The 115,343-nt window shown below is 67.8% G+C and carries 95 protein-coding genes and 2 pseudogenes (2 of these 97 running past the window's edge); 45 read left to right on the top strand and 52 right to left on the bottom strand.

Going from position 1 to position 115,343, the window contains the following annotated elements; translation table 11 throughout:
- The 3 genes from CAL28_RS04850 to CAL28_RS04840 form a co-directional block, all read left to right on the top strand.
- Positions 1-3,637, top strand: the 3' portion of a protein-coding gene (locus CAL28_RS04850) for an autotransporter outer membrane beta-barrel domain-containing protein (RefSeq protein ID WP_094840226.1). The gene continues 5 nt to the left of window position 1, outside the view; only the last 3,637 of its 3,642 coding nucleotides appear in the window; the start codon falls outside the window, past its left edge; it ends in the stop codon at positions 3,635-3,637.
- Positions 3,638-3,867: 230 nt separating this feature from the next.
- The gene (locus tag CAL28_RS04845; RefSeq protein ID WP_176463876.1) at positions 3,868-6,912 is read left to right on the top strand and encodes an autotransporter outer membrane beta-barrel domain-containing protein; all 3,045 of its coding nucleotides are present in this window, start codon (positions 3,868-3,870) and stop codon (positions 6,910-6,912) included.
- Between the two features lie 185 nt (positions 6,913-7,097).
- On the top strand, positions 7,098-8,075 hold the full coding sequence (locus tag CAL28_RS04840; RefSeq protein WP_094840224.1) for a Bug family tripartite tricarboxylate transporter substrate binding protein: 978 nt from the start codon (positions 7,098-7,100) through the stop codon (positions 8,073-8,075).
- Positions 8,076-8,117: 42 nt separating this feature from the next.
- On the opposite strand, the gene CAL28_RS04835 is transcribed toward CAL28_RS04840, so the two are convergent.
- From CAL28_RS04835 to CAL28_RS04815, 5 genes are all read right to left on the bottom strand, one after another.
- Positions 8,118-9,107, bottom strand: coding sequence for a Bug family tripartite tricarboxylate transporter substrate binding protein (locus tag CAL28_RS04835; RefSeq protein WP_254925990.1), 990 nt, complete (start codon positions 9,105-9,107; stop codon positions 8,118-8,120).
- Between the two features lie 106 nt (positions 9,108-9,213).
- Positions 9,214-10,098, bottom strand: coding sequence for an amidohydrolase family protein (locus CAL28_RS04830; protein ID WP_094840223.1), 885 nt, complete (start codon positions 10,096-10,098; stop codon positions 9,214-9,216).
- A gap of 140 nt (positions 10,099-10,238) precedes the next feature.
- Positions 10,239-11,183: a LysR family transcriptional regulator gene (locus CAL28_RS04825; protein ID WP_094840222.1), complete on the bottom strand. Its 945-nt coding sequence runs from the start codon at positions 11,181-11,183 to the stop codon at positions 10,239-10,241.
- Positions 11,184-11,352: 169 nt separating this feature from the next.
- The gene (locus CAL28_RS04820; protein WP_094840221.1) at positions 11,353-12,336 is read right to left on the bottom strand and encodes a tripartite tricarboxylate transporter substrate binding protein; all 984 of its coding nucleotides are present in this window, start codon (positions 12,334-12,336) and stop codon (positions 11,353-11,355) included.
- An 89-nt stretch (positions 12,337-12,425) separates the two neighbouring features.
- On the bottom strand, positions 12,426-13,289 hold the full coding sequence (locus tag CAL28_RS04815; protein WP_094840220.1) for an amidohydrolase family protein: 864 nt from the start codon (positions 13,287-13,289) through the stop codon (positions 12,426-12,428).
- 163 nt (positions 13,290-13,452) lie between these two features.
- Between CAL28_RS04815 and CAL28_RS04810 the strand changes: the two genes are divergently transcribed.
- Both CAL28_RS04810 and CAL28_RS04805 read left to right on the top strand, forming a co-directional pair.
- Positions 13,453-14,340 (top strand): LysR family transcriptional regulator, encoded by an 888-nt coding sequence (locus CAL28_RS04810; RefSeq protein ID WP_094840219.1) that lies wholly within the window; start codon positions 13,453-13,455, stop codon positions 14,338-14,340.
- Between the two features lie 91 nt (positions 14,341-14,431).
- A complete protein-coding gene (locus CAL28_RS04805) occupies positions 14,432-15,328 on the top strand; it encodes a LysR family transcriptional regulator (protein WP_094840218.1) in 897 nt (298 codons plus the stop codon).
- A gap of 57 nt (positions 15,329-15,385) precedes the next feature.
- On the opposite strand, the gene CAL28_RS04800 is transcribed toward CAL28_RS04805, so the two are convergent.
- From CAL28_RS04800 to CAL28_RS04770, 7 genes are all read right to left on the bottom strand, one after another.
- Positions 15,386-16,927, bottom strand: coding sequence for a M81 family metallopeptidase (locus CAL28_RS04800; RefSeq protein WP_094840217.1), 1,542 nt, complete (start codon positions 16,925-16,927; stop codon positions 15,386-15,388).
- Between the two features lie 15 nt (positions 16,928-16,942).
- Positions 16,943-18,532 (bottom strand): ABC transporter substrate-binding protein, encoded by a 1,590-nt coding sequence (locus CAL28_RS04795; RefSeq protein WP_094840216.1) that lies wholly within the window; start codon positions 18,530-18,532, stop codon positions 16,943-16,945.
- Between the two features lie 59 nt (positions 18,533-18,591).
- Positions 18,592-20,616 carry a dipeptide ABC transporter ATP-binding protein gene (locus tag CAL28_RS04790; protein WP_094840215.1) on the bottom strand — a complete coding sequence of 675 codons (2,025 nt, stop codon included), beginning with the start codon at positions 20,614-20,616 and terminating at the stop codon, positions 18,592-18,594.
- Between the two features lie 2 nt (positions 20,617-20,618).
- Positions 20,619-21,452 carry an ABC transporter permease gene (locus CAL28_RS04785; protein WP_094840214.1) on the bottom strand — a complete coding sequence of 278 codons (834 nt, stop codon included), beginning with the start codon at positions 21,450-21,452 and terminating at the stop codon, positions 20,619-20,621.
- Positions 21,452-22,393, bottom strand: coding sequence for an ABC transporter permease (locus CAL28_RS04780; protein ID WP_094840213.1), 942 nt, complete (start codon positions 22,391-22,393; stop codon positions 21,452-21,454). The genes CAL28_RS04785 and CAL28_RS04780 overlap by 1 nt, the downstream gene beginning before the upstream one ends.
- A 249-nt stretch (positions 22,394-22,642) precedes the next feature.
- Positions 22,643-24,199, bottom strand: a complete 1,557-nt coding sequence (locus CAL28_RS04775; RefSeq protein WP_094840212.1) for an amidase — start codon at positions 24,197-24,199, stop codon at positions 22,643-22,645.
- Positions 24,200-24,399: 200 nt separating this feature from the next.
- Complete coding sequence (locus tag CAL28_RS04770; RefSeq protein WP_254925989.1) at positions 24,400-25,134, bottom strand: GntR family transcriptional regulator; 735 nt, start codon at positions 25,132-25,134, stop codon at positions 24,400-24,402.
- A gap of 476 nt (positions 25,135-25,610) precedes the next feature.
- Here CAL28_RS04770 and CAL28_RS04765 point away from each other — a divergent pair, with 476 nt between their 5' ends.
- From CAL28_RS04765 to CAL28_RS04740, 6 genes are all read left to right on the top strand, one after another.
- Positions 25,611-26,615, top strand: coding sequence for an ABC transporter substrate-binding protein (locus tag CAL28_RS04765; protein ID WP_094840210.1), 1,005 nt, complete (start codon positions 25,611-25,613; stop codon positions 26,613-26,615).
- A 22-nt stretch (positions 26,616-26,637) separates the two neighbouring features.
- Positions 26,638-27,459, top strand: a complete 822-nt coding sequence (locus CAL28_RS04760; RefSeq protein WP_094840209.1) for an ABC transporter permease — start codon at positions 26,638-26,640, stop codon at positions 27,457-27,459.
- The gene (locus tag CAL28_RS04755) at positions 27,456-28,229 is read left to right on the top strand and encodes an ABC transporter ATP-binding protein (RefSeq protein WP_094840208.1); all 774 of its coding nucleotides are present in this window, start codon (positions 27,456-27,458) and stop codon (positions 28,227-28,229) included. Before CAL28_RS04760 ends, CAL28_RS04755 begins: the two co-directional genes overlap by 4 nt.
- Positions 28,230-28,379: 150 nt before the next feature.
- A complete protein-coding gene (locus CAL28_RS04750) occupies positions 28,380-29,111 on the top strand; it encodes a maleate cis-trans isomerase family protein (RefSeq protein WP_094840207.1) in 732 nt (243 codons plus the stop codon).
- A gap of 32 nt (positions 29,112-29,143) precedes the next feature.
- Complete coding sequence (hydA, locus tag CAL28_RS04745; RefSeq protein ID WP_094840643.1) at positions 29,144-30,709, top strand: dihydropyrimidinase; 1,566 nt, start codon at positions 29,144-29,146, stop codon at positions 30,707-30,709.
- Positions 30,706-32,061, top strand: coding sequence for an amidohydrolase family protein (locus tag CAL28_RS04740; protein ID WP_254925988.1), 1,356 nt, complete (start codon positions 30,706-30,708; stop codon positions 32,059-32,061). Before hydA ends, CAL28_RS04740 begins: the two co-directional genes overlap by 4 nt.
- 22 nt (positions 32,062-32,083) lie before the next feature.
- On the opposite strand, the gene CAL28_RS04735 is transcribed toward CAL28_RS04740, so the two are convergent.
- Positions 32,084-33,040, bottom strand: a complete 957-nt coding sequence (locus CAL28_RS04735) for a dihydrodipicolinate synthase family protein (protein WP_094840206.1) — start codon at positions 33,038-33,040, stop codon at positions 32,084-32,086.
- Positions 33,041-33,294: 254 nt separating this feature from the next.
- Here CAL28_RS04735 and CAL28_RS04730 point away from each other — a divergent pair, with 254 nt between their 5' ends.
- The gene (locus CAL28_RS04730; RefSeq protein WP_094840641.1) at positions 33,295-34,197 is read left to right on the top strand and encodes a LysR family transcriptional regulator; all 903 of its coding nucleotides are present in this window, start codon (positions 33,295-33,297) and stop codon (positions 34,195-34,197) included.
- A gap of 22 nt (positions 34,198-34,219) precedes the next feature.
- On the opposite strand, the gene CAL28_RS04725 is transcribed toward CAL28_RS04730, so the two are convergent.
- Positions 34,220-35,983 carry an IlvD/Edd family dehydratase gene (locus tag CAL28_RS04725; RefSeq protein WP_094840205.1) on the bottom strand — a complete coding sequence of 588 codons (1,764 nt, stop codon included), beginning with the start codon at positions 35,981-35,983 and terminating at the stop codon, positions 34,220-34,222.
- Between the two features lie 82 nt (positions 35,984-36,065).
- Positions 36,066-37,070: a Bug family tripartite tricarboxylate transporter substrate binding protein gene (locus tag CAL28_RS04720; RefSeq protein WP_094840204.1), complete on the bottom strand. Its 1,005-nt coding sequence runs from the start codon at positions 37,068-37,070 to the stop codon at positions 36,066-36,068.
- 201 nt (positions 37,071-37,271) lie between these two features.
- On the opposite strand from CAL28_RS04720, the gene CAL28_RS04715 reads away from it, so the two are divergent.
- Positions 37,272-38,723 (top strand): MFS transporter, encoded by a 1,452-nt coding sequence (locus CAL28_RS04715; protein ID WP_141218140.1) that lies wholly within the window; start codon positions 37,272-37,274, stop codon positions 38,721-38,723.
- On the opposite strand, the gene CAL28_RS04710 is transcribed toward CAL28_RS04715, so the two are convergent.
- From CAL28_RS04710 to CAL28_RS04680, 7 genes are all read right to left on the bottom strand, one after another.
- Positions 38,720-39,493, bottom strand: coding sequence for an amino acid ABC transporter ATP-binding protein (locus CAL28_RS04710; protein WP_094840202.1), 774 nt, complete (start codon positions 39,491-39,493; stop codon positions 38,720-38,722). The two genes, CAL28_RS04715 and CAL28_RS04710, sit on opposite strands and share 4 nt — an antisense overlap.
- Before the next feature lie 21 nt (positions 39,494-39,514).
- Positions 39,515-40,165: an amino acid ABC transporter permease gene (locus CAL28_RS04705; protein ID WP_094840201.1), complete on the bottom strand. Its 651-nt coding sequence runs from the start codon at positions 40,163-40,165 to the stop codon at positions 39,515-39,517.
- Between the two features lie 13 nt (positions 40,166-40,178).
- The gene (locus CAL28_RS04700) at positions 40,179-40,850 is read right to left on the bottom strand and encodes an amino acid ABC transporter permease (RefSeq protein ID WP_176463875.1); all 672 of its coding nucleotides are present in this window, start codon (positions 40,848-40,850) and stop codon (positions 40,179-40,181) included.
- A 20-nt stretch (positions 40,851-40,870) separates the two neighbouring features.
- Positions 40,871-42,259 (bottom strand): MmgE/PrpD family protein, encoded by a 1,389-nt coding sequence (locus tag CAL28_RS04695; protein ID WP_094840200.1) that lies wholly within the window; start codon positions 42,257-42,259, stop codon positions 40,871-40,873.
- A 184-nt stretch (positions 42,260-42,443) separates the two neighbouring features.
- The gene (locus CAL28_RS04690) at positions 42,444-43,229 is read right to left on the bottom strand and encodes a transporter substrate-binding domain-containing protein (protein ID WP_094840199.1); all 786 of its coding nucleotides are present in this window, start codon (positions 43,227-43,229) and stop codon (positions 42,444-42,446) included.
- A gap of 260 nt (positions 43,230-43,489) precedes the next feature.
- The gene (locus CAL28_RS04685) at positions 43,490-43,903 is read right to left on the bottom strand and encodes a RidA family protein (RefSeq protein ID WP_094840198.1); all 414 of its coding nucleotides are present in this window, start codon (positions 43,901-43,903) and stop codon (positions 43,490-43,492) included.
- 10 nt (positions 43,904-43,913) lie between these two features.
- Positions 43,914-44,876, bottom strand: a complete 963-nt coding sequence (locus tag CAL28_RS04680; protein ID WP_094840197.1) for an agmatinase — start codon at positions 44,874-44,876, stop codon at positions 43,914-43,916.
- A gap of 192 nt (positions 44,877-45,068) precedes the next feature.
- Between CAL28_RS04680 and CAL28_RS04675 the strand changes: the two genes are divergently transcribed.
- The 3 genes from CAL28_RS04675 (at position 45,069) to CAL28_RS04665 (ending at position 49,357) form a co-directional block, all read left to right on the top strand.
- Positions 45,069-45,956, top strand: coding sequence for a LysR family transcriptional regulator (locus CAL28_RS04675; RefSeq protein WP_094840639.1), 888 nt, complete (start codon positions 45,069-45,071; stop codon positions 45,954-45,956).
- Between the two features lie 154 nt (positions 45,957-46,110).
- Positions 46,111-47,946, top strand: a complete 1,836-nt coding sequence (locus CAL28_RS04670) for an ABC transporter ATP-binding protein (RefSeq protein ID WP_094840196.1) — start codon at positions 46,111-46,113, stop codon at positions 47,944-47,946.
- A gap of 169 nt (positions 47,947-48,115) precedes the next feature.
- Positions 48,116-49,357 carry an ROK family protein gene (locus CAL28_RS04665; protein WP_176463874.1) on the top strand — a complete coding sequence of 414 codons (1,242 nt, stop codon included), beginning with the start codon at positions 48,116-48,118 and terminating at the stop codon, positions 49,355-49,357.
- 18 nt (positions 49,358-49,375) lie between these two features.
- On the opposite strand, the gene CAL28_RS04660 is transcribed toward CAL28_RS04665, so the two are convergent.
- Positions 49,376-50,989: an ABC transporter substrate-binding protein gene (locus CAL28_RS04660; RefSeq protein ID WP_094840195.1), complete on the bottom strand. Its 1,614-nt coding sequence runs from the start codon at positions 50,987-50,989 to the stop codon at positions 49,376-49,378.
- A gap of 194 nt (positions 50,990-51,183) precedes the next feature.
- The gene (locus tag CAL28_RS04655; protein ID WP_094840638.1) at positions 51,184-52,254 is read right to left on the bottom strand and encodes an alkene reductase; all 1,071 of its coding nucleotides are present in this window, start codon (positions 52,252-52,254) and stop codon (positions 51,184-51,186) included.
- Between the two features lie 108 nt (positions 52,255-52,362).
- Here CAL28_RS04655 and CAL28_RS04650 point away from each other — a divergent pair, with 108 nt between their 5' ends.
- Positions 52,363-52,704 carry a winged helix-turn-helix transcriptional regulator gene (locus CAL28_RS04650; RefSeq protein WP_094840194.1) on the top strand — a complete coding sequence of 114 codons (342 nt, stop codon included), beginning with the start codon at positions 52,363-52,365 and terminating at the stop codon, positions 52,702-52,704.
- A gap of 124 nt (positions 52,705-52,828) precedes the next feature.
- Here the strand turns inward: CAL28_RS04650 and CAL28_RS04645 are convergent, their stop codons facing one another.
- Entirely contained in the window at positions 52,829-53,263 is a 435-nt protein-coding gene (locus tag CAL28_RS04645; protein ID WP_094840193.1) for a DoxX family protein, read from the bottom strand.
- A 179-nt stretch (positions 53,264-53,442) separates the two neighbouring features.
- Here CAL28_RS04645 and CAL28_RS04640 point away from each other — a divergent pair, with 179 nt between their 5' ends.
- Positions 53,443-54,390, top strand: a complete 948-nt coding sequence (locus CAL28_RS04640; RefSeq protein WP_094840192.1) for a LysR family transcriptional regulator — start codon at positions 53,443-53,445, stop codon at positions 54,388-54,390.
- Positions 54,391-54,404: 14 nt separating this feature from the next.
- Here the strand turns inward: CAL28_RS04640 and CAL28_RS04635 are convergent, their stop codons facing one another.
- A complete protein-coding gene (locus CAL28_RS04635) occupies positions 54,405-55,190 on the bottom strand; it encodes a substrate-binding domain-containing protein (RefSeq protein WP_094840191.1) in 786 nt (261 codons plus the stop codon).
- Positions 55,191-55,299: 109 nt separating this feature from the next.
- Positions 55,300-56,607 carry an MFS transporter gene (locus CAL28_RS04630; RefSeq protein ID WP_176463873.1) on the bottom strand — a complete coding sequence of 436 codons (1,308 nt, stop codon included), beginning with the start codon at positions 56,605-56,607 and terminating at the stop codon, positions 55,300-55,302.
- A gap of 459 nt (positions 56,608-57,066) precedes the next feature.
- On the opposite strand from CAL28_RS04630, the gene CAL28_RS04625 reads away from it, so the two are divergent.
- The 5 genes from CAL28_RS04625 (at position 57,067) to CAL28_RS04605 (ending at position 65,809) form a co-directional block, all read left to right on the top strand.
- The gene (locus CAL28_RS04625) at positions 57,067-58,473 is read left to right on the top strand and encodes an APC family permease (RefSeq protein ID WP_094840190.1); all 1,407 of its coding nucleotides are present in this window, start codon (positions 57,067-57,069) and stop codon (positions 58,471-58,473) included.
- Between the two features lie 103 nt (positions 58,474-58,576).
- On the top strand, positions 58,577-59,815 hold the full coding sequence (locus CAL28_RS04620; RefSeq protein WP_254925987.1) for an MFS transporter: 1,239 nt from the start codon (positions 58,577-58,579) through the stop codon (positions 59,813-59,815).
- Positions 59,816-60,173: 358 nt separating this feature from the next.
- Positions 60,174-63,590: an autotransporter outer membrane beta-barrel domain-containing protein gene (locus tag CAL28_RS04615; protein ID WP_176463872.1), complete on the top strand. Its 3,417-nt coding sequence runs from the start codon at positions 60,174-60,176 to the stop codon at positions 63,588-63,590.
- A 75-nt stretch (positions 63,591-63,665) separates the two neighbouring features.
- Positions 63,666-64,421: a YoaK family protein gene (locus CAL28_RS04610; RefSeq protein WP_094840635.1), complete on the top strand. Its 756-nt coding sequence runs from the start codon at positions 63,666-63,668 to the stop codon at positions 64,419-64,421.
- Between the two features lie 11 nt (positions 64,422-64,432).
- Positions 64,433-65,809 carry a DUF763 domain-containing protein gene (locus CAL28_RS04605; protein WP_094840188.1) on the top strand — a complete coding sequence of 459 codons (1,377 nt, stop codon included), beginning with the start codon at positions 64,433-64,435 and terminating at the stop codon, positions 65,807-65,809.
- Positions 65,810-65,829: 20 nt separating this feature from the next.
- Here CAL28_RS04605 and CAL28_RS04600 read toward each other — a convergent pair whose 3' ends face one another.
- A complete protein-coding gene (locus tag CAL28_RS04600) occupies positions 65,830-66,231 on the bottom strand; it encodes a hypothetical protein (protein ID WP_094840634.1) in 402 nt (133 codons plus the stop codon).
- Positions 66,232-66,338: 107 nt separating this feature from the next.
- Between CAL28_RS04600 and CAL28_RS04595 the strand changes: the two genes are divergently transcribed.
- The gene (locus CAL28_RS04595; protein WP_094840633.1) at positions 66,339-67,412 is read left to right on the top strand and encodes a permease; all 1,074 of its coding nucleotides are present in this window, start codon (positions 66,339-66,341) and stop codon (positions 67,410-67,412) included.
- A 38-nt stretch (positions 67,413-67,450) separates the two neighbouring features.
- On the opposite strand, the gene CAL28_RS04590 is transcribed toward CAL28_RS04595, so the two are convergent.
- The 12 genes and pseudogenes from CAL28_RS04590 to CAL28_RS04540 form a co-directional block, all read right to left on the bottom strand.
- Positions 67,451-68,851 carry a dipeptidase gene (locus CAL28_RS04590; RefSeq protein ID WP_094840187.1) on the bottom strand — a complete coding sequence of 467 codons (1,401 nt, stop codon included), beginning with the start codon at positions 68,849-68,851 and terminating at the stop codon, positions 67,451-67,453.
- Between the two features lie 86 nt (positions 68,852-68,937).
- A complete protein-coding gene (locus tag CAL28_RS04585; protein ID WP_094840186.1) occupies positions 68,938-69,915 on the bottom strand; it encodes a Bug family tripartite tricarboxylate transporter substrate binding protein in 978 nt (325 codons plus the stop codon).
- Positions 69,916-70,013: 98 nt separating this feature from the next.
- Positions 70,014-71,096 carry a protein-glutamate methylesterase/protein-glutamine glutaminase gene (locus CAL28_RS04580; RefSeq protein ID WP_094840185.1) on the bottom strand — a complete coding sequence of 361 codons (1,083 nt, stop codon included), beginning with the start codon at positions 71,094-71,096 and terminating at the stop codon, positions 70,014-70,016.
- A gap of 43 nt (positions 71,097-71,139) precedes the next feature.
- Positions 71,140-71,985, bottom strand: a complete 846-nt coding sequence (locus tag CAL28_RS04575) for a CheR family methyltransferase (protein ID WP_094840184.1) — start codon at positions 71,983-71,985, stop codon at positions 71,140-71,142.
- A 10-nt stretch (positions 71,986-71,995) separates the two neighbouring features.
- On the bottom strand, positions 71,996-73,285 hold the full coding sequence (locus CAL28_RS04570; protein WP_254925986.1) for an EAL domain-containing response regulator: 1,290 nt from the start codon (positions 73,283-73,285) through the stop codon (positions 71,996-71,998).
- Complete coding sequence (locus tag CAL28_RS04565) at positions 73,282-73,830, bottom strand: chemotaxis protein CheW (RefSeq protein WP_094840183.1); 549 nt, start codon at positions 73,828-73,830, stop codon at positions 73,282-73,284. The genes CAL28_RS04570 and CAL28_RS04565 overlap by 4 nt, the downstream gene beginning before the upstream one ends.
- 11 nt (positions 73,831-73,841) lie before the next feature.
- Positions 73,842-74,834 (bottom strand): annotated as a pseudogene (locus tag CAL28_RS30270) (methyl-accepting chemotaxis protein); the annotation flags it as partial.
- A 144-nt stretch (positions 74,835-74,978) separates the two neighbouring features.
- Positions 74,979-75,506, bottom strand: a pseudogene (locus tag CAL28_RS30265) (MCP four helix bundle domain-containing protein); the annotation flags it as partial.
- Between the two features lie 64 nt (positions 75,507-75,570).
- Complete coding sequence (locus tag CAL28_RS04555; RefSeq protein WP_094840181.1) at positions 75,571-77,766, bottom strand: chemotaxis protein CheA; 2,196 nt, start codon at positions 77,764-77,766, stop codon at positions 75,571-75,573.
- 22 nt (positions 77,767-77,788) lie between these two features.
- Positions 77,789-78,145: an STAS domain-containing protein gene (locus tag CAL28_RS04550; RefSeq protein WP_094840180.1), complete on the bottom strand. Its 357-nt coding sequence runs from the start codon at positions 78,143-78,145 to the stop codon at positions 77,789-77,791.
- Between the two features lie 25 nt (positions 78,146-78,170).
- On the bottom strand, positions 78,171-78,539 hold the full coding sequence (locus tag CAL28_RS04545) for a response regulator (protein WP_094840179.1): 369 nt from the start codon (positions 78,537-78,539) through the stop codon (positions 78,171-78,173).
- A 45-nt stretch (positions 78,540-78,584) separates the two neighbouring features.
- Complete coding sequence (locus CAL28_RS04540; RefSeq protein ID WP_254925985.1) at positions 78,585-79,784, bottom strand: methyl-accepting chemotaxis protein; 1,200 nt, start codon at positions 79,782-79,784, stop codon at positions 78,585-78,587.
- Between the two features lie 272 nt (positions 79,785-80,056).
- On the opposite strand from CAL28_RS04540, the gene CAL28_RS04535 reads away from it, so the two are divergent.
- Positions 80,057-81,097 carry an AraC family transcriptional regulator gene (locus CAL28_RS04535; protein ID WP_176463871.1) on the top strand — a complete coding sequence of 347 codons (1,041 nt, stop codon included), beginning with the start codon at positions 80,057-80,059 and terminating at the stop codon, positions 81,095-81,097.
- A 66-nt stretch (positions 81,098-81,163) separates the two neighbouring features.
- Here CAL28_RS04535 and CAL28_RS04530 read toward each other — a convergent pair whose 3' ends face one another.
- Both CAL28_RS04530 and CAL28_RS04525 read right to left on the bottom strand, forming a co-directional pair.
- Complete coding sequence (locus tag CAL28_RS04530; RefSeq protein ID WP_094840177.1) at positions 81,164-82,372, bottom strand: aminotransferase class V-fold PLP-dependent enzyme; 1,209 nt, start codon at positions 82,370-82,372, stop codon at positions 81,164-81,166.
- 82 nt (positions 82,373-82,454) lie between these two features.
- Positions 82,455-83,006, bottom strand: coding sequence for an aspartate carbamoyltransferase (locus CAL28_RS04525; RefSeq protein WP_254925984.1), 552 nt, complete (start codon positions 83,004-83,006; stop codon positions 82,455-82,457).
- A gap of 266 nt (positions 83,007-83,272) precedes the next feature.
- On the opposite strand from CAL28_RS04525, the gene CAL28_RS04520 reads away from it, so the two are divergent.
- From CAL28_RS04520 to CAL28_RS04510, 3 genes are all read left to right on the top strand, one after another.
- Positions 83,273-83,674, top strand: coding sequence for a YybH family protein (locus CAL28_RS04520; protein WP_094840176.1), 402 nt, complete (start codon positions 83,273-83,275; stop codon positions 83,672-83,674).
- Between the two features lie 234 nt (positions 83,675-83,908).
- Complete coding sequence (locus CAL28_RS04515) at positions 83,909-84,262, top strand: DUF1428 domain-containing protein (RefSeq protein WP_094840175.1); 354 nt, start codon at positions 83,909-83,911, stop codon at positions 84,260-84,262.
- Positions 84,263-84,431: 169 nt separating this feature from the next.
- The gene (locus tag CAL28_RS04510) at positions 84,432-85,829 is read left to right on the top strand and encodes a M20 family metallopeptidase (RefSeq protein WP_094840174.1); all 1,398 of its coding nucleotides are present in this window, start codon (positions 84,432-84,434) and stop codon (positions 85,827-85,829) included.
- Positions 85,830-86,613: 784 nt separating this feature from the next.
- Here the strand turns inward: CAL28_RS04510 and CAL28_RS04505 are convergent.
- A complete protein-coding gene (locus tag CAL28_RS04505) occupies positions 86,614-87,378 on the bottom strand; it encodes a helix-turn-helix transcriptional regulator (RefSeq protein WP_217906528.1) in 765 nt (254 codons plus the stop codon).
- On the opposite strand from CAL28_RS04505, the gene CAL28_RS04500 reads away from it, so the two are divergent.
- From CAL28_RS04500 to sorU, 4 genes are all read left to right on the top strand, one after another.
- On the top strand, positions 87,278-88,768 hold the full coding sequence (locus CAL28_RS04500) for a threonine/serine dehydratase (protein WP_254925983.1): 1,491 nt from the start codon (positions 87,278-87,280) through the stop codon (positions 88,766-88,768). The genes CAL28_RS04505 and CAL28_RS04500 overlap by 101 nt on opposite strands.
- Positions 88,769-88,830: 62 nt before the next feature.
- Positions 88,831-90,042, top strand: a complete 1,212-nt coding sequence (locus tag CAL28_RS04495; protein ID WP_254925982.1) for a hypothetical protein — start codon at positions 88,831-88,833, stop codon at positions 90,040-90,042.
- Between the two features lie 250 nt (positions 90,043-90,292).
- Positions 90,293-91,576: a SorT family sulfite dehydrogenase catalytic subunit gene (gene sorT, locus CAL28_RS04490; protein ID WP_094840171.1), complete on the top strand. Its 1,284-nt coding sequence runs from the start codon at positions 90,293-90,295 to the stop codon at positions 91,574-91,576.
- A gap of 44 nt (positions 91,577-91,620) precedes the next feature.
- A complete protein-coding gene (gene sorU / locus CAL28_RS04485; protein ID WP_369597658.1) occupies positions 91,621-91,905 on the top strand; it encodes a SorU family sulfite dehydrogenase c-type cytochrome subunit in 285 nt (94 codons plus the stop codon).
- 87 nt (positions 91,906-91,992) lie between these two features.
- Here the strand turns inward: sorU and CAL28_RS04480 are convergent, their stop codons facing one another.
- Both CAL28_RS04480 and CAL28_RS04475 read right to left on the bottom strand, forming a co-directional pair.
- A complete protein-coding gene (locus CAL28_RS04480; protein WP_094840628.1) occupies positions 91,993-92,193 on the bottom strand; it encodes an addiction module antidote protein in 201 nt (66 codons plus the stop codon).
- Between the two features lie 169 nt (positions 92,194-92,362).
- The gene (locus CAL28_RS04475; protein WP_094840169.1) at positions 92,363-93,127 is read right to left on the bottom strand and encodes an IclR family transcriptional regulator; all 765 of its coding nucleotides are present in this window, start codon (positions 93,125-93,127) and stop codon (positions 92,363-92,365) included.
- 183 nt (positions 93,128-93,310) lie between these two features.
- Between CAL28_RS04475 and CAL28_RS04470 the strand changes: the two genes are divergently transcribed.
- The 7 genes from CAL28_RS04470 (at position 93,311) to CAL28_RS04440 (ending at position 101,895) form a co-directional block, all read left to right on the top strand.
- On the top strand, positions 93,311-94,651 hold the full coding sequence (locus tag CAL28_RS04470) for an NAD(P)/FAD-dependent oxidoreductase (protein WP_254925981.1): 1,341 nt from the start codon (positions 93,311-93,313) through the stop codon (positions 94,649-94,651).
- A 147-nt stretch (positions 94,652-94,798) separates the two neighbouring features.
- Positions 94,799-95,821 carry a dipeptidase gene (locus CAL28_RS04465; protein WP_094840168.1) on the top strand — a complete coding sequence of 341 codons (1,023 nt, stop codon included), beginning with the start codon at positions 94,799-94,801 and terminating at the stop codon, positions 95,819-95,821.
- Between the two features lie 22 nt (positions 95,822-95,843).
- Positions 95,844-96,914 carry a tripartite tricarboxylate transporter substrate binding protein gene (locus CAL28_RS04460; RefSeq protein WP_254925980.1) on the top strand — a complete coding sequence of 357 codons (1,071 nt, stop codon included), beginning with the start codon at positions 95,844-95,846 and terminating at the stop codon, positions 96,912-96,914.
- A gap of 56 nt (positions 96,915-96,970) precedes the next feature.
- The gene (locus CAL28_RS04455; protein WP_176463870.1) at positions 96,971-97,987 is read left to right on the top strand and encodes a Bug family tripartite tricarboxylate transporter substrate binding protein; all 1,017 of its coding nucleotides are present in this window, start codon (positions 96,971-96,973) and stop codon (positions 97,985-97,987) included.
- 25 nt (positions 97,988-98,012) lie between these two features.
- Complete coding sequence (locus CAL28_RS04450; protein WP_094840166.1) at positions 98,013-99,776, top strand: gamma-glutamyltransferase family protein; 1,764 nt, start codon at positions 98,013-98,015, stop codon at positions 99,774-99,776.
- Positions 99,777-99,887: 111 nt separating this feature from the next.
- On the top strand, positions 99,888-101,057 hold the full coding sequence (locus CAL28_RS04445) for a mechanosensitive ion channel family protein (protein WP_094840165.1): 1,170 nt from the start codon (positions 99,888-99,890) through the stop codon (positions 101,055-101,057).
- Positions 101,058-101,235: 178 nt separating this feature from the next.
- Entirely contained in the window at positions 101,236-101,895 is a 660-nt protein-coding gene (locus tag CAL28_RS04440) for a glutathione S-transferase family protein (protein ID WP_094840164.1), read from the top strand.
- On the opposite strand, the gene CAL28_RS04435 is transcribed toward CAL28_RS04440, so the two are convergent.
- Together CAL28_RS04435 and CAL28_RS04430 are read right to left on the bottom strand one after the other, a co-directional pair.
- Positions 101,896-102,879, bottom strand: a complete 984-nt coding sequence (locus tag CAL28_RS04435) for a helix-turn-helix domain-containing GNAT family N-acetyltransferase (RefSeq protein WP_094840625.1) — start codon at positions 102,877-102,879, stop codon at positions 101,896-101,898.
- A gap of 149 nt (positions 102,880-103,028) precedes the next feature.
- Positions 103,029-104,366 carry an MFS transporter gene (locus CAL28_RS04430; protein ID WP_094840624.1) on the bottom strand — a complete coding sequence of 446 codons (1,338 nt, stop codon included), beginning with the start codon at positions 104,364-104,366 and terminating at the stop codon, positions 103,029-103,031.
- Positions 104,367-104,471: 105 nt separating this feature from the next.
- Here CAL28_RS04430 and CAL28_RS04425 point away from each other — a divergent pair, with 105 nt between their 5' ends.
- A complete protein-coding gene (locus CAL28_RS04425) occupies positions 104,472-105,431 on the top strand; it encodes a LysR substrate-binding domain-containing protein (protein WP_094840163.1) in 960 nt (319 codons plus the stop codon).
- Here the strand turns inward: CAL28_RS04425 and CAL28_RS04420 are convergent.
- The 3 genes from CAL28_RS04420 to CAL28_RS04410 all read right to left on the bottom strand — a co-directional run bounded on the left by CAL28_RS04420 (position 105,416) and on the right by CAL28_RS04410 (position 108,170).
- A complete protein-coding gene (locus CAL28_RS04420) occupies positions 105,416-106,186 on the bottom strand; it encodes a transporter substrate-binding domain-containing protein (protein ID WP_094840162.1) in 771 nt (256 codons plus the stop codon). The two genes, CAL28_RS04425 and CAL28_RS04420, sit on opposite strands and share 16 nt — an antisense overlap.
- Before the next feature lie 3 nt (positions 106,187-106,189).
- A complete protein-coding gene (locus CAL28_RS04415; protein WP_094840161.1) occupies positions 106,190-107,152 on the bottom strand; it encodes a Bug family tripartite tricarboxylate transporter substrate binding protein in 963 nt (320 codons plus the stop codon).
- Between the two features lie 139 nt (positions 107,153-107,291).
- Positions 107,292-108,170: an amidohydrolase family protein gene (locus CAL28_RS04410; protein WP_094840160.1), complete on the bottom strand. Its 879-nt coding sequence runs from the start codon at positions 108,168-108,170 to the stop codon at positions 107,292-107,294.
- 129 nt (positions 108,171-108,299) lie between these two features.
- Between CAL28_RS04410 and CAL28_RS04405 the strand changes: the two genes are divergently transcribed.
- The 5 genes from CAL28_RS04405 (at position 108,300) to serB (ending at position 113,416) form a co-directional block, all read left to right on the top strand.
- On the top strand, positions 108,300-109,577 hold the full coding sequence (locus CAL28_RS04405; protein ID WP_176463869.1) for a LysR family transcriptional regulator: 1,278 nt from the start codon (positions 108,300-108,302) through the stop codon (positions 109,575-109,577).
- Between the two features lie 147 nt (positions 109,578-109,724).
- Positions 109,725-110,690 carry an acyl-CoA thioesterase domain-containing protein gene (locus tag CAL28_RS04400; RefSeq protein WP_176463868.1) on the top strand — a complete coding sequence of 322 codons (966 nt, stop codon included), beginning with the start codon at positions 109,725-109,727 and terminating at the stop codon, positions 110,688-110,690.
- Positions 110,691-110,762: 72 nt separating this feature from the next.
- Complete coding sequence (xth, locus tag CAL28_RS04395) at positions 110,763-111,539, top strand: exodeoxyribonuclease III (protein WP_094840157.1); 777 nt, start codon at positions 110,763-110,765, stop codon at positions 111,537-111,539.
- 218 nt (positions 111,540-111,757) lie between these two features.
- Positions 111,758-112,504, top strand: coding sequence for a glucose 1-dehydrogenase (locus CAL28_RS04390; protein WP_094840156.1), 747 nt, complete (start codon positions 111,758-111,760; stop codon positions 112,502-112,504).
- 51 nt (positions 112,505-112,555) lie between these two features.
- Positions 112,556-113,416 (top strand): phosphoserine phosphatase SerB, encoded by an 861-nt coding sequence (gene serB, locus CAL28_RS04385; protein WP_094840155.1) that lies wholly within the window; start codon positions 112,556-112,558, stop codon positions 113,414-113,416.
- Between the two features lie 5 nt (positions 113,417-113,421).
- On the opposite strand, the gene CAL28_RS04380 is transcribed toward serB, so the two are convergent.
- Together CAL28_RS04380 and CAL28_RS04375 are read right to left on the bottom strand one after the other, a co-directional pair.
- Complete coding sequence (locus CAL28_RS04380; protein ID WP_094840154.1) at positions 113,422-114,414, bottom strand: LacI family DNA-binding transcriptional regulator; 993 nt, start codon at positions 114,412-114,414, stop codon at positions 113,422-113,424.
- Positions 114,411-115,343, bottom strand: the final stretch of a protein-coding gene (locus tag CAL28_RS04375; RefSeq protein WP_176463867.1) for a N,N-dimethylformamidase beta subunit family domain-containing protein. 1,335 nt of this gene lie beyond the right edge of the window; the window shows 933 of its 2,268 coding nt (coding positions 1,336-2,268); the start codon falls outside the window, past its right edge — the gene reads right to left on this strand; it ends in the stop codon at positions 114,411-114,413. Before CAL28_RS04375 ends, CAL28_RS04380 begins: the two co-directional genes overlap by 4 nt.

The following is a 115,343-nucleotide window of genomic DNA, read 5'->3' as shown; positions in this document are numbered from 1 at the left end:
TGACCCGCAACACCCTGCATCCCCGCCATCGTCGTACCCACCCCCGATGTTCCAGCGCATCCGCCCACCAGGCGGACATCCGGCGACCCACCGCGGCCAGGCGCCGTGGATCCTGCGCGCCTTGTACGGCGCGACGTCCTTCGGCCTGCTGGCCGGCGCTGCCGATCCGGCTTACGGCGGCCAGCACGTCAGGCAGTTCGGGCCGGCGGATACGACGGTCCAGGCCACCAACGGCAATCCCGAAGGCCTGGCCCGTGTGCAGGGGCCTATCGTGACGCGGCATGACCGGGAACATGGCATCCAGGCGCTGGAGGCGGGCGCGGCGGTGGTGTCCGGCTCCGTCACGACGCACGGCGACGACGCCTATGCGCTGTACTACGGCGGCGGCGCCCGCGTCGTGATGACGGATGTCCACCTCCTGACCCGGGGAGCGCGCGCGCACGCGGTGGAGGGCATGCGCGGCGTGCCGCCGGAAGCGCCCGGTCAGAAGCCGCCACCGGAGGGCACCCTTGAAGTGCACCGCGGCACGATCGCGATCCAGGGCCCGGGCAGCGTCGCGGTGGATGTGACGACACCGACCGCCCGCCTGGGCCGGCCGCTGGGCGAACTGAGCCCGCCGAAGCTATGGAGCATGGGCTACACCGGGCCGGCCAGCGCCCAGGCACCGGACGTACGGATCGAAGGCTCCGCCGCGAACGCCATCGGTATCGCCATCGACGGACGCCGGAGCCTGGAATTCAATGGCGTCGGTATCGCGCTGACACAGGCCGGCGCGGTTGCGCTTTCCGTCAGCGGGGGCGCCGGCGTGACCGGCAGGAACGCCGGCATCGCGGTGTCCGGCCCGGACAGTTTCGGAATGCGCGTGCGCGGCGATGCCCGGCGCGCCGATGCCGAGCGATGCCCGGTGCCATCGGTGGTCAAGCTAACGGACGGTTTCATCGACATGACGGGACACAATTCGCCCGCCGTGGAGATCGTGCGCGGCAACGTGTTCCTGGAGGACGTCTCCATCGCCACCGCGGCCGGCGCCCGCTTCGCCGTGGGCAACGAGGGCGGCAGCTTGCACATGGAAGGCAGGCGGGAACGCGCCACGATCCGCGCCACGGGTTCGGCCCTGGCGGCATGGACCGCCGACGGCCTGCCCGCGGCTAGCTTCGACTTCCGCAATGTCTCCATCCGCAGCGGCTCGCATAGCCTGATGGAGGCGGGCCACGATCACGCGGATGACGCGACCGCCCAGCCCGCGCATGTGAACCTGTCGCTGGAACGAAGCGACGCGCGCGGCGAGATCTGGGGTGGCACCAGGGCCCCACGCGTGAACGTCACGCTGCGCGACGGATCGACATGGGACGGCCATACGAATATCGGCGGGACGGTGACCGCGGGTCCGGGCAGCACCTGGGCGGTGGACGGAAATGCGGCGGTGCAGGAGGTCGCGCTGGACCGCGGGACGATCGCCTTCCGGCAGCCCGAGTCCGCGGACGCGCAGCCGGCGGACTTTCATCGCCTGCAGGTACGGCAGGACATGCGCGGCAACGGCAAAATCGCCATGCGTGTCGATGCCGCGAACCGGGACAGCGACAAAATCCTGGTCGGCGGCCGCGTGCGGGACGACATCGTCATTGCATTGAAGGATACCGGTACGCCAGCCGATACCGTGACATCCATCGAACTGCTCCACGCGGCGCGAGGCGGGCCCGCGAACTACGCGCTGCCGGACAAGGCCGAACGCGTCCTGCTAGCGGGCCACGCGTTCCAGCTGCACAAGGAAGCGTCGAAGGACGGCCCGGCGGTGACGGTGCTGGCGGTGCCCGAAGGCGCGCCCTTCGTTCGCGGCTACGCGACCCTGGACCTGCCTGCTCCGCGCGGCTACCGGGAAACGGTTGCGGAAACGCCGGCGGCCTTTTACAGCTTCCACGAAACGGCGCGGGTGGATCCGGAACATACGCGTCGCGCCCCGATCGAGGCGCCGCCAAGCCGCCAGGGTGAACCGGATCGCAAGCCCGATAGCCCGCGGCCCGATACCCCGCGGCCCGAAACTATCCCCGGGCCGGTCGGCGGCATCCCCGGCGGAAGCCCGCCCAGGCCCGGAAGCATTCCCCCCACCGTAGTCCCCGGACCCGACGATAGTCCTCCACCCGGGCGCCGACCCGGAAACGACCCTGGAGGCCCCGTGCTCGCACCGGTACCCGTGGATGAGCCAGCGCCGACACCGGAAAGCCATCCCGTGCCGGTGAATGTGCCAACGCCCACACCCGAAAACCATCCCGTGCCCGTGAACGAGCCAACGCCTACGCCCGAAAGCCACCCGGTGCCCGTGAACGAACCGACGCCCACACCGGGAAACCCTCCGGCGCCCGTGAACGAACCGACCCCCACACCGGAAAGCCCTCCGGCGCCCGTGAACGAATCGACCCCCACACCGGGAAACCCTCCGGCCCCCGTAGGCAAACCCACGCCCGCGCCGGAAGGCGAACCGCCCCTCGACGGCGAACCCGCCCCGGATGCCGGGTCCCCGCCGGAGCCGAACGCCCACGACGTCCCTGCCGGAACGGATGCGGAATCCGAGACGCAAGCGCCGCCCGGCGGCGAAGGCGAGGCGACGGAACAAGCGGAACAGTCCCAGCCGGAACCGCCGGCCGCGCCCGAACCGGCGCCTCCCCCGCCCCCATTGCCCACGCCGCTTTCCACCGGCGCCACGCTGGCAATGAACAACGCCGCCCTTGCCGCCGGACAGGGCATCTGGAACGCACAACTGGCCGCCCTGAACCGCCGCTTGCGCGCCGCGCGCCAGGGCAACGCGGCCACGCTGCCCGGCGGCACCCATGCCATCGACGGCTCGGGCATCGGCATCTGGCTCGAAGCCACCGACGCCCGGCAGAAGATCGACAACCCGCTCACGGGCAAATACCGCCAGGACCTGCAAGGCTTCGTCGCGGGCATCGATCGCGCCATCGACGTCGCGGCCGGCCGCTGGCACATCGGCCTGCTGGCCGCGCAGGCCGGCAGCCACCGCGACTTCGACGACGGCAAGGGCCGCACACGCAGCGCGCATGTCGGCGGCTACGCGACCTTCCTGGGCCCCCAGGGCAGCTATGCCACCGCCATCGTCGCGGCAGGCCGTTATCGCCACGATATGCACGGCAAGGCGACGGACGGCAAACGCCTGGCCGGCGCCTTCCGCAACAATGGCATCGGCGCGTCCATCGAAGCGGGTCATCGCGTGGAATTGCCTCGCGCATGGTTCGCCGAACCGCACGCGGGCCTGGACTACCTGTACGTCGGCGGCGCCCGCTACACCCTGAGCGACGGCACGCCGGTACGGGACCATGGCGGCCACTCCCTGCAAGGACGGGTGGGCGCGCGCATCGGCCGCGTGATCGGCACCGGCAATGGCGGCAGCGTCACGCCCTATCTGCGCGCCGGCTATGCCTATGAACGTGGCAACCGCAACCATGTCACCGTAAACGGCATGGCCCTGAAAGCGGACCTGGGCGGCGGCCGGGTCGAACTGGGCGCCGGCTTCGAGGCGCGCCTGGGCAAGGCCTACAGCCTGGTCCTCGATGCCGGCTATGCCAAAGGCAGGCGCTTCGAGGAATCGCGCATGGTGATCGTCGGCCTGCAATACCGCTGGTAAACCGTCGGCCACCGCCGTGGCGCCGGACCGGGATGCGTGGAATCGCCCCCGGGCCGGCGCGCGCCTCCACGGAACAGAAAGGATCCCGCGCGCACATACCCGCTCTGACCTTCTCACGTACAGCCGGCCGCGATCGTCCGTCACGACGATCGCGGCCGATTGTCGTTGTACGCCAGGCACCCCGCCAGGCCTTGGAAGGCGCTTTGCAAATGCTGGAGGATCAAGCCGCCATGGGCCGACCACATGTTGATGGACCGCGCGATGGGCGCGTACGCAAGGACAAGGCACGCGCCGCTGCCCCGGCCGGCCAAAAGCCGCGCCTGGGACTGCCCCGCAAACGCGAGGTGGCCGGTGCTGCCGTGCTCGCGCTGCTGGCCTATCCCATCGGCGATGCCCGCGCGGACGAATACGCGGCCGAATACAACTGGTCCGATCGCACCGTCGAAGCCACGGATGGCAATCCCGGGCGCCGCACGCGCGTGCGCGGCCCCATACGCACGCAAGACGATTGGGCACACGCCGTCACGGCCGTCGATTTCGGGGCAACCGATATTACCGACGCCGAACTCCATACCGCCGGCAACGATGCCTACGGTGTCTACTTCAGCGGCGCCGCCGGGCTGTCCATCACGGGCGCCCGCATCACCACGCGCGGCGACCGGGCGCATGGGCTGGGCGGTTTCGACCAAAGAGGCGACGATCTGCCCGACTGGGCCTATGCCACCGGCGGCGAACTGCGCATGGACAGCGGGACCATCACCCTGTACGGCAACCGCGCGCATGGCCTGCACGTCGTCGGCGCGACCGGCCCCATCCATCTTGGCGCGCCGATGTCGCAGGCGCATGACACGACACCGGCGTCGGCAGCGCGTCCGGACGCGCCGGTGTGGATTTTCGGCAAGGGATCCCACAACACCGCGATCCATGTCACCGCCAACCGGAACGTGACATTCAATGGCGTGCGAACCATCCTGAACGGCCCCTCCAGCACCGGCATTCTGGCCACCCAGAATTCCACGGTGACTGGCAAGAATCTCTGGCTGTACAGCCAGGGCAACGACAGCGCCGGCCTGGATGTCTCCGGCAGGTCCGCATGCGCGGTGAAGAACGGTGAAACCCGGTGCGACCCCGCCAGTACGACCGTGCGGATCACGCGCGGGTTCATCCATATGCAAGGCGCGAATTCCCCGGCCGTGGCGCTTCAGCGGGCCCGCGCGCACCTGAGCGACGTCTCGCTGATGACCGGCCCGCAAACGCCCTATGCGGTAGGCAACGAGGCGGGACGATTCCGTTTCGAGGGCAAGGACACGCGCGCAACGCTGAAAAGCTACGGGACATCGTTGCGCGCATGGGCGGATTCGCCCGACGAAAGCGCTGTCTTCAGTTTCAAGCGGGCAGAGGTGCACAGCGCGTCCAATACGCTGCTTGAAGTCGTCCGCCTCCAGGGGGCGGCGCCCCAGCGGCCCGGCCAGACGTACTACACCATGCTCACGCTCGACGACACGCTGGCGGAGGGCGACATCCACGGCATGCCGCAGTCGCGGGCGCACATCCAGCTGGCGAACGGTTCGGTATGGGAGGGCCATACCGATATCGGCGGCCATGTCCGCATCGACGGCAGCAGCACCTGGGCCATGGACGGGAATTCCGCCATCGATGCCATGGCGATGGCCGATCGCGCGACGCTGCGTTTCGTCGAATCGCATGGCAGGCACGACGGCGCGCCGCGCTTCCACAGCTTGACCGTGCGCGATGGCCTGGAGGGCAACGGGCGTTTCGAAATGCGTACGCATCTGGCGCGCGGCCTGGCGGATAGCCTGGACATACGGGGCCGCGCCCACGGCTCGTATGCCGTACTGATCACCGACCACTCCCTGCCGGGCGAACGCGCGGGCGCGCGCGCCGTGCCCATCGTCCGCGCGCGCCAGGGCGATGCCTCCTTCGCGCTGGAGAACGCCGGCCAGGCCGTGGATGTCCTGGGACACCGCTACACGCTGAAAAAAGCCGAGACCGCCACGGGTTTCGTATGGTCCCTGGAAACGGACGACGCCCTGCCGGACGCCCCTGCCGATGGCGGCGACCCGCGCGAACAACCCGGCACCGGCGATACCCCCGGCCAGGCAGACGATGGCGAGGATCGCGGCGGCAGCTCGGACACGACCGGCGCGCACACCACGCCGGAGGACGGCGAGACCGCCCACGGAGACGCGCCACCGGACAAGGCTGAGACGGAAGGGAAAGACGGCGGGGACGGCGCCACGGCGATCGATGCCGGCGGCGCGCTTGCCGCGGCCCTCGATAAGGACGGCGGCGATGCCGCCCCGGCCGCCCAGCCGTCGCGGGCCATCCGGAACGCCCTGGTCAACAACGGCGGCATCGCGTCTGCCAGTACGCTATGGACAGCCGCGATGCGGCCCGTCGAAAGCCGGACGCGCACGCTGCGCGCGACCCCGATGGACGCCTTGCCGGCCGGAAAGGACACCGGCATCTGGATACGCGGCATCGATACGCGCCAGCACCTGCATCAGGCCGATGGCGAACCTTATACCGAGTCGCTGTGGGGCTATACCCTGGGGGCCGACCGGGCCGTCGACGTGACCGCCGGCCGCTGGCATCTGGGTGTCACCGCCAGCCAGGTCGACGCGCAGCGCCGCTTCGACGACGGCAAGGGCCGCACGTCGGCGGCGCTCTTCGGCGCGTATGCCGTCCTGCGGCTGGACAACGGCGCTTACGCCAGCGTCGCGGCATCCGCGGGGCGCTATCGCAATACGGTACAGGCGCGCGGGTCCGCCTTCGACGATCCGGCGACGGGCCGGTTCCATCATGTCGGCGCCGGCATCGCCATCGCGGCCGGACACCGCCTGGACCTGGCGCGCGGCTGGTTCGTCGAACCCCATGCCGGCCTGTCGTATTTCCGCGCGGGGCCCGCGCGCTATACCTTGAGCGACGGCACGGCGGTACACGATCGCGGCGGCCATTCGCTGCAATCCCAGGCCGGCGTGCGCGCCGGGCGCGCCATCGACCTGGGCAATGGCGACATCGCCACGCCCTACGTGCGTGCGAACTGGCTGCGCGAATTCGCCAATCGCGGCGCGATACATGCCGATGGCGCCTCGCTGGGCACGGACCTGTCCGGCAACCGTTTCGAAATCGGTCTCGGGGCCGAGGCCGAAGTGGGTCGGCGCCACTTGCTGTACGCGGATATCGAAGTCGGCAAAGGACGCCACGTATCCCACTCCCGCGCCATCGTCGCGGGATATCGATACCGCTGGTAGCCAAGGCGGGCCGGCGCGACCGGTATATGCTATGGCGCTGCCATGCCGCATCCCGACCCGGCGACGCGGCATGGCGCGCGGCGGCCCGCACAGGCAGCACCGTGGGTCTCGCGGCCTAGCGCCCCGACAGAGGGCGCGACTTACGCATATTCCGCAGCCATAAGCAAAATGCAAAAGGAGACACCATGCACGCTGCCACCCGACTCGCCCTGTCCGCCGTCTGCGCCCTTGGCCTGGCCGCCACGGCGCACGCCGACGCCGCCTGGCCCGACGGCAAACCCATTACGTATATCGTTCCCTTCGCGCCCGGCGGGGCCACCGACATCATCGGACGCCTGGTCGCCAGCAAGCTCGGCCCGGCCCTGGGCACCACGGTCGTCGTCGAAAACCGCCCCGGCGCCGGTGGCAATATCGGTTCGGATTACGTCGCCAAGGCCAAGCCCGACGGCTATACGCTGGTCGGCGGCACCATCAGTTCGCACTCCATCAACGGCAGCCTGTACAAGAACATGCCGTACGACATGGTCAAGGATTTCGTGCCGGTGGCCTTGACCGGCAAGCTGGGCAATGCCCTGCTCGTCAAGGACGACAGCCCTTTCCGAAGCGTGGCCGATGTCCTGGCCGCGGCCAAGGCCAAACCGGGCGCGCTCAGCTACGGTTCCTCGGGCAACGGCACGTCGCAGAACCTGTCCGGCGAATTGTTCAAGGCCACGGCCAAGGTCGATATCATGCATGTGCCCTTCAAGGGCAGCGCGCCGGTGCTGCAGGCGCTGATGGGCGGCCAGCTCTCCATGGCCTTCGATAACATCCCGCCGGCCCTGCCCCTGATCCAGTCCGGCAAGCTGCGCGCCCTGGCGGTCACCTCCGCGAAGCGCGACCCGCACCTGCCCGATGTGCCCACCATGCAGGAACTGGGCTTGAAGGATTACGAGGTCGTCTCGTGGCAGGCGGTGTTCGCGCCGGCCGGCACGCCCAAGCCCATCGTCGACAGGCTCAGCACCGAGATCCTGAAAATACTCCGGGAGCCGGACGTGAAGAAGAAATTCGCCGACATGGCCATCGACGGCAGCGGCATGGACGCGCAGCAACTGGCGGCGTTCCAGAAGTCCGAGGTCGCGAAGTGGAAGAAGCTGATCGATACCGCGGGAATCCGCACGGAATGACGGCCTGGCTTCGGGCGCGCAGCGCGCCCGAAGCCAGGGCGATCAATCCGCCGTGATGTTCGCCGCCTTGATCACCGTGGCCCACTTGGCGGCCTCGGCGTCGAGATACTTGCCGAAATCCGCCGGCGTACCGGGCTTGGTGGTGACCCCCATGCCCGCCAGAATCTTCTGCGCGTCGGGGTTGGTCAGCGCCTTGTTGATCTCGGCATTCAAGCGGTCGACGATCTCCGGCGGCGTGCCCTTGGGCGCCATGAAGCCCCACCACACACTGGCCTCGAAGTCGGGGAACCCGGCTTCCGCCGCGGACGGCACGTCCTTCACCAGCGCCAGGCGGTCCTTGCTGGCGACGACCAGGGCGCGCAGGCGGCCGGATTGCAGCTGCGACAGGCCCTGCACCGGATCGAGCAGCATGAAGTTCACGCGGCCGGCGCTGAGGTCGACGATGGCCGGCGCGCCGCCCTTGTAGGGCACGTGCAGCATATTGGTCTTCGTGACGTACTTCAACAGCTCCGAACCCAGGTGCGCGGAGCTGCCGGGACCGGCGGATGCATAGCTGATCTTGTTGGGATCCGCCTTGGCGGCATCGACGATATCCTTCAGCGACTTGGCCGGCGAATCCGGCGGCACCATCATGATCAGCGGCGAGGAACCGACGTAGGCGATGGGCGTCAGCGACTTCAGCTCGGAAAACGGCCGCTTCGGATACAGCGCCACGTTGGTCGCCAGGCCATTGGCGCCCAGCAGGATGGTGTAGCCATCGGCCGGGGCCTTGGCGGCGGCCTCGTTGCCCACGCTGCCGTTGGCGCCGGACCGGTTCTCCACGACGATGGACTGGTTCATCTGCTGGCCGATGTGCTGTGCCACCAGGCGGCCGAGGATGTCCACCGCGCCTCCCGGCGGGAACGGCACGATCATGCGAATGGGCTTATCGGGATAGCCTGCCTGCGCGCGAGCGGCGCCCAGGGGGGCCATCAGCGCGACAGCCAGCGTGGCCGCCAGCATCCAGGCCGGTGTACGGAATACGGATCTCATGTCTGTCTCTCGTTCTTACTGTTTAAATGCGCCGCGCCGCGATCGGCTTGCCGCACTGGAGCGGATGGTGTGTCCTGAAAAAAAGGGGCCCGGAGGCCCCGTGACGTCAGGCGTCGTCGTCAAAAGCGGATTCGGGCCAGCGCAGGATCTGCGCGGCGGCCTTGCCCATCACCCATGCGCGGCTGTCCGCGTCCAGGAAATCCAGCGCGACACGGAAATGGTCGACGCATTCCTGGTAGGTGCACGGCAGGCGCGTGTAATCGGATCCCCACATCGTGCGCCGCGGGCCGAAGGCCTCGAAAATGCGCCTCAGATAAGGATCCAGGTTGGCGAAGGGGTAAGGCTGGTTGCTGTAGCAGGGCGCCGCGGACGCCTTCACCGATACGTTGGGAAAACGCGCCAGCGCCAGCAGGTCGTCCAGGTCGGCGAAGGCGGCCTCGTCGCGCAGGTTGCTGCGGCGGGCCATGTGGTCCAGTATCAGCCGCAAGCCGGGATGGCGCTGCGCCAGATCGGGAATCTTGTCCACGTGCCCCGGCACGAAGACCATCAGCGGGATATCCAGGCGCTCGCATGCGGCCCAGAACCAATCCATGCCGCCCGGCTCCAGCCAGCCGCTCCACTTGGGCTTATGGAAGGTCATGCGGATGCCAAGCATATTGGGCTGGTCCAGCCAGTGCTCCAGGCGTTCGCGCGCATCGGGCGCTTCGGGATTGAAACGGCCCATGATGGCCAGGCGACGGGGATGGCGGGCCGCCGCTTCCAGCGCGGTATCGTTGCTGTCGCCGACCGGGGAAGGCGGGACGATGATGGCGCGCTGCACGCCGGCCGCATCCATCGTCGCCAGGAATTCTTCCGCGCCCAGCGGCTCCTCGCGGTGCGGGCGAGCGCCCTCGACGGCCACGAAGACCTTGCGTTCGACCTCTTCGGGCGGCCAGGGCCGGTCCGGCCGATGGGCTTCCCACAAATGCACCTGGGTGTCGGTAATCAACACACCGCTCTCCTGCTTCGCGCGTCATATGTATTGAAAAGTGACTATAGACGCGGGCACGAAAGAGCGGAACGGCATTTCCGATCTAGCTGATATTCCCGAAATGAATAACGGAAACGCCGGGCGGTGGCGGCCGCGCGATCCTACCCGCGTCTTTCGCTTTTGCGGCCGCCCGCGCGCCGGGCCGCCTGGGCCAGCGCCTGGGGCACGAAACGCGCGATCAGCTCCGCCGTCTGGCGGCCCAGGGCCGTTTGCGGACGCTCGGCCGAGGTGGCCAGCGCCAGCGTGCTGGTCATGCGCGGGGACACGATACGGCGGGCGCTGAGCTTGGCGGCGTCCGACGCGATAAGCAAGGCATTCTGCGTCACGATGGCATGACCGTAGCCCTGCGTCACGAGATCGACAATGGCACCGACGGCGTCGATCTCCAGGCTGACCGAAATCTTGCGGCCCAGGCTGGCCAGGCGGGTTTCCACCAGCATGCGCAAGGGATGCGGACGGCTGGGGATGATCAGCGGCACTCCCGCCAGGTCCTTGACGGCGATGGACGCGCCCTGCGCGGCCCGCCCTTTCGCGCGCCGCTCGATCAGGAACAGCGGGTCTTCGCTCAGCGGCAGGAAATCCAGGCCGGGCGTGGGCATGGGGTCGTGCAGAATGGCGACGTCGATGCGCCCGGACAGCAGCCATTCATGCAGATGGACGGTCAGGCCTTCCGTGATGGATAGCATGGCGCGCGGAAACGCCAGCCGGAACTCGGCGACGAATGGCGCGGTCAGCAGGCGGCCGATGGAATGCGGCACGCCGACGACGATGCGGCCGACCGGCGAACCGCGCGCGTCCTCCACTTCCTGGCGCGCGCGGTCGAACTGCAGAAGGATGCCCCGGCCGTGCGCCAGCAGCCGCTTGCCCGCCTCGGTGGGACTGACGCCCCGCCCGTTGCGGTAAAGCAAGGTCTGGCGCAGTTCGATTTCCAGGCGGCGCACCTGGCGGCTGAGCGCCGGCTGCGCCACGTCCAGGATGGCGGCGGCCTTGGTGAAGCTGCCCAGTTCCGCGACGTGGACGAAATATTCGAGTTGGCGTAGGTCCATGGAGTCTCCCGCTGGCCACCGGATAGATCGGCAACCATGAGCCGCCTTTTTTCCGTGTCGGCGGACCGAAGGGGGGACGATACAACATGGACTGGACTTTGACGGAGTCGCGTAGCTGCCCGCGCGACATCCCGCTGCCCATCGGGGAAGCCGCGCGACGCGAACGCCGTCAATCGAGTTGCAGATGCGCCTCGTCGACGACCTTCTTCCATTTTTCGATTTCCGCGCGGCGGAAGGTGTCCAGCTCCGCGGGGGTCGAGGCGACGATTTCCGCGCCCATGTCGGTCAGCTGCTTGGCGACATCCGGCTCCTTCAATACCTGGGCCAGCGCCTGGGACAGCTTGTTCACGATGGCCGGCGGCGTGCCGGCGGGCGCGAAGACGCCGTTCCACTCATAAGAGGAATAGCCGGGCACGCCGGATTCCGCGATGGTGGGCAGGTCCGGGGCCGATGGCGAACGGGTGCTGCCGCCGGACGCGATGGCGCGCAGCTTGCCGGCGCGCACATGGGGCCATGAGGATCCCATGCTGGCGAACATCACGGGCACCTGGCCGGACATGACATCGACCATGGCGGGACCGCCGCCCTTGTAGGGCACGTGCTGCATGTGCGTGTGGGCCAGGAAGTTGAACAGCTCGCCGGCCAGATGCTGGGCCGAACCCGGGCCGGAGGACGCGAAGTACACGTGCGTGCCGTCCGTGGCCTGCCCCAGCTTGATCAGGTCGGCAACCGTCTTGACCGGGTACTTGGGCGTCACGACCAGGATGTTGGGCACGCGCAGCAGCAGCGAGACCGGCGCGAAGTCGCGCAGCGTATCGAAGTTCATTTTGCTGTGCAGCGCCGGGTTCTGGCCGTGATTGGATGCATCCATCATCAGCGTGTAGCCGTCAGGCGCGGCCTTGGCGACGTAGGCGCCGCCTATCATGCCGCCCGCGCCGCCCTTGTTCTCGATGATGACCGACTGCCCGAGTACCGCCGACAGGCGCGGGCCGATCAGGCGGGCCACCAGATCGACCGTGCCACCGGGCGGATAGGTCACCACCAGCGTAATCGGGCGGTCGGGATAGGCGGCCGAAGCGGCGGTCGTGGCGGCCGCGATGGCCAGCCCGGCCAGCCAGCGGCGCGCGAGACGGAACGGAAAATCGAAGGGCATATTTGTCTCCTGGTATCTATGTGGCGACGCGCATGGGATCCACACGTCGGCGCGGAACAACAACGGCACAACTCGGGTAATTCGGTACCTCAGCGATCGATGCGGAACAAGCGCGAAGGCGTGTCCGTCAGCACGGCTTGCCGGATCGCGGGATCGTCGATCCAGCGGTCCAGCCATTCGCGCGTGGCGGCATATGAAACGTCGGGGTGCTCCGTGTGCGGCCAGTCGCTGCCCCACACCAGGCGCTCGCCGGTGTACGCGTCCAGCAACAGCCGTGCGGCCTCGCGCCCCGCCGCCGCCACGTCCGCGAGCGGCCAGTTACGGTACGCGCCGGACAGCTTCACCCATACGCGGCCGCTGCCGGCCTGGCGCAACAGGTATCGGAATCCGGGATCGGCGACGCCCGACGCCGGATCCGGCCGGCCGAAATGGTCGACCACGACCGCACAGCCGGCCGCCAGCAAGGGCGGAATGACCTCCGGCAGGCGCGCGGCCGGCAGGTGTACTTCCACGTGCCAGCCCAATGCGGCGACACGCTCAAGCAGGCCGCGCCAGGGCGCGGTGTCCAGCGCGGGAGTGGGCTGCCCGACGAGGTTCAGCCGCATCCCCACGACGCCGCCAGCGTCCATCTCGCGCAGGCTGTCGTCCGTCGCGCCGGGTTCGATCACGACGACCCCGCGCAGTCGCCGCGGAAAGGCCCGCAAGGCGTTCAGCAGGTAGCTGTTGTCGGTGCCGAGGAAGCTCGGCTGCACCAGCACCCCATGCGTCATGCCATGCGCGTCCAGCCGCGCCAGGTAATCCTCCAGGGACGCGTCATGGGCCGGCGTATAGCGGCGTCCTTCGACCAGCGCCAGCCCCCGTTCGAACACATGGGCGTGCGTATCGACGGCCGCCAGCCGCACGCCGGCCTGCGCGGCGTGCGGACGAAAGACCGATTCGGCGAAAGCAGACATGACAGGCTCCAGATTCGTCCCCGTATACCCGTGCGCCGGGACCGGTACGGATGCGGCCGGCGCCATGGGACAGGCTCGGGGCCTGTCCGGGATTGGCGGGATTCTAGGCAAGCCATGTATAGTTTTCTATGCAGAAACTGTCGCTTATATATATCGTTTCAATATGGAAACCCGTCATCTGCGTTACTTCCTGGCCGTGATCGATCATGGCAGCGTCAGCCGCGCGGCGGCCTGGCTGGGCCTGGCGCAACCGGCGCTCAGCCAGGCCCTGGTGCGCATGGAGAAGGAACTGGGGGTGCGCCTGTTCGAGCGCTCGCGGCGCGGCGCGCAGCCGACGCCGGCGGCCCTCGCCATCCTGGAAGACATACGCGCCAGCGTGGCGCGCATCGACGCCGCGGCGGCCCGCGCGCGGGACATCGGCCGCGGCAGCGCCGGCCAGCTGACCGTCGGGCTGGTCTCTTCCGCGCTGTTCGATACGCTGCCGCGGGCCTTGCGCCAGATGCGCGAGCGCGCGCCCGGCGTGCGGGTGATCCTGCGGGAGATGAGCAACGCCGAACAGGCGGAAGCCCTGCAGAACGGACAGATCGATATCGGCCTGATGCACACGCCGGTGGCCGTGGGCGGACACATGCGCGAACGCCTGTTGCTGCGCGATAGCCTGGTGGCGGCGGTACCCGACGAATTCGAGGTCGCGCCCGACGGCACGGTCAACCTGGCCCAGATCGCCGAGGCCGGCCTCGTACTGTATCCGCGCAGCCAATTGCCGGTGCTGTACGAATCCATACTCGACGCGATGCGCAAGGCCGGCCATGCGCCGCGCGTGGCGCAGGAAGCCAACCGCACGCTGACCGTGCTGGCCTGCGTGGCGGGAGGCTGCGGGGTGGGCCTGCTGCCCAGCTGGATCCGCTCGCTGGACTTCCGCGGCGTGCGCTTTTGCCGGGTGGCGGATGGCCGGCATCTGCCCAGCTTCGACCTCAGCGCGATATGGCCGGCGCGCTCCGTGCCCACCCTGGCCGATCTGTTCGCCAGCCTGGACCTGCTGGCGAAATAGCCCGGCCGGCCCTGGGGATGGGCCGGATGGCGGCGGCCGCCCTTTTGCGCCATAGTGGCTGCCGCCACCGCGCCGCAATCCGAATCGCCCCATGCTCAATACCGCGCTGAAGTATTTCCTGGAAGTCGTCAATAACGGGTCGCTGACCGTCGCCGCGCAGGCCCTGCACGTGGCGCCTTCCGCGGTCAGCCGCATGATCCGCAAGCTGGAGGACGAATACGGCACGGTGCTGTTCGACCGCCACGCGCGCGGCATGGTGCTGACCGAATCGGGGCAACTGATGGCCGCCTACGCGCGGCGCGCCCATCTGGACGCGGAGCGGGCGCGCTCCGACGTGCGAGACCTGAGCCGGGTCGGCCAGCGCATGGTCCGGATATCCGCCAACCAGGCCTTCGGCCGCGAGCTGCTGCCGCGCCTGATCGGCCAATTCCGCGAAACGGAACCCAGCGTGCATTTCCAGCTGGACATCCTGCAATCCGAGGAAATCAACCGCCGCGTGCGCGAGGGCAAGGACGATATCGGCGTGAGCTACAGCCTGTCGGCGCCGGAAGGCGTGCAGATCCAGCACGTCGGCATCCTGCCCGTATGCGCCGTGATGCCGCCGTACCATCCGCTGGCGCGGCGCAGCGTGGTGTCCATGCAGGAGGTCTCCGGCTATCCCGTCGCCCTGATGGGGCATGGCAGTACCATCCGCTTCATCGTCGACCTGTGCTGCATGCACGAAGGGATCGAGCTGAATGTCGTGATGACCAGCAACAACATGGGCGCGCTGCAGAATCTCAGCCGCAGCTACGGGCCCATTATCTTCGGCAGCCGGCTGACGGTGCTGGCCGGAATCCAGCGCGGCGAACTGGTTGCCGTGCCTTTGACCAATACCGACCTGCACCAGCGGCATTTCCATATCCAGACCATGCTGGGGCGGGAGCTGCCCGCCAGCGTCATGCGCATCGTGCAGGCCATCGTGCGCGACGTGACGCTGGCGGCGTAAGACCGGGGCTGGCGCGTCGCGCGGAGCCCCGCGCGCCCCACCGCCCACGCCGGATTTCTATCCGGCTTGCGCCGCCCACTCCGGTTCGCGCCAGGCGACGTCCGCGTCCAGGGGCCAGACCGGCCTGGGCAGGCGGCGGAAATCCACGCGCTTGAGGTTCGGTGTCGTCAGTCCGGGGCTATCGACGTCATGGATGCGATCGGGACTGAAGAATTCGTCGAAACCGGCGCGGTAGTGCCCGCGGCTCTTGACGATGAGATTCCTGACCGTCGCGATATCGATGCCGTGCATTTCCACGACACGGGGCTCCGCCAGCTGGCGGCGCAGGCTGCCGACGATGACGCGCAGGCCGGAGTCCTCCAGTTGCAGCAGCGCGCTGGGCCCGAGCGAGAACTTGCGGCCCCGCATGACGCCGCGCCTTCCCACGCCGTCGCCGTCGGTCAGGCACAGCACCCTGGCGCGCGCCTCGAAGCGCAGCGAGAACTCCGATTCCTGGCGATTGAAGACCGCCTCGAAGTCCCCGCCTTCGCCCACGGCGTGCGCCTGCGCCGCCAGATCCGGGTCGACGAACACACCCAGCACGGTGCCGGCCACGCGCGCGCGATGAAACGCCGCCAGCAGCCAGGAGGTATTGCCGCGCCCGCCGCCGCCCGGGTTGTCGGCGACGTCGGCGAACAGCAGCGGCACGGTCGAGGCTTGCGCGATGGCCACGGCGCGGTCGACATCGATCATGTCGGGTACGTAGCGGTGGCGGTCCTTCCAGGCCGCGCGCGCCAGCGCCAGCGCGGTGCGCCGCGCCGCCGCCAGGTCGCCGCGCGCCGTCACGGTGATGGTCAGCCCGCACTTGGGAATATCGGCGAAGACGAAGCCGCCCACGACAGAGACATTGGCGATGGGCCCCTGCCCGGCTGGCGACATACAGGCCTGCGCCTGCGCGATCAGATCGGCATAGGGTCCTTCGCGGGTGCCCAGCGTGACGGACGGCGGCGTCAGCGGCAGGCGGATATACGCGGTGGCGGTTTTCATGCCGGCCAGCATCTCGTGCAGCAGGTCGGCGGCCTCGGCGGCGCGCTCGCGCTGGTCCACGTGCGGATTGGTGCGATAGGCGATCAGCGCGTCCAGGGCATCGACGGTCGCCTCGGACACATTGGCATGCAGGTCATGCGTGGCCACGATGGGCACGTCGGGCCCGACCATGTCGCGCAGCATGGTGGCCAGCGCGGCTTCCGTATCGTCCTGGGTCTCCGCCGATGAAGCGCCGTGGTTGGCGATGTACACGGCATCCACCGGCAGGACAGCCCGCAGGCGTTCCTGCGTTTCGCGCATGAAGGTGGCCCATACCGATGCGCTGGCCGGACCGCCCGGCGGCGCGCCGATGACGATCAGGGGCAGCGGCTGCCATGGCCCCAGCGCGTCCATGCGCTCGTAGAAGCCGGGCAGCTCGCTGGGCAGGTGGCTGACCTGGCGCGCGAGCGCGCTGATGCGCTCGCCCTCTTCCCAGCATTGCGCGCGAAAATCCGCTTCGACGGACACGGGCGCGAATGCGTTGGACTCCAGGTGAAACCCGAGCACGGCGACGCGGGGACCGGATGCGTTCATGGTCGTCTCCCTGGCTCAGGCCTTGTGGGCGGTGTAGAACAGCGGCAGCTGGGGCTGGAAGTCCTTCCATTCCGCGCCATAGGCGCTGACCTGGTAGCTGGCGCCCAACGGGATATACGGCACATCCTCGATTACCTGCAACTGGATCTGCTCGCAGATTTTCTTCTGCGTCGCCAGGTCCGGCGCGTTGAACCAATCCTGGCGCAGCTGCTCCAGCTTGGGGCTGTCCGGCCAGCCCCACCAGGCTGCCTTGCCGTTGCCGCGCAGGGCCAGATGGCCCGCCGGGTCCAGGTTGTTGGGACCGGTCAGGCCGGTAAAGGCGACGTTCCAGCCGCCCTTGGACGGCGCATCCTGGTTGTTGCGGCGTTGTACCGCCGTACCCCAGTCCATGGTCTGCACATCGACGTTCAGGCCGATGCGCTTGAACAGATCCGCGGTGACGAGCGCCGCGGCGTGGTACGCGGGGAAATCGGCGGGGTCGAGCAAGACGATGGACTCGCCCTTGTAGCCGGCGGCCTTGATATCCGCGCGGACTTTGTCCAGGTCGCGCTTGCCGGTCAGCTTGTCCATCCCGGCCTCGGTCGCCATGGGCGTGCCTTCCACGAACACGCCCATGCGGTCGCTCCAGTACTCCTTGAATTCCGTGCCGTTGATGGCGGTCATGTAGTCGGTCTGATTGATCGACGCCAGCACGGCGCGGCGCATCAGCACGTTGTTGAACGGCGGCTGCAGATGATTGAAGCGCAGGATGGCCACGGTGGGCAGGCTGCGCTTGAGCAGCATGATGGACGGGTCGGCCTTCAGCACGCCGATGAAGTCGTTGTCCACGGCCTCGACGCCGTCCACCTCGTGCGCCTGCAGGGCGGCAATGGCGGTGGCGCGATCGGGCACGACGTTCCAGCGCACTTCGTCCATGTGGACGATCTTCGGACCGGCGCTGAACTGCGGCGGGAAGCTGTCCTTGCGGGGCACATAGCCGGTGAATTTCTCGTACACGACGCGCGAACCGGAAACCCATTGGTCCCGCATGAAGCGGAACGGGCCGCTGCCGATCATCTCGGTGACCGGCTTGTCGTCCGGCCCCTTGGCCAGGCGCTCCGGCATGATGGCCGCCATGCTGCCGGTCTGCCGGCCCAGCGCGTGCAGCAGCAGGGGAAAGGGTTGCTTCAGCTTGAACTGCAGCTGCTTGTCGTTCAAGGCGGTCAGTTCCGCGGTCGCGGCCATCAGGGACTTGCCCATCAGGTCGCGCAGGGCCCAGCGATGCAGGCTGGCGACGGCATCCTGCGCCCGCACCGGCGATCCGTCGTGAAAGACCAGCTGGTCGCGCAGCGTGATCACCCATCGCAGGCCGTCGGCATCCATCTCGTGGCCCGACGCCATCTGCGGATGCGGCTGGTAGTCGTTATCCAGGCCGTACAGCGTGTCGAACACCATCTGCGCGTGGTTCTGCGTGATCGTCGCGGTGGTGAAGGTCGGGTCGAGCAGCGTCAGGTCGGTTTGCGGTATCCAGCGGAACTCGACGCGCGGAGCGGCCCGCAGATAGGCCGGCATGGCCAATGTCGCCGCGCTGGCGGATGTGGTGATCAGGAATTGCCTGCGGTCCATGTTCAGCTCCGATTCGAAGGGGGAAGAGATCCGCCCACCTGCTGGCGGAACGTAAAGGATCAATACAAGCCGCCCACCTGGTGCCGGGCGACGAAGTGTCCGGGACCGACCTGCTCCAGCGGCGGCACGTCGGGCCGGTAGCCCAGGGGACGCACCGGGCTGGGCAGCTCCGCGTCGTCGACACGGACCTCGCGCCGGCGGGTGGGATCGGGCACCGGCACGGCCTGCATCAGTTTGCGCGTATAGGGATGGCGCGGGTCCTCGAACACGGCCTGGCGCGGGCCGATCTCCACGATCTGCCCCAGGTACATCACCGCGACCCGATGGCTGACGCGCTCGACCACGGCCATGTCGTGCGAGATGAACAGATAGGCCACGCCCAACTCGCGCTGCAGGTCGATCAGCAGATTGACGATCTGCGCCTGGATGGACACGTCCAGCGCGGACACCGACTCGTCGGCGATCAGCACGCGCGGATTGACCGATAGCGCGCGGGCGATGCAGATGCGCTGGCGCTGCCCGCCGGAAAACTGGTGCGGCCAGCGCGTCGCCATGGCGGGATCCAGTCCCACGCGCTCCATCAGCGCGGCCACGCGGCGGTCGGCTTCGGCACCGCTGGCCACGCCGTGGATAAGCATGGGCTCTTTGATGGATTCGCCCACGCGCATGCGCGGATTCAGCGACGCGAAGGGGTCCTGGAAGACAAACTGCATGCCGCGGCGCAAGGCCCGCAGGGACAAGGGATCGTCGGCGCGTACCGTTCGCCCGTCGAACTCGACGGTCCCGGACGTGACCCGGGTCAGTTGCAGGATCGAGCGGCCGGTGGTGGTCTTGCCGCAGCCGGACTCGCCCACCAGCGACAGGGTTTCTCCGGCGTGCAGATCGAAGCTGACGTTTTCCACCGCGTGCACGCGGCGCTTCACGCGGGCCAGGATACCGCCGCGCACGTCGAAACGCGTCACAAGATCGCGCACGCGCAGGATGGGATGCCGGCTGGGCGCGTCGCCGGGCGCGGCGGCCAGGGGGGGCGCGCCGCCGGCCACGAGGGATGGAGAGGCCGCATCGCCGGGCGCGAGGGATGGAGAGACCGCGCCGCCGCGCGCGCCGGGCGGTGGGGCCGGGTCGCCGCGCGTTGGCTCGGGCTCCACCAATTCGAAGCGCGCCGGTTGCGCGGTGCCGCGCATGGCACCCAGCTTGGGGGCCGCCGCCATCAACGCACGGGTGTAGGTCTCGCGCGGATGCGCGAACAGCTCCACCGCGCTGTTGGTTTCGATGGCCTGTCCGCGCCGCATCACCATCACCCGGTCGGCCACTTCGGCCACCACGCCCATGTCGTGCGTGATGAAGATCACGCCCATGTCCATATCGCGTTGCAGCTCGCGTATCAATTGCAGGATCTGCGCCTGGATCGTCACGTCCAGCGCGGTGGTCGGCTCGTCGGCGATGAGCAGCGCCGGCTTGCAGGATAAGGCCATGGCGATCATGACACGCTGGCGCATGCCGCCGGACAGCTCGTGCGGATAACGCCGCATGACGGCGGCGGCATCCGGAATGCGGACGCGATCCAGGATGCGGCGCGCCTCGGTTTGCGCGGTACGTGCGTCGCCGGGCTGGTGCAGGCGGATCGCTTCGACGATTTGCGCGCCGATGGACATGACCGGGTTCAAGGAAGTCATGGGCTCCTGGAACACCATGCCCAGGTCCGCGCCGCGCATGGCGCGCATCTGCTCATGGCCGGCCTTGGCCAGGTCCACGAGCTTGCCGTCGCGCCGGTGGAAGGTCATCGTGCCCTGCGCGATACGGCCCCCGCCGAACTCGACCAGCCGCATGATGGCCAGCGAGGTCACGGATTTTCCCGAACCGGACTCGCCCACGATCGCCAGTGTTTCGCCCCGGTCCACATGCAGGCCGATATCGCGTACCGCGATCGTCGGCTCCGGCCCCGCGCCGAAGCTCACCGTCAGGTTGGCGACGTCCAGGACACGGCGGCCGGACGCCGGATTGACGCTGTCGGTCGCGCGCCGGCCGGCATGCGGCGTGGCGCCATCGATAGCCCGCGGGCTGGAATCCGTTTGCGTGGCCATGGTCAGATCCTTTTCGCCATGCGCGGGTCGATGGCGTCGCGCAGGCCGTCACCCAGCATATTGACCGCCAGTATCGTGATCGACAGGAAGATGGCCGGAAAGGCGATCAGGTACGGCTTGATCTGCCACAGCGCCCGCCCTTCGGCCATGATGTTGCCCCACGACGGCGTGGCCGGCGGCACGCCCGCGCCGATGAAGGACAGGCCGGCTTCGGCCAGGATGGCCACGCCGCAGATATAAGTGGCCTGCACCGTCAGCGGCGCGATGGTATTGGGCAGGATGTGGCGCAGCACCACGCGCAGGCGGCTGGCGCCGGCCGCCACGGCGGACTCCACATAGGGCTGCTCGCGCAGCGAGAGCACCACGCCGCGGACCAGGCGCACGACACGGGGGATTTCCGCCAGCGTGATGGCGAAGATCACGTTGTGCAGCGACGCCTTGCTCAGCGAAATCAGGGCGATGGCCAGCAGGATGGTGGGGATGGACATGAAGCCGTCCATGATGCGCATGGCCACCGCGTCCACCCAGCGCACGAAGCCCGCGGCAAGCCCGATCGCAACGCCTGCCACGGTGGACAGGATGGCCACCGTGAAGCCGACGATCAGCGACACCCGGGCGCCATAGATCACCCTCGAATAGACGTCGCGTCCCAGCAGGTCCGTGCCGAACCAGAAGCGTTCGCTGGGCGGCCGCGTGCGGTTGACGGGCGACAGCGCGGTGGGGTCGACGGTATGCAGCCAGGGCGCGAGCACGGCCACCAGCGCCAGCAGCAGCAGGAGCACACCGCCCACGGCGATGGTGGGATGTTCGCGCAGGATCTTGAGGAAGGCGCGCATCAGTATTTGATCCTTGGATCGAAGACGCGATAGAGCAAATCCACCGCCAGGTTGATCAGCACGTACATGAAGCTGAACAGCAGGATGACACCCTGGATGACCGGGTAGTCGCGCCGCAGGATGGCATCCACCGTCAGGCGTCCCAGCCCCGGTATGGAGAAAACGGTTTCGGTGATCACCGTGCCGCTGATCAGCAGGGCGACGCCGCTGCCGATCACGGTCAGGATGGGAACGGCCGCATTCTTCAGCGCGTGGCGGAACAACAGGGTGCGATCGTGCACGCCCTTCGCGCGCGCCGTGCGCACATAATCCTGCGAGAGCGTTTCCAGCAGCGTGGCCCGGGTGATGCGCGTGATCAGCGCGATATATACGCTGCCCAGCGCCAGTGCCGGCAGCACCAGGGTGTACAGCGAGGCCCACAGGCCGCGCGACAACGGCACGTAGCCCTGCACCGGAAACCAGCGCAGCTGCAGGCCCAGCAGCCAGGCCAGGAGATAGCCGACCACGAAGGAAGGAATCGAAAATCCCAGCACGGCGCTGACCATGATGCCGCGGTCCTGCCAGCGGTTGTGCCGCCATGCCGCCAGCGCGCCCAGCGGCACGGCCACCAGCACCGATAGCACCAGGGTCATGACCATCAGGCTGAAGGTGGGCGCCAGGCGCTGGCCGATCATGTACGAGACGGGCTGGCTGGTGAACAGCGAGGTACCCAAATCGCCGTGCAGCACCGCCCAGATCCAGTGGCCGAAGCGCAGCAGGAAGGGCTGGTCCAGTCCCAGGGTGGCGCGGATGCGGGCAATGTCCTGCGCGGTTGCGTCCTCGCCCGCCAGCAGCGCGGCGGGGTCGCCCGGCGCCAGGTCGAGCAGCGCGAAAACGAACAGCGCGACGAACAGCATGACGGGGAGCGTGGCGAGCAGGCGGCGCAGGACGTACGAGAACATCGGACCTCGTCGGGAAGCGTCACGGAAGCATCGCGGCGCCCGCCGAAGCAGGCATATCTTCCATGGCAAACGCAGATTTGCGCGGTGCAAAAATTCTAGGGTTGGGCGCTGGCACGCAGCAATTTCAATATTCGCGCGCGGCTGTTGCCGAAATTAGAACAGCCCGCAAAGCCAGCAACGGCGCGGCTTTGCGGGCTGTACGTAGTGGCCCTGATGGGGATATCCCCAGGCCCTGGCAGGCTGGGCGGTTCAGACCGCCACGTCCACCGAGCCATCCGCGCGCGCGGCACCGGCCGACCCGCGCACCAGTGCCGGGTCGGGCGGCGCGGTCACGATGCCGGTGCGGAAATCCAGCGGCGCCTGCGCGCGCAGGCGATCCAGGTCCGGCAGCGGCCGGGCCAGCGCGGGATCGCGCGCCCAGGCCCATTCCAGCGATTTGCAGATTTCCAGCAGCGCCAGGTCCTGGCGGAAGCCGCCGATGACCTGCATGCCGAAAGGCATGCCCGCGTGATCGCGCCCGCAGGGCATGGACAGCGCGGGGTTGGTCATCAAGGTCACGACATAGGTCAGCGCCAGCCAGCGGTAGTAGTTTTCCTGGGGCTTGCCGTTGATGCGGTCCAGCGCCAGCTGGGTCCATGGGAAGGGCGTCACCGGCGTGGTGGGCGCCAGGATCACGTCGTAGTCCTGGTACAGCGCCTGGAAAGCCTTGAACATGCGGGTCTGGTCCAGGTGCGCCGCGGTATGGTCGGCCAGCGTCATCGAAGCGCCCATTTCGTAGTTGGCGCGCGGATTGGGGCCCAGATTATCGGGATTCGCCTCATAGGCCTCGCGATAGCGGGCCACGTAGTTGGCCGCCCGGATCACATCGAAGCAGCGGTGCGCCGCGGCCAGGTCCGGCCGCACTTCGTCGCAGCTGCTGAACAGATGGCGCATGGCCTGCACCTTGGCCAGGAATGCGCGGCGGATATCGTCATCGACCTCGCATACGCCGAAGTCCACCGTGTAGCCGACGCGCAGGCTGCCGAGGTCGCGCGGGCGCAGGCTGGCGAAGGCCGCCGCGTCGACGTCGTACGACAGCGGATCGCAATCCGCGCGGCCGGCGATCGCGGACAAGTGCAGGCCCACGTCGTCCATCGCGCGGCCCATGGGGCCGACCACGGAGATCGGCGTCCATCCCAGCGCGCGGCGTTCCACCGGCACCAGTCCCGGGGACGGCCGGAAGCCGATGACGCCGCACTTGGCGGCCGGGATGCGCAGCGAGCCGCCCGTATCCGATCCCGTGCACAGCGGCAGCATGTCGGTGGCCAGCGCGACCGCCGAGCCGCCCGAGGAACCGCCGCAGTTCAAGCGCGGATCGAAAGGATTGCCGGTGGCGCCCCAGACAGGATTGCGCGTATTCGCGCCGGCCCCCAGTTCCGGCACATTGGTTTTGCCGACGACAATGGCGCCGGCGCGCCGCATGCGCGCCACCATCAGGTTATCCGCGGCGGGCACATGGCCGCGATACATGGGCGAGCCGAAGGTGGTCAACAGGCCCTCGGTCTCTTCCAGGTCCTTCACGCCCAGCGGCAGGCCATGCAGCGCACCCAGCGGCAGGCCGCGCAGGACCGCCGCTTCGGCCGCGCGCGCTTCTTCCTGCGCGCGCTCGTAGCAGGTGGCGGTGATGGCGTTCAGATGCGGATTGAGCGCCTCGATGCGCGCCAGGCAGGCCTGCAACAGTTCGACCGGCGAGATCGTCTTGTCGCCGATGGCGCGCCGCAGGTCCACGGTGGACCAGGAAACCAGGGAATCGGAGGAAGCCGGCATGGCGATGTTCCGCTAGGAGAAGGACCAAGCCGATTCTGGAAGCCGCGCACCGGCCTGTCCATTACAGATTTTCGCAGCGGACGTTCTGGAAATTCGAAGCGCAATGCCCCGGGGAAATCCGCCATGCCGGCGGCCCGTACCGGCTGCCCCCGCGCGCGATACGCGGCGCGGGCAACCCCGCGCGCCGGCGGCCGATATGTTCAGCCGGCGAACAGCGACTGCAGGTCCACGCGCGGCGCGACTTCGGGTTCCTCCAGCGCCAGCGTGGCTTCGATGTGCTGCAGGTGGTGGCGCATCAGGCTGGCGGCCCGCCCGCTGTCGCGCGCTTCGATGGCATCGATGACGTCCTCGTGCTCGTGATAGGGACACGCGGGCGTATTGGGCTTGTCGTACAGCGTGATGACCAGGCAGGTCTGCGCGCACAGCTCGCGCAGCGTGCGCATCAGGATGCGATTGCCGGTTAGCTCCGCCATCAGCAGGTGGAATTCGCCGGACAGGCGAATGATGACGGATCGCTCGCCGGAGGCGCGCGCCGCGGCTTCCTGCCGCACATGGGCGCGCAGGCGATGGATCTGCGCCGGCTTGGGCGCGCGCGCCAGCAGCTCGGCCATGGGCGGCTCGATCATATGGCGCATGGCGAAGACCTCGCGCGCCTCCTCGACGCTGGGCTTGGCGATGAAGGCGCCGCGGTTCGGCACCAGGGTGACCAGGTTTTCGTGCGCGAGGCGTGCCAGCACCTGGCGGATGCGCCCGCGTGTGCTGCCGGTGACCTCGGCCAGATGGTCTTCCACCAGGCGCGTGCCGGGCAGCAGGCGGTGTTCGAACACCGCCTGCTGGAGCCTGCGGTAGATCTCTTCGTTGGCCAGCATGGCGGACGGCGCGCCGTCGCTATCGGGGCGGCGGGAAGACGAGCTCTTGTCGATCTGGGAGTCCATACGGGCGGCGGGCGGTATCCAGGAAAACGGCATTGCGGCGAAGCTTGGGGCGCCACGCGCGCCAGGCTTCGCCGCGTGTGAGCGACATTCTAGATTGTGCGCAATCGAAAGGAAAACTGGAAACGCCATATCGTGGCGCCGGCCATACATCCCGCGGCCATTGCGCCGTGGCGACAGCGGCGAACGGCGCGCGCGGGCCGACGCCGACCCATCGCATCGAGCCGGCCGGAACGCACCGCTCCTTGCGCTTTCCCGGTGCACGCGGCCCCATCCTGGCGCACGATCACAGCTCAGCCCCCTGGCCAAGGGCCCCCCGATTGTGACGATTTCGCTGAGAACAAAGCCATCCACGATTGTGCACAATCCATTGGGAAAGTTGGCACATCTATTGCTTAATCCCGTCCGGATACCTGGCCGCCATACCGGCAGCCCGGCCCGCCGTCCCGTACCGATCACGCAACACAGGAGCCTTCCCCATGTCTTTCATCAAAGCGGTGGCAGCCATCGCCCTGGCGGCCTTGGCCGGGTCACACGGCGCGGCCCAGGCCGCCGACCCGGAAATCAAACTCGGTTTCGCCAAATGCGCGCACTGCGTGCCCATGGGCCTGACCCCGCAGCTCGCCAAGGGCGTGACCATAGACGCCACCGCCTTTACCTCCGGCAACGACGTGCTGACGGCGCTGGTGTCCAAGAGCATCGACGTCGCCCAGGTCACTTACCTGCATTTCGTCACCGCGCTGGACAAGGGCTTCGATGTCGTGGCGATTTCCGGCCAGGTGAACGGCGGCTCCGAAATGCTGTCCGCGCCCGCCCTGAACCTGAAGGCCGACGATTGGGACAGCCTGAAGAAGCTGATCGCCGAACGCAAAAAGGCCGGCCAGCCGCTGCGCGTGGCCGCCTCGCGCGGCAACGCCCAGGACCTGCACATGCGCGGCGTGCTCGCCACGCACGGCATCAATCCGGACAAGGACGTGCAGTTCATCAATATCCCCAACCCCGCCGACCACGCGGCCGCCCTGCAGCGCAATGAAATCGACCTGGTGTCCACGGTGGAACCTTTCGCGTCGCAGATCCGCATGACCGGCGCCGGCAAGCATTTCGATTTCCCCTACGACCAGGCCGCCGGCAAGCTGACGAACCTGATCGTTACCCGCTCCGACGTCATCAAGGCCAAGCCCCAGGCGGTACAGGCCACGGTCGATGCCGTGGTAACCCTGGTCGACAAGCTGAAGACCGACCGCCAGGTGTGGATGGACAGCATTACCAAGTACACGGCGCTGGATCCCAAGGTCGCCGCCGCCGCCCTGGACAACGCCTATCCCGACTACGCGATGTACCAGAAGCAGACGCTGGCGATCGCCAAGATGATGAAGGACCTGCACTACGTGTCGACCGACGTCACCGGCCAGATCCCGGCGCACATGGACTACAGCTTCCTGGTCAAGGCCACCGGCAAACCGAAGAGCGAACTCGGCGATTGACGCCGGCGGCACGGAGAATCCCATGCGTCTATTCGCCCACAAAGAGCGGCTGGTGGTCCCGGTCGTCGTCCTGCTCGCCTGGGAGGCATTCTCCCGGTCCGGGCTGATCCCGCCCGCGCTGCTGCCCGCGCCCTCGCGCGTGCTGCTGACCTGGGCCGACTGGATATTCGGCACCGACGGCAGCACCCAGTCGTACAGCGGCGAATGGCTGCCGGCCGCCTTCGCCAGCCTGCTGCGCGTGCTGGCCGGCTACGCGATCGCGGCGGCCAGCGGCATTCTGCTGGGCATCGCCATCGGCTGGTGGCGCTGGGTGGAAAAGACCATCGAGCCGACGATACAGGTGCTGCGGCCGATACCGCCCGTGTCGTGGATTCCGCTGGCCATCATCTGGTTCGGCATCGCCAACAAGCCGGCGATCTTCCTGGTCTTCCTGGGCGCCTTCTTTCCGATCCTGATGAATACCATCCATGGCGTGAAGAACGTCGACCGCAACCTGATCCGCGCCGCCGCCATGATGGATGCCACGCAATGGCAGCTGCTGCGCCACGTCGTGCTGCCCGCCGCGCTGCCCAGCATTTTTTCGGGGCTGCGCATCGCCATCGGCTCGGCATGGATGCTGACCGTCACGGCGGAAATGGTGGCGGTCAAGAGCGGCCTGGGATATTCGCTGTGGGATTCGTATTACTTCCTGCGCTACGACATGGTCATTGCCGCCATGGTCAGCATCGGCCTGCTCGGCTATCTGTCCGACCTGCTGCTGAAGACCATCATGAACGCCTGCCTGCACTGGCAGCGCGGATCCACGCTGCAAGGCAGCCAGCAGGCCGCCAGGAGTCCACGATGAGCCACGTCGTTTTCGAAAGCATAGGCAAGACCTTCTACGACGCGCGCCGCAATACCGAGCTGCTGACGCTGAAGGATGTGTCGCTGAGCGTCGGCCGCCACGAATTGCTGTGCCTGCTGGGGCCGTCCGGCTGCGGCAAGTCCACGCTGCTGAATATGCTGGCCGGCTTCGAACATCCCACCACGGGCAGGGTGACCGTGGAAGGCAAACCCGTCACGCGGCCCGGCGCGGACCGTGGCATGGTTTTCCAGCAGGCCACCCTGATGCCGTGGCTGCCGGTCTGGGACAACGTGGCCTTTCCCTATCGCCTGCGCGGCAAGTCCAAGGACGAACGGCGCAAGCTGGCGCAGCCCTATATCGACCTGGTGGGCCTGACCGGTTTCGAGGACCACTACCCGTCCGAACTGTCCGGCGGCATGAGCCAGCGCGTGGGCATCGCGCGCGCGCTGCTGCTCAACCCGGGGGTGATCCTGATGGACGAACCCTTCGCCGCGCTGGACGCGCAGACCAAGGCCGACATCCAGGAGGAACTCGTCTCCATCTGGCAGAAGTCGCAATCGACGATCGTGTTCGTCACGCACAGCGTCGAAGAGGCGCTGATCCTGGGCACCCAGGTCGCCGTCATGACGCATCGGCCCGGCCGCATCCGCGAACTGATACCCGTCGACCTGCCGCGCCCGCGCGACACCACATCCGCCGTGTTCAACGAGCTCAAGCGCCATGTGCTGTCGCTTATCCGCGAAGAAGCCGCGCTGGCGCGCGCCGCGTGAACGCATGACCGGGAATGGGCGGCCCGCGACGCTTGGCGCCCGCGCGCGCGGATCGGACGCGCCCTTGGCCCCGTCCGCGCCGCCTTCCCACCTTGACCCCGCCGGCGCCGCCACGCGCGCCGGCTTTCCCTTCTACGCAGGAACCGCCCCATGACCACGAAACGCTTGCTGCTGGGCATGCTGACCCCCTCCTCCAACACCGTGCTGGAGCCGGTGACCAGCGCCATGCTCGCCGGGCTGGACGATGCCAGCGCGCATTTCGGCCGCTTTCCCGTCACGGAAATCGCCCTGTCGGACCGCGCGCTGGCGCAATTCGACGACACCCCCATCCTGCGCGCGGCCGAACTGCTGGCGCACGCGAAAATGGACGTGATCTGCTGGAACGGCACATCGTCCGGCTGGCTGGGATTCGACGCGGACGTCGAATTGTGCCGGCGCATCGAAGCCGCCACCGGCATCAAGGCCTGCACATCGGTGCTGGCGCTGAACGAAATCTTCGAACGCACCAAGGTCAGGAAGTACGCGCTGGTCACGCCGTACACGGATGACGTCCAGACGCGCATCCTGGCCAACTACGCCGGCGCCGGCTACGAATGCGTCGCCGAACGCCATCTGGGCAGGCGCGACAATTTTTCATTCTCCGAGGTCGACGCCGACACGCTGCGCGGCATGGTGCGCGAGGCGGCCAAGGCCAGGCCGGACGCGATCTCGATCTTCTGCACCAACCTGCGCGGCGCGCCGCTGGTGGAAGAACTGGAACGCGAAACCGGCATCCCCATCTACGACACCATCGCCACGGCGGTATGGAAGTCCCTGCGGCTGGCCGGCGGCGACGCGCGGCGGGTACAGGGCTGGGGATCGCTGTTCCAGGAGGTGGCATGAAACCCGCCCCATCCGGCAGCGCAACGCCGCCGATGCCGGATGCGCCACGCCAGGCGCGCGGCGCGGCGGATGAACGGCCCTACGACCTGGTGGTGCGCCATGCGCGCGTGGCCACCGCGGGCGATATCTTCGAAGCCGACATCGGTATCCGCGACGGCCGTATCGCCGCGCTGGCGCGCGGCCTGCCGCCGGGCGCGCGGGAAATCGATGCGGCCGGCCGCTGGGTGCTGCCGGGCGGCGTGGACGCCCACTGCCACCTGGCGCAGAAGACGGGCGACGATTCGGTCATGGCCGACGATTTCCTGTCCGGCACACGCTCGGCCGCCTGCGGCGGCACCACCACCGTCATTCCCTTCGCCGCGCAGTTGAAGGGCGAATCGCTGGTGCAGGCGGTGCGCGACTACCATGCGCTGGCCGACGGCCGCGCCTGCATCGACTATGCCTTCCACATGATCGTTTCCGACGCGACGCCGCGCGTCACGGAAGAGGAACTGCCGGCGCTGATCGAACAGGGCTATACGTCGTTCAAGATCTACATGACCTACGACGACCTGAAGCTGGACGACCGCCAGATCCTGGACGTGCTGTACGTCGCGCGGCGCCATGGCGCGATGACCATGATCCACGCGGAAAGCAGCGACTGCATCGCCTGGCTGGCGGACCGCATGCTGGCCGAAGGGCTCGACACGCCGCCCTATCATGCGCTGTCGCGGCCGCCGGTGGCCGAGCGCGAAGCGACGCACCGGGCGATTTCGCTGGCCGAGCTGCTCGATACGCCGATACTGATCGTGCATGTGTCCGGACCGGACGCGATCGAGCAGATCCGCTGGGCGCAGACGCGCGGCCTGAAGATCTATGCCGAGACCTGCCCGCAGTACCTGTTCCTGACGGCGGCGGACCTGGAAGGCGACCTGCTGGAGGGCGCGCGCTGCATCTGCAGCCCGCCGCCGCGCGACCATGCCGCCCAGCAGGCCGTGTGGAACGGCCTGGCCAACGGCACCTTCCAGGTATTCTCGTCCGACCACGCCCCCTTCCGCTTCGAAGGACCGGGCGGAAAGAAGCCGCAAGGCGACCATACGTCCTTCAACCATGTCCCCAACGGCATACCGGGACTGGAAACGCGCCTGCCGCTGCTGTTTTCCGAGGGCGTGCTGGACGGCCGCATGGACATCAACACCTTCGTCGCGCTGACCTCCACGCAGCCCGCCAAACTCTACGGCCTGTATCCGCGCAAGGGCACCATCGCCATCGGCGCGGATGCCGATATGGTGATCTGGGACACCGGAATCACGCGTGTCATCCGCAACGCCGAACTCCATCACAACGTCGACTACACGCCTTACGAGGGCCGCACCGTGCGCGCGTGGCCGGCGATAACGCTCAGCCGCGGCCAGGTCGTCTACGCGGACGGCGCCTTCCACGGCCATTCCGGCCATGGCCGCTTCCTGCCCTGCGAGCGGCCGGCGCCGGCGCGCCCGCGCCGCGCGGCCGGCCGGCACGCGCCCTGGCTTGCCGCCCTGTCCCGCATGGACCCCATCGAGACAGGCTCGGACGGGACGCTCCCAGGCAACGACGCGGCCGCCGGAGGCTCCGCATGAACCAGGCACCCGCTTTCGACCTGATGATCGCGGGCGTCACCGCGCTGACCGCGGACCCCGTGCGTCCCTGCATCGAACACGCCTGCATCGGGGTGCGCGACGGCCGCATCGCCTGGATCGACGACGCGCCGCCGCCCGGCGCCACCGCGACACGCACGCTGGACGGCGCGGGCCGCGTCGCCACGCCCGGCTTCGTCAACGTCCACACCCATTCCGTCCTGACGATGGTGCGCGGCGTCGCCGCGGACCTGGGTTTCGCGCCCTCCTACACCCCCGGCATCCCGAAAGCCTCGCACCTGGATGACGAACAGGCTTGCGCGCTGGCGCGGCTGGGCGCGATGGAAGCCCTGCTGGCCGGATCCACCGTCATAGGCGACCACTTCACGCACGCCGACAGCACCACGGACGCCATCGCCGGCCTGGGCGCGCGCATCGCCGCCAGCTGGCGCATCCTGGATGTGGATTTCGACCGCGTCGCGCGCAGGCGCGAATGGGTGCACGAACCGGCCATCGGCGAATCGCTGCTGGAACGGGGCCTGCAACTGGCGGACCGCTGGGCCGGCCATCCGCGCGTCAGCGTGCAGCTCGCCGCCCACGCCGCGGACACCTGTTCGGACCGCTTGCTGGCACGGATCGCCGATCACGCCGGACGGCGCGGGCTGCGCGTCAACACGCATCTGGGCCAGAGCCAGGCCGAGGTCGACCGGGTGCATGCGCGCAGCGGCAAGACGTCGACACAGGTCATGGACGAAGCCGGCCTGCTGAACGACCGGCTGATCGCCGGCCACTGCATCTACGTCACGCCGGAGGACGCCGCCCGGCTGGCCGCCGCCGGCGTGCACGTTGCGCACATCCCCAAATGCAACGCGGCGTCGGGTCGCCTGGCCCCGACGCCCATGCTGCGCCGGGCCGGCCTGAACATGGCGCTGGCCACCGACACGCAGCACGGCGACATGATCGAACTGATGCGCTGGGCGCTGGCGACGGCGCGCATCCAGGAAGGCAAGGTCGACGAATCCTGGCAGCCGGCGGATGTTTTCCACATGGCCACGCAGGGCGGCGCCGACGCGATGGGATGGGGCGATCGCCTGGGCAGCCTGACCGTGGGCAAGGAAGCGGACATCGTGCTGCTCGATGCCGATCGCCCGCACTGGGTACCGTTGACCAATCCGGTCGGTACCCTGGTCCACACCGGCCAGGGGCGCGATGTGGAGACCGTCATCGTCGCCGGACAGGTCGTCGTCGAGCAAGGCCGTCCCGTGCATGCGGACCTGGAACGCATCTGCGAGGACGGACGGCGCGCGGCGCGGCAGGTGTGGGACAAGGCGCGGCAGGAGGCAACCGGCGCCTGATCGCCGCGCGGCGAAACGCGGGTCAATAGTCCCCTTTTTTGGAATACGCCAGCGTCTCCGCCATCGGCATCCGGTAATCCGCGTCCGTCAGCTGGCGCCGCAGTTCCGCCCCCTGGGCTTCGGTCAACTCGACCAGCGGCGGGCGCACGATGGACCAGGCGTCGTCGCCGGATTGCCAGGCCACCGCTTCCTTCATCGCCGAAATCATGGGCAGCGCCTGGAAGATGCCGCGGATCTGGCGGATACGCTCGTGCCAGGCGTCCGCCTGCGGCGTCTGCCATTCCCGATAGACGCGCATGATCTCCGCCGCGTTGACGTTGGCCGTGGCGGTAATGCAGCCGACCGCGCCGGCGCGCAGTCCCGGCAGCAGGAAGACTTCGCTGCCCGGGAATACGTCGAAGCCGTCCGCCGCGAATTCGCGCACCATTGCCTCGGTGTTATGCCAGTCGCCGGAACTGTCCTTGGCGCCCGCGATCTGCTTGGGATAGGCCTTCAGCAGGCGCTCGATCAGCCCCAGGGTGATCGGTACGCCGCTGACGGGAGGGATGTGATACAGGTACACCCGCAGCCTGTCGTCGCCCACGCCTTCGATCAGGTTGGCATAGGCACGGAACAGGCCCTCGTCGCTAACGCCCTTGTAATAGAACGGCGGCAGCACCAGCACGCCCGCGCAACCGCCCTGCACCGCATGGCGCGTCAGCTCGATCGCGTCCGGCACGGCGCAGGCGCCGGTGCCGGGCATCATGCGGTCCGGCGGCAGGCCGGCCGCCAGCAGCGCGTCCAGCAGCCCGCGCTTTTCGGCGACGGACATCGACGCGGCTTCCGAATTGGTACCGAAGACCGCCAGCCCCACGCCCTGTTCGACCAGCGCGCGGCAGTGGCGCACCAGCCCGTCCGCGCTGGGCGTGCGGTCCAGGTTGAACGGCGTGAGGACAGGCGACAGGACGCCGCGCAAGCGATGGTCGTGGTGATGGGACATGGATGGACTCCTCCGGGCGGACCGGTCGTTCGAGGTTCGGACGCCGGCGCATTGAATGATCATTATGGCTCCGGGCGTCCGTACCGGGGATACCGGGACCGGACGCCATGCCGCAGCCTGCCAGTGTGGCCGTCCCGGAAACAGAAAAAAAGCCGGTTCCGTTACTATCACACCGCAATATTTTTCAGCATTCGCCCGGCGCCGCGCTCGCCGGGCAGTGCGCCCTGGACCGACCGCGCCCGGAAATCATCGCGATGGATACCCGATACCTGCAGAGCTTCGTCACGGTCGCCGAAAGCGGTTCGTTCGCCCAGGCGGCGCGGCGGCTGGACCTGACACCGACGGCGGTGGCGGCGCGCATCAAGGCGCTGGAAGAGACCCTGGGCCTGTCGCTGATCAAGCGCGCCGGCCGTTCGGTGCGGCCCACCGAGGCCGGCATGCGCATCCTGGAGCGCGCCCGCGCGCTGCTGCGCGATGCGCGCGACCTGGCGGCCCTTGCCGAGGACGACGCCTCGATCGGCGAGCTGCGCCTGGGCGTATTCGTATCCGCGATGACCAGCGTGCTGCCGCCGCTGCTCAAGCGGCTGTACGAGCGCCATTCCAGCCTGTCGGTGTTCGTCATGCCGGGGGCGTCGGTGGACCTGTGCCATCGCGTGGCGGCCGGCGAACTGGATGCCGCCGTCGTGGTAGAACCGCAATTCGCCATCGGCAAATCCGTGCGCTGGCAATCCATCATGGAGGAACCGCTGGTCGTCGTGGCTCCGGCCGCCATGAAGGGGCGCGACGCGCACGAACTGCTGCGCACCCAGCCCTTCATCCGCTACGACCGCTCCGTCCTGGGCGGGCAGTTGGCGGACCGCTACCTGCGCGATCACCACATCGTGCCGCACCAGCGGCTGGAAATGGACAGCCTGCTCGGCGTCGCCGCCCTGGTGGACCAGGGACTGGGGGTGGCGCTGCTGCCGGACTGGTCTTCGCTGTGGTCGTCGCGCTACGCGCTGACGCGGGTGCCCCTGCCCGGCCGCGCGCCCGTGCGCCGCGTCGGCCTGGTGTGGCAGACGCATGGCGCGCGCGCGGCGCTGGCCGAGACCTTGCTGGAAGACGCGCGCGCGGTGTTTCCGCGTGCCGCGGCGCGCCGCGCGGCACGCGGCGACTGAACCGCGCCCGGCCCGGACGCGCCTAGGGCTTGCCGACGGGCGTGCTGCCGTTGTCCTTCGTGCCGCGCAGGAAGTCGAAGTCGCAGCCCTTGTCCGCCTGCGTCACCGTGCTCAGGAATAGTTTGCGATAGCCGCGCTCGTCGCCTTCACGCGGCGGACGCGGTTGCCAGGCCGCCTGGCGGCGCGCCAGTTCGGCATCGTCGACCAACAGCGTCAGTTCGCGCCGCTGGACGCTCAGGCGAATGCGGTCGCCGTTGCGCACCAGCGCCAACGGCCCGCCGATGGCGGATTCCGGCGTGACGTGCAGCACGATGGACCCGGACGCCGTCCCACTCATGCGCCCGTCCGAAATCCGCACCATGTCCTTCACGCCGGCGCGGGCCAGCTTGCGCGGAATGGGCATGTAGCCGGCCTCCGGCATGCCGGGCGCGCCCACCGGACCGATATGCTTGAGGACCATGATGTCGTCGGCGTGTATATCCAGGCCGTCATCGTCCACGCGCCGGGCCAGGTCTTCCAGGTCCTCGAACACGACGGCGCGGCCTTCGTGTTCCATCAGCGCGGCGGTGGCGGCGGATTGCTTGATGATCGCGCCGCCGGGCGCCAGGTTGCCGCGCAGCACCGCGATGCCGCCTTGCGCGAAGACGGGCTGGCCGAAGGGGCGCACGACGTCCTGCGGGAAAGGCGGCGGCGCGTCGTCCAGCTCTTCGCCCAGCGTGCGTCCGGTAACCGTCAGCGCATCCAGATGCAGCAGCGGCCGCAATTCGCGCAACAGCGTGCGCACGCCGCCCGCCTTGTGGAAGTCTTCCATGTAATGCTGCCCGGACGGCTTCAGGTCCACCAGCACGGGCGTTTCCTTGCCGATACGGTCGAAGGCCTCCATGTCCAGGCTGATGCCCAGCCGCCCCGCCACCGCGGTCAGGTGGATGATGCCGTTGGTGGAACCGCCGATCGCCAGCAGCACCCGCAGTGCGTTTTCGAAGGACTGCGCGGTCAGGATGCGGTCAGGCGTCAGTTGCGCGCCTATCATCGCCACGGCCTGGGCGCCGGTGCGTTCGGCCACGCGGATGCGGTCGGCCGTCACCGCGGGGGGCGAAGCGCTGCCGGGTATCGCGATGCCCAGCGCCTCGGCGATACAGGCCATGGTGCTGGCCGTGCCCATCACGGAACACGTGCCCACGCTGGCGACCAATTGGTTGTTGACGTCGGCGATCTCGGTATCGTCGATTTCCTCGGCGCGGTACTTGCCCCAGAAGCGGCGGCAATCGGTGCACGCACCCACGCGTTCGCCGCGATGCGAGCCGGTCAGCATCGAGCCGGTAACCAGCTGGATGGCGGGCACCTTGCCGCTGGCCGCGGCCATCAGCTGCGCGGGCACGGTCTTGTCGCAGCCCCCGATCAGCACCACCGCGTCCATGGGCTGCGCCCGGATCATTTCCTCCGTATCCATGGACATCAGATTGCGCAGGAACATGCTCGTGGGCGACGCGAAGCTTTCATGGACCGAGATGGTCGGAAACTCCACCGGCAGGCCGCCGGCCAGCATCACGCCGCGCTTCACCGCTTCCACCAACTGCGGCATATTCCCGTGACAGGGATTGAAGCCGCTGCCCGTATTGGCGATGCCGACGATGGGCCGCGACAGCGCATCGTCGGTCAGGCCGGCGCCCTTGATGAAGGCCTTGCGCAGGAACAGCGAGAACCCGGCATCGCCGTAGCTGGTCAGGCCCTTGCGCATGCCGCTGGCGGCGGCCGCATCGGATGGAGACGAAGACTTCGATGACATGACTATCCTTCATTGAAACCGGCGCACCCGTGGGCGGGTACGCCGCGATACCGATACTGCGATTCGTGGCGCCGCGAGGCCATCAGTCCACCGTGATCTTCGCGTCCTGGATGACCTGCGCCCACTGGTCGACCTCCGCCTGCAGCCGCTTGCGCGCGTCGTCGGCCGAGGCCGGCGCCACCGCGTAGGCGCCCTGCTGCAACAGCTTTTCCTTGGTGTCCGGCATGACCAGGATCCTGGCCAATGCGGCGTTCAACGTATCCACCACGGGCTTGGGTGTCTTGGCCGGAACCAGCACCCCGAACATCGACGCGACATTGAAGTTGGGCAGGCCGGCTTCGGCCGCGGTCGGCGTATCGGGCAGCATGGAAATGCGATCGGGCATCGTAACCGCAAGGGCGCGCAGTTGTCCGCTCTTGATGAAGGGCAGCGCGGCCGGCACGGTTTCCACCATGGTCAGCACCTGGCCGCCGACCAGGTCCGTCATGGCGGGACCGCTGCCGCGATACGGCACGTGCAGGATGTCCACGCCCGCCTGGCGCTTGAAGAGCTCGGCGGCCATGCGCTGCGGCGCGCCGGCGCCGGACGACGCATAGGTCAGCTTGCCCGGATTGGCCTTGGCATAGGCGATCAATTCCTTCAGGTCGTGCACCGGCAGCTTGGGATTGACCACGAAAACCAGCGGCACCGCGGCGATGATGGCCACCGGCGTCAGGTCGCGCATCAGGTCGTAGGAGATGGTTTTCTTCTCCAGCGTCGACATGATGGAATGCGATGTGATCGCGCCCATCAACAGCGTGTAGCCGTCCGGTTCGGCGCGCGCGACCGCATCGGCACCGAGGTTGCCGCCCGCGCCGCCGCGGTTTTCCACCACCACCTGTTGCTTCAGCTCTTCCGCCAGCTTCATCGCGATGACGCGGCCCACCACGTCGGTGGCGCCGCCGGGCGGATACGGCACGACCAGTTTCAGGGCGTGGTCCGGGAAAGCGGCCTGGGCGCTCTGCGCGAGGGGCGCCAGGACGGCCAGCGCACAGGCGGCGGCGGTGGTCAGCAAGCGCCTGCGCGGCGCGAAGGGGCGGATGGGCATGCGTTTGTCTCCGTTGTGTTTTTGATGGCCCGATCGCGCAGTCGGCGTCCGGCCGACGACCATTATTGATGGCCGGACCTGAGGAATGCCTCGGTTTTGTATGGTTCAGAACGAAATTTTGTTCAGGTCCGGCGCGCGCCGTCCGCGGGCGCGCCCCAAGGGCGTCCCGGCGGTTGAGCAGGCACCGGCAACGCGCCCGCGATGACACGCGTTACCATGTCGCGCGATGCGAACCGCCGCCCGCGGCTTGCGCACCTGGACGCCATGCCCGCCATGAAAGACACGCCGCCGTCTCCGCCTTCGCCGGATCCCCGGGACGCCGACGCGCCGACGTCCCGCCACGCAGGCGCCGGCTCGGATGCATCGGATGCCGCACGATCCCAAGGGATCCCGCCCGCCGCCGGGCCGTCGGACGTGCCCCTTGCCGGCGCGGCCGGCGGCGTTCCGCTGTGGGTGCTGGCGCTGTCCACCACGCTGGGCATGCAAACCGTGGCCTCCTTCCTCGACCAAAGCCTGCCCGTGATCGCGCCGCTGCTCACGGCCGGCGCCGGCCTCTCGCCGGAACGGGTCGGCAATCTGTCCTCGCTGAATTCGCTGGGCACCGTCCTGTTCCTGCTGTTCGGCGCGCCGCTGCTGGCGCGGCTGGGCCCGGTGCGCATGCTGCAGGCCGGCGCCCTGCTGGCCGTCTTCGGCCTGGGCCTGGCGGCCACCGGCTACTGGCCGCTGCTGATCGTCGGCGCCATCCTGATGGGCGTCGGCTACGGTCCCTCGCCGCCGGCGGGCAGCCGCATCCTGGCGGCGACCGCGCCGCCACGGCATCGCACGCTGATTTTCTCCATCAAGCAGGCCGGCGCGCCGGCGGGCGCGGCCTGCGCCGGCCTGATCCTGGCCCCGGCGGCGGCCGCCTGGGGCTGGGAAGGCGCCATGCTGATATCCATGGCCATCGGCATCGCCGCCGCCTGCGTGATCGCGCCGGCACGCCAGCGGCTGGATACCGAACGCGATCCGCACCGGTCGATACACGTGAAGGCGCTGATCCATCCGCGCGCCTTCCTGACGCCCTATCGCGTGCTGCGCGCCGCGCCGTCGCTGCTGACGGTCTCCGCCCTGGCCTTTTCGTTCGCCATCGTGCAGGGGTCGCTGTTCTCGTTTTCGGTCACGTATCTGGTCACCGCGCGCGGCATGCCGCTGGCGACCGCCGGCATTGCCTACGCCTGCATGCAGTTCGCCGGCGTCTTCGCGCGCATCTTCCTGGGCTGGCTGGCCGATCGCACCGGCCGCCCCGCCTACAACCTGACGATCCAGGCCTTCATCGCCGCCGCGCTGGTGGCGGCCTACGCGCTGCTGCCAGCATCGCCGTCGCTGCTGCTGGCCGGGACGGCCGCCGGCGCGGCGGGCTTTTTCGCCGCCAGCTGGAACGGCATCTACCTCGCCGAGATCGCCCGGCTTTCGCCGCCGGAAAAAATCGTGGAAGCGACGTCAGCCTCGGTGCTGGTCTCTTTCCTGGGTTATTTCGTCGGGCCTTCGATGTTCTCGATACTGGTCACGCTGACCGGGAGTTACCGCACCCCCTTCTTCGTCGTGGCGATCCAGCTGGCGCTGATGGCCGCGGTGCAACTGGCGGTGCTGCGCCGGCGCTCGCGAGCCCGCTAGGCTCGTTCCGCTGGGAGGGACAAGAAGCTGCGCAGTTCCGGCGTGCGCGGGCAATCGAAGATCTGCTCCGGCGGTCCCTCCTCGTGCACCCGGCCCTGGTGCATGAAAATGACCCGGTCGCTGACCTTGCGGGCGAAGCCCATTTCGTGCGTCACGATGATCAGCGTGGACCCTTCGCGCGCCAGCTTTTCGATCACCTGCAGCACTTCACCCACCAGTTCCGGGTCCAGGGCCGAGGTCATCTCGTCGCACAGCACGACTTCCGGGTTCATCGCCAAGGCACGGGCGATGGCCACCCGCTGCTGCTGGCCACCGGAGAGCTGGTGCGGCGCGCTGTCGAAACGGCCCGCCAGGCCGACACGCTCGAGCAGGGACTCCGCCAGCCTGCGCGCATCGGCCTCGGGCAGCTTGCGCACCAGGCGCGGCGCCAGCATGATGTTGCGGCCCGCGCTCATCGTGGGAAACAGATTGAACTGCTGGAACACCATGCCGACGTTCTGCCGCAGTTCCCGCATCGCGTGAGCGTCGCCATGCCGCAAGGCATATCCGCCGACCGTCAGGCTGCCGGCGTCGAAACGCTCCAGGCCGTTGATACAGCGCAGCAAGGTGCTTTTCCCCGAACCGCTGCGGCCGATGATGGATACGACCTCGCTGCGCCGCACGCACAGGTCGATGCCCTTCAGGACTTCCTGGTCGCCGAAACATTTGCGCAGCCCCTTGATATCCACCAGGCAGGCGTTGCGGTCGCGGCTGATATCGTTGCCGGGCATGGCGGGCTTCCTTTTTCGGTTTCAGTACTGGATACGCGTCCGTCTTTCCAGGCGCCGGCCCAGAAGCGAACAGGGAAAACAAATCGCGAAGTAAATCAGCGATACCAGGCCGTACACCAGGAAAGGCGCATAGGTGACGTTGGCGATCATCTGCCCGGCACGTGTCAATTCCACGAAGCCCACCACCGATGCCAGCGAGGTGTTCTTCACGATCTGCACCAGCAGGCCCACGGTGGGCGGCACGGACATGCGGAAGGTCTGCGGGAAAATGACGTGCACCAGCTGCTCGCGCAGGTTCAGCGCCAGGCTGGCCGATGCCTCCCACTGGCCCGCCGGAATCGACCGCACGCAGCCGTACCAGGTCTCTGTCAGATAGGCGCAGGCGTAAAGGATCAGGCATACCGTCGCCGCCATCAGCGGCGTGGTATCGATACCCACCAGCGCCAGGCCGAAATAAGCCAGGAATAGCTGCATCAGCAGCGGCGTGCCCTGGAACAATTGCACGTACCAGCCGACCAGCCGGCCCAGCGTCGCCGGCTTCCACAGCCGCGCCACCAGCATCGCCACCGCCAGCAGCGAGCCGCCGATGAAAGCGATGGCCGACAGCGCCAGCGTCCAGGGCACGGCCAGCAGCAGGTTGCGGATGATGTCCCAATTGGAAAAGGTATTCATGACCGGCTCCTGTTCACGCGGATGGATGCGGCAAGCGGCCGAAGATGAAGCGCGGGCCCAGCCAGGCCAGCAGCGTCCGCAGGGCGATGGCCAACACCAGATAGGCCAGGGTCACGACGATGTACGACTCGAAATTGCGGAAGGTCTTGCCGGCGATGAAGTTGGCGACGTAGGAAAGCTCCGCGGTCGATATCTGGCTGCACAGCGCGGAGGCCAGCATCATGATGACCAGCTGGCTGGTCAGCCCGGGCCAGATGCGCCCCAGGGCCGGCGGCACGATCACGCGGGTAAATATCTGCCAGCCGTTCAGCGCCAGCGATTCGGCGGCTTCGATCTGCCCGCGCGGCGTGGCCTCGATGCCGGCGCGCACGATTTCGCAGGCATAGGCGCCCAGGTTCAGCGTCAAGGACAGCAATGCCGCGCTGGTGCTTCCCAGCTTCAGGCCGACGGAGGGCAGGCCGAAGAAAATGAAAAAAATCTGCGCCAGGAAAGGGGTGTTGCGGAAGAACTCCACATAGCAGGCCACGATGCCGCGCGTAATGCGCCCTCCGTACAGCCGCGCGCCCGCGCACGCGATGCCCAGCAGCGTGCCCAGCGTGCACGAGACCACAGTCAGGAATACGGTAAAGCCCAGCCCGCCCAGGAACATGGGCCAGGCGGCCAGCACATCGGAAAATTGCAGCATCGATATCGCTCTCGGTCGGCTCAGGCGGTCGAGGCGCCGGCGGCGCCCCGCAGTATGTGGCGCAACGGCGTGGCGCCATCGACCTCCCGCAAGCCCGCCAGCAGGCCGGCGGCGCGGGAAGCGCCCAGTACCGGGCCGGCGCATTCGCCGAACTTGCCGGCCAGGTCGTCGTCGGAAAGGGGATCGGCGGCGCCGCCGCGCGCGACGGCGCGGAATCGCTCCAGCGTCCGGCCATCGCGCAGGCGCAGATGCACGGCCGCGCCTTCCGGCGCGCGCTCGCGCAGGCGGTCATCCCGCCAGCGCTCGCCGCTGTACTGCCGGATACGTGCCATCAGGGCCCGCAGGCCCGGATCCGCCAGGACATCGCCGGACAGATGGCGCAGCGCCACCTTGCCGTGCAGCAAGGTGACCGCGATGGCGAAGGGCATGCTGAACTGCGCCTCGCGCGGCGACGCGGGCGCGTCGTACTTCAGATTGGCCAGGACGATGGGCGGCACATCGCAGAGGACTTCCTCGACATCGTCCGCCGACACGCCATGCTCGGCCGCCAGCTCCGCGACCGCGTCGGCCGCGGCGTGCGAGGATAGGCAAACCGGAATTCGCTTCACGTCCACACCGGGCTGCTCCAGGTACCAGTGCCGCCCCAGGGCGCCGATGCGATCCTCGTCGAAAATGCCCTCGTTGAACAGGTCGGCCAGGCCGTTGGCGCCTTCCAGCGCCTGCCGGGGACCGGAGGCGCCATGCAATGCCAGCAGCGCGCAGGCGACGCCGGCCCGCGCCGCGTGCCCCGCGCCCAGCGGTTTGGCATCCGAGCCGAAGCACGCCTTCATGCCGCCGGCGCCGGCAATCGCCAACCCCAGCGCCGCGTGCGTGCGCGACTCGTCCAGCCGCAGCAGCCAGGCCGCCGCCATGCTGGCGCCGATCGGCCCCAGCACGCCCGTCGTCCACCAGCCGCGCTCATACAGCCGCGACCGCGTGGCGGCACCCACCGCGTATTCGCACTCGGCGCCCGCCACGCAGGCACTGACCGCGTCGGCGCCCGTGGCGTCCTGCCGTTCACCCACGGACAGCACCGCGGGAACAATGGCGGCCGAGCCGTGGACGAAGCCGGCGTAGCAGTTGTCGTCGAAATCCTGCGCATGGGCGGCCGTGCCGTTGACGAAGGCGGCCGCGCATGCGTCGTAACGCCGCGCGCTGCCCAGCGCGGTACAGGCGCCCTGCGCCGAAGTCTCGTCGGCCAGGGCGCGGGCATACCGCGCCGCCGCCGTGGCCGAACCGGCCAGCGCCACGCCCACGGTGTCGAGCAGGCAGGCCCGCGCGCGGGCGCGCACGGCCGGCGGCATCGCATCGGGCCGCAGCGTCGCCACCCAGCGCGCGATGTGCGCGCTCGCATCCTGTTCCGGTTGCATCACGTGTTCCCCTTGTACATCCGGCGGCCCGCGCCACGCCCCCGCGGAAGCATGTGCCGGCCAGGGCTGACGGGCCCTGGCCGCGCGTGCCGGCGGGCGCCGCCTTATCGGTGGCGGCGGACCCGCTGGTCCTGCTACCCGGCAAGCCGCCGGGCGATATCGTTGCGGCAACGGCCGGACGACGTCAGTCCGGCAGCTCGCCCGCCGGCGCGCCCAGCCACTTGCGCGACAGGTTATCGATGGTGCCGTCCTGCCGGGCCTGGCGGATCACCGCGTTCACCTTGTCCAGCAGTTGCGTTTCCCCCTTGCCCACGCCGACATAACAGGGCGCGTTCGCCAGGACGACCTTCAGTTCCAGATCGGCGGACGGGTTTTTCTGCTGGATTGCCGAAGCGACCGCGGTACCGCTGGCGAACAGCTGCGTCTGGCCCGAAAGGAAAGCCGCGATGGTGCTGTTGTTATCCTCGAAGCGCTTGACCTCCGCGCCCGGCGCCAGCCGCTGCAATTCCTCGTCCTGCATCGATCCGCGCGTCACGGATATCACCTTGCCCTTCAGGTCTTCGTAGCTATTGGCCTTGAGGCCCTTGGCGCCGAACACCGCATCGAAAAAAGGCGAGTAAGCGATGCTGAAATCGATCACCTTGGCGCGCTCCGCCGTCTTGCCCAGCGAGGAAATCGTCAGGTCGGTCTTTTTCGTTTGCAGATAGGCCACGCGGTTGGGCGCGGTGACGGGCACCAGCTCCAGCTTCACGCCCAGCTTGCTGGCGATCAGGCGGGCCATATCGATATCCATGCCCTGCGGCTGCATATCGTTGCCCACGAAGCCGAAGGGCGGGTAGTCCGTGGGGACGGCCACGCGTATCGATTTGCGGGCCATGATGGTGGACAAGGCATCCTGGGCGGACGCGGTCAGCGCCGACAGGGATGCGGCGAAGCCGATGGCGGCCATGGCGAGGAGTTTTAGTTTCATACCGCTTCCTTACGAAGAAGAGATCTGCCGGAGCAGGACAAAAAGCACGTCAACAAAAGGCCTGCGTGGCCTCGTCCATGAACAGGGACGAGACACACCCGCGTCGCTCCGCCTGCTCCCAGCGGCATCGATATCTCGCGGCCTGGCCGCATCGATCGTCGGTCGATGCGGCCCGCCTTGAAAGGCTGCGTTGTTATGTTCTTCGCGGACAGCGCGCCGGCAGGACCGGCACGCCGTTATCGGATTACCGACCTGGAAAGTCAATCGGGGATAACCGCCGTCGCGTCCACCTCCACCATGTACTCGGGACGCGCGAAGGCGCTAACCACGATGCCCGTGGACACGGGAAACACGCCTTTCAGCCAGCGGCCCACCACGCGGTAGACATCCTCGCGATAGCGCGGGTCGGAGATGTAGATGGTCAGCTTGCAGATGTGGTCCAGCTTGCTGCCGGCTTCCTTGAGCAGCATGTCGATATTCTTCATCGCCTGCTCGGCCTGTCCCGCCACGTCGCCGATGCACACGGACTCCGAGGTATCCAGGTTCTGGCCGATCTGGCCGCGCAGGAAGACGAAGGTGCCGCGTGCCACCACCGCCTGGCAGAGGTCGTTGTCCAGCTTCTGTTCCGGATAGGTCGCGCGGGTATTGAATTTACGGATGCGTGTGTGTGCCATGGGTCGCTTCTCACTTGCGGTCGAAATAGCCGGCGCGGATGGAGGCGCCGATCAGGTTGACGATCAGCCGGCCGGCGGTGACACAGGTCAGCATGGCGGCGTTGTCCTTGGACGGCTGGATTTCCACGATGTCCATCCCGACGACGCGCCCCTTTTTGACCAGGCCGTGTATCAGCTTGCGCGCCTGCACGAAGGTGACGCCGCCGGGCGCGGGCCCGTCCACGGCCGGCATGACGGCCGCGTCCATGCCGTCGGCATCGATGCTCAGGTAGTAATTGCCGCCGTCCGGAATGCGGTCCAGCACCGCCTGCATCCCGACGTCGTGCAGCTCATAGGCGGTGATCAGGTCGGCCCCGTAGCGCCGCGCGGCCTCGTAATCGGCCGGCCGGCCGCTGCCCTGCGCGCGCAGGCCGATCTGCACGATGTGCTTCACATAAGGCATTTCCGAAGCGCGCCGGATCGGGCTGGACAAGCCGTCGCGCACGCCGTTCACTTCATCGCGCCAGTCCAGGTGGGCGTCCACATGGACCAGGGTGATGGGACCGTGCCCGTCGTAGCCGCGCAGCACGGGGGTCGTGATGCCATGATCGCCGCCCAGCACGATAGGCAACCCGCCGCCGCCCAGGATCCGGCGCACCGCCAGTTCGCAGCGCCGGTAGTGGTCGCCAGGCTTGGAAAGATCGGGCAGGACGTCGCCGCAGTCGACGAACCGGATGTCCGTGCGACCCTGCAGCAGCGGCCCGTCGATATCGAAGTCGTAGTGCTCGGGGGCGCGCACCAGGCGATCGGTCAGGTTCCGGATGGTTTGCGGCGCGCGGGTCTGGTCGTTGGTGAAGGCGTGCGGGCCATAGGCGGCCCCGAAAGGCATGCCGAGTATCGCGATATCGGCGCGCAGGTTCTCCAGATCGGTAACCAGCTCGGAATAGAGCAGGGTCTTGTGTCCGGTACGCGGCGGGACAGTAAGGGTTTCCATGTAGACGGCACCTTCACGGCAGGAAAAGAAGGAGCGTCACCCCGGTAACGTGGCACGCCGGGGCGGCGCCGCTGAAGATGAGGACACTTTACGAGGCGCGCTTATTGGTAAAAAATGATTTTTTTGTCGGGATAGTTTCGGAATCCGATACCTTTCGCGTTCCGGAAAGACTCACCTTTTCGGGGCATGGCGATGGTCAGACTGGATTTCGACGAACGCGACCTGCGTTCGCTGCGCGTGTTCTGCAGCGCGGCCCAGGCCGGAGGCTTCGCCGCCGCCGAGAAACAGCTGCACATGACCAAGGCATCGATCAGCCGCCACGTGCGCGAGGTCGAAGAACGCCTGGGCGTCAAGCTGTGCGAGCGCGGGCCGGGCGGCTTCAAGCTGACACCGGAAGGCGTGGTGGCGCTGAACCTGGCCTCCAGCGCGCTGCGCGCCCTATCGCGCATCCGGCCGGAAATCGATGCCGCGCATGGCGTGCTGTCCGGTCCGCTGACCATCGGTATCGGCGAGCACACGCTGACCCATCCGCAATGCAAACTGCCGGAGGCCCTGGGCCGGCTGCGCCAGCACGCGCCCAATGTGCAGCCCGAGATCATCGTCATGTCGTTCACCGACCTGAACCAGGCGCTGCGCGAACAGCGCGTGGACATTGCCATCCGCGGCCGCTATCGCGACGATCCCGAGTTCAACTACCTGCCGCTCTACACCGAGACGCACCGCGTCTACGTATCGGGCCGCATCGCCGACAGGAAGGCCGGCCGCGCCCTGCCCCTGGTCTATCGCGCCCATCCCTACGTGGAACAGGCGCTGCGCTCGGGGCGCTACACGCGCGGGCCGGATGCCGGCGGACTCGATTCGGTCGGGGCGCTGGTGGCCACCGGCTTCTACCAGGGCATCCTGCCCACCCATTACGGCCAATTGCTCGAAAAGCGTTTCGCGCTGAAGCTGCAGCGCGGCAGCCCGGTTTTCCAGCACGCCGGCTGCGCCGTGACGGAAGCCGCCCGGCCGCTCAGCCACCGCGCGGAATTGTTCCTGGGCTTTTTGCGGGAAATGCACGACTTCAAGGGCGTGGCATAGGTCGCCGGCGGGGCCGCCGTTTACGAAGCGAAACAAGCAGGCCGCGAGCGCGCCGGCCGCGCCGCGACCGCGCCGGCGGAGTCGGCGATAATGTGGCCTGCCCGCCCGCATCCCTTCCCCGCGGCCGCGGCGCTCACTGCATCCCCTTTCCTCCATGTCCCGTCTCCGCTTCGATTTTCGAGGGCACGTCTTCCGGGACGCCCTCGCATTCACTTTCCGGCACTGGGGCCGGCAACCGGTCCGCGTCGCCGTCACGGCCGTCCTGATGCTGTCCTCCGCCCTGGCCGACGTCGCCACGCCCATGTACGCCGGCCGCCTTATCGACGCCGTGACCGCCGGCACCGCATCCGACCCGGCGACCTGGCACGCCGCCGTGACGGCCTTCGCCATCCTGATCGGACTGGGGCTGGCCAGCCTGTTCCTGCGCCAGGGCGCCTTCGCATTGATCTCGGCAATGACGCTGCGGATGATGAGCGCGATCTGCGCGGACGCCTTCCGCCGCGTGCAGCGCTTTTCCAGCGACTGGCATGCCAACACCTTCGCGGGCTCCACGGTGCGCAAGATCACGCGCGGGATCTGGGCGCTGGACCTGCTGAACGACACCTTGCTGCTGGCGCTGTTGCCGACGCTGGTCATGCTGACCGGCGCCGCGGTGCTGCTCGGCCTGCATTGGCCTGTGATGGGCTTCGTCGTGGGCGGCTGCGCGCTGGTCTATCTGGTCGTGATCGTCCTGCTGTCGCTGGGCTATGTCGCCCCCGCCGCGCGCCTGGGCAATGCCTGGGACACCCGCCTGGGCGGCGCGCTGGCCGACGCTATCAGCTGCAACGCGGTGGTCAAGGCATTCGGCGCCGAGGCGCGCGAAGACGCCCGCCTGCAGAAGGTCATCCGCAAATGGCGCGCGCGCACCTTCCGCGGCTGGATCCGCGGCACGGTGAACGGCAGCGCGCAGGGCGTCATGCTGGCGTTGATGCGGCTGGCCATCGTGGGTGTCGCCCTGCTGCTATGGGCCGGCCAGCGCGCGAGCGCGGGCGACATCGCTTTCGTGCTGACCATGTTCTTCATCCTCCAGGGGTATATGCGCGACCTCGGCATGAACGTGCGCAATCTGCAGCGCTCGGTCAACGACATGGAAGAACTGGTCGGCCTGGAACACCAGCCCCTGGGCATCGCCGACCGGCCCGGCGCCGGCCCCATCGCCATTACCGCGGGCGAGATCCGCTTCGACCATGTGACCTTCCTGTACGGCGGCCACACATCCCCGCTGTACCGCGATTTCTCGCTGCGCATCGCGCCCGGCGAACGGGTCGGCCTGGTCGGCCATTCCGGCTCCGGCAAGACCACTTTGGTCAAGCTGATCCAGCGGATGCACGACGTGAACGAAGGCGCCATCCTGATCGACGGCCAGGACATCGCCGGCGTACAGCAGGCATCGCTGCGCCAGCAGATCGCGATCGTGCAACAGGACCCGATCCTGTTCCACCGCAGCCTGGCCGAGAACATTGCCTACGGCCGCCCCGGCGCGACCTTGGCGCAGATCGAAGCGGCGGCGCGGCTGGCGAACGCGCACGATTTCATCGCGGCGCTGCCGCGCGGCTACGACACGCTGGTCGGCGAACGCGGCGTCAAGCTGTCGGGGGGCGAGCGCCAGCGGGTGGCGATCGCCCGCGCCTTCCTGGCCGACGCCCCCATCCTGATCCTGGACGAGGCCACATCCAGCCTGGACAGCGAAAGCGAAATGCTGATCCAGCAGGCGATGGAGCGGCTGATGGTGGGGCGCACCACGCTGGTGGTGGCGCACCGCCTGTCCACGGTGCGGGCGCTGGACCGGCTGATCGTGCTGGAAAAAGGCCGCATCATCGAGGAAGGGCCGCACGACGCCCTGGTGGCCAGGCCGGGCGGCGTCTATCGGCGTCTTTACGAGCGCCAGGCTTTGTCCTTGACCAGTCCGTCGACGGCCATCCCGGACGCGCGGGCCGTCGGCACCGCCTAGTTCCGCGCGAGCCGGGGGGGCGCGCCACGCGGCCAAAAGTCCATGGGTGCCCGGCCCGGCATGCCGCGTGCTAGGAAGGCCCCGCCCCCGCCATACGCAGGACGGCGGCGAATCGGCAATCCCGCTAGGATGCAATGTACCGAGCCCCCCTTCGCTTACCGGAGCACGCATGTCCGAACCCGATCGCCCTGTGCTTCACGGCGCCCTGGAACTTCCCACCTTCACCATCGAAAGCTACAGCCTGTCACTGCGGGACGACAACGGGTTCGTGGGCGACAACGCCAGCCGCCCCGCGTTCCAGGCCATCCTGCAAGCCTGGCGCGTACTGTTCGAGACGCTGCACGGCAAGGACCCTCTCGGCGACAAGCCTACCGAAGAGATTCCCAAGAAGAAGCTCGATGAACTGATGGCGAAAGAAGGCGAGGCCGCCGCGGCGATACATGGCGCCCTGGAGGATTACGCGGAACAACTGGCTCGCGTGATACGCCGCTTCCTGGCCCAGAAGTCCTGGAAAGGCGTGCAACGCGTCATCATCGGCGGCGGCCTGAAACAAAGCGACATCGGCGCCCGGGCCGTCGAAGCCGTGGCGCAGCGGCTGTTCCGTGACGACGTGCACGTGCAACTGCGGCTGCTGCATCATCATGCCGACGAGGGCGGCCTGATCGGCTGGCTGCACCTGATGCCCGACGACCTGGCCGAACGCTATCGCGCGATGCTGGCTGTCGATATCGGCGGGACGAATATCCGCTGCGGGATCGTGCGGCTGCCGAAGAACCGCGATCCGCGCAAGGCCAAGGTGGTCGCCTGGGAAAAGTGGAGCCATGCGCGCGACGAGGACACGACGCGCAAGGAACATCTCGTCCAGGGCATCGCCGACATGCTGGCCAGGCAGATCGAATATGCCAGGAAGAAAGGAATCAAGCTGGCGCCATGGGTGGGCGTGGCGTGTCCGGGCAGAATCCGCCAGGACGGCTCCATTAGCCGCGGCACGCAGAACCTGCCCGGCGACTGGGCGCATCGCAGCTTTCATCTTCCGGCCGCGCTGTGCAAGCGCTTGCCGACCATCGACGGGCAACAGCCGCAGGTGGTACTGCATAACGACGCGGTGGTACAGGGTCTATCCGAGATTCCCTATCTGGACGACGTGCGCCGGTGGGGCGTGCTGACGGTAGGCACCGGGGTCGGCAACGCCTGCTACACCATGCGGCGCAAGGCCGCCGCGCCGGAGGCAACCGACGAAGACCGCGAGGAAGGCGGGAAGAAAGCGAAATCGGCGAAGTCGGCGGGGCCGGCGCTGCGGACCGCGGCGGCCAGGCAAACGAAGCCGGACGGCGTGGGCAAGGCGGCGGGCGGAAAGCCGCCGCGCAAGGCGGCCGCGGGGAAGAAAGCCAAGACCACACCGTCCAGGTAACGCCGCCCCGATCCGCCCTTACCGCATCGGCCGGGCCGAGGCGGCCAGCGTCAACTGGTCGGCCCTTCCTTCGTACGCGATATCGCCGCGGAAGGCCCAGGCGCTGCTTTCGAAATGCAGCGGGATACTGGGCAGTTGCGCCAGGGCGCGCCGGACGGATTCCCGCAGCAGTGTTTCGCGCTGCGCCGGGTCGACGGTCGTGATGGCCTGCCTGAACACCTTGTCGAAGTCCGGATCCGAAAACCCGCCGTAATTGCTGGTGCCCAGGCCGCGGTCCTTGTCCAGCGACGTTACCCAGTAGGTCAGGAAGGACGACGCTTCGCCCGTATCCGATCCCCATCCACCCATGGCGAAACTGAATTCGCGCTTTGCGCGTTGCGGGAAGAATACCGACCGCGTCATGGCGTTGACGTCGGTCTGTATCCCTATCCGCGACAGATACTGCGCCACGGCCTGCGCGACGGCCGCATCGTTGATGTAGCGGTCGTTGGTGGCCGACAGCGTCATCGAGAATCCCGCGGGATAGCCGGCCTCGGCCAGCAGTTTTTTGGCCGCCGCCGGGTCGTACTTCAATTCGGGCGCGTGCGGCAAGGCACCGAACATTCCGTCCGGCAGGAACTGGTTGGCCGGCGTCGCCGCGCCGTCCATGATGCGCTGGACGATGGCCTTGCGGTCGATCGCCATCGAGATCGCCTGCCGCACGCGCAGGTCCCGCAGCGGGTTCTTGCCGCCGGGGGCCCGCACCTGCGGGCTGGGCTCGCGCGCCACGTCCAACTGCAGGAACAGCACGCGCACCGACGGGGTGATCACGTAGTTGAACTTTTTGTCGCCATCCAGCCGCTTCAAATCACGCGCCGCGGGGTTTTCGATCAGATCGAAATCGCCCGCCAGCAGGCCGGTCAGGCGTGGACCCGCGTTGGGAACCGGGGTCATTTTCACTTCCTTCCACGCCGGCTTCGCGCCCCAATAGGCCTCGTTGCGTTCCAGCGTAATGCCGGTACCGCGCACGAACGATTTCAGGACGTATGGTCCCGTGCCGATGGCGTTCTTGCCGGAATTGAAGTCTTCCATTGTCGGCCATGGCCCCGTCACACCGCAGTTGTGCGCCGGGTCGAAACGGATCCGGTCGTGCTGCGCGATGCCGCTCCACAGGATCCACATGCGGGTCAGTTCATTGGCCAGCAGCGGATACGGCGCCTTGGTCGCGATGACCAGGGTCGAACCGTCCTTGACCTCCATCCTGTCGATCTTGCGTGCGATGTTGGCGTAGGATCCGGCGATCGCCTGCGGGTTGTTCAGCACCCGGCAGAACGTAAAGATCACGTCCTCGGGCGTGAAGGGCGCGCCGTTGGAGAACTTCACGCCCTGGCGCAGAGTGAATTCCCACGTCGTGTCATCGACCGGCTTCCACGCGGTGGCCAAACCGGGCGTGAGCTTCATCCCCGCGTCCGCGGACACCAGGGTCTCGAATACGTGCGCGGACAAGGCGTCGTTGGGCGTGGCCTGGTGGTAATGCGGATCCATTGCGGTGGGCTCAGATGCCAGGCCCACGCGCAGTACCTGGCCATGGGCCGCGCCACAGGCCAGGGCGAGCAGGCCCGCGCAAACGGCAATCGAAGTACGTGCGTTCATCGCTTCCCCTTTTTACGCGCCCCTTGCATGGGTCGCTTGTATCGCGGGGAGCGACACGCCAGGCGCACCGCCTTAGCCCGCCAAACCGCGGGCATTGAAAGCCCGTGGCTGGCCATTCTAGCAACGCCGCCGGAAAGCAACCGGCCGGTCGCACCCGGGATTACCCGCGCGCGGCCGCAAGCGTGTCGGCGGGATCAGGCGGCCTCGCGTTGCAGCACCGGGTAGTCGATGTAGCCGCCGGGGCCGCACGTTTCCAGATCGTAGATGGTGTCCGTGTTCAGCGCGTTCAGCGGCGCGCCCAGGCGCAGGCGTTGCACCAGATCGGGGTTGGCGATGTAGGCCTTGCCGAAAGACACCGCATCGGCCTCGCCGCGCGCGACGACAGCGGCCGCCGACTCCGCGTCGTAGCCGTCGTTGGCGATGCACACGCCGCCGAATTCGCGCTTCATCATCGCGAACAGGGCGCCCTCGCCTGCCGTTTCGCGGATGAAAAGAAAGCCCAGGCCACGCTCGCCCATCGCACGGGCGACATGGCCGAAAGTCCGGGCGGGATCGCTTTCCGTGACCGAGTACGAAGGCGAGCGCGGTGCCAGGTGCAGGCCCACGCGCTTCGGATCCCACACTTCCAGTACGGCATCGACGACTTCGCGCATCAGACGGGCGCGGTTTTCCACGCTGCCGCCGTAGGCATCCGTGCGGCGGTTGGAGCCATCCTGAAGGAACTGGTCCAGCAGGTAGCCATTGGCGCCGTGGATCGTCACGCCGTCGAAGCCGGCGGCCTTGGCGTTGCGGGCGGCCTGGCGGAAGGCATCGATGATGCCGGGGATTTCGTCCAGCGCGAGTTCGCGCGGCTCGACATACGGTTGTTTCGGCCGCAGCAGGCTGACGTGGCCTTGCGGGGCGATGGCGCTGGGCGCCACGGGCTGGCGTCCCTGCAGCAGCAGAGGATGCGAGACCCGGCCGACGTGCCACAGCTGCGCGGCGATGCGGCCGCCCGCGCGGTGCACGGCTTCGGTAATCTGCTTCCAGCCCTGGGTCTGCGCTTCGCTCCAGATGCCCGGCACGTTGGGATAGCCGACGCCGTCGTCCCTGACCGGGGTGCCTTCGGTAATGATCAGTCCGGCCGATGCCCGCTGCTCGTAGTACTGCGCCATCAGGGCGTTCGGGACGCCGTCGGGCGCGCGCAACCGCGTCAGCGGCGCCATCACGATACGGTTGGGCAGATGCAGGTCGCCGATGGATAAGGGATCGAAAAGCGTCGTCATGAAATACCCCATGGGCGCCGGGGGGGTTGGCGCATTGTTTAATGTTGAAACCATGACGATAGTACCCAATAGGGTTTAAAATTGCAACCATCAAGTGGAGACAAGAACATGCGGCGCAAGCGTTTGACCCAGGATCCGTGCCCGATCGCCCGGTCGCTGGATGTGATCGGCGATTGGTGGAGCCTGCTGATCGTGCGGGAAGCGCTGTCCGGAACCTGCCGTTTCAGCGATTTCCAGCAGCGCCTGGGACTGGCCAGGAACATCCTCAGCACGCGGCTGCGCAACCTGGTGGAAGCAGGCGTGCTCGAAACCCGCCCCTCGCCCGGCCGCTGCGACCACAACGAATATCACCTGACCGACAAAGGCCGGCGGTTGCAGCCGGTGCTGCGGGCGCTTTACACCTGGGGCAAGGAAAACCTGTTCGCGGCCGACGAGGCGGCGGCGGAATGAACCGCGCCAGCCGTTCCGCGGCTGGCGCAAGTTGCCGATCGCGCGCCTTTCCCGTGGCGATCCGCCAGGACCGTGCGCGATGGTTCGGCGACGGTGGCGATCCGCCCGGGCCGGACGCCGGGGATCAGCGCACGCGCCGGTCGATGCTGTACGCGCCGGCACCGTGCAGGACGACCTGCAGCAGGCCGCCCGCGATGGCCAGGTTCTTCAGGAAGTTGACCTGCTGGCCGGCATCCCCCAGGGCGCTATGGAACACCAGGGCGGTCACGACGGTGAAGACGGCCAGGATGGCGGCGACCAGGCGCGCGCGGTAGCCGAGGACCAGCAGCACGCCGCCGCCCACTTCGACGATCACGGCGACGACATAGCTGAGCGTGGGAAACGGCAGGCCCGCGGAGGCGATATAGGCCATCGTGCCGGCGGGCGCGGCCAGCTTGCCGACGCCGGCGATCAGGAACAGCGCGGCGAGCAGGATGCGGCTGACCAGGAATGCGGCCCCGCCCTGGCGGGCGGCGGGCGCGCCGGCGTTGGCGGGGGTATAGGCGGTCTGGGTACTCATGAAGGGTCTCCGGGATGGCAACGGTGCGCGGCATCGCCAGCGGGCCGGATCATGCCGGCCGGGCGCGTGGCGGACGCCGCACGGGATCGGGAAGAAAACATGCGCGAAGGTTAGAGGGTTGCTACCCCCTCCGTGAAGCCTATATATTTCGATCAAATCCATCTGATATATAGATACCTATGCTTGAAGCCATTTCCCTGGACCAACTGCGCACCTTCGTGGCGGCGGCCGAAACCGGCAGCTTCTCCGCGGCGGGGCGGCAATTGCGTCGCGCCCAATCCGTGATCAGCCACACGCTGGCCAACCTGGAGGCGCAAACCGGCGTCAAGCTTTTCGACCGCACGGGCCGCTATCCGGTGCTGACGGATGCCGGGCGCGCGCTGCTGCAGGAAGCCCGCGGCGTCCTGCAGGGGATGAATGCGTTCAAGGCCAAGGCGAAGTCCATGTCGGACGGCTTGGAACCGGAGCTGACGGCCGTCATCGATGTCATGTATCCCATGCAGGCGCTTACCAAGGCGGTGGGCGGGTTTCGCGTCGCGTTTCCCCACACGCCGCTGCGCCTGTACGTGGAAGCGCTGGGTGGCGTGGCCAAGCCCGTCCTGGATGGCACGTGCGCCCTGGGCGTCATCGGCTCCCTGCCCACCATACCCAACGCACTACAGGCCGAAATGCTGCTGGACGTGCCCATGGTGAAGGTAGTGGCGCCGTCGCATCCGCTGGCTTCGGTGCAGGGCGAGATCACCCTGCAGGAGCTCTCCAAACATGTACAACTGGTACTGACCGACAGGACCGACCTGACCGAAGGCAACAGCTACGGCGTTTTTTCGCCGTTGACGTGGCGGCTGGCCGATATGGGCGCCAAGCACGCCTTTCTATGCGCCGGCTTCGGCTGGGGCCACATGCCCCTGGCCATGGTGCAGGCACAGATCCTTAGCGGCGAACTGGTGGCGCTGACGCGCGAAAGCGCCGACTGCCGGGTGCCGCCGATACCCGTGCAGGCGGTGTACCGGCATGACAACCCGCCGGGCCCGGCGGGTCGTTGGTTCCTGGAACAGCTCAAGGACGGCAGCCGCGCCTGCCCGACCACATTGACCGAATTCGCCCGCGCCGGCAAGGACGGGGGATAGGCGCGGCGCGGCGCTTACTTCTTCGTGACGGAGTCCAGGCCGGTTTGCCGCACGATGGCCTGCGCCTGCGGCGATGCCAGGAATTTCAGCAGCTCGGCCGCCTCCTTGGGGTGGGTCGAGCTGGCCGGCACGCCGCCGGCGAAGCGCGTGATCGACTGCACCGAATCCGGCACCTTGCCGACGAAGGTTACGCCGGGCACGGGCAGCAGTTCGGCGACCTGCTGGAAACCCACTTCATACTTACCGTTGGCCACCTGCGAGGCCACGGGGATCTTGGGCACCATCGTCGCCTTGGATTTGACCTGTTCCTCGATGCCCAGCTTCTTGAACATTTCCTTTTCGACGTAGACGCCGCTGGCGCTATCCGAATAGGCGATGGACTTCGCGGCCAGCAGGGTCTTGCGCAGCCCCTCGACGGTGGAAATATCGGGCTTGGGCTGGCCTTCCCGCACCACCATGCCGATGGGCGAATCGGCCAGTTCGACGCGCGAGGACTTGGCGACCTTGCCTTCCTTGATCAGGTCGTCCAGGGCATAGCCGACCATGATGACCACGTCGGCCGGCTCGTGCCGCGCCAGCCGGTTGGGGATGGCTTCGTGGGATTTGCCCATGGAAGGCCCATGCTCGGTGACCAGCTTATTGCCGGTGGCGGCGGTGAATTGCGGGCCCAGCTTGTCGTAGGCGGCGGAGAAGCCGCCCGAGATCAGAACGTGCAGTTCCGCCGCCTGTACCGGCGCGTAAGCCAGCGATGAGGCGAGCAGCGAACCGGCCAGGGCCAGGGTGCGAATGGAATATTTCATAGTCTCCTCGATAGCCGAGAGTGAAGAAAAAAAGCGGCCGGCGCTGTCTGGCGCCGGCCGCCAAGGACATTTCCCAAGGAACGGCCGGTACCCGCGCTTCAGTGCGATCTTACGTCTGCGTGGCCATGCGCGCGGCGGCGCCGCCGCGCGCATAAAGCGTCAGGGTCGCACAGAACCCGCAGAGCGCGGCGAACGTCATCCAGTACCCGGGTGCCGCGCGGTCGCCCGTCACGTGGATCAGCGCCGTGGAAATCTCCGGCGTGAAACCGCCGAATATCGCGGTGGCCAGGCTGTACGCCACGGAAAAGCCGGCCACGCGTACCGATGCCGGCATCACTTCGGTCAGCGCCACCACCATCGCGCCGTTGTAGACGGCGTACAGGAAGGACAGCCACAGCAGCACGATCAGCATCTTGGTGAACGTCGGCCCGTTCGCCAGGAAGGTCAGGGTGGGATACGCCGTCACGATGGCCAGGGCCGTCATGGTCAGCAGCACCGGCTTGCGGCCGATGCGGTCCGAAATGGCACCGCCGATGGGCAGCCAGATAAAGTTCGAGACACCGACGCAAAGCGTGACCAGCAGGCTGTCTGAGGTGCTCAGATGCAGGACGGTCTTGCCGAAGGTGGGGGCATACACCGTGATCAGGTAGAAAGCGGTCGTGGTCATCGCCACCATCAGCGCGCCGCCTACCATCAGCTTCCAGTTCGCCGCCAGCGCGATCCACGATTCGCGCAGGCCGGGACGATGGCTGCGCGCCTTGAAGGCCTGGGTTTCCTCCAGGCGGCGGCGCAGCACGAAGATGAACGGAATGATCATGCAGCCGACGAAGAAAGGAATGCGCCAGCCCCAGGCCGCGATGGTGGCGGAATCCATCCAGCGGTTCAGGCCGAAGCCCAGCGCCGCCGCGACCACGATAGAGATCTGCTGGCTGCCGGATTGCCAGCTGGTGTAGAACCCTTTGCGGCCCGGCGTCGCCATTTCGGCCAGGTACACCGACACGCCGCCCAGCTCCGCGCCGGCGGAAAAGCCCTGCAACAGCCGGCCCAGCAGGACCAGCAGCGGTGCGGCGGCGCCGATGGCCGCGTGCCCCGGCACGAAGGCAATCAGGATGGTCCCGCTGGCCATCAGCGACAGCGTGACGATCAGGCCCTTGCGCCGCCCCACCCGGTCGATATAGGCACCCAGCACGATCGCGCCCAGCGGCCGCATGAGGAAGCCCGCGCCGAAGACGGCGAAGGTCTGCATCAGGGAGGCGAACTGGCTGCTCGCGGGAAAGAATACGGCGGCGATCTGCGTCGCATAAAAGCCGAACAGGAAGAAATCGAACTGCTCGAGAAAATTGCCGGCCGTCACACGCACGACCATGCGCGCGAGGGTAAAAGCGGAAGGCCTTTCCGCCGACAGGGTTTGCTGCATACTTTCGGTCCTTTCAGGAATGCAAGGCGCCCCACGCATATCGGCCAGCAGAACCCTGGAAGGAATCGATGGAAAGCAACCGCGCCGCGCCGGAGGGACCGGACACGACGCGCGCGTGCGCATTACCTTCACTCGCCGCAAGGACAGTGCAATGGGGCACGCCACCGGGCCACTGCCCGGACCACCACAACCGACACGTTAGCCCGCCGACCTGACCCGCGCCTTAATGCCGCCGGCAAGGCAGGCGCCGTTCAACGGGAAGGCCTGACACGGGCCGCGCCGCGCCCGTGCCGCTCGGGCCTCTGCGTCCCTGCGGCCCGGCATCTGTATCGGTCGCGGCCCGGGCATACCACGCAGTATCGGGGCCGGTCCCGGCCGATCTGTACCGCCCGGGCCCGCCACTTGCTCATGCCTGGGCAGGCGCGGCCGGCGCCGGCATGAACACACGGGGGAGAAGCGATGTCCACGAGCCAGTCATCCATACAACAGGTACCGGGCGCCGACACGCCGCTCGCGCGCGTCATGGGACCGAAGCTGCTGCTGCTGTTCATCGTCGGCGACATCCTCGGCACGGGCATCTATGCGTTGACCGGGCAGGTGGCCCACGAGGTCGGGGGCGCGGCCTGGCTGCCCTTCCTGGTCGCCTTCGTCGTGGCCCTGCTGACCGCTTTATCGTATCTGGAGCTGGTCACCAAGTATCCCCAGGCCGCCGGCGCCGCGCTGTATGTGCACAAAGCCTTCGGCGTGCATTTCCTTACCTTCATCGTCTGTTTCACCGTCATGTGCTCGGGCCTGACCTCGGCGGCCACGGCCTCGCGCGCCTTCGCCGCCAATCTGTTCGCCGCGATCGGCATGGACGCCGGCGGCGACGCGGTCACCTGGGGCGCGCTGGGCTTCCTGGGACTGGTGATGCTGTTGAACCTGCGCGGCGCGGCGCACAGCGTCAAGGCCAATGTCGTCCTGACCCTGATCGAACTCAGCGGCCTTCTGATGGTGATCCTGCTGGGTTTCTGGGCCATCGGCGGCGGCCAGGCGGATTTCTCGCGGGCGATCGCCTTCGATACGCCGGAGGACAAAAGCGTTTTCCTGGCGGTGACCTCGGCCACCACCCTCGCCTTCTTCGCCATGGTGGGATTCGAGGATTCCGTCAACATGGCGGAAGAAACCCATGCGCCGCACCGCATCTTCCCCAAAGTCATGCTGACTGGCCTGGGCTTGACGGCGGCGATCTACGTCCTGGTTTCCATCTGCGCCGTCGCGCTGGTGCCCGTGGGCGAGCTGGCCGCCAGCAATACCCCGCTGGTGCTGGTGGTGCAGCGCGCCGCGCCCAACCTGCCCATCGACCAGATCATGCCGGTGATCTCCATGTTCGCGGTGGCGAACTCGGCGTTGATCAATATGATGATGGCCAGCCGCCTGCTGTATGGCATGGCGAACCAGGGCGTGCTGCCGGCCTTCCTGTCGCGGGTGCACGAGCGCACACGCACGCCGTGGGCCGCCATCCTGTTCACCACGGCGATCGGTCTGGGCCTGACCTGGCTGGTTTCGCGCGCGGAATCGCAGGCGATCCGGGCGCTGGGCGGCACCACCGCGCTACTGCTGCTGGGCGTGTTCGCATTCGTGAACGTGGCGGTGCTGGTACTGCGGCGCGACCGCGTCGGTCACGAGCATTTCCGGGTCCGTACCGTGGTGCCGTGGCTGGGCGCCGCCACCTGCCTGTTCCTGGTCACGCCGCTGACGGGGCGGGACCCCGTGCAATATCAAGTGGCGGGCTGGCTGCTGCTGCTGGGCGTGGGCATGTGGGGCCTGACCCTGCTGACGCGTCGCCAGGGCGCCATGCGCCTGGATCCGGAAAAGCTGGACTAAGGGGATACGCGGAAATTCAGCATACCGACAGTATTCGCGGAGGATAGTGCGCGCCTGTATCGCCCGGCGCCGGGCGCCCCGTCATCACTTCGCAGAGGCAGGTATGAACGCGCACCCTTCCCGTCCATCGCACAAAGCCGCCGTCGGCATGTTTTGCGTGCTGCTGGTGTCCTACATCGTGAATGCCATGGATCGCCAGCTGTTCTCCGTACTGGCCACCGATGTGCGCACGGCACTGGGCCTGGGTCTGCCGCAAGTCGGCCTGGCCGCGACGGTGTTCACGCTGGGCATGGGGGTGGCCGGCGTACCGACCGGCTATCTGCTGGAAAAAATGTCGCGCCGATCCGTCGCCATCCTGGGCCTGGTGATCTTTTCCGCGGCAACCTACCTGACGGCCTATGCCACCGGCCTGTCGGACCTGCTGGCCTACCGGTTCATTTCCGGACTGGGCGAGGCGATGCAACTGACGGCCCTGCTGGCGATCGGCACGACCTACTTTCATTCGCATCGCGCCGTGGCCGCCAGTTCGCTGAACTTCACCTTCGGCATCGGCGCGGTGCTGGGTCCCAATATCGGCGCGGCCATCCTGGGCGCCACGCACTGGCAGGCCCCCTTCATCGTCTTCGGCCTGCTGGGCGCGGTGGCGCTGGTCCTGATTCTGGTCCTCGTGCGTCCGTGGTTCACCGAAGTACGCGTATCGGACGAGACTACGAGCGACGCGCCGGTGGAAATCGATGTCGCGCAAAGCATATGGAGCTGGACGCCCATGACCCTGGCCGCGGCGACGGTTTTCGCCGGTCTGTCCATCTACGGCTATCTGGGGCTATATCCCACCTACCTGCGCGAGGCGCTGGGTTTCGCGCCCGGCCAGGCGGCGCTGGCCGTCAGCTTCTACGGTTTCGGCGCCCTGCTGTCCCTGTTGGGCGGCTGGCTGGGCGACCGCTACAACTACCGCCGGCTGCTTTTCGTGTCCCTGCTGCTGTCGGCGATTGCCGGCGGCCTGTTGTTCACCGGCCTGCAGAAGTCGCTGGCGCTGCACATCCTGTTTTCCTTCGTCTTCGGCGGCGCGATCAGCGGAATGGCATACGCCAATCTCTCCGCGGGCATCATCAAGTCGGTCAGGCGCTCCAAGGCATCGCAGGCATCCGGCCTGTTCGTCGCCGCGCTGTATATCCCCGCCGCTTTCGCCGGCTATCTGCTGGGCGAACTGAAGGTGTCCTTCGGCTGGACGGCCGCCGGACTGGTACAGATCGCCGGCTGCGCGGTCATCGCCGCCGTACTGGCCATCGTCGCCGCGGCGGGCCGCAGGGATAGCGCGCAAGCGGCGACGGCCCGGACCTAGCCCGATCGCACTTCGGACGAAATCGCGGCCGAAGACGCATCGCGCTTCGGACCGATCCTGCACCGCGGCTGAGGCAACCTCGGATCGAATTACCGGCGCGGCGCCGCGGCACACCGTGCCGCGCGCACTGGCTATAGGACTACGCCTGATTTTTGATGCAACACATCTAGGATTCAGGCCCGATTTTTCCCTTCCATAAGTCCTACGTAGCAGCGGACTTCTAGACTCCGGCCCTACCACGGCATGGGCGTTCATCATGGCCGCCCGCCATTTCCCCGCACATGACGTCCGGATACTCGCCTGCATGGCGCGTGTCGGTGCACGTTCGCGCGCCTGTTTGCCTCGGTGGAGCGTCCCCATGATCAGAGTCCATCTTGCAGTGCCGCTGCTGGCGGTCCAACTGGCGGCCGCCGATGTCGCCGCCGAACAAACGACCCGCCGGCAAGCCCCGGTTTTCGGCTATGCCTGGTCCGGCGCGGGCGGCGATTTCGATATCCCGGCGGGGGGCGACTTCGCCACGATCCCGCTCGGGCTGTCCGGTTCCGGCGGCCTGCGCAAATGGGGCAATGGGGAGCTGCGCCTGCATGGCGAGAACACCTACACCGGCGGCACGCATATCGCGAATGGCATCGTGCGGGTCGGCGATGGCGGCGTGCAGGGAAGCATCGCCGGCGACATTCTGAACGACGGCCTGCTGGAGTTCGATCGCGCGGACGATGTCACATTCCGCGGCCACATCGGCGGGCGCGGCGCGGTCCATTATCTGGGCATCGGCACGATGACGCTGACCGCAGACCACACCTACACCGGCATCACGGTGCTGACCGGTGGCAGGTTGCGATTGGGCAATGGCGGCACCGGCGGCTCGCTGGCGCGCGACATCTACAACGATGGCGCGGAACTGGTCTTCGACCGGCGCGACACGCTGCGGGTGCCGCAGGGCCTGCACGGCTACGGCAGGCTCGTGCAGGCGGGCACCGGCACCGTGGTCCTGAGCGGTCCCAACAGCCACAGGGGCCGCGTGGAGGTCCGGCGCGGCACGCTGGTACTGGAGGGAGACCAGCGCCGGATGACGGGACGGCTGGCCGTGCTGCCCGGCGCGACGCTGGCGGGCAGCGGCGAGGTGGGCAGCAAGGTGACCGTCGAGGACGGGGGCACGTTGGCGGCGGAGCGCCCCGGCCACACGCTGGCAATGGATAGCCTGACACTGCGTCCCGGCGCGATGCTGCGCGTCACGCTGGACGATGCGGCGGCGCCACGCCGGCCGCGCCTCGACGTGCGCCACAACCTGATCCTGGACGGCAGCGTCCATATCGCCGGCCGCGGCGAGCCCGGACTCCATCGGCTGATCGGGTACGGCGGGACCTTGACCGACCGTACCCTGGAGATTGCATCGGTACCGCCGGGCACGCGGCGCGAAGCCTGGCATGTGCGCGCGGCACGCGCGGGAAGGATAGACCTGCTGCATGACGGCGACCGCCCCGTGCGCTTCTGGCGCGCCGGCACCGACGGCAAGGGGGATGGGAAGGACAACCGTTGGCGCTCGAACGGCGGCCGGGCATGGTCGAAGGATGGCACGGGCGCCGACGAATCGTGGACGGCCGGCGCGCTGGCCGTTTTCGGCGGACGCGCCGGCACGGTGATCGTCGACGACAGCGCGGGAGCCGTGCGCTTTTCCGGCGCGCAGTTCATCGCGGACGGCTATGTCGTCGGCGGAACCGGTACGCTGGCCACGGACGCGGCGGAAACCGTTCTACGCGTGGGCGGCGACGGCGAAGACGAAGACGGCGGCGGCCCTGGCGCCGGCGGTAGCGGTAGCGCTCATGGCGGCAACACCATGCGCGCCACGATAGACGCGGATATCGCCGGATCGGGCGGTCTCGTCAAAACCGATCCCGGCACGCTGGTCCTGCACGGCAACAATCGCCATACCGGCGGCACGACGTTGCGGAACGGGACGCTGGAAATCCGCGACGATCGCAACCTGGGCGCCGCTCATGGGCCGTTGACGTTCGATGGCGGCGCGCTGCGTGCCACGGCCGATGTCACGGCGGCGCGACCGGTCATGGTGCGGCCGCGCGGCGGCAGCGTGGACACCGGTCCGCATACCGTGCGTTGGGCGGGCGCCTATACGGGCACCGGCGCGCTGGCGAAAACAGGGCGGGGCACGCTGGAATTGGCTGGCGTCAATACGGCCACGGGCGAAATCGCCGTCGCCGCCGGCGCGCTGCGCGCCGCCGCGGCAAACGCGCTGGGGCCTTCGATGCGCATCGCCGTGGCCCCTGGCGCGACGCTGGATACGGCCGGCCTGCCGCAGACCGTCGCCGGGCTGGAGAATGCCGGCACCGTCGTCCTGGGACCGCCGCCGGGCGTCGCGCCTGCCGCTTCCCCGCCCGCCAACGCGCTGGTCGTACGCGGCGACTACATCGGCCGCGGCGGCGTGGTGCGCCTGCGTACCACGCTGGGCGACAGCGACAGCCCGACCGATCGGCTGGTGATCGATGGCGGCCGCGCCAGCGGTCACACCCATCTTGCCATCGTCAATACCGGCGGCCTGGGCGCGCGCACCCTGGGCAATGGCATCGAAGTGGTACGCGCGGTCAACGGCGCCACGACCACGGCCCAGACGACGCGCGACGCATTCGACCTGCAAGGCGGCCACGTCGATGCCGGCGCCTACGAATACCGCCTGTATCCGGGCGACGCGAACGGCCGCGGCGAAAGCTGGTATCTGCGATCCACCTTGCCGGCGGCGGCGCCGGACCACGCCGAGGGCAGCGCGGCCACCCTGGCGACGGCGGCCGGCCGCACCAGCTACCGCCCGGAGACCGCCTTGTACGCGGCCCTGCCGGCCATGCTGGCGCAGGGCGACCTCGCGATGCTGGGCAGCCTGCACCGCCGGCAGGGCGACGATATGACGGGGGCCTCGCCGGAATCGGGCGCGGCGCGGCGCCGTGCCTGGGGCCGCGTGATCGACCAGGGCACACGCATCCGCCAGCAAGGCACGGTCGCCCCGCGCAGCGACGGCTGGACGTCGGGCGCGCAGCTCGGCAGCGATCTGTATGCCGGCATCCATCATCGTGTCGGGCTCTACGGCGGCACGCTGGGCTGGCGGCACCGCGTCCATGGCGATGCGGGCGGCGTCCCGGATCGGTACGTCGGCAGACTGCAGGGGCGATCCAATTACCTGGGCGCCTACTGGACCTACACCGCCGATACGGGCTGGTACGCGGACATGGTCGTGCAGCACGGCCACCAACGCGGCAAAGGCACCGCCATCAATGGCGGCCGCGCGGATATCCACGCGCGCGGCACGCTGGTGTCCCTGGAAGCCGGCACGCCCCTGCGGCTGGGCAGCCGCTGGACGGCCGAACCCCAGGCGCAGATCATCGCCGCGCGCCGCCATATCGACGACGTCGACCTGCCCGCCGCCACGGTGCGCCAACATCCCGGCAATAGCGCCACCGGCCGCCTGGGATTGCGGGTAAGGGGCGACTACAGCGGCCGGCACGGGCAGGCGCGGCCCTACGTGCGACTGGATTTCCTGCACGGGCTGGCGGGCACCGACGCGCAATCCATCAAGGGGCCGGGCGGCACCGCCCGCATCGGCGAGAGGCGCGGCTATACCTCGGCCGAACTCGCCGCCGGCGGCACCTGGGCGATCAACCGCCATGTCGGTTTGTACGGGGAATATGGCCGCCTGCTGCCCCTGGCCGGCCGCCAGCGGGTGGGTGCCGGACACGCGATATCGGCGGGCATGCGCATCGCCTGGTAAACCCCAGGAAAGAGACCTCGGCACGGCGCGAGTAGAATGGCCGCTCAGGCGCATTTCGATCCTTTTTCCGCCGCCATGCCCGTGCACTACCTACGTGCGTTGACCAGCCCCGGACGCACTACCGAAAACAACCGGCGGCTGGGACGTTCCCTGGCCTTCGTGGCCGGCGCGGCCAACGCCGGCGGATTTCTCGCCGTGGGCCAGTACACCTCCCACATGACCGGCATCGTTTCCGCGCTGGCGGATCACGCCGTGCTGGGCGAGGTCGCCCTGGTGGTCGCGGGACTGAGCGCGCTGCTGGCGTTCATGGTCGGCGCGGCTGTCTCCGCCATCCTTATCAACTGGGGCCGGCGGCGGCGCGCGCAAAGCGAATACGCCATGCCCTTGATGCTGGAAGCGGCGCTGCTGCTGGTCTTCGGCCTGCTGGGCGCGCAGCTGGAGCAGCAGCGCATGTTTTTCGTCCCCGCCACGGTCGGGCTGCTGTGTTTCATCATGGGCCTGCAGAACGCCATCATCACCAAGATCTCGAAAGCCGAAATCCGCACCACGCACATGACGGGTGTCGTCACCGATATCGGCATCGAAATCGGCAAGCTGCTGTACTGGAACCTGCGCGACGGCGCGCCGGAGGATAGCCGGGTGCTGGCCAACCGGCCGCGGCTGCGGCTGCTGGGCTCGCTGCTCGGCATGTTCCTGCTGGGCGGCCTGGCCGGCGCGCTCGGTTTCAAGCACATGGGGTTCATCGCCACGGTGCCCCTGTCGGCGATCCTGCTCGTGCTGGCCATCGTGCCGGTATTCGACGACATCGCCGCGCTGGGCCGGCGGCCGTAGGGGCGGCACGCATGCGTCGGGCGGGCAGCGCGGATCTTCCCTTGCATGGCGGCCGGGTGCCGGCCTGGCTGGGCGCGCGCATGACGCGCCTGGGCGCGGTTATCGCGCAGGCCATCGTGCACCACTACGGGCGCGACGAATTCCTGCGGCGGCTGGCGCATCCTTTCTGGTTCCAGTCCTTCGGCGCCGTCATGGGCATGGATTGGCATTCGTCCGGCATCACCACCAGCGTGATCGGCGCGCTCAAGCGCGGCCTGGCGCCCTTGTCGGGCGAGCTGGGCATCCATGTCTGCGGCGGGCGCGGCAACCATTCGCGCAGGACGCCGCAGGAATTGGCGCAGGTCGCCGATCGGGTCGGCGTGGACGGCGATGCGCTGGCGCGCGCCAGCCGCCTGGTGGCCAAGGTGGACAGCGCGGCGGTGCAGGATGGCTTCGACCTCTACCTGCACGGCTTCTTCGTGACCGACGACGGCAAATGGACGGTGGTGCAGCAGGGCATGAACGGCGACAGCCGCCTGGCCCGGCGCTATCACTGGCTGTCCGAGGACCTGCGCAGCTTCGTCGACGCGCCTCACAGCGCCATCGACGGTCCCAACCAGGGGCGCATCGTCAACCTGACGGACCATCGCGCCGCCGCGTCCCGGGAAGGACAAGTCATCCTGCTGCGCGACCAGGGCCCCGATTTCATCGTCGAGCAGGCCGGCGTGCTGGCCGCGTCCCGGCCCGACGTGTACGCCGTGGACGTGCCCGCGCCGCGCCCGCGCGGATCGGCCCGCAAACCCGCCTTGCGCGATGGCGACCCGGCTGCGCCCGACGTCGCCGCGCCGGCGCAGGGACAGCTCGCGCTGCCGCATCTCGTCATGCCGGCGCACCACGACGTCCGGCCCAAGGACGTGAACATGCGCCGCCTGCATGGGGCCCTGGCGGCCGCCGCGGAATGCGGCCCGACGGATTTCGCGGAACTGTTGCTGGTCCCCGGCGTGGGCGCGCGCACGGTGCGCTCGCTGGCCCTGGTGGCCGAGGTCGTGCATGGCGCGCCCTGCCGGTTCGCCGATCCGGCGCGGTTTTCCATGGCGCATGGCGGCAAGGACCGGCACCCCTATTCCGTGCCGCTGGCCGTCTACGATCGCACCATCGACGTCATGAAGACCGCCGTCAGCCAGGCCAGGCTGGGCAACGAGGAAAAACTCGACGCCCTCAAGCGCCTGGACCGCCAGGCGCGCCGGCTGGAACGCAGCGCGAACGGGCCGGCGCTGCCGGATTTCATCGAACAGGAACGCCACGATTCGCCCGACTATGCCGGCCGCAGTGTGTTCGGCTGGGAAACGCGGGCGCGGGTCCTGTCTGACGATGGCGCCGGCGACAGCGACAGCGGAAACGGCCGCTAGCCGCGCGGGACGCGGGCACGTCAGGTGTCGCGCAGCAGATCGTGGGAATTCAGGATGTCGTAGGCGATGTCCGGCCGCGCATCCAGACAGCGCCGCACCGCCGCCGGGATGCTTTTGCGCGTCAGCCGGCACAAGCCCGGGCATGCTTCCAGATGGATATCGAAGCCGCGCACCGTGCGCACCTCGTTGGCGCTGGGAACGATATGCAGCCTGATGCCCAACTGCGCCTGGATGCGCTCGCCCAGGTGCATCAGGTCGGCCAGATCGCGCGCGGCCTCGATACGCGCGACCAGCCGCTTTTCTTCCTGCTTGGTCAGTTGCAGGATACGGACGTCGCCCAGGGGATCGCAAAGCAGGCGTTCGCGATCGCAGACGCAGGCGCCCGGCGGGCATTCTTCACGGATGGGGAACGGCAGGTTCATGGCGGCAAGCGGAATGGCGCCCGACATCATAGTTCCTTTGCCGCCGCCGTAAAATGGCGCCCGACCGGCGCTTCCGCCGTCGCGACACCCCCATTTCCACACTCACGATGAAATCCGCGCTCGATACCCGACGTTCCGCCAACCCCGCTTTGGGCATTGCCGTTTTTCTGCTGATCGCCGTGGCCGGGCTGTTCTATGTGAAGTGGTCGCCCTACTACAACCGCGCCTGGGTGGCCGCCGACAGCCATTCCATCGGCAACTCGATCCTGATGGGCACCGCCGACAGCCCGCCGCCGCCCTCCCTGGGCGCCGCGCTCGATTACGCACTGGCCTACGGCAAGGCCATCTGGCAGGCCATGGTGCTGGGCCTGCTGCTGGGTTCGGCCGTGCAGGCCCTGCTGCCGCGCCGGTGGATCGCCCGCGCGCTGGGCGGCACGGGCCTGGGCAGCGTGGTCGCCGGCGGTCTGATGTCCCTGCCCGGCATGATGTGCACCTGCTGCGCCGCGCCAGTGGTGGCCGGGCTGCGCAAATGCCAGGCGGCGCCGGGCAGCGCCGTCGCGTTCTGGCTGGGGAATTCGGTGCTGAATCCCGCCACGCTGGTTTTCATGGGCTTCGTGCTGGGCTGGCAATGGTCGGCGCTGCGTCTGGCGCTGGGCGTCGTCCTGGTGTTCGGGCTGGGCTGGCTGCTCAATCGCATGAGCGCCGCGTCGGGCCGGACGGTAGACGCCGCGCCCATGCAGGCGCTGAGCGCGCAGGCGGCAGCCGCCGAAGACGACCACCCCTTCAAGCGCTGGGCCGCGATTTTCGCGCGCATGACGCTGCGCCTGGTGCCCGAATACATCGTGCTGGTGCTCCTGCTGGGCGCGGCCCGCGCCTGGCTGTTCCCGCACATCAGCGCCGACGTCGACAACCATCTGTGGTGGATCGCGGGCCTGGCGGTGGCCGGCGCGCTGTTCGTCATTCCCACCGCGGGCGAAGTCCCCATCATCCAGGCGATGCTGGCACTGGGCATGGCGGCCGGCCCGGCCGCCGCGCTGTTGATGACGCTGCCCCCCATCAGCCTGCCTTCGCTGGCGATGCTGGCAGGTTCTTTCCGCCGCGTGGAACTGGCGACGGTGTTCATCGGCGTCGTCGCGACCGGCCTGGTCGCGGCCGGGGTGGCCATCGCATTGGGGTTCTAGCGCCTTCACGGCGCATGGCGGACGGCCCCACGGGCCGGTCATGCGGCGATCGTGGCGGCCCACACCCGCGCATAGTTGCCGCCCAGCATCAGCGCGGCTTCGTCCTCGGTGAAACCGGCATCCAGCAGGGCCCGCGCCAGCAGCGGCAGCTTGCGATAGCTGTTCAGCACCGACGGTCCCAGCAAGCCCAGCATGTCGCTACCCACGCCGACGTGGCGCACGCCCACCGCGTCCGCCATCGCCCGCATGCCGCCGGCCATCGCGGCCAGCGAGGGAAACGTGGCGGCCACCGGCCAAATGCCGATAACCCCGTCCGTATCGGCGATCAGGCGCGCATGGGCCGGCGAAATGGCGCGGCTGTAGCGTGACGGCCGCTGGCTCAATGCGGTGTGGGACAACACCAGCGGGCGCGCGGAGACGGCCGCCGCGCGCGCCACCAGGGCCTGCGTGCCATGCGCGACGTCCACCACGATGCCCAATCGATTGCATTCCCGGATCACCTCCGCGCCGAAATCCGTCAGCCCGCCGTGCACCGGCGGCGCCGTCTGGATATCGCCCAGCTCGTTGACGCGGTAGTGCGTCAGCTGCAGATGGCGCAGCGCATGCCGTTGCCATGCATCCCGCAGCCGCCCGACATCGCCTTCCAGGAAATCGGCGCCCTCGGCCGCCACGATGACGCCGCCGCCCGCGGCGCGCGCGGCGGCCAGTCCGGGCGCATCGAGCACCGCGCGCAGGCCTTGTTCCGCCATCAGGGCATGCAGCCGCAGAAAGGCCGCTTCGCCCCGCGCCGCCATTTCTCCGGGTTCCGGATCGCGGTAGGCGACGATGCGGCGCCGCCCGGATGCGGTCTCGACGATGTGATCGACGCTGGAATCCGTGACGATGGCCATGCAGACGACGTCCATGCCGCCGGCCCGCATGGGCGCCGCCACGGGCGTGAACGGCGGCGGCACCGGCGCGCGGCCCAGGTTGATGTGGCCCGCGTGGCTATGCATATCGATGGTGGGGACCGCTTGCCGCGCCGGCAGCGGCCGTGTTCCACCGGGCGCCGCGCAGGCGGCAAGGCCCGACAAGGCGCCCAGTGCCAGGAAGCGCCGCCGGTTCAACCCCGCGGCTTCCCAGGGATCCGCGATGGGTGTGACGCGAGCATCGCGGATGCGGTATCGCCAGCCGGCGGCGTCGCCGCTAAGCGGCTGCCAGACGCCCTCGACGCGGACGGGACCGGCACAGGCGGCGACCGCCGCGTCGGCATGGATTTCCACCGCCCTGTCCGGCGCCAGGCTGGCATGGGCGCCGCAACATGGCGAATCCTGTATCAGCACCAGCGTGTCGGAAGGCTGACCCGGCACGGGGAAGACGGGATAGCCCGCCAGCACCACATGCCGGCCCGCGGCAATCGCGCGGGCGCCGGAATAAATCAACCGCCATTGCAAGCGCATGGCCGCTCCTGGATGGGATCACGGAATCGCCGCCATCATGCCCGGCCAGGCTGTCGATATGCTTGCTGGGCGCCGCGGCCGCCCGCTTACTCCACGGATATATTGCGGTCCCGCGCCACCTGCTTCCAGGTCTTGGCATCCCGTTGCACCAGATCGGCGAACTGCGCCACGGAGAGGTCCGACGGCACGGCGCTTTCGGCGGCGAACATATCGCGCATCCGGGGTTCCGCCACGATCGCGCGGACGTCTTCGTTCAGTTTGCGCACCATGGCCTCGGGCAGCCCGGCGGGCCCCAGCAAGCCCCACCACAGCTGCACGGCGTAGCCGGGCACGGCATCGGCCGCCGGCGGCAGGTCCGGATAGAACGGCGAGCGCTGCGGCGAGGTTACGGCCAGGACGCGCACGCGGCCGCTTTTTAGCATGGCCGATATCGAGGCGAAACTGGCGACGATCATATCGACCCGTTCGCCCGCCAGGTCGTTCATGGCGGGCGACATACCCTTGTAGGGCACGTGCATGAAGGACACCTTGGCCATGCCCGCCAGGATCTCGCTGGCCATCTGGTTGATCGAGCCGATGCCGGCGCTGCCGTAGGTCAGCTTGCCGGGCTGCTTGCGTGCGTCATCCAGCAGCGCGGCCAGGCTGTCGTACTTCGACGCCTTGCCCACCGTAATCGCCATCGGACTGGAGGCCAGCATCGCGATCGGGCTGAAGTCCTTGATCACGTCGTACTGCAGCTTGGGCTGTACCGCCGCGTTGGTCGTGAAGGTGGAGGAGCTGAGCATCAGCACCGAGCCGTCCTTCGGCGCGCGGGCCACGTAGTCCGCGCCGATGGCGCCGCCCGCGCCGGGCCGGTTTTCGACGATGACGGAATTATGCAGACGGGCCGAGAGCTTCTCGGCCAGCACGCGGGCGAACACGTCGTTGCTGCCCCCGGGCGGGAATGGCACGACCACCGTCATGGTCTTGGGAAAGACAGGCTCGCCCTGCGCCTGGGTGGCGACAGGGTGCGCGGCCAACAGGCCGCATGCCAGCATACCGGCCAGCAGTGCGAAACGTTTCATGGGGCGGAGTCTCCGTTGGATGCGGGCCGTCGTGGCGGCGCCGTCAGTGGGTTTGCTTCGATACTAGGGGGATGGGCCAGAGAAGGCAAGCCGCGCGGCTAGCGCGGCGCGACGGCCTGGATCTCGCGGGCGATCGCCGACAAGGGAACCGTACGCTCCACCCCGCCCCGCTTGATCGCCTCTTTGGGCATGCCGAAGACCACGCAACTGCTCTCGTCCTGCGCCAGCGTGCGCGCGCCGGCCTGGCGCATCTCCAGCATGCCGGCGGCACCATCGTCGCCCATGCCGGTCATGATGATCCCCAGCGCATTGGGGCCCGCGTGTCGCGCCACCGAGCGGAAAAGCACGTCCACCGATGGCCGGTGCCGGTTCACCAGGGGGCCGTCGCGCACCTCGACGAAATACTGCGCGCCGCTGCGCTTGAGCAGCATGTGCCTGCCGCCCGGCGCGATCAGCGCGCGCCCCGGCACCACGCGGTCGTTGTTCTGCGCTTCCTTCACGGAGATCTGGCATATCCCGTCGAGCCGCGCCGCGAACGCCGCCGTGAATTTCTCCGGCATGTGCTGCACGATGACCAGGCCCGGGCACACGCGTGGCAATGCGGTCAGGACTTCCTCCAGCGCCTGCGTGCCGCCGGTGGACGTACCGATGGCCACCAGCCGCTCGGTGGTCTGCAGCACGGGGCGGTGATCGGCCGGCGGCAGCACGGCGTCGGCGTTGTGCCTGGGGGTGGGCACGGGCGGCGTCGATGCCGCTGCGGCGTGCGGCCGGGACCGCACCCGCGCCCCCGCCGCCGCGCGCACCGTGGCGATGAGCTCGCTGGCGCTATCGGCCAGGAACTGCTTCAGGCCAAGCTTGGGCTTGGTCACCACCGCCACCGCGCCGGCGGCCAGCGCTTCCACGGTGACGCGCGCGCCTTTTTCCGTCAGCGTCGAGCAGATCACCACCGGCGTCGGCCTTTCCTGCATGATCTTGCGCAGGAAGGTCAATCCGTCCATGCGGGGCATTTCGATGTCCAGCACGATCACGTCGGGCCAGGCCTGCTTCATGCGCTCGCTGGCCAGTATCGGGTCGGCGGCGGCGTGCAGCACTTCGATGCCGGGGGCTTCCGACAGCAGTCCCGCCAGTACCTGGCGCACCACGGCGGAGTCGTCGACGACCATGACTTTGATGGATGGCATAGGGCACCAGGAAAACGGGGGTTGCGCTTGCGGCGGGCCGGCCTCAAGGCTTGCGGTAGACGGAAGGCATGACGCTGCTGACCGCATTGGTCACGCCATGCAGGCTTTCCGAATGGCCGATGCACAGATGGCCACCCGGCTTGAGCAGGCCCAGCACCCGCTCGACGACCTTGCGCTTGGTATCGCCGTCGAAATAGATCATGACGTTGCGCAGGAAGATGACGTCGAACCGGCCCAGGTCCGGCAGCGGCGCGTTCAGGTTCGCGTGCAGGAAACGCACATGGGCGCGCAGGACGCGGTCCACCAGCAGGGTGCCCGCGTGCGGTCCGGTGCCTTTCAGGCAATAGCGCTTGCGATAGGCGTCCGGCATTTGCCGCGCGCGCTGTTCCGAATAATGGCCACTACGCGCGCGCTCCAGCACGCGCGTACTGATATCGGTGCCGACGACCTCGAAGACGGGCGCCACGCCCACGGGCCGCGCCGCCGTATCGCCTGCCCACAGGCAATCGGCCAATACCATGGCGGCCGTATAGGCCTCCTCGCCAGAGGAACTGGCGGCGCTCCAGACGCGGAAGGGTGCCTTCGGGCGACGGCCGTCCGGGCCGGGCTCGGCGGCCAGGCGCCGCAGTACATCGAAATGCCGGGGCTCGCGGAAGAAATAGGTTTCGTTGGTGGTCAGCAGATCGATGGCGATCTGCGTTTCCGCCGCGCCGCCGTCGCTTTGCAACAGGGAAAAATAGTCGCCATAGCTGTCAATGCCACGCGCATGCAGGCGCTTGGACAAGCGGCCGGAGACCAGCGCCTTCTTGGCGTCCGATAGCGTGATGCCAGCCGCCTCGTGGATGAAGCGCTGGAACTGGGCGAACTCTTTATCGTTGATCGGCTGCATGGCGGCGTGTTCAATCTTCGGCGGGGGCTTGGGCGGGGGCGCGCAGCAGCGCCAGTCGCGTCCGATGGGTTTTCAGCCAGGAAGGAATGGCCTCGCCCGGCATGGCGGGCGCGATGAAGAATCCTTGCCCCAGCGCGCAGCCCAGGCGTTGCAACAGGCGCCAATCCTCCAGGGTCTCGATCCCTTCGGCCGTCGTGACGAGCCCCATTTCAGAGGCCATGTCGATGGCCGCGCCCAGGATGGCCCGCAGTTGCCTGCGCCCGCTCGCGCCATGCACGAAGGCGCGATCGATCTTCAATTCGGTAAAGGGCACGCGGGTCAGTTGCTGCATGGAAGAAAAACCCGTGCCGTAGTCGTCGATGGACAAGCCGAAGCCACGCAGGCGCAACCGTGCCAATAGCCCGCGCGCGCCGCTGTCGGCGTCGACCAGGGAGCTTTCCGTGATTTCGAAGGCGATTTGTTCCGGCGGTACCTGGAAGCGCTCCACGACCTCCAGGATGCTGTTGGCCAGTCCCGGCCAATCCAGCAGCAGGGGCGACAGGTTCACGGCCAGCGACAGCCGCAGGCCGCGCCGGCTCCAGCGCGCCACCTGGGCCAGCGCCTGCTCCATCACGATGAAGGTCAGCGGATGGATCAGGCCGTATTGCTCGGCCAGCGGAACGAAGGTGGCCGGCGACATATCCCCCGCCTCGGTATGCGTCCAGCGCGCCAATGCTTCCACGCCGCGTATCAGGCCGGTGCGCATGTCGGCCTTCGGCTGATAGTGGACGTGGATCTGCCCGTCGCGCAGCGCGGCTTCCAGCATGCCGGGCGAGATGGGGACTTTGTCGGTCCGCGTCCCGCGGCCACGATCGCGCGCATCCGTGCCGCGCACGCCACGCCGGCCCAGGACGCCGGCCAATACTGCCTCGGTCAGCGGTTTCTCCAGCCCGGCCAGGACATGGAAGCCCAGGCCCGAGGCCACCGACGCCACGGAATCGATCATGGCGCTTTCGCGGCCGGAGGCGATCACGAGATCGGGAAGGATGTCGCGGATCCGCAGCTGCTCCAGCAGCTCGATGCAATCCATGCCGGGCATCTCGATATCGACGATCATCACCTCCGGCCTGGGCGCCGCATCGGCCAGCAGGGTCAGCGCCGCCGACCCGCTCGATGCCTCGTGGATCGCGTGGATGCCCAGCGCCCGGCACAACGCGGCGGCGTGCGCGCGATGCACGGCGCTGTCATCGACGACCAGGACCGTCGCCACGCCGTGCGGCGCCGCCGCCACGGGCCCGACCTGGCCATCCCCGCTCATCATCCCCCCGCGCCGTCCATCATGGCGGGCGCGCGCGCCGCCGCGTCCATTCCGGACTCCAGCCCCTCCATGGACATGACGTGCTCCACGGCGAGCAGGATGACGAAACGCCCGCGCACCTTGCCCACCCCGGCGATGAAATCGCTGCGCAGTCCCGTACCGAACGCGGGCGGCGGTTCGATGTCGGACGGCGCGATCTCCAGGACTTCGTTGACGCCATCCACCACCACGCCCACGACATGCGGGCCGCCGTCGTCCACCTCCAGTTCGACGATCACGATGCAGGTGCGCTTGGTGACGGGCGACGGCACGCGACCGAAGCGCGTCTGCAAGTCCATGACCGGCACGACCGCGCCGCGCAGATTGATCACGCCACGGATGCACGGCGGCATCATGGGCACCAGCGTCAGGTCGTGGTATTCGATGATCTCCTTGATGGCCAGGATGCCGATGGCGAAGGTTTCGCCGCCCAGCATGAAAGTCAGGTACTGCGAGGGTTCGGCGCCGCCCTGGGGGCCCGCGCCGTTCGATTGTGGCAACGCGCTCATCGCCGTGCTCCTCAATAGCGCACGAACTGCGATTCGTCGATCGCCTCGGCGCCGGCGAAGGACAGCTTGCCGGCCGGTTCGGCCGCCACGGTTTCCCGGGCCACGGCCGGGGCGAAGGTCTTGGCCGCGATGGGGCGCTTGCGCGCCGCGGCGGCCGCGCCCTTGGCCCTGGCGACGCTTTCGGACAGCTTGAAGAAGCTCATTGCCTGCTGCAGCTGCTCGGCCTGGGCACTCATTTCCTCGGCAGTCGCGGCCAGTTCCTCGGAGCTGGAGGCGTTCTGCTGCGTGGTCTGGCTCAACTGGCCGACGGCCGCATTGATCTGCCCCACACCGGAGGACTGCTCTTCCGAGGCAGCGGTGATCTCCTGCACCAGGTCGGAGGTCTTGCGGATATTCGGCACCATCTGCTCCAGCAGGCGGCCGGCGCGTTCGGCCAGGTCCACGCTGGACCCCGCCACGTCGCCGATTTCCTGCGCCGCCACCTGGCTGCGCTCGGCCAGCTTGCGGACTTCCGCCGCCACCACGGCGAAGCCCTTGCCGTGTTCGCCCGCGCGGGCCGCTTCGATCGCCGCGTTCAGCGCCAGCAGATTGGTCTGGTAGGCGATGTCATCGATGATGCCGATCTTCTGCGCGATCTGCTTCATCGCCGCGACCGTCGACGTCACTGCCTCGCCGCCTTCCGCCGCTTCCACGGCGGCCTTGCCCGCCATGCTGTCAGTGACCTTGGCATTCTCGGTGTTCTGGGCGATGGAAGCCGTCATCTGCTCGATCGAGGCGCTGGTTTCCTCGACACCGGCTGCCTGTTCGCTGGCGGCCTGGCTGAGCGATTGCGCCGTCGCGCTGACTTCCTCCGAGGCACCGGCCAGCGCTTCCGCGCTGCTGTTCACCTCCGACACGACCTGCGCCAGGCGGCCGACCATATTCTTGACGTTGGCCATCATGCTGGTGCTGTCGCCCTTGCGCGTCCGGACCGCCACCGAGAGATCGCCGCCGGCAACCTGCTGCAGGACTTCCGCCGCGTAGGAGGGCTCGCCGCCCAGCAGCTTGAGCAGGCTGCGGGTAATGAAGAAACCGATCAGGACGGCCAGCGCAATCGCGCCCGCGGACATGGCCAGCACCAGGGTACGCGTCTGCTCGTACAGCACGTCGCCCTCGGCATTCGCTTGGTCCATCTGCTGGACCTGGTACTTCAAGAGGTCGCGGACCGCCTCCTCCAGCGCGGTATTGGCCGGCAGGATATCGCTGCGCAGGTAGTTCATGGCGCTGGACTTGTCCGCCCCCGACGCAAGGGCAAAGAACCCGTCGATACGCTGCTCCAGCAGCGTCCGGGCGTCGCTGACCTTTTTCAACATGGCGCGTGGCCCATCGCCCGTGATGGTCTTGTCCAGTTGGCCCATGACCTGGCCGCGGGCGACCGCGTTGTCGGCCACACGCTTGCGCAGCCGCGTCGCCTCGGCCTCGTCCGCCACCAGCAACAGGCCGCGCAACTGCCGCCCGTCGTCCAGCGAGCGTTGCAGCACTTCATTCAGCTGCGCGGTCTTGGGGTAGCGGTTCATCGTCACTTCCGTGAGGCCCGCATTGACTTTCTCCAGCCGCGTGATGCTAAGCACCGATATCGCCGCCAGCAGGGCAATCACGATGCCGAACCCCCATGCCAGTCGCGTGGCCACCTTCATATTCCCGAACATGCCTATCTCCCTAAGAAACTGCGTCGCGGCCATCGGACCGCGCGGTGCCACGTCAAACCGGCAGGCGGGCATGGCCCGCCGCCACGAAACTGTGCGCCTCGGCCATCAGCGCCGGGACATCCAGAATCAATGCCACTTCGCCGCTGCCCAGGATGCTGGAACCGCTGATCCCGCGCGCCTGGGCGAACAGGCGCGACAACGGCTTAATCACCGCCTGGGTCTCGCCCAGCAGCGTATCGACCACCAGGCCGATGCGCTCGCCACCGTGCCGGACGACGACGATGTTTTCCCGCGCGGCCGGTACGCCCGGCAGGCCGAACATGCGGCGCAGGCGGATGAACGGCAGCACGCGGCCACGCAGGTCGGTGTAGTCGCGGTCTTCCACCGGCGTATAGGCGATGCATTCCTCGACCATATCCAGCGGCAGCACGAACAGCGATCTGCCCACGGCCACCTGGAAGCCATCGATGATGGCCAGCGTCAAGGGCAGGCGCACGGCCACGGTGCTGCCCTGGCCCGCGCGGCTGGAGATCTCCACGCTGCCGCGCAGGGCCTCGATATTGCGCTTGACCACGTCCATGCCGACACCGCGGCCGGACAGATCCGTCACGGCCGGCGCGGTAGAGAACCCCGGCTCGAAAATCAGGCGGTACACGTCTTCGTCGCGCATACCCCGGCCATCCTCGATCAGGCCGCGTTCGATGGCCTTTGCCACGATGCGGTCGCGGTCCAGCCCCGCGCCATCGTCGCGGACCTCGATCACGATGTGGCCGGATTCGTGGCGCGCATCCAGGGTGATCGTCCCCTGCGCCGGCTTGCCGCGCGCCACCCGCGCCGCGGGGGCTTCGATCCCATGGTCCATGGCGTTGCGCACCAGATGGGTCAGCGGATCGCCGATGCGCTCGACCACCGTCTTGTCCAGCTCGGTATCCTCGCCGCGTACCACCAGTTCGATGTGCTTGCCCAGGCTGCGCGACACATCGTGCACCACGCGCCGGAAGCGGTTGAAGGTCGCCCCGATCTTCACCATGCGCAGTTGCAGCGTGCTGTCGCGCACGGCTTCCACCAGGTCCGCGACCTGGGAATTGCAGGCCTGCAGCTCGGCGTTGCCCACGCGGGCCGCCGCCACGCTGGCGCCCGACGATGCGGTGATCAGCTCGCCCACCAGCGATATCAGGTGGTCCAGCTTGTCCGCGTCGATACGCATGGAACGGTTTTCGCGCGCTTTGCTGTCCTTGGCCTGTTGCTGCTTGGCCAGGGCCAGATCGACCACGGGTTCGGCCACGGTCTGCTGCCGCACCAGTATCTGCCCCAGCGGGCCTTCGGCCGCGCCGCTGCGCTGGGCGTGCAGGGCTTCGGCCAGCTCGCGCGGGGTCAGCGTGCCGCAGCGCACGAGCATATCGCCCAGCATGGCGGGCTCTTCGCCCAGTTCTTCGATCATCAGCATGTAATCGGCCGTGCCGCTGCGCGGCGGAATGATGCGGATGTCGCAGTCGTCCAGCACGAACTCGAACGTGCTTTCGATGGTGGCCTTGTCCGCCGGACTGTCCAGGCCAATCTCCAGGCCCAGGTAGCAGGCTTCCGGGTCCATGGCATCCAGCGCCGGCAGCCGCCCGGTCTGGCAGGCCACGCCCGTCACGCTGCCCAGCTTGTGCAGGTATCGCACGAAGGACAGCGGATCCATGCCGTTGCGCAGCACGCCTTCGTGAAAGCGCAGCGAAATATGCCAGTGATCCGGGACGCCTGCCTCGTGGCCGCCATCGCGCGCCTCGATGCCGGATCCCCCGGCGTCGGATGCGGCGCCTTCGGCCGGCCAGGCAACGCCCGCCGCGTGGGTGGCGGCACCGGCATGTGCCCCTTCCAGATGCACGGACAGGCGGTCCAGCAAGGCCGTCGCATCGCCCGCCAGCGACAGGTCTTCCGGGCCGCCGCCGTCGGCCACGCGCTCGACCAGCCTGCCGATATAGTCGTTGCAGCCCAGCATCAGCGCCACCAGGTCGCCGTCTATGGCCACCGTACCTTCGCGCACGCGATCCAGCACGCTCTCGACGTGGTGGGTGAAGGAGACGATGTCCTCGATGCCGAACAGGCCGGCCGACCCCTTGATGGTATGGGCCGCGCGAAAGATGGCATTGACCGCGTCGTCGCGGTCTTCCGCATCGGCGACGATCAGCAGCGCCGATTCCATTTCCGCCAGCAGCTCACGGCTTTCCGTGATGAAGGTTTGCAGCGCCTGATCCATGTCCATGTCGATACTCCGGGAGGGGCCCTCAGGCGGTTGACGCGAGACCCGCGTCGTGCAGGCCCATGGCGTCATCCGCGATGCCGGGCGGCGGGTCGTCGAGGGCGTCGCGGAAGGTGTCTTCCAGGCCCAGCAACCGGATGGCTGCCTCCACATTGGGCGCCATGCCCGCGAAGCGCAGCTCGCCTCCGCGCGCCATGGCGTGCCCGCGCGCGGCCAGCAGCAGCTGGATGCCGGCCGTGTCGGTTTCCGTGACGGCGCGCAGATCCAGGCGCACGACGTCCGGCCCGGGCTCCGTTGCCAGTGCCTGCAGCAGGCGCTGGCGCGTGTCCTGCGCGGTGTAGATGGTGAGTTCGCCTTCCAGGCGCAAATGGACGTCGGTCACGGCGCGTCTCCAGGGTGGCCGGCCATCAAGGCAGGATCAGCTTCTCGACGGCGCCCAGCAGCTGGGCCGGCTGGAAGGGCTTGACGACCCACGCCTTGGCGCCGGCAAGTTGCCCTTCGCGCTTTTTGGCTTCCTGGCTTTCGGTGGTCAGCATGATGACCGGCGTGAAACGGTACGCGGGCAGCTGCTTGACCTCCTTCAAAAAGGTAATGCCATCCATCTGCGGCATATTCACGTCGCTGATGATCAGGTGGACTTTCTGTCCCGTCAGCTTGGCCAGCGCGTCCTGGCCGTCGCGCCCTTCGATGACGTCATAGCCGGCGCCGCGCAGCGCGATGCCGACGACCTGCCGCACCGATGCCGAGTCGTCGACGATGAGTATGGTCTTTGCCATGGCGAGGATCCCCTGGAATTAATGTGCGGGCACTGGGCCCTGGATTCAAAAGAATGTGATGTCGGTGGACGCGGCCGCGGCGGTGGCGGATGGCGCCCCCGCCGTCGCGCCACCCGCGCCGGAAGTCCGCCCGGAGGGAGCCGCCGCGACGGAAAGATGGACTTCCCGCTCGTCGGCCATCGCATACGTGCGCTCCAGTTCGCCCAGCAGGACGGCCGAGTCCAGCGGCCGCAGTTCACCGGACTCCGCGCAGGCGTCACCGTAATCGTGGATCACCGCCGGCAGCCGCTCGATATTGGCGCCCACATGCGCCATCACCTGGCTGACCCGATCCTGGAACTGCAGCTGCACCAGCGCCTCGCTGACCTCTTCCTGGATACCCTGGCTTTCCTGGCGCAGCGCATCCGTGGTGCCGGCCAGCCCGTCGGCAAAGGCGCGGAACCGTTCCAGGACTTCCTGGATCGACGCTTCGGAGGCATCGATGGCCGCCTGCTCCTTGCGCGTGGAGTCCTCCGCCGCCGCGCACGTGGCGACGATGGCGTCGCCGATAAAGGCAATCTTCTCGGCGATGCGCGCGCCGGTCTCGCCGGATTGCTTGGACAGCGCCCGCACTTCCTGCGCGACCGTGGCAAAGCCGCGGCCCAGGCTGCCTGCATGCGCGGCCTCGATGGTGGCGTTAATCGCCAGCAGATTGGTCTGCTGGGTGATCTGGCCGATGGCCTGGACCATGCCCTGCAATTCGTCGACGAACCCTTTCAGTCCCTGTACCTTGGCCAGCAGGTCGGCCTTGGTCTGCATGCTCGCGCCCAGCAGGTCCACCACGCTTTCCAGCTGCTCCGCGCTGCGCGCCGACACGCTCTCGGCCGAATCGCCGTGGCCGGCGCCATCGCGGGTGGACAGGCGCAGGGTCTGGTCCAGCCGGGTGGCGATTTCCCCGAAGCGCATGCTCAGCGCCGTCACCGCGCTCTCCATCTGGCCGCGCGAGGATTCGATCTGGCGCGACCAGACCGGCGCCAGGTCGGCGCAGAACGCTTCCAGGTCGCGCACGTGGGATTCGATATCGATCGCCTGGCGATTGGTCTGGCGCCGTCCGGCGTAGCCGGCCAGCAAGCCGGCGCAGGCCAGCACGGCGCCGGCGGCCATGGCCGGCACCGTCCAGCCGGCGGCAAACGCGGTGGCGGCGCCCCCCGCGATGCCCAGGATGGGCGTCGCAACCGAAGAGCAGGAAAGACCAGCGAAATTCATGTCGACGCGCGTCCGTGGGCATGGCCGCCAGGATGGCGGTTGTACTGGAACAACGGCATGTCCCGGTGTTGCCCTAAGGACGCCGCCGGCCAAGATGGGGCATCGCGCCGGCCAATATTGTCTTTTTGTACAAAATTGTTAAGAATCTAACCATCCCCGGTGGCTTACTGGATACCGCGGCCCGCTCACGGGCCGCTTGCGCGGTTGTAATGACGAGAATTGGCAGCACTGAAATCTGTACGCGGCTGCCCTCCGGGGGCACCGCGGCCGGCATGATGGCCGAATCCGCCCATGCCGATATCCCTCCTGTCGCGCTGCGCCAGTTGCTGGCGGAAGTCGCGCGGCGCGGCCGGGACCCGGGCGCCCTGTGCGAAGGCCTGGGCTTTTCGCCCGCCGACCTGAACCAGGACGGCTTCTATGTATCCGGGCAGCAGGCCGAGCTCTTGATCCGCCGTGCGCTGCCGCTATTGAATAACCCGGTGCTGGGACTGGAGCTGGGCACCGCGGTGAACATCGTGTCATGGGGGCTGGTGACGCTGGGCTTCATGGCCTGCGGCTCGTCGCGCCAGCTGCTGGACTTCGCCATCGAGCACCAGCGCCACGCGGGCTGCCTGATCCGCCTGCACGGCGAGGAAACCGCCCAGGCTTTCCGGCTGGTGGCGCGCGCGCCATCGGTCGACCGCCACGTCGCGGCCTTCCTCGTCGATAAAGCACTGGCGTCGCTGGCCCGGCTGGGCCGCCAGGTGGTCGGCTCGCATTTCAATCCAAGCCGGGTGGACCTGGTCATGGAGCGGCCCGCCTACGGCGCCGCCTACGAAACCGTGTTCCGCTGCCCCGTCCGCTTCGGCAGTCCCGAAAACCGGATCCACTTTCCGGTTGAGGCCTACGCCGTCCGTACCGCCGACGCCGTCGTGCTGGGCCAGGTCCGGCGCGACCTGGCCCGTGTCGAGACGCCGGTCCGCGTCCCCTTCATGCAGGCTTGCGTGGTACAGGCCATCCGGCGCGATCTGGCCGCGCCGCCGCCCTTGCAGGCGATCGCGGACTCTTTGCATATCAGCGAACGCACGCTGCGCAGGCGGCTGGCGGAGACCGGCAACAGCTATGTCGACCTGCTATGCGAGGAACGCAGGGCCCGGGCGCTGTCCCTGGTGGCGCATTCGTCGCGGACGGTGCAGCAGATCGCGCAGGAGTGCGGTTTCAGCGATGCGCGCACGCTGCAACGGGCGTTCAAGCGCTGGACTGGCCACAGCCCCACGGCCTTCCGCGGCCAGGCCCGCGCGAAGCCACGCGCGACGCCCGCGGTCACGGACTGAAGCGCCGCCCGCGGCAGCCGGGGTGTCCGTGCCACGCCCGGCACCCCGCCCCGGGGCCCGGCATGGCTAGGCCAGGTCCCGGATGGCCTGGACCAGGCGGTCCAGTTCGGCGTCGGTGGTCAAGTAGCTGACCGAAGCACGCGCGATGTCGGCCAGTCCGCGCGCCCGCATGTCCAGCGGCGTGTAGGCCGGTCCGTTGCTGCTGATGGAAATCCCCTGCTCCGCCAGCTTGCGCTGCACCGCGCCGCCCGTCTGTCCCGCGACCGCGAACGAGACCAGCCCCGACTGCTCCCGGCCCTGGTCCAGGACCTCGACGCCGGGCACATCCGCCAGCAGCGCGCGCAAGGCCCGCGCGTTGCGGTCGATACGCGCGCGTATGTTTTCCACGCCGATATCCAGCGCTTCGCGCAGGGCGTTGGCCAGCCCGCAGCGCAAGGCGTACGACCTTTCGGAAGGCTCGAAGCGCGCGGCGTCGGCCCGCATGACGGGCAGGCCGTCGTCGTCCAGCGGCGCGCTGCTGGTATCCACCCACGCCGGCGTCAGGCGCGGCAGGAAATCCTGGCGGATGTACAGCAGCCCGGTTTCGCGCGGGCCGCGCAGCGCTTTGCGGCCCACGCCCGTCAGCACGTCGCAGCCGACCTGCCCGACGTCGATCGGCAATTGCCCCACCGCCTGGGCCGCGTCGACGAAATAGGGAATGCCGTGCCGGCGCGCCACGGCGCCGATGGCGGCCGCCGGATTGATCAGGCCGCCATTGGCCGGCAGCCATGTCACGGAAATCAGCCGGACGCGCTCGTCGATCATGGCTTCCAGCGCGCGCGGGTCGGCCATGCCGGTTTCATCGCTCGGGATGGCTTCAATGCGCGCGCCGGCCCGTCCGGCGGCAATATGCATGGCCGCGATATTGCCGCCCCATTCGTGGCGCGCGACCAGGATGCGGTCGCCCGGCTTCCAGTTTCCCAGTCCGGCGAAGGCGCTGCCCCATCCCGCCGAGTTTCCGGCGGTCAGCGCGATTTCCCCAGGGCTGGCGTTCAGCAGCGCGGCGGCCAGGATGCGCGCCTGTTCGGCCTGCTCGCGCACCGCCGCGCCGGCCTCGATCGGTCCCATCTCCGCCTCGCGCCACAGCTGCCTGCGCATCGCTTCCAGCGTGTCCACGGAAGGCAGCGAGGCGCCCGCGTGATTGAAGTGGACCGTGGTGCGCACGCCAGGGGTCCGGGCGCGCAGGATTTCGATGGCCGCGTCCGCCAATGGCGCGGGATGGGAGATTGCGTTCATGAGGGCTCCGGACCGGATTCGCCGCCGCGCGGCAGGGCCTTCTATCCTAGCCGATCGTTGCCCGCTAAATGCTCACAGTCAATCAATGACCCTGATGTTCTTCGATGGCATCTTTGCCATGGTCGGAAAGCTGGGCATCAAACCACTTATGCAGCGCAACCACCAAGGTGGGCTCTGTCGTTGTGTAGATCAGCTGGGCGCCGCCCTCGACTTCCTGGTAGGCGATGTCCAGTTGTCCCGGCCTGGCTTTGGTCAGCTCGGCCAGCCCCGGCATGTCCTGGCCATGGATGTGGCTCGGGTCCGAGAAGTCTCCTTTCAAGAACTGCTGCCGGATTTCCTGCAAATGTTGCCGGATGAGCGTCACCTGTGTGGTGTCTGACGCATCCTTGGCCACCACGCGCTGGACTCCCCCTTCGGCATTCCTGGTGAAGATATGGGTCGTGGCCGACAAGCTGAAGGGCATGACGTCCTTACCGCGCCGGGAAACCTCTGCCTGGCGCTGCGTATCCGCCTCCGCTTTCATGTGCGCCGCATGGTCCATTCCGGAAGGCTCCATCGTCGATGGAGCCGGGTTCTGGGCGTGCGCGAAACCGATCAGGGCAAAGAAGGCGAGGATAACTGCGATTAGCTTCATGGCACTCCATTTACGTTGCGCCCGGCCGGTTTCTCAAGGGAGGCCGCGCCAGACGCGCGACGGCCAGCCGCCTTGACAAGCCCCGCCGTGCTCTCCATTATGCCCAACATGAAGAAGACCTTTCCGCGCCTGCATTGCATTATTTCCCCCATTCGAAGAATGGCGGGTTAGCGCGCATTACGGTCAAGTCCAAAAACCCGCCCTTGCAGGCGGGTTTTTTTTGGGGCTCGTCTGTCAGGTTTCTCAGCACAGACAAGGAATGACCCATGTCAGAACAGGAACTCAAGAAGGTAATCGCCGCCGCCGACGACGCCATCAATCGCGAAGACTTCGATCGATTGATGGCGTTCTACGCGGATGACGCCGTGCTGGTGCTACAGCCCGGGATGGTTGCGCGAGGCAAGGCGCATATTCGCACCGCCTTTGATCGCATCGCCGAGTATTTTCACCACACCCTGCAGGTGCACCAACCGGAGATGCAGGTATTGCAGGCCGGCGACACCGCGCTGGTGCTCGCTCGTGCCGAGCTTCGAGGCCGGTCAGCCGCCGGCGAGCCTTGGCAGACGACGCGCTTCTCCACTTACGTGTTCCGACTCGACCCGGCGGCCGGATGGCTCTGCATGATAGACAACTCCTACGGCACCAGCCTTCTCGGTCCATCGACATAAGTACCGCGGCTACCTCGTCATGGTTGTCCGCCTCGATAGTGAACAGGCCGCCCACTAATTCACGTACGCGTTGGGGCGCGACGGTTCCGGTCCCGGCGCATGCGTCCGGATATCGCCCATCCGCCGTGTGCCGGATGTCGATTTCGTGGGATCCCGATCGTCGTAACCTTGGGAACATCCGGGAAGCCGCGAGGCGCTCCGGGTAGGCCCTTAATCCAACTGGAGGGATCGCTCATGACTTACGTAGACGGATTCGTCGCCGCCGTACCCATCGAAAACCGCGAGAAATATATCGAGCACGCGCGCATCGCGGCAGAGATATTCAAGAAGCACGGTGCCTTGCAGGTGGTGGAGTGCTGGGAAGACCAGGTACCCGACGGCAAGCTGACCTCTTTCCCGATGGCGGTGAAGCGCAAGGAAGGCGAAGCCATCGTGTTTGCCTGGATTACCTGGCCATCCCGCGAGGCGGAGCAGGCAGGGATGAAAGCGGCCATGGAAGATCCGCGCCTTCAGCCGGGCACCAACCCCATGCCGTTCGACGGGCAACGCATGATCTACGGCGGTTTCACGACGGTGCTGGAGGTCTGAGGGGACGGCTCGCCCGCTGCCTGCCGTATGTTTGGCGGCGGCGGGCGAGCCGCGCATGCGCGGGGCCCGGCCGGCATCGCAGCCTACGGGCATGCGCGATTCTCTCTATCGCGCCGCGCGGGCTGCTCTGGTATACAGGCACTTTGCCCACGTATACCAGGGAAATCACATGACCCGTGCCGCAGCAATCGACCATGCCGATGCCTTCTTCGCCTCCGGCGGATTCCGCGACCGGCTGTCCCGCCGCATCGCGATGCCGACGGAAAGCCAAAATCCGGAACGCGCTGGCGATCTGGCGGGCTACCTGCACGCCGAATTGCAGCCGGCTTTCGAGTCGATGGGCTTCGCCTGCCGCACGCTGACGCATCCGAAGGCGCGCGCGCCCTTTCTGTACGCGGAACGCATCGAGGACCCGGCCCTGCCGACGGTGCTGGGCTATGGCCATGGCGATGTCATCCGCGGCCTGGACGCCGAGTGGCACGAGGGACTGTCGCCCTGGGCCCTGACGGAGTCGGAAGGACGCTGGTACGGGCGCGGTATCGCCGATAACAAGGGACAGCATACGGTCAACATGGAGGCGCTGCGCAGCGTGCTGGAGACACGCGGCAAGCTGGGGTTCAACGCGAAGTATCTGGTGGAGATGGGCGAAGAGACCGGTTCGCCGGGGCTGCGTCAGCTTTGCGAGGCGAACCGCGAGCTGTTCGCCGCCGATTTGCTGATCGCGTCCGACGGGCCGCGGCTGCGCGCGGAACGGCCGACGGTGTTCCTGGGCGCGCGCGGGGGGCTGAATTTCGATATGACGATCGAGGCCCGCGAAGGAGGCCACCATTCGGGCAATTGGGGCGGGCTGTTGTCCAATCCGGGGATCCAGCTGGCCCATGCCATCGCAAGTATCGTGTCGCCGACGGGGCAGATCCGGATTCCGGCGTGGGTGCCGAAGGAGTTGCCGGCGTCGGTGCGCCGGGTGCTGGCCGATTGCGAGGTGGACGGGGGCGCGGAAGGCCCGCAGATCGATCCGGATTGGGGCGAGCCGGGGCTGACGCCGGCCGAGCAGGTGTACGGGTGGTGTTCTTTCGAGGTGTTGGCGTTCAAGACGGGGAATCCGGAGACGCCGGTGAATGCGATTCCGCCGCGCGCATGGGCGCGCTGTCAGTTGCGTTTCGTGGTGGGGGTGGATACGGAGGATCTTTTGCCGGCGTTGCGGCGGCATTTGGACCGGCAGGGGTTTCCGATGGTGAAGTTGACGCTGACGCGGGAGACGATGTTCAAGGCGACGCGGCTGGATCCGGACGATCCGTGGGTGCGGTGGGCGGTGGAGTCGCTGGCGCGGACGAGCGGGAAGAAGCCGGCGGTTCTGCCGAATTTGGGTGGGTCGTTGCCTAACGATATTTTTACCGAGGTGTTGGGATTGCGGACGATTTGGGTGCCGCATTCGTATCCGTCGTGTTCGCAGCATGCGCCGAATGAGCATTTGCCGCCGGAGTTGCTGCGGGAGGGGTTGAGGTTGATGGCGGGGTTGTATTGGGATTTGGGGGCGGGGGAGGTGCCGGCGTTGGAGCGGGGGTGACGGGGGTGTGCGGATTTGGGGTGGGTGCTGTTTGCGGGTGTTTTGCTGGTTCCGTTTGTTGATGGTTGCTGTTTGCGGGTGTTTTGCGGGTTCCGTTTGTTGATGGTTGCTGTTTGCGGGTGTTTTGCGGGTTCCGTCCGGCGGGGGTGGTGCCTGTCGGGGCCAGCCTGATCGTCCGGCCCGGCGCGCGGGCGCCGGGCACCGCTGCGCTGATCTCGTCCGGCGGGCGTTGGCTTGTGGTGTGCTTGGTGATGGCGTCCGCGCCACGCCTCCCTTCGATTCCGCTCGCTCGTCCTCAACAGGCTGGCCCCGACAGGCACCACCCCCGCCGGACTCCGGTTTGCCTTAATTGCGGTCGCTGGGGCGGGTTGGGTTCTTGCGCTTCGTAGGTCTTGTTTGGTGCCATAGGAAGATCTTGGGGCGCACGTCGATCGCCGGCCGCCCAGCGCGGCCAGCGATCGCCTACATGCTGTGGGTCAGCCCCGACGGGTTGCTGGTACTGGGGGTGGCGCTGGAATTTTGTCGCCGTCTACGTTGGCGAACTTTTGCTGGCGAATTCGTATCGTTGAACTCGTGTCGTCGAGTTCATATCGTCGCGATTGGGTCGTCGAACTCATGTTGACCCGTCTCATGTCCTCGAACTTGTATCGTCGACCTCATATGGGCGAGGTTGTGTCGACAAATTCATATCGTCGAAATCGTGTCATCGAACTCATACCGGCCCGGCTCGTGCCGTCGAACTGATACGGCCGAATTCATGTCGCCGAATTGACTCCGACTAGCATCAGGAGGTGGGCGCTCTCAGGCGTGCCAGTTCGGCATATACGGTCGCGCGGCTGATGCCCAGGACGCCGGCCACATAGGCTGGGGCGTGCTTGCCGTCGAATGCGCCGGTGCGGTGCAGGTCTTCGATCAGTTGGCGGCGCTGTTCGCGATTCAGGCGGGCGACGATGGTGTCGCGTTGGGCCGTCCATGTGGCGACGTAGCGGTTGATGCGCTCGTGCCAATCGTTGCGGAACAGGTCGTCCGGACTGGGGGCGCTGTCGGTCGTGCGCAGGAAGCCATCCAGCATGCGGCGAACCCCTTCGAATTCGGTCACGTCGGCGTTCACGCATAGCAGGCCGATCGGGTGGCCGCCTTGATCGCGCAATACCGCCGTCACGGATTTGATGCGGCGGCCGTCCCAGTTGATTTTCTCGTAGGGGCCGATGACCGATGTGTCCGGCGCGAAGTCGACGTCGCCCAGGTCGGAGGGATCGCCGGCAGCGCGCGGGGAAAACGGATGCGCGACGTGCGTCACGCGATCGGTCCGGATGTCGTGCACGACGGCTTCCACGAAGGGGCAGAACAGCGCGGCCAGGGCGTCGGCGACGGCATGATATGGGTGCAGGGGCTGGTCGAACAGGCCAGCGCCGCCGGCCGCTGGCGACGGTCTCGACGCAGCCGGCTTGGCACGAATCGCGGATGCCTTTGGCGGTGGGGCCGATCGGTTGCCAGCGGATGCTGATGGCTTGGCGCGAAGTGTTGGCGGCTCTGCATCGAGGGCCAACGGTTTCGAGCGCGGCGTTGATGGCCTGCCATCGGAGCCCGGCTGCTTGGATCGAGATGTTGACGTCCTTCCATCGGAGACCAGCGGCCTGGAGCGCGGCGTCGACGGCTTCCCGTCGGAGCCCAGCGGATTGGATCGCGGTATCGATGGCTTTTTATCCGGGAGCGGCGGCGTGCGGAGCGAGGTCGATTGTTTACCGGAGGGCGAGCGTGTCGGGGGATTGATTTGGCGCCGTGAGGGCTTTTCGCGGGGGGTGGGGGTCGGCTCCGGGCCGGGTGCCGCGGGTTTTCTGCTGCCGGAGGTGGCCATGGTGTCGGTCCTGACGATTATTCCAAATTGGATTTTACGTCTAATATTCCGGGATACCAATTGCCGCTACAGGAGCATTTCCGTGACCGATGTGTTTGCCGCCATCATGGCCGCCCATGGCGCCATTCGCCCGCAGGTTCCCGTGTCGCCGCTGGAGCGAAGCGGACAGCTGTCGCAGGAGCTGGGCTGCGAGGTGTGGCTGAAGTGCGATCATCTTTTGCCGATCGGTGCGTTCAAGGTGCGGGGGGCGACGAACAAGATTCATGTGCTGGGTGAGGCGGCCCGCAAGACCGGTGTGGTGACGGCGTCCACCGGTAACCATGGCATGGCGGCGGCGTGGGCCGGGTCCCGTGCTGGTGTGCCGGTGACGGTGTATGTCCCGGCGTCGGCGGTGCGCTCCAAGCTGGATGCCATCGAGCGGCTGGGCGGCAGGCTCGTTGTCGTGGATGGGCCGGCCATCGAAGCGGAATTGCAGGCGCGCCGATTCGGCGTTGAGCATGGGGTTCCGTATATCTCGCCGTACAACGACGCGGACATTGTTGCCGGCCAGGGGACGATAGGCGTGGAGATCGCAGAACAGGCGGGCGCCGATGTGCTGGACGCGGTGTTTGTCTGCGTGGGCGGCGGGGGGCTGGCCGGCGGGCTGGGCACCGCGATCAAGCAGCTTTCGCCTCGCACCCGGGTGGTCGGCGTGTGGCCCAGGAATTCGGTCTGTATGCTGCGCGCGCTGGAAGCCGGCCGTATCGTCGATGTAGAGGAACAGCCGACGCTGTCCGATGCGACGGCGGGCGCCGTGGAGCAGGGTTCGATTACCTTTCCCATTTGCCAGCGGGTGATCGACGACCGCATCACGGTTACAGAGGCTGAAATCGCCGCCGCGATGCGTGCTGTCGCGAGTGCCGAACGTTGGATGGTAGAGGGCGCGGCAGGCGTGGCGCTGGCGGGGTTGATGCAGCGCAAGGACGAATGGCGCGGCAAGAAGGTGGCCGTGGTGCTGTGCGGCAGGAATATCGGCCTGGACCGGTTCGTCCAGGCCGTGGGCGGATCCACCGGGATGACGACGGCCACCGCCGGCACCTAGATTTCGATTACGATCGTGCCCCATCGGCCCATGGCGAGGCCGGCCCACGATCGGAGACTGGCATGGCTGCGAGCAAGGGGGAGCGTCGTATCGGGACCGCGAACAGGCGGCGCATGCGGGCGTTTTGCGCGGGGGCGTTGCTGGCGGCAGTGCTGGCGCCGGTGGCCTCCGCATTCCAGGTGCTGCCGCGCATCAGCGACGTCGACCGCAAGCTGGCTGGGGTCGGCGGCAACCGTATCGTCGACAGCATCGGCCAGTGGGTGATCGGCAATGCCGTGCCGATGATCAAGAGCCCGGTGCACGAGGCCATTACGCTGGATGCGCTGGACTGCCACGCGCCGGCGGGCGAGGAAGCTTCCTGCGTCACGATGGACGAGGTACGCCGCAACCAGATCCTGCTGTACGGCGTGCGTTGGCCGGACGATCCGCCATTCCCGCTGAATCGCAAGTCGCCGCCCAGGATGGCCGACTGCAATCCCGATGTCACCCTGCGTTCGACCGCCCAGCCGCGGTGCTGGCGAGCGTTGTTTGTCGATGCCGAGCGCATCGCCGCCGAGCGCGCGCAGCAGCAACCGGGAAGACCGGCGTTCGGCCCCGGCGATTACCTGCTGTATCGCTCGCACTTCGGCGATCTGTCGTTCTTTCACGCGATGGGCACCTACGATGGCGAGCCGGCGCGCGACACGATCGCCCATATGCGGATGTGGGCGCAGTTCCTGTGGGGCGTGGCGACGCGGCGGATCCCGGTGGACCGCTACCTGCGATCCGTGGACGTGGAGAGGCTGGGGACTTATTTTCCGGGCGACATGACCGCCACCAACCTGCTGGCCACCGGCATCGTGGAGGTTCGCGCCAGGCTGGATCAGGTGGCGCTGGGGGCGCTGCTGCACATGGTGCAGGACAGCTTTTCGCACGCGCACACCGAGCGCGCCCCGGAAACCGGCGCGGCCTGCGAGGGCCTGCCGCGCTTCGCCCAGCCCGGCAAGGTCGTGCAGTTCTACAGCTACGCCTTGCAAAATGCCAGGCTGCACGACCGGGAGGACACGTTCGCCGCGCTGGCGGTACAGACGCTGCAAACGCGCCCCAATGTGGCGGACGTCACGGGCGCGTTCCTGACCCTGTACCGGGAACGGGCGCCCTGGACGCAGGCGGAAAAGTACTTCGACTGCGTATTTGCCTTGCAGGATCCCGCCGCGCCGGCTGGGCCCGGGCCTTACATCGAGGCCGCGCCCCCGCCGGGCAATTCTTTCCCGGAATACGAAGGCGGATCGTAGCGACGAGTGGATCGCCCCAACGGTGCGCGTGGGCACCGCCGGGCCATGCAAACCGGCTCATCCGTCCGGATACCTGCCAATGGATGAACCATCCATTCATCGCCCCCATGACCCCTATGCGGTCCGCCGCCCCACGGCCACAATGACCTTGTGTCCGTCCGGACATGCGGCGACGCTTCGCTTCGAAAGCGGCCGGTGAACAATATCGCGCCGCCCGCGGCCTTGCCCGGCGGCGCAATGGGAGACAACCATGAACGGTTCGACGTTGCGCAACGCGGGACGGCGGCGGCTGCTCGCGGGCAGCGCGGGTGCCCTGGCCACGCTGGGACTGGGCGCCGCGCCCGGCACGGCGCGCGCGCAAGGCGGGACAGCGCAGGCGCCATCCGGCGCCGGCCCCGCCCATGCCACGCCGCCTACGGGGGCCGCCCCGCCCTCGCCCGCGTCCAAGCCCTTACCCGCCTACGTGGCGTGGAAGAACGCGGACGCGGTGATCGTCCACAGCAGCAACACCATCGAGACCAAGCGCACGGCGTTTGGCGATGGCGTGATCACGCCGGCGGACCAGCTGTATATCCGCAATAACGTCTCGCCGCCCGATGCCTCCATCCTGAAGGACCGCGACGCCTGGACGCTTGGCGTGGATGGCGTGCAGACCCCCCGCGAGATTACCGTCGGCGAATTGAAGACCATGGGGCTGGTGACGATCGCCGCCGTCCTGCAGTGCAGCGGCAATGGCCGCAAGTTCTTCCCGCACAAGCCCAGCGGTACGCCATGGAATGTCGGCGCGGCGGGTTGTGTCATGTGGAGCGGCGTGCCGGTCAGGCAGGTGGTCGAAGCCATGGGCGGAGTGGCCGGCGGCGCGCGGTATATGACGGGACGGGGCGGCGAAATCCTGCCCACCGGCATAGACGCCAACACCGTCATGGTGGAACGCTCTGTGCCGCTGGACGCCATGCAGGACGCACTGCTGGCCTGGGAGATGAACGGCGAACCCCTTACGCTGGCCCACGGCGGGCCGCTGCGCCTGGTCGTGCCGGGATATTCGGGTGTGAACAACGTCAAGTACATCAAGCGCCTGGCCTTCACGCCGGAACAAACGCGCGCGGCCATCCAGGATGTCCGCTACCGGCTTGCACCGGTGGGCGCGAAGGAAACGTCGCAGCAGCCGGCCGTCTGGCAGATGGATGTGAAGTCCTGGATCAACGGCTTCGAAAGCGAGGGCACGCTGCCGCCCGGTCCTTATGTGATCCGCGGCGTCGCCTTCGGTGGGATGGACGCCGTGAAATCGGTCGACGTCTCCATCGACGGCGGCAAGACATGGCGGCAGGCCGCCTTCGTCGGGCCGGACCTGGGCAAGTATGCATGGAGGCAGTTCGCCTTGCGGGTGGACCTGAAGCCGGGCGACTACGTCTTCATGAGCCGCGCCACCGATATAAAGGGCAACGTGCAGGCGGAGTACCGCAACGAGAACGAGGCCGGATACTTGAATAGCAGCTGGCGCGACCATGCGCTGAACATCAAGGTTTCGGCATGAGGCGCGCGGCGTGTGCGGTCGCCCTCGCGATGGGAGCGGCGTCCGTGCCGGGCGCCGCCCAGGGCGAGGAAGCCGGCGCCTCGCTACGCGACCGGGGCAAGGCCTTGTTCATGGGCGGCGCCAACCCGGCCTGCGCGATCTGCCATACCCTGGAAGATGCCGGCGCGACCGGCGCGGTCGGGCCGTCCCTGGATGAACTCAAGCCCGATGCCGCACGGGTGGAAGCGGTGCTGCGCAAGGGAATGGGAGTGATGCCCGCCTATACGGCCTTGAGCGAAGAGGATATCAAGGCGCTTGCCGAGTATGTTTCGACTGCGACACGCCCGTGAGTGGTTGAGCGGTCAAGCATCGAGGGTGAGGCACGACGCCGTGCCGGCAGTGTGGCTAACAAATCCAAACCGCATCGGCGAGGATGATCAGTTTCGCTTCAGGTGGGCACGCGACAGGCCGGTTTCGCGGGCGACCTGTGTCATTCCCTTCGCACGTGCGACTACGCCGAGTGCATGGGCAATATATCCGGCGTCATTGGTCGACAACGCTTCTGACATGAATATGGCAATGGATTCGTCGGAAGAGAGGTAATCAGCGGGATCGTAATCCGTCAACTTTTCGTTCATGAAAGATCGCTCCATCCCTGATTTCCCTTTCATCCCCGCAGCCGGAAAAAATTATCTGCCGTTGACTAGTTCAACAGTGCCTTGAGTCACACGTATGACCGAGCGGTCCCGTGTTCCGCTATTAGGATGGTCCGCTTTCGTCATCCAGCCTGTAACGCACAACAACCACTCACACGTGCTTGCTTATCGCGCGCGCCGCGCGTATCACCAGCGGGCCAAGCTCCGCGCGGGCACGCTCCAGCGACCATAGTGGTTTCGGCACGGAAATGTTTACCGCTGCCACCGGCTCGCCGCTGTCATCCGACACCGTGGCGGCGACGTTGAGGTCGCCGGGATAGAACTCTTCATCCGCATAGGCGTAGTGATCCCGCCGTGCCTCGTCGATCAGGTCCCGCAATGCGGCGGGGTCGGTCGTGGTGCGCGGGGTGTGCTTGATGCGGGCAATGGCACGCAGCTTCCTGTCCAGCTCCGCCGGCGGCAGGTGCGCCCACAGCGCGCGGCCCGATGCCGAAGCGATGCAGGGAATGCGCGTGCCGGCCGGCATGTAGACCGGAATGTGCCTGGCCGGCGCGACGCGCATGACGAAAACCATGTTGTCCTGGTCGTCCGGCACCGAGAGGTTGACGATTTCCCCGCATTCCTGGTTCAGCTGGTGGAGGACCGCGTGCGCATGCTGGAACAGCGGCTGGCGATAGAGGTAGCTATAGCCGAGTCCGACCGCCTTGACCGTGGTGCTGTAGCGTTTGCTGCGCGGATCCTTGGACAGGTAGCCCGTCTGTTCCAGCGTATAGGCCACCCGCTGCGCCGACCCCATGCTGATGCCGTTTTCGCGGGCGATTTCCTGCAAGCTCAGCGAGGCGTGGGCGCGGAAGGATTCGAGTACCGCCAGCCCTTTCTCCAGGGACTGGATCAACAGGGCAGAGGCTTCGGGCATGGGCGTCTCCGGGTCGGGCTCCCGGGATCGAATTAGGGAAACCCTTACGTTGTTGGGCCGATGGCGGCGGGGTATAAAAATCGGTATGCGGAATTAATTATCGCATAGCGATAACACTTCGCAACCGCCACGGTTAAGCCCGCCAAACCGTGGACACCAATAATGCAGGCCAATCGAGGTTCCATGCAGTCCTCCGCCGTCCCCCATGACGCGGCCGTCGCCCCTGCCGGGCCGATGTCTTCAGCCGAATCGCAGCCTCTGCCCTCCTCCGTCGACGTCGCCATCATCGGCGGCGGCGTGATCGGCATCAGTGCCGCCCACGCCTTGGCGCAGGCCGGCGTACGCGTGGCCGTGCTGGAAAAAGCCACGCTGGCCTGCGAGCAGTCATCCCGCAACTGGGGCTGGGTGCGTACGCTGACGCGCGACCTGCCGGAAGTCCCGCTGGCGATACGTGCCAACCAGCTATGGAGCGACATCCAGAGCCGCGTGGACGTCGGCTTCCGCCGCACCGGCATGATGTACCTGCAAGAGACCGAGGCGGACGCCGCCACCCATCAGGCCTGGATGGACCGGGCAAAAATCTACGGGATAGACGCGCGGCAGCTCGATCGCCGGGCGGCGCTGGACCTGCTGCCTCACTCCAGCCGCGGCTGGACCGGCGCCATGTACAGCCCCACGGACGGCGTGGCCGAGCCGCAGTTCGCCGTGCAAGGCATTGCGTCCCTGGCGCGCGAAGCAGGCGCGGTCATCCTGCAACGCTGCGCGGTGCGCGGCGTCGAGCGCGCGGCCGGACGGGTATCGGCCGTCATCACGGAACGCGGCCGCATCGCGGCGCAGGCGGTGCTGGTCGCCGCCGGCGCATGGTCGCGGCTGTTCTGCGGCAACCTGGGCGCGGACTTTCCGCAGTTGAAGGTGCGGGGATCGGTGATGCGCACCCTGCCCTTCGACGCCGGGCTGACGGCGGCGATCAACGGCAAGGACTTTACCTGCCGCAAGCGCGCCGACGGCGGCTATACGGTGTCGCAGTTCGGCTCGTCCATGGCGGACCTGGTGCCGGACAGCTTCCGCCTGCTGCGCCATTACCTGCGCCCCTGGCTGGCCAACAACACCTTCGTGCGGCTGCGGTTCGGCAAGCGGTTCTTCGAAGAACTCGCCACGCCGCGGCATTTCGCCGCAGACCGCGTTTCGCCCTTCGAAAAGCACCGCGTCCTGGATCCGCTGCCGTCGCGCGCTGGCGTCGAGCAGGCATGGCAGCGATTGACGGATGCCTTCCCGGTTTTCAAGGAGGCGAAGGTCGCGCAATCCTGGGCGGGCTATATCGATGTGACGCCCGACGCCATGCCGGTGATGGACGCCGTGCCCGGCCTGCCGGGGCTGTACCTGGCGTCCGGGTTTTCCGGACACGGCTTCGGCATCGGGCCGGCGGCGGGCGAGGCCATGGCGCAATTGATCCAGGGCCAAACACCCCAGGTCGATCTGCACCCGTTCCGGTTCAACCGATATACCGAACGGACGACGCGATGAGCCACGCAACCGTACCGGCAAAGACGCCACGATGGCGGCCACGGCTTGTACCGATGACGCCGCCGCGATAGCCGCCAGGCAGTTGTCCCGACGCACCGCCGCCGCGGCACCGCATACCGAAAAATCCATACACAGGAAAAACGCCACATGGACACCACGACGACCGAGCTGCATCGACGATCCACCATCATCGACGGCCTGGTTTTCTTCAGCGATGGCAGCGCGCGGGATATGCTGGCCGGCGGCGTCAGCGCGATCAACCTTACCGTGACCGACATGGGGTCGGATTTCGAGCAGGCCTTGAGGGATGCCATGACGTGGCGCGAACGCTGCGCGGCACCGGATTCGCCATGGATGCTGGTCGAACGCGCCGACGACATCGCGCGCGCCAGGCAGGCCGGCAAGCTGGGCCTGATCATGGGATGGCAGAACGGACGTCCGCTGGGCGACCAGGTCGACCGCGTCGCGCTGTTCCACACACTGGGCATCCGCGTCATCCAGCTGACCTACAACGAAGCCAATCTGCTGGGCGACGGCTGCCTGGAAAAGCGCAACGCCGGCCTGAGCGACCTGGGCGTGAAGATGGTCAAAGAGATGAACCGCGTGGGCATCGCCGTCGACCTTAGCCACTGTGCGGCGCAAACCTGCCTGGACGCGGCGCGCTATTCCAGCAAGCCCGTTTTGCTGACGCACGCCAACGCCAATGCGGTGATCCCGCGCCCCCGCAACAAGTCCGATGAGGTCATCAAGGCCGTCGCGGAAACGGGCGGCGTCATCGGCTGCAGCATCCACGCCTACCTGAACTGGCGCGGCGACCCGAAGCAGCAGCCGACCCTGGAAGACTTCGTCGCCAACGTCCGGCACATCGGCCAGCTGGTGGGCTACGAACATGTCGGCATCGGCACGGACTTTCCGTCGGTGGACACCTACGAGGCGGTGCGCCACGTCATGGTGATGTCGCGCACGAAGTACGCGGCCTCCGGCGGCGATTTCTCCAGTGCCTTCGGCGATGTGATGGAAGCCCGCTATCCGGTTGAAACGCCGACACCGGCGCAATTCCCGGCCTTCACTCATGCATTGCACAAGGCAGGCCTGACCGATACGCAAATCATGGGCGTGCTGGGCGGCAACTTTCAACGCGCTTTCGCGCAGAGCTGGGCGACCGCCTGAAAACAAACAACCAGGGGAAAAAATGAGAACGCTGTCCAGCCAGACGGTCCACACCGGCCACGCCATCCGCGCCGGTCTACCCAGCCGCGCCTGCGAGGCCCCCGGGCGGCTTACGTGGTACCGGCGCATCGCGTCGTCCGCACTGGCCGTGCTTTCCGCACTATCCATGCTGTCCGCCTCGCCCGCCGCGCGCGCGGCCGACGACTACCCGGCCTACCCCATCCACATCGTCGTCCCCTACCAGGCCGGCGGTTCGACCGACATCGTCATCCGCAAATTCGCCGAACTGGCCGCGCCCAGGCTGGGCCAGTCCATCGTCATCGAGAACCGCGGCGGCGCCGGCGCGACGCTGGGCGCGCGCGCCATCAAGACCGCCAAGCCGGACGGCTACATGCTGGCCATCCTGCCCAGCCCGGTGTACCGCATGCCGCATATCCAGGACATGGGCTACGACCCGGTCCACGACTTCACCTACATCATGATGCTTAGCGGCTATACGCTGGGCGTGGCGGTGCCGTCCGGCTCGCCGTTCAAGACCTGGGCGGATTTCATCGGCTACGCCAAGGCGCATCCCAACGAGGTGACCTACGGCACCGCCAGCGTGGGCAGCGCCTCCAACGTGATGATGGAAGACATCGCCACGCGCAACGGCGTCACGTGGCGGCACATTCCATACAAGGGCGAATCCGATGTGCTGACCGCGGTCATCGGCGGCCAGGTCACCGCCTATGCCGGGTCCACCACGGTCCAGCCGCTCGTTCAGGCGGGCAAAATGCGCATGCTGGTAACCTGGGGCGAACATCGCAGCGCCCAATACCCGGAGGTCCCGACGCTGCAGGAACTGGACGGCACGCCGCCAGCCAACGCGCCCTTCGGCATCGCGGGTCCCAAGGGCATGCCGCCGCAGGTGGTGACGAAGCTGCAGACCGTATTCAAGCAGGTCGCCGAGTCGGAGCAATTCAAGCAGGTGCTGACGCAGTACGGCCAGGAACTGGTCTATATGGACGGCAAGGACTACGCCGCCTATGCCGCGCGCCAGTACCGGCTGGAAGCGGACATCGTCCGCAAGCTGGGCCTGGCCCAGAACAAATAGCTGGAAACCCGCCGCGGCCCATGCCGTGCCATCACGATGCAGCTGGGGGTTGTTCGATGATTGCCTACGTCCCGTCTCCTTGGAGCGCCATCAGGCGCCGCCTGTCGGTCCTGCTTGCCGGCGGCCTGCTGGCCGTGCTGGCCATGGCGTCCATGCCGTCCGCGCGCGCGGCCGACTGGCCCGACCGCCCCATACGCCTGGTGGTGGGCTACCCGCCCGGCGGCGGCACCGACACGGTGGCGCGCGTGCTGGCGCAGCAGCTGACCAAGGTCCTGCATCAATCGGTGATCATCGAGAACCGCGCGGGCGCCAGCAGCACCATCGCCGCGCAGCAAGTGGTACGTTCGGAACCCGACGGCTACACGGTGTTCTTCGCCACGGGCTCGCCCCTGACCGGCGCGCCGCTGACCGTCAAGGGACTGACCTACGACCCGCTGAAAGACCTGATCCCCGTCACGCTGATCGGCGGCGGGCCTTTCATCCTGGTCGCCAATCCCGCCTTTCCGCCCAACACGCTGCCGGAACTGGTCGACTACGCGCGTGCCCATCCCGGCCAGGTGAACTACGCGTCCCCCGGCATCAGCACGGCCAACTACTTCTTCGCCGAACTGCTGAACCAGGACGCCGATATCAAGACCGTCCATGTCCCGTACAAGGGCAGCTCCGCGCTGATCAACGACCTGATCGCCGGGCAGGTGCAATACACCCTGGATACCCCGGGCACGACGCTGCCGCTGATCCATGCGGGCAAGCTGAAGGCCCTGGCGATCTTCAGCAAAAAGCGGCTGGATCGCGCGCCGGACATCCCGACCGCCGTCGAGGGCGGCTACCCCGACATGGTGGGCGGTTCCTGGTATGGGCTGCTGCTGCCGAAGGGAACGCCCCCGGCCATCGTCGATGCGTTGTACCAGGCCACGAAGCAGGCGCTGGCCGGCGAGGACGTACGCCACGCCATGGAGGCGCGCGACGTCATCATCCAGGGCAGCTCGCCGGCGCAATTCAAGGATTTCATCCAGGCCGAATACACCAAGTGGAAAGCGGTCACGGACAAGCTCGGCATCCGCCCGCAGTAAACAACGCATACGCAAGGAGTCCAGCATGGCGACCCCCACCAGCGCCCCCGACCTGACCGCCGGCAGCGCGCCATTGACGATGCGGCCGACGCTGACCGGCCTGAACCACATGATCTCCGCCGGGCACTACCTGGCCACGCAGGCCGGCATGGATGTCCTGCGGGCGGGGGGCAATGCCGTGGACGCCGGTGTCGCGGCCGGCATCGCGCTGGGCGTAGTGCAGAGCGACATCGTCAACTTCGGCGGCGTCGCGCCCATCCTGATCTACCACGCCGACAGCGGCAAGGTCTGGAGCATTTCCGGGCTGGGCTACTGGCCCCGCGCCACGCGCCTGGACGACTTCCTGCACAAGCACAAAGGGACCATCCCCGCCGGCGTCCTGCGCACCGTCATTCCGGCCGCGCCGGATGCGTGGATTACCGCGCTGGAACGCTTCGGCACCATGAGCTTCGGCGAGGTCGCGGCCGGCGCGATCCGGCTGGCGCATGACGGCTTCGTGATGTATTCGCTGATGGCGGAAGTGCTGGCCGACAATGCCGCGAATTACGCGCGCTGGCCTTCCAGCGCGGCCGTCTATCTTCCCGGCGGCAAACCGCCGCCGGCCGGCGCGATTTTCCGCCAGACGGACCTGGCGCGCAGCCTGCAATACCTGGCGGACGAGGAGCACGCCCACCGCGGACAGGGCCGGCTGGCGGGATTGGCCGCGGCGCGGCGCGCCTTCTACGAAGGCGATATCGCCGCCGCCATCGTCAAGTACCACAAGGAAGAAGGCGGCCTGGTCACGCATGAAGACCTGCGCGATTTCGCGGTAGAGGTGGATCCCGCCCTGGCCACCGATTTCCATGGCACGCGCGTGCACAGCTGCGGTTTCTGGTGCCAGGGGCCATCGCTGCTGCAGATGCTGAACATCCTGGAACCGCGCGACCTGAAAGCCCTGGGCCACAATACCGCGCCCTATGTGCACCTGCTGACGGAAACGATCAAGCTGGCCTTCTCCGACCGCGAGGCGCATTACGCCGATCCGCGCCATGCGGACGTGCCGCAGCAGGCGCTGCTGTCCAAGGCGTACGCGCGCCAGCGCCTGGCCATGATCGACCCGGACCGCGCCGGGCCGGACATGCCGCCGGCGGGACAGCTGCCGACCGCGCGCGATATCGAGCTGCGCGAAGCCGGTCCCGGCGATACCGCGCGCACCGATCCGCGCCTGGATACCTCTTATGTCGCCGTTGTCGACAAGCACGGCAATGCGTTCTCCGCGACGCCCAGCGACGGTTCCTACAACTCGCCGGTAATACCGGGCACCGGCCTGATCGCCTCCGGGCGCGGCAGCCAGTCCTGGGCGCAGGCCGGCCATCCCTGCGCCGTCGGGCCGGGCCGCCGCCCCCGCCTGACGCCCAACCCTTCCCTGGCGATCCGCCCGGACGGCTACGTCATGCCCTTCGGCACGCCCGGCGGCGACGTGCAATGCCAGGCGATGCTGCAGACCTTCCTCAACATCGAAGTTTTCGGCATGGAGCTGCAACAGGCCATCGAGGCGCCCCGCTTCGCCAGCTTCAGTTTCCCCTCTTCCTTCGAACCGCATACCGCCGTGCCGGGGCGCCTGATGATCGAAGACCTGATCCCCAGGGAAGTCGGCGACGCGCTGGCCGCCATGGGTCATTCCGTCAAATGGTGGCACGACCGCAACTGGCGCGCGGGCGCGATGTGCGCGGTGCGGCATGACCTGGACACCGGCATCCGCTGGGGCGGCGCCGATCCGCGCCGCCCGGCCTACGCGGCGGGCTGGTAAAGTCCTGGCGGATTCAGGACACTCGGCGCCCAAGTGCCGTAACCGAATCCTTCAGGAATAGGCGCTGCTACCCTAGGAGGGGTCTACACCCCAATCCGAAGGAGGATGCGCATGTCCGATAACGTCATCGGCACTTTTTTCACCGATACACGTTTTCTGGGAATTCCCTTATTGAACTGGCTGATCGCGGTCGCCGCCGCGTGCGTCACTTTCGCCGTGGCGCGGATCGCCATCGGCTTTCTCCGACGCAGGTTGCAGGCCCGCTCTCACACCGCCAGCGCGCACTTCAGCGCGACTGCCGGCGAAGTCATCGCCGGCACCAGCAATACGCTGGTCGCCCTGGCATCCCTGCTGGTCGGTGCCGGCCTACTGGACCTGCCGGCGCGCTGGGCGCAGCGCATCGATGGCCTGTGGTTCGTCGTCGCCATCCTGCAGATCGCGCTGTGGGCGCATCGCGCCATGATGCTCGGCATGCATCATTATTTCCGCCGCCATGCGGCATCGGATAGCGGGCAGCTTACGGCCCTGGCCGCGCTTTCCCTATGGGGCGCCAAGGTATTGCTGTGGGCGGTCGTGCTGTTGGCCATGCTGTCGAACCTGGGGGTCAACATCACCGCCTTCGTCGCCAGCCTGGGCGTGGGCGGCATCGCCGTCGCGCTGGCGGTGCAGAACATCCTGGGCGATCTTTTCGCGTCGATGTCGATCGCGATCGATAAGCCGTTCGAAGTGAATGACTTCATCGTGGTCGGCACGCTGGCCGGCACGGTGGAGCATGTAGGCCTGAAAACCACCCGCATACGCAGCCTGGGCGGCGAACAGATCGTCATGTCCAACGCCAGCATGCTGACCGCCACGATCCAGAACTACAAGCGCTTGCGCGAGCGCCGGGTGGTGTTCCAGTTCGGCCTGGACTACGCGTGCACGGTGGAGCAGGTGCGCCAGGTGCCGCAGATCGTCGAACGGATCATCCGCGCCCAGGACAAGACCCGCTTCGACCGTTCGCATTTCAAGGGCTTCGGCGAAAGTTCGCTGGATTTCGAGACGGTCTATATCGTGCTGGACCCGGGCTACAACCCTTATATGGATATCCAGCAGGCCATCAACCTGGGAATGATGGAGGCGTTCGCGGAAATCGGCGTGCGCTTCGCCCACCCCGTGCGCATGCTGCATGTCGAATCGCTGCCCCAGCCCGGCCGGCGCGAGGAACGCGGACGACGGCCGGAGGCGGACGGCGGCGCGATGCCCATGGCCCTGTCGGGACAAGGCGGCCGCGAAAGCTGACCGGGCGGCGCGCCCGGCGATTCCGCCCGCCGCGGGATCGCCGGCGGGCGCGTGCCGATGGCGGTCGCGGCCTCCACGCACTTCGCGTCGATTCGCGTGTCGATTTCCGCCACGTTCGCGCGTCGTGGCAGGACGGCGCCGCGATCCCGCTTGCCGTGCACACCCGGAGACCGCTTCCATGGCATTGCAGCTCTACTTCCACCCGTTCTCGTCCTATTGCCAGAAAGCCCTGATCGCGCTTTACGACAACGGCATCGCGTTCGAGCCACACCCCCTCGAAGGGCCGGACAGTCCCACCGGCAAGCGGCTGGCCGAACTGTGGCCGATGAAGAAGTTTCCGGTGCTGCGCGACGGCGACCGTACCGTGATCGAGGCCACCTGCATCATCGAATACCTGGGCCTGTACCACCCCGGCCCGGTCCGCATGATTCCGCAGGATCCCAAGGCCGCGCTGGAAACGCGATTCATGGATCGCTTCTTCGACAACTACGTGGCCACGCCGCAGATGCAGATCGTGTTCAACCAGATCCGCCCGGAAGGCGCGCGGGACCCTTATGGCGTCGAGCAGGCGCGCACGATGCTGGACACTTCCTACGCCTGGCTGGACAAGAAGATGACGGACCGCGAATGGGCGGCGGGCGACCGTTTCAGCCTGGCGGACTGCGGCGCCGCGCCCTTCCTGTTCTACGCCGACTGGACGCAGCCCATCCCCGAGCGGTACGCCAACGTGCGGGCCTACCGCCGCCGCCTGCTGCAATACCCGTCCTTCGCGCGGGCCGTCGACGAAGCGCGGCCTTTCCGCGGGCTGTTTCCGTTGGGGGCGCCGGACCGGGACTGATCACATACCGTACGATGGCCGGCGCCGGACGAACCTTTGCTCGGTGACCGGCTCGCCCCATTGCGAGCCGGCGGCTTCTTCCGCCAACGCGAAGCCCGCGGATTCGTACAGGTGACGCGCGGCGTCCAGGCCGCGGAAGGTCCACAGATAGGTCTCGTCGTACCACTGGTCGGCGAACGCCAGGGCGCGGCTCAGCAGCGCGCGTCCCACCCCCATGCCTTGCAAGCCGCCGTCGACGATGAACCAGCGCAAATGCGCCTGGCGCGTCTCCGTATCGCCATCGATCACCACGGATCCCAGCACGCGCCCCGCCTCCGCATACAGCCACAATCCTTTGCCCGGCGCCGGCAACGATTCGGCGAAAGCCGCCAGCTCCGTCGCCACCTTGCGTTCGAAGAACACGCCGAAGCCGACCTCCGCGGCGTAATAGCGCGCGTGCAGGGCCGCGATGTCGCCGATGCAGCCGGGCAGGTAGCCCTCGACGATATTCGGGCCCCGGGTCGGGGCCGAGGTCGGGACCAGGTTCGGGTTGTCGCGAGACAAGGCGTCGCCGTACAGGCCCAGCAGCCGCAGCAAGGCCTGCTGGTCGGCCGGCACCAGTTGACGCAAGGCCTTGGAGACCTGGTCGGTCGCGAAACGATCGATGCGCGCGCGCAGGGCCTGGCCCTGTTGGGTCAGATACAGCCGGGAGGCGCGCGCGTCGGCATCGTCGCTCTCGCGCCGCAACAGGCCCATGCCTTCCAGCTTGGCCACCTGCCGGCTGGCGTTCGATTTGTCGAGCCGCAGCGTGGCAGCAAGATCGCGCGCCTGGATGCCGGGCGCAAGCCCGACTTCGATGATGGCGTGCACCGCCGAGGGCGCCAAGCCGCTGTCGGCCAGATACGGTCGCATGAAGCCCAATTCCCGTACCAGCCTGCGCGAGAGTTCGCGCAATTGCTGAATGGTCTGCTCACGCGACAATCCCACGCAGTCCGTCACGTCCATGATGTCCCCCCGGCGCGGCATCGATGGCCGCAAAAAGTTGCGTTTCGCAACCAATATACCAGAGGAATCGCCCTGTACGCGTACCTGTTCCCAGGTAAGGGGACTTGCCCTGCGACTTTCCCGGTTCACGCGCAGCGGCGGTTCCGTTCCTACCGCCTGGGCGCCGGGAACACGGGCCAGGTCGCGGCCGCAAGCAGTCCCGCCAGCAGCCACACCGCGCTCCATGATGTTGCCGCCAGGACGTGCGGGATGGCGGCGGGCGCCAGGAACAGGCTCAGGTAGACCAGCGTATTGCACATCCCCAGGGCCGTCCCGGCGCGCGCGGGACCCGCCAGCGTCGCGAGTTCGGTGTAGGCCACGCCATGCCACGCGGACACGGTCACACCCGCCGCGATGACGGCCGCCACCAGCAGCAGGGCCGGAGCGTCGGCGGCGGTCGCCAGGGCCAGCGCCGCGAAGGCCGCCGCGGCGATCAGCACGACCGTCCGCACATAGGCGCGCCGGTTGCCCCGCAGGTCCGTATGGCGGCCGCTCCAGACCCTCAGGATCATGGCGCCCAGCTGTACAACGACCATGGCGAAGGTCGTCCCGGCGATCCCCACGCCGCCGAAGTCGTGCAGATAGACCGTCGCGAAACTGAGCACCGCGAACTGCGGCGCGCACAGCACACCGATGGCCAGGACGAGACGCCGGATCGTCGGGTCGCGCAGCGGGCTTGCCTTGGGCGGCATACGCGTGGCCGGACCGGCGTCGGATTGCGCGGCACGGGCAACGCCAACGGCCGGACGCTTGTCTTCCGGCTCCGGGGGATCGCGCAGCCAGCGCCACGCCAGCAGCGCCGACCCCGCGCACATCGCCGCCAACAGGCCATAGACCGCGCCAAACCCGGCGCTCGAGGCCAGCCACGGCAACACCAGGGCGCCCAGGCCGCCGCCCAGCGGCACGGCGGTCTGCCGGATGCTCATGGCGAGGCCGCGTTCGCCTTCCTTGAACCAGCGCATGATCGCGCGTCCGCTGGAGCCGTTCACGCTGCCCCCCGCCAGGCCCACCACGCACATCAGCGCCAGCAGCCAATGGAGCGACGGGACGAAGCCGGAGGACGGCACCATGAACGCCGCCATCGCGACCAGCGCCAGCGTGGTCGCGGTCAGGCCCGCCAGCAGCACGGGGCGGTCGCCCCAGCGGTCCGTCGCCACGCCCCAGGGCAATTCCGTCATGGCCACCCCCAGGCCGATGGCGCCCAGCGCCACGCCCAGCGCGGCATCGTCCAGTCCATAGCCGGATCGCATCCACACGGCTGTCGTCGGGATACCGGCCGCCGCCGCCGAGAAACTGACGTTGGCGACAACGCCGGCAGCCAATACCTTCCAGCGATGTTCCGGCCCGTACAGTCGCCCCTGGATTGCCGGGCGAGGCGCCACGGCCGCCCCGGCCGCCTGCCCCTCCGCCAAGGCGGGACCGCGCCCGCCTGCCGCCACAGTAGCCATGGTGTCACCCTGGAACAGATTCGATGGCGACAGTGTGGACGGTTTCAATAGTTCTGAATATCACATAATATTTCCCTATTACTTCGATAAAACCGGACGTTCAGGATGCAAGTGAACCTCGACATCGCCGCGCTGCGCACCCTGGTCATCGGCATGGACCTGGGCAGCTTCGCCAAGGCCGCCGATCGCGTCGGACGCTCGACGTCCGCCATCAGCGCGCAGATCCGCAAGCTGGAAGAACAGGCCGGCGCGCCGCTTTTCCGTAAATCCGGCCGCGGGCTGGCGCTGACCGATGCCGGCGAGGTCATGCTGGACTATGCGCGACGGCTCGTGGGCCTGAACGACGAAGCGGCGGTGGCCACGCGCGGCCTGGACATGGAAGGCTGGATACGCCTGGGCCTGCAGGAGGACTTCGGCGAAACATTGCTGCCCGCCCTGCTGGGGCGCTTCGCCCGCGCGCATCCGAAAGTGCGCATCGAAGCCCGCGTGGCGCGCAATACGGAACTGCAGGAACGCTTCGATGCCGGGCAGCTGGATCTCGCCTTGCTGTGGAATAGCGCCACCGAAGCCTGCGGCGCACCCACACGAATGCACATCGACGAAACGCGTGACGGCGCACCGGAAAGTCGGCGTATCGAAGCCATGCGCCAGCGCCTTGCGCGGCCGCGCATGTGCTGGATCGGTTCGTCGGTAATGCCCTGGCGGCCGGAAGCGGGCGAGCCGCTGCCGCTGATCGCCTTCGACCGGCCCTGCATGTTCACGCAGGCCGCCACCGCGGCGCTGGACCGCGCGCGCATCCCCTGGCGCCTGGTGTTCACCAGCCCCAGCCTGAACGGCCTTTGGGCCGCGACGGCGGCCGGCCTGGGCGTCAATGTGCGCACCGCCTATGGATTGCCCGCATCGGTACGGCCGTTGGACGCGAAGGCCTCGGGCCTGCCCTCGCTGCCCACGTTACCGCTGCTATTGCTTCGGCGGCCGGGCGAGACGCAGCCGCTGGCCGACCGCCTGGCCGAACTCATCCGCGAGCACATGGACCGCGAGATCGAGCTTCAATCGCGCGGATAGCCGGCCGGCGCGACCGCGGCGCCCTGCACGCCATGGCGCTCCAGGGCATCCGCCACGAAACCCGCGCGCTTGACGTCCTCGACGTAGGCATCCAGGCAGGCGGCCACCGCGGCGCCGCGATTCCTCGCCGTGGCCATGGCTTGGTAAATGGCCATGAAGCGCCCGTCCAGCATGCGCAGGCCGCCGTGGCGTTCCGCATCCGCGCGCATCTGCTGGCGCACGCCCGCGGCGGCGTCCAGGCCGTCGCGCAGAAACACGTCCACGGCCTTGCCGGACCCGGGAGCATCCACCACCCGCGCATGCCGGAGCTCACGCGCGAGATGCAGGGCATACGCGCTGCCGGCGCCCACCGCCACGCGGCGCCCCGGCTGATCCACTTGCGCATTGCTGACGATGGCAGAGTCGGCGCGCACGACGTACACCCCTTCCATCAGCACATAGGGCGGCGTGAAATGCAGCGTATCGCCGCGCGCCGGATCGATGGCGAAGAAGCCGAAGTCCGCCTCCCCCTCCCCCACCGCTGCCACGCATACCTTGGCCGACGGCAGGACCAGCAAGTCGATGCCCACGCCCAGCCGGCGCGCCAGCTCCGTCGCCAGGTCGACGGCGACGCCGCCTGGTTCGCCCGTCGCCGCATCGGCCTTGAAAAGCACGGGATTGGCGCTATTGATGGCCGCGCGCAGCCGCCCCCGCGCGGCCAGCGCCCGCGCGCCGTCCGCGGCCGCTGCCGTGCCTGTCGTTGCCGCCGTCGTCATCGCTTATTTCTCCGCAATGCCGGCCTTCTGGATGATGGCGGGCCATTGCTTGAACTCCCGGTCCATCAAGGCCGTCAGGTCGGCGGCGGACCCGCCGATCGGACGCGTGCCGCTCTCTTGCAGCTTGGCCGCCACCGTCTTGTCGTGCACGGCCTCCATGAAGGCCTGTTCGAGCTTCTTGCGCACATCGGCCGGCACGCCGGCCGGCGCGACGATACCGATCCAGTACGTCGATTCGAAGCCGGGGTAGCCGGACTCGGCAATCGTCGGTACGTCGGGCAGCTGCGGCATGCGCTCCAGGCTGCTGACCGCGTATAGCTTCAGTTTGCCCGCCTTGACGAAATTCGCGGCCGTAATATAGGCATCCATCTTGACGTCATACACGCCGCCCACCAGGTCGGTCAGCGCGGGCGCGGCGCCCTTGTAGGGGATATGCGTCATGTCCAGCCCGGCGGCCGATTTCAGCAGTTCCATGGAGAGATGCGGGAAGGTCCCGGAGCCCGCCGTGCCATAGGACAGCTTGTGTGTCCTGGCGTACTGGATGAACTCCTTGAAGTTGTTCGGCGGCAGCGCGGGATTGGCCACCAGCAGGCCCGGCATATCGCCGATCAGCGCGATGGGGACGAAGTCCTTCTGCGTGTCGTAGGGCAGCTTTTTGTAGATCGACGGGTTGGCCGTGTGCGAGGTGGTCGCCATCAATAGCGAATAGCCGTCCGCCGGCGATTTCACGACGTTGTCGGAACCGATCACACCGCCCGCGCCGGCACGGTTTTCCACGATGACCGGCTGGCCCAGTATCTGCGATACCTTGGTCGCCACGAGCCTGCCCACCAGGTCCGTGCTGCCGCCCGGAGAAAACGGCACCACCAGGCGGATGGGATGATCGGGAAAGGTGCCCGCGTGGGCGGCGGCGCATAGCGTGCTGGCGGCCAGCAGCAAGACCGGCGCGATCCATAGCTTTTTCATGATGTCTCCTTCGTGGCGCGATCCGCGCCCTTATCGTTATATGTTTCCCCGGCGGGTCCGTCCCGGCCCCGCGATTTCGGCGCCATCCTGGCGGATGCGCCGGCCGGCGCAAGCGGCGGCCGCGCCGGAAATGCCCGCCTCAGCTGTGCGCCGGCGCCCCGTACAACGCGTCCGCGTTGGTCACCAGGATGCGCTTGCGGTCCGCCGCATCGGGCGCCCATTCGGCCAGCAAATCGAACAGGTCGCCGTCGTTCGGCATCTCGCGCCCCACCATATTGACGTGCGGCCAGTCCGATCCCCACACCATGCGTTCGGGTGCGTGGCGGATCAGCGCGCGCGCGATCGGCGTAACGGCCGCGTAGGGCATGTCCCCCTTGACGCAACGCATGGGGCCGGACAACTTGATCCATACCCGGCCGGTATCCAGCATCTTCAGCACCGTCTTGAATGCCGGCTGGTCCACGCCCTTGTCGGCGGGCACGCTGGCGAAATGGTCCAGCACGATTTTGCGATTCGGCAGGGCCAGCAACCGGTCGGCATAGGACACGATGTCCTCGCCGTGCGGATAAAAGTGAACGGGCCAGCCCAGGTTCTCGACCTGCGCCGCCATGTCCGGCAGGATCTGCGGCAGATTCGATGCCCGCCTGGCGCTGACGAAGCGCACGCCGCGCACGCCGGCCCGGTCCAGCCGCAGCAGTTCTTCATCCGAGAGTTCGTCCGGCGGCAGGATCACCCCGGCGAAACGATCCGGGAAGCGCTTCAATGCGTCCAGCATATAGCTGTAATCGCGGCCGTAGCCTCCGCCGCTGACGACCACGGCCTTGCGCAGGCCCAGGGTGTCGAGCATGCGAATGGCCGTTTCCGGCAGCGCCTCGCCGGACACATAGGGGCTTTCGGGATCGAAGGGCCATTTGTCGGCGGGACCGAACAGGTGTATCTGGCAATCCCAGCCGCCGGGAGGTACCTCCATGGCGGGCTTCCTGATGTCGGGATTGGGTGGCGGGGTCAGGTATGGCATGTACGTCTCCTGGATCTTGCCGGGTCTTGTCGTCGATGGCCCTGGCCCCGTAGTATCCTGGCTCGCCGGCATGGCGGGGTAATGCCTTCTGCGCGCGCGGCGATGCTCTTTTCTTATCGGAGTAACGATTTGCAGCTGCCTCCCCTCGAACCCAACCTGCGCAGGCTGCGCGCGTTCGTCGGCGTGGTGCAGGAAGGCAGCGTGCGCCGCGCCGCCGACATGCTGCACCTGACGCAGCCCACGGTCACGCGCGCCATCCAGAAGCTGGAACGCGAGATCGGCCATCCCCTGTTCGAACGCACCTCCACCGGCATGACCGCCACGGCCATCGGCCTGACGGCCGCGCGCCGCGCCGGGCGAGCGCTGGCGTATGTGCGTGCCGCCGAAGACGAACTTGCCCGCCTGCCGCGCGAGCCGGCCGCCGCCACGCCCGCACACGCAGCCGGAGCCGGGGTCGCATCCCCCGGCCCTGGCTGCGCCGCCCGCATCGTCCACGCGCTGACCAGCCGCCACCTGCAGGCCCTGATCGCCCTGTCCGAGCACGGCACCCACAGCGCCGCGGCGAACGCGCTGTCGCTGTCGCAACCGGCCATCACGCAGGCCCTGAGCGACCTGGAGCGCCTGGTGGGCGCGCCCTTGCTGCTGCGCACCAGCCGCGGCATGGCCGCCACCGCGGCGGGTGAAATCCTGCTGCGTCGCGGCAAACTCGCGCTGGCGGAAATCCAGGCGTGCGCCAGCGACATTGCCGAACACCTGGGCACGGTTACCGGCACGGTGGCCATCGGCGTGCTGCCCATCTGCGGCACGCTGCTGGTGCCGCGCGCGGTCAACCGGCTGTTGCGCGACCACCCGGCGCTGCACGTCGTCCTGGTCGACGGCCCCTACGACACGCTGCTGCACAAGCTGCGCGAGGGCCGGCTCGATGTCATCGTCGGTCCCCTCCGCGATCCTTCTCCCGCCGCCGATACCCGCCAGGAGGCCCTGTTCGATGGCGCGCTGTCGGTGATCGCCCGCAAGGACCATCCGCTGGCCGGCCGCTGCGGCCTGACGCTGGCCGAGCTGGGCCGCTGCGAATGGGTATTGCCGTCGCGCGAAACCCCCGCGCGCGCCATCATCGAACGCGTCATGGCCCGCGCCGGCCTGCCCATGCCCGATAACCCGGTGGAAGCGAACGCCCTGGCGACCCTGCGCGCGTTGCTGATGGAAAGCGACCGCGTCGCGATGATCTCGCGCCACCAGATCTACTTCGAAGAACGCGGCGGCATGCTGGCCGTGCTGCCCATCGAGCTGGCCGATACGGCGCGCTCGATCGGGATGACCGTGCGGGCCGACGCCCAACCGCCGGCCGGCGTGCAATCGCTGCTGGACCACCTGCGCGCGGCGGCCCGCGAGCGCCTGCTCGCCTGACACACCGGCATTGCCGGACGGACGCGGTCCCGTATCGCTCGCGGCTCCCGCCGCGCGGGGCGGATGGGCACCGGCCCGCCGCCAGCCGGGATATCATCGCGATCATCCGGCCGCCCGTCGCGCGGTCCCGCTTCCTTCCCCGTTCCCATGACGCATACGCTTATTCCGGACACCCGCTCTTCGGCGCTCGACCCCATCCTCCAACGCGTCCTGCGTGCCATCCGGCGGCGCCGCGAACACGGTTTCCATTTCGCCGGCAATTTCCTCGCGGTGTCCTTCGACCGCGTCACCGTCGACGACAGCCTGGTCAGCATGAAGGCGGAATGCCATGCCCGGGATGGCGCCATCGACGGCACCGCGCTGGGGGTACTGGCCGACCTGGCGCTGGCCGCGCCTATACGCGCCGCGCTGCCCGCCGATACCCGCCTGGCCACCGTCAACATGCAGCTGCAGCTGACGGGCGCGCCCTGCCATGCGCCCGTCACCGCACGCAGCAGCTTTCATGGCTTTCTGCACGGCGCCGCGGGCCGCCAGGCCGTCAGCCGCGTCACCCTGCACGGCGCGGGCCGGGAAATCGGCCTGGGCACGGCCACTTTCATGGTGCTGGACCTGCCGCCCGGCATTCCCATTCCCTTCCTGACGCCGGTCGATCCCGCGCTGGACGAAACGCCGCTGCTCGACCCCGACACCGATCTGGATGCCGACGAGCGCGCGCTGTTCGATTACGTCCGCATGGCCCTGGACGACAGCAGGCCAGCCAACGATTTCACGCAACGGCTGTGGGGCTACCGCGCGCATGCCCGCGAGGGCGGCGCCTCCGGCGCGCTGGCGAACGGACCGCACATCGCGAACCGCGTCGGCCACGTGCAGGGCGGCGTGCTGCTGGGCTTCGCGCAGGCGACGGCCCAGGCCGCGCTACCGGCCGACTGGGGCTTGAGCAGTATCACGGCCACCTATGTCAGCCCGGGGGAAGGCGACGAACTGAAGGCCGAGGCGGATGTCGCTCATCGGGGCCGCACCACCGCGGTCACTCGCGTCACGATTACCACCGGACAAGGCCGCCGCGTGCTGGAGGTGCTGGCCACGCACTCGCTGCGCGCCGGCGCCGCCTGACCCCACGGTCCAGCAGGCGGTCGCACCCGCCGCTATGATGGATGTTCGAAGAATGCTTACCGCCCGTATCCCATGAAAATCGCCACCTTCAACGTCAACGGCATCAACAGCCGCCTGCCCAACCTGCTGCGCTGGCTCGAACAGACCCAGCCCGACGTGGCCTGCCTGCAGGAACTGAAGGCGCCGCAGGAAAAATTTCCGGAAGGCCCCATCCGCGATGCCGGCTACGGCGTCATCTGGCACGGACAGAAAAGCTGGAACGGCGTCGCGATCCTGACACGCGGCTGCGATCCCGTGGAATCGCGCCGCATCCTGCCCGGCGACGACGCTGACGAACAAAGCCGCTATATCGAAGCCACGGTGCAAGGCATCGTCGTGGGATGTCTGTACCTGCCCAACGGCAACCCCGCGCCGGGCCCCAAGTTCGACTACAAGCTCAAGTGGATGGACCGCCTGATCGCCCATGCCGCCGGCCTGGTCGACAGCGGCCAGCCCACGGTGCTTGCCGGCGACTACAACGTCATCCCCACCGATGCGGACGTCTACAAGCCGGAGCGCTGGGTCGACGATGCGCTGTTCCGCCCCGAATCGCGCGAGGCCTTTCATAAGATGATCGCGCAAGGCTGGACGGATTCCCTGCGCACCTGCCATCCGGACGCGCGCATTTTTACCTATTGGGACTACTTCCGTAACGCGTATGCACGCGACGCCGGCATACGCATCGATCACCTGCTGCTGAATCGCGCCCTGGCGCCGCGCCTGCTGGATGCGGGCGTGGACCGCGACGTGCGCGGCTGGGAAAAAGCCAGCGACCATGCGCCGACCTGGATCACCCTGAAGCCAACCTGACTAACGGCCACGGCCCCGCGCCGGCCGCATCGGCGGCCCATTGCCCGCGCCGCGCCAGGCGGCGCGGCGCCACTGTTCCGGAATTCCGCCGTATCAATTCCGCTGGACAACGTTTATCCCCGCCTCGACAACGCTTATCGTGGTCGCCTCGAAGGTGCGCGCAGCGGCGTCCTGCCGGCGCGCCCCGCCCCGATTCATCCTTTGGTAGGAAACCGATCATGAGCAAACTCGCAGGCAAGGTCGCCGTTGTCACCGGCGCGTCGAAGGGCATAGGCGCGGCCATCGCCAAGGCGCTGGCCGCCGACGGCGCCGCCGTCGTCGTCAATTACGCCTCCAGCAAGGCCGGCGCGGAAGCCGTCGTGCAGGAAATCACCGCGGCCAAGGGCAAGGCGGTCGCCGTCGGCGGCGACGTCTCCAAGGCCGCCGATGCCAAGGCCATCGTCGCCGCCGCGGTGGCGCAATTCGGGCGCCTGGACATCCTGGTGAATAACTCCGGCATCTACGAATTCGCCGCTCTCGGCGACATCACGGAAGAACACTACCGCAAGCAGTTCGACGTCAACGTCCTGGGCGTGCTGCTGATGACCCAGGCGGCCTCCCCGCATCTGGGCGAAGGCGCCAGCGTGATCAACATCAGTTCCGTGGTGTCGCGCATCACGCCGCCCGAGAGCGCCGTCTACAGCGGCACCAAGGGAGCGGTGGACGCCATCACCGGTGTCCTGGCGCGCGAACTGGGCCCGCGCAAGATACGCGTCAATGCCGTCAACCCCGGCATGGTGATTACCGAAGGCGTGCATAGTGCCGGCATCGCCGGTTCGGAAATGGAAACCATGGTGATCGCCCAGACCCCGCTGGGCCGCGTCGGCCAGCCCCGGGATATCGCCACGGTCGCCGCCTTCCTGGCTTCGGACGATGCGGCATGGCTGACGGGCGAAACCATCACCGCCAGCGGCGGCCTGCACTAAGGCGACAGGGGCGGCGTATAGTCCCAGCTTTCGTCTACCGTCCGCCTCTCCATGCACGTCTTCGTCCAAAGTCCCACCGCCCTCGACGCGACTGCGGTGGAAAGCCTGGCCGCCCGCCTGCGGGGCACCGGCATCGTCCACCAGGGGCCGGCGGCGGCCCGGTTCACGCTCCCCGCGCAAGCGGATGCGCCGCGCGACACCTTGCATGCCGCTTGCCAGGCGATGGGACTGGACAGCGCGGTGCTGCCGCCGGGCCGCGGCCTGGCGGACTTCAAGCTCGCGGTGTTCGATATGGATTCGACACTGATCAATATCGAGTGCATCGACGAACTGGCCGATCTGGTCGGCAAGAAAGAGCAGGTGGCCGCCTTGACCGAGCAGGCCATGCAGTCCGGCAAGATCGATTACGACACCAGCCTGCGGATGCGCACCCGGCTGCTTGCGGGATTGCCGGTCAGCGCCTTCGAACCTTTGTATGACGCGCGTGTGCGTTTTTCGCCCGGCGCCCGCGCGCTGGTCGCGGGCCTGCGGCAGGCGGGACTCAAAACGGCGATCGTCTCGGGCGGCTTCGATTACTTTACCGGCCGGGTACGCGCGGAGCTGGGCGTGGATGTGGACTATTCCAACCGGCTCGCCGTCGAGGACGGCCGGCTTACCGGCGAGCTGGAAGGACAGCTCATCAACGCGCAGGCCAAGGCGCGCCACCTGGCGCGCCTCTGCGCCGACATGGGCATCCCCACGTCGGCCGCGATCGCCATCGGCGACGGCTCGAACGACCGCGAAATGATGGCGCTGGCCGGCCTGGCGGTGGGCTTTCGGCCCAAGGCCATCCTGCGTCCGCTATTGGACGTGGTCATCGACCACCTCGGCCTGGATTCGCTGCTGAACGTGCTGGCCCCGCCGCGCGGCTGATACGCCTAGGCCGGCGGCGTCGACTTCCGGTAAATCAGCTGGCCCGGTAGCAGCTTGTGTTCATTGCCGGTGCTGTCGCCCAGCAGCAGCGCGATGGCGGCGGCGATCATCTCCTCCACCGGCTGCCGTATGGTCGTCATGTCGTAGGCCGCGTTGGAGGCGACCGGGTGATCGTCAAAGCCAAATACGCGCACGTCTTCGGGCACGCGCTTGCCCAGTGCATAGCGCAAGGCGTCGATGGCCCCCGACGCAATTTCATCGTCGGCGCAGAACAGGCCGTCCAGCGCGGGATGGCGCGCCATGAGCGTCCGCGTGGCCTCGTACCCCCAGGCATAGGTGAATTCCTTTTCGAGCGCGGGCGCCGAGGGCAAGCCCAACTCGGCCACTCTCTGCATGAACCCGGCCAGCCGGTCCCGGTTGGTCGAAACGGTGGGCATGCCGCCCAGGAATCCCAGACGCCTGCTACCCGAACGGTGGAGGACATCCGCCGCCAGGCGGCCGCCACCGATGTTGTCCGTGGAAACGGAATGACCGTTCCCCACCTGCGAATACCGGTTGAACATGACCACCGGCACGCCCTGCCTGACGCAGAGGTCCGCGCCGGACGAGTTCAGCGACGCTGTCGTGATGATGACACCGCGGACCCGGTACTGCAGCACCAGGGGCATCAGGTCATCGACGGTCTGTGGCGGCGTCGCGTTGAACAATAGCGCTTGCAGCCCCACGCGATGCAGCTCGCGGGTGATCAACTCCAGCACCACCGGATACCAGGGGTTGGTGATGTTGGCCATGACGATGGCGATGATGTTGAATCTTCCGCTGCTCAAGCCGCGCGCGACAGGGTCCGGCCGGTAGTCGACAAGGTCTATGACCTTGAGGATCTTTTCGCGAATCTCGTCCGAGATCGCGCCTTTGCCCGAGACGAAGCGCGATACGGCGGCCTGCGAAACGCCGGCGAACCGGGCGACGTCCTTCTGTGTGGGGGTTTTCTTTTTCACCGTGATACTGGCATGGGGCCGCGTCCGCGCTGCCGCGCGGCCGCCGCCTGGAAATGGGTCAGGCAATTTTCCATGATTCGCGACACATCGTTGTCGTAGCGGTTGTACGCAAGGCTACCCAGGAAGGTGATCGAACCGACGGCGAACAGGCCGCCGCCCTGTTCGGCCAGGCCGACCGCCATGTGGGCCCGCACCCCTTCGTACTTGCGGGGCAGCGATGCCGCGATGGTCCAGGTAAGTATTTCTTCGGGCACCGTACGAAAAGTCGGACCGTGCCCATCCGAAATAGCCACGATCTTCAGGTAGCCGGGCGAGCCGAGTTCCGGCACCACCTGGTCCAGCTCGAAGCCGGCGGCGCCGCCGCCTGACAGGCCATGGCCGCCGAAGGACTCATCATCCACGCCCTGGAACAGCCAGGCCACGTCGGGATCGCGCGATTCCGGAGTGCGATGGTAACCGACGCCTTCGAACGCCCCCTGCACCGCGAAGCCGACGCCGCCGGTCACTTGGGGAGGGATGCCATTGCGACGCCACATGCCGCCGTAGCCGCCGTCGAGCTGATGATAGTACTCGCCCGGTTCGCTCGCCCAGGCGCGGATCCCGCCCTCGGCGCGCCGGATCTCCAGCATGTGCGGCGCCGATGCGGGGCGGGCGATCTTCCAGTAGAACCCATTGGCGCCCAGGTACATCAGGTAGCCGCCGGCTTCCCGATAGGCGACCAGCGCTTCGATCATGCGCCGCGTGTGGTATTCGGGATGGGAGCCGGTCAGCACGACATCATAGGGCGCGAGCGCGTCCACGCCCTGGTCGTCCAGGTCTTCATCGGTGATGACGTCGTAGTCGTAGCCCTTCTCGTGCAGCCAGTCGGTCAGGTGCGAATCCGCCGAAAAATGGCGCAGGCCGGAGCCGCGCGCATCGGCGAAGGTCAG

The organism is Bordetella genomosp. 11, assembly GCF_002261215.1.
Taxonomy (GTDB): Bacteria; Pseudomonadota; Gammaproteobacteria; order Burkholderiales; family Burkholderiaceae_B; genus Bordetella_C.
This window is presented reverse-complemented; position numbering and strand designations above follow the sequence as displayed.

What these genes read in the sequence shown, in the direction of transcription:
- CAL28_RS04845 (WP_176463876.1), top strand. Translation starts at nt 3,868, where the DNA reads ATGGGCCGACCACATGTTGATGGACCGCGCGATGGGCGCGTACGCAAG.
- CAL28_RS04840 (WP_094840224.1), top strand. Translation starts at nt 7,098, where the DNA reads ATGCACGCTGCCACCCGACTCGCCCTGTCCGCCGTCTGCGCCCTTGGC.
- CAL28_RS04835 (WP_254925990.1), bottom strand. Translation starts at nt 9,107, where the DNA reads ATGAGATCCGTATTCCGTACACCGGCCTGGATGCTGGCGGCCACGCTG.
- CAL28_RS04825 (WP_094840222.1), bottom strand. Translation starts at nt 11,183, where the DNA reads ATGGACCTACGCCAACTCGAATATTTCGTCCACGTCGCGGAACTGGGC.
- CAL28_RS04820 (WP_094840221.1), bottom strand. Translation starts at nt 12,336, where the DNA reads ATGCCCTTCGATTTTCCGTTCCGTCTCGCGCGCCGCTGGCTGGCCGGG.
- CAL28_RS04815 (WP_094840220.1), bottom strand. Translation starts at nt 13,289, where the DNA reads ATGTCTGCTTTCGCCGAATCGGTCTTTCGTCCGCACGCCGCGCAGGCC.
- CAL28_RS04810 (WP_094840219.1), top strand. Translation starts at nt 13,453, where the DNA reads ATGGAAACCCGTCATCTGCGTTACTTCCTGGCCGTGATCGATCATGGC.
- CAL28_RS04805 (WP_094840218.1), top strand. Translation starts at nt 14,432, where the DNA reads ATGCTCAATACCGCGCTGAAGTATTTCCTGGAAGTCGTCAATAACGGG.
- CAL28_RS04800 (WP_094840217.1), bottom strand. Translation starts at nt 16,927, where the DNA reads ATGAACGCATCCGGTCCCCGCGTCGCCGTGCTCGGGTTTCACCTGGAG.
- CAL28_RS04795 (WP_094840216.1), bottom strand. Translation starts at nt 18,532, where the DNA reads ATGGACCGCAGGCAATTCCTGATCACCACATCCGCCAGCGCGGCGACA.
- CAL28_RS04790 (WP_094840215.1), bottom strand. Translation starts at nt 20,616, where the DNA reads ATGGCCACGCAAACGGATTCCAGCCCGCGGGCTATCGATGGCGCCACG.
- CAL28_RS04785 (WP_094840214.1), bottom strand. Translation starts at nt 21,452, where the DNA reads ATGCGCGCCTTCCTCAAGATCCTGCGCGAACATCCCACCATCGCCGTG.
- CAL28_RS04780 (WP_094840213.1), bottom strand. Translation starts at nt 22,393, where the DNA reads ATGTTCTCGTACGTCCTGCGCCGCCTGCTCGCCACGCTCCCCGTCATG.
- CAL28_RS04775 (WP_094840212.1), bottom strand. Translation starts at nt 24,199, where the DNA reads ATGCCGGCTTCCTCCGATTCCCTGGTTTCCTGGTCCACCGTGGACCTG.
- CAL28_RS04770 (WP_254925989.1), bottom strand. Translation starts at nt 25,134, where the DNA reads ATGGACTCCCAGATCGACAAGAGCTCGTCTTCCCGCCGCCCCGATAGC.
- CAL28_RS04765 (WP_094840210.1), top strand. Translation starts at nt 25,611, where the DNA reads ATGTCTTTCATCAAAGCGGTGGCAGCCATCGCCCTGGCGGCCTTGGCC.
- CAL28_RS04760 (WP_094840209.1), top strand. Translation starts at nt 26,638, where the DNA reads ATGCGTCTATTCGCCCACAAAGAGCGGCTGGTGGTCCCGGTCGTCGTC.
- CAL28_RS04755 (WP_094840208.1), top strand. Translation starts at nt 27,456, where the DNA reads ATGAGCCACGTCGTTTTCGAAAGCATAGGCAAGACCTTCTACGACGCG.
- CAL28_RS04750 (WP_094840207.1), top strand. Translation starts at nt 28,380, where the DNA reads ATGACCACGAAACGCTTGCTGCTGGGCATGCTGACCCCCTCCTCCAAC.
- hydA (WP_094840643.1), top strand. Translation starts at nt 29,144, where the DNA reads ATGCCGGATGCGCCACGCCAGGCGCGCGGCGCGGCGGATGAACGGCCC.
- CAL28_RS04740 (WP_254925988.1), top strand. Translation starts at nt 30,706, where the DNA reads ATGAACCAGGCACCCGCTTTCGACCTGATGATCGCGGGCGTCACCGCG.
- CAL28_RS04735 (WP_094840206.1), bottom strand. Translation starts at nt 33,040, where the DNA reads ATGTCCCATCACCACGACCATCGCTTGCGCGGCGTCCTGTCGCCTGTC.
- CAL28_RS04730 (WP_094840641.1), top strand. Translation starts at nt 33,295, where the DNA reads ATGGATACCCGATACCTGCAGAGCTTCGTCACGGTCGCCGAAAGCGGT.
- CAL28_RS04725 (WP_094840205.1), bottom strand. Translation starts at nt 35,983, where the DNA reads ATGTCATCGAAGTCTTCGTCTCCATCCGATGCGGCCGCCGCCAGCGGC.
- CAL28_RS04720 (WP_094840204.1), bottom strand. Translation starts at nt 37,070, where the DNA reads ATGCCCATCCGCCCCTTCGCGCCGCGCAGGCGCTTGCTGACCACCGCC.
- CAL28_RS04715 (WP_141218140.1), top strand. Translation starts at nt 37,272, where the DNA reads ATGACACGCGTTACCATGTCGCGCGATGCGAACCGCCGCCCGCGGCTT.
- CAL28_RS04710 (WP_094840202.1), bottom strand. Translation starts at nt 39,493, where the DNA reads ATGCCCGGCAACGATATCAGCCGCGACCGCAACGCCTGCCTGGTGGAT.
- CAL28_RS04705 (WP_094840201.1), bottom strand. Translation starts at nt 40,165, where the DNA reads ATGAATACCTTTTCCAATTGGGACATCATCCGCAACCTGCTGCTGGCC.
- CAL28_RS04700 (WP_176463875.1), bottom strand. Translation starts at nt 40,850, where the DNA reads ATGCTGCAATTTTCCGATGTGCTGGCCGCCTGGCCCATGTTCCTGGGC.
- CAL28_RS04695 (WP_094840200.1), bottom strand. Translation starts at nt 42,259, where the DNA reads ATGCAACCGGAACAGGATGCGAGCGCGCACATCGCGCGCTGGGTGGCG.
- CAL28_RS04690 (WP_094840199.1), bottom strand. Translation starts at nt 43,229, where the DNA reads ATGAAACTAAAACTCCTCGCCATGGCCGCCATCGGCTTCGCCGCATCC.
- CAL28_RS04685 (WP_094840198.1), bottom strand. Translation starts at nt 43,903, where the DNA reads ATGGCACACACACGCATCCGTAAATTCAATACCCGCGCGACCTATCCG.
- CAL28_RS04680 (WP_094840197.1), bottom strand. Translation starts at nt 44,876, where the DNA reads ATGGAAACCCTTACTGTCCCGCCGCGTACCGGACACAAGACCCTGCTC.
- CAL28_RS04675 (WP_094840639.1), top strand. Translation starts at nt 45,069, where the DNA reads ATGGTCAGACTGGATTTCGACGAACGCGACCTGCGTTCGCTGCGCGTG.
- CAL28_RS04670 (WP_094840196.1), top strand. Translation starts at nt 46,111, where the DNA reads ATGTCCCGTCTCCGCTTCGATTTTCGAGGGCACGTCTTCCGGGACGCC.
- CAL28_RS04665 (WP_176463874.1), top strand. Translation starts at nt 48,116, where the DNA reads ATGTCCGAACCCGATCGCCCTGTGCTTCACGGCGCCCTGGAACTTCCC.
- CAL28_RS04660 (WP_094840195.1), bottom strand. Translation starts at nt 50,989, where the DNA reads ATGAACGCACGTACTTCGATTGCCGTTTGCGCGGGCCTGCTCGCCCTG.
- CAL28_RS04655 (WP_094840638.1), bottom strand. Translation starts at nt 52,254, where the DNA reads ATGACGACGCTTTTCGATCCCTTATCCATCGGCGACCTGCATCTGCCC.
- CAL28_RS04650 (WP_094840194.1), top strand. Translation starts at nt 52,363, where the DNA reads ATGCGGCGCAAGCGTTTGACCCAGGATCCGTGCCCGATCGCCCGGTCG.
- CAL28_RS04645 (WP_094840193.1), bottom strand. Translation starts at nt 53,263, where the DNA reads ATGAGTACCCAGACCGCCTATACCCCCGCCAACGCCGGCGCGCCCGCC.
- CAL28_RS04640 (WP_094840192.1), top strand. Translation starts at nt 53,443, where the DNA reads ATGCTTGAAGCCATTTCCCTGGACCAACTGCGCACCTTCGTGGCGGCG.
- CAL28_RS04635 (WP_094840191.1), bottom strand. Translation starts at nt 55,190, where the DNA reads ATGAAATATTCCATTCGCACCCTGGCCCTGGCCGGTTCGCTGCTCGCC.
- CAL28_RS04630 (WP_176463873.1), bottom strand. Translation starts at nt 56,607, where the DNA reads ATGCAGCAAACCCTGTCGGCGGAAAGGCCTTCCGCTTTTACCCTCGCG.
- CAL28_RS04625 (WP_094840190.1), top strand. Translation starts at nt 57,067, where the DNA reads ATGTCCACGAGCCAGTCATCCATACAACAGGTACCGGGCGCCGACACG.
- CAL28_RS04620 (WP_254925987.1), top strand. Translation starts at nt 58,577, where the DNA reads ATGAACGCGCACCCTTCCCGTCCATCGCACAAAGCCGCCGTCGGCATG.
- CAL28_RS04615 (WP_176463872.1), top strand. Translation starts at nt 60,174, where the DNA reads ATGATCAGAGTCCATCTTGCAGTGCCGCTGCTGGCGGTCCAACTGGCG.
- CAL28_RS04610 (WP_094840635.1), top strand. Translation starts at nt 63,666, where the DNA reads ATGCCCGTGCACTACCTACGTGCGTTGACCAGCCCCGGACGCACTACC.
- CAL28_RS04605 (WP_094840188.1), top strand. Translation starts at nt 64,433, where the DNA reads ATGCGTCGGGCGGGCAGCGCGGATCTTCCCTTGCATGGCGGCCGGGTG.
- CAL28_RS04600 (WP_094840634.1), bottom strand. Translation starts at nt 66,231, where the DNA reads ATGAACCTGCCGTTCCCCATCCGTGAAGAATGCCCGCCGGGCGCCTGC.
- CAL28_RS04595 (WP_094840633.1), top strand. Translation starts at nt 66,339, where the DNA reads ATGAAATCCGCGCTCGATACCCGACGTTCCGCCAACCCCGCTTTGGGC.
- CAL28_RS04590 (WP_094840187.1), bottom strand. Translation starts at nt 68,851, where the DNA reads ATGCGCTTGCAATGGCGGTTGATTTATTCCGGCGCCCGCGCGATTGCC.
- CAL28_RS04585 (WP_094840186.1), bottom strand. Translation starts at nt 69,915, where the DNA reads ATGAAACGTTTCGCACTGCTGGCCGGTATGCTGGCATGCGGCCTGTTG.
- CAL28_RS04580 (WP_094840185.1), bottom strand. Translation starts at nt 71,096, where the DNA reads ATGCCATCCATCAAAGTCATGGTCGTCGACGACTCCGCCGTGGTGCGC.
- CAL28_RS04575 (WP_094840184.1), bottom strand. Translation starts at nt 71,985, where the DNA reads ATGCAGCCGATCAACGATAAAGAGTTCGCCCAGTTCCAGCGCTTCATC.
- CAL28_RS04570 (WP_254925986.1), bottom strand. Translation starts at nt 73,285, where the DNA reads ATGATGAGCGGGGATGGCCAGGTCGGGCCCGTGGCGGCGGCGCCGCAC.
- CAL28_RS04565 (WP_094840183.1), bottom strand. Translation starts at nt 73,830, where the DNA reads ATGAGCGCGTTGCCACAATCGAACGGCGCGGGCCCCCAGGGCGGCGCC.
- CAL28_RS04555 (WP_094840181.1), bottom strand. Translation starts at nt 77,766, where the DNA reads ATGGACATGGATCAGGCGCTGCAAACCTTCATCACGGAAAGCCGTGAG.
- CAL28_RS04545 (WP_094840179.1), bottom strand. Translation starts at nt 78,539, where the DNA reads ATGGCAAAGACCATACTCATCGTCGACGACTCGGCATCGGTGCGGCAG.
- CAL28_RS04540 (WP_254925985.1), bottom strand. Translation starts at nt 79,784, where the DNA reads ATGAATTTCGCTGGTCTTTCCTGCTCTTCGGTTGCGACGCCCATCCTG.
- CAL28_RS04535 (WP_176463871.1), top strand. Translation starts at nt 80,057, where the DNA reads ATGATGGCCGAATCCGCCCATGCCGATATCCCTCCTGTCGCGCTGCGC.
- CAL28_RS04530 (WP_094840177.1), bottom strand. Translation starts at nt 82,372, where the DNA reads ATGAACGCAATCTCCCATCCCGCGCCATTGGCGGACGCGGCCATCGAA.
- CAL28_RS04525 (WP_254925984.1), bottom strand. Translation starts at nt 83,006, where the DNA reads ATGAAGCTAATCGCAGTTATCCTCGCCTTCTTTGCCCTGATCGGTTTC.
- CAL28_RS04520 (WP_094840176.1), top strand. Translation starts at nt 83,273, where the DNA reads ATGTCAGAACAGGAACTCAAGAAGGTAATCGCCGCCGCCGACGACGCC.
- CAL28_RS04515 (WP_094840175.1), top strand. Translation starts at nt 83,909, where the DNA reads ATGACTTACGTAGACGGATTCGTCGCCGCCGTACCCATCGAAAACCGC.
- CAL28_RS04510 (WP_094840174.1), top strand. Translation starts at nt 84,432, where the DNA reads ATGACCCGTGCCGCAGCAATCGACCATGCCGATGCCTTCTTCGCCTCC.
- CAL28_RS04495 (WP_254925982.1), top strand. Translation starts at nt 88,831, where the DNA reads ATGGCTGCGAGCAAGGGGGAGCGTCGTATCGGGACCGCGAACAGGCGG.
- sorT (WP_094840171.1), top strand. Translation starts at nt 90,293, where the DNA reads ATGAACGGTTCGACGTTGCGCAACGCGGGACGGCGGCGGCTGCTCGCG.
- CAL28_RS04480 (WP_094840628.1), bottom strand. Translation starts at nt 92,193, where the DNA reads ATGAACGAAAAGTTGACGGATTACGATCCCGCTGATTACCTCTCTTCC.
- CAL28_RS04475 (WP_094840169.1), bottom strand. Translation starts at nt 93,127, where the DNA reads ATGCCCGAAGCCTCTGCCCTGTTGATCCAGTCCCTGGAGAAAGGGCTG.
- CAL28_RS04470 (WP_254925981.1), top strand. Translation starts at nt 93,311, where the DNA reads ATGCAGTCCTCCGCCGTCCCCCATGACGCGGCCGTCGCCCCTGCCGGG.
- CAL28_RS04465 (WP_094840168.1), top strand. Translation starts at nt 94,799, where the DNA reads ATGGACACCACGACGACCGAGCTGCATCGACGATCCACCATCATCGAC.
- CAL28_RS04460 (WP_254925980.1), top strand. Translation starts at nt 95,844, where the DNA reads ATGAGAACGCTGTCCAGCCAGACGGTCCACACCGGCCACGCCATCCGC.
- CAL28_RS04455 (WP_176463870.1), top strand. Translation starts at nt 96,971, where the DNA reads ATGATTGCCTACGTCCCGTCTCCTTGGAGCGCCATCAGGCGCCGCCTG.
- CAL28_RS04450 (WP_094840166.1), top strand. Translation starts at nt 98,013, where the DNA reads ATGGCGACCCCCACCAGCGCCCCCGACCTGACCGCCGGCAGCGCGCCA.
- CAL28_RS04445 (WP_094840165.1), top strand. Translation starts at nt 99,888, where the DNA reads ATGTCCGATAACGTCATCGGCACTTTTTTCACCGATACACGTTTTCTG.
- CAL28_RS04440 (WP_094840164.1), top strand. Translation starts at nt 101,236, where the DNA reads ATGGCATTGCAGCTCTACTTCCACCCGTTCTCGTCCTATTGCCAGAAA.
- CAL28_RS04435 (WP_094840625.1), bottom strand. Translation starts at nt 102,879, where the DNA reads ATGGACGTGACGGACTGCGTGGGATTGTCGCGTGAGCAGACCATTCAG.
- CAL28_RS04430 (WP_094840624.1), bottom strand. Translation starts at nt 104,366, where the DNA reads ATGGCTACTGTGGCGGCAGGCGGGCGCGGTCCCGCCTTGGCGGAGGGG.
- CAL28_RS04425 (WP_094840163.1), top strand. Translation starts at nt 104,472, where the DNA reads ATGCAAGTGAACCTCGACATCGCCGCGCTGCGCACCCTGGTCATCGGC.
- CAL28_RS04420 (WP_094840162.1), bottom strand. Translation starts at nt 106,186, where the DNA reads ATGACGACGGCGGCAACGACAGGCACGGCAGCGGCCGCGGACGGCGCG.
- CAL28_RS04415 (WP_094840161.1), bottom strand. Translation starts at nt 107,152, where the DNA reads ATGAAAAAGCTATGGATCGCGCCGGTCTTGCTGCTGGCCGCCAGCACG.
- CAL28_RS04410 (WP_094840160.1), bottom strand. Translation starts at nt 108,170, where the DNA reads ATGCCATACCTGACCCCGCCACCCAATCCCGACATCAGGAAGCCCGCC.
- CAL28_RS04400 (WP_176463868.1), top strand. Translation starts at nt 109,725, where the DNA reads ATGACGCATACGCTTATTCCGGACACCCGCTCTTCGGCGCTCGACCCC.
- xth (WP_094840157.1), top strand. Translation starts at nt 110,763, where the DNA reads ATGAAAATCGCCACCTTCAACGTCAACGGCATCAACAGCCGCCTGCCC.
- CAL28_RS04390 (WP_094840156.1), top strand. Translation starts at nt 111,758, where the DNA reads ATGAGCAAACTCGCAGGCAAGGTCGCCGTTGTCACCGGCGCGTCGAAG.
- serB (WP_094840155.1), top strand. Translation starts at nt 112,556, where the DNA reads ATGCACGTCTTCGTCCAAAGTCCCACCGCCCTCGACGCGACTGCGGTG.